The organism is Sphingobacterium hotanense, from assembly GCF_008274825.1.
Taxonomy (GTDB): domain Bacteria; phylum Bacteroidota; class Bacteroidia; order Sphingobacteriales; family Sphingobacteriaceae; genus Sphingobacterium; species Sphingobacterium hotanense.
Genome location: NZ_CP030848.1, coordinates 1,843,420 through 1,958,762, shown reverse-complemented (window position 1 = coordinate 1,958,762; position 115,343 = coordinate 1,843,420). Strand labels below are relative to the sequence as shown.

Genomic DNA, 115,343 nt, shown 5'->3' with positions numbered 1-115,343 from the left:
CATGCTCATGTTTTCAAAATATCCTCTGAAAGACAGCAAGGTTGAGTATTTGGTAGAAGAAGAAATACCATCTATTCACACGAAAATAGAGTTGCCGAGCGGGCAGTTAGTACAGGTTTATGCGGTGCACCCTACTCCGCCTGTGCCGAATGAAAATCCACGCTCTACTGAACGCGATAAGGAACTGCTTTTGGTAGCCGAACGGGCGAAGAATTGCGAGCTACCGGTGATTGTAATAGGTGATTTAAATGACGTGGCATGGAGCTATACAACAGATTTGTTTTTGAAGATGAGCAAGTTGCTGGATCCGCGAAGAGGGAGAGGATTCTACAATACATTCCACGCGAAACATCCACTAATGCAATTTCCTCTTGACCACGCCTTTATCTCTGCTCACTTCAAGCTTATCTCCCTAAGAAAACTGGATAATTTTAATTCGGATCATTATCCTATATTTGTTCACCTTCAGTATGCTCCGCAAAACGAAGATCAGCAAGAAGATAACCAGTTGGAAGCTACAGCGGAAGATAAGGAAGTAGCACAGGAGAAGAAGACAGCAGACACCTCAGACTAAAATAAGATGACTAGCGAAGGAAACTATAAGGAAATAAATAAAACACTTTGGAATGATGCAGTGGCTACCCACCTTTCTTCTGACTTTTATGACATGGAAGGCTTCCTTGCCGGGAACAGTTCATTAAACCCTATTGAACTGGAGTTGTTTGGTGAGGTAAAGGGTAAAAAAATACTTCATCTGCAATGTCATTTCGGGCAGGACACGTTATCCTTAGCACGAATGGGTGCATCCGTTACAGGTATAGACCTTTCCGATAAGGCTATTGATGCCGCGAATCAATTAGCAGAGCAGCTCGAGGTTGACGCTACGTTCATCTGCACGGATGTGTACAGTACACCCGATGAATTGAATGAACAGTTTGATATTGTATTTACCAGCTATGGTACGATTGGTTGGCTTCCTGACCTGGATGCTTGGGCCGCTGTAATCCGACGGGTATTGAAACCCGGTGGGCGACTAGTTTTTGTAGAATTTCATCCCGTCGTATGGATGTTCGACTATGATTTTCAAAAAGTCGGCTATAATTATTTTAATGCCGGTCCGGTTGAAGAGATAAGCGACGGTACATATGCTGATCGGGAAGCTGATATCAGCAACAATAGTATCTCCTGGAACCATTCTCTTGGCGAAGTGATGACTGCACTGCTCGGTCAAGGCTTACGCTTGGACTCGTTTCAGGAATATGACTATTCGCCTTACAATTGCTTCCGACATACGGTGGAAGTAGAACCTAAAAAGTTTCGAATCAAACACTTGGACAACAAAATCCCTATGCTGTATGCCTTATCGGCAACGAAGGCATAGAGGTTAAATTCCACGGTATTCAGGGATATATTGTCTAGTTTAAATCATTTATCTTTACATATCAATTAGGTTATTAAATGAATTTAAAATACATCCCTTCCTATCGCCTGCTAGCATCGCTATTCTTGATTAGCTTCCTGTGTTTTCAATCGCAATTCACGTTTGCACAGGAAGAAGTGCCCACAGCGTTTGTGGTAGCTGACGACTACAACCTTTGGTATGTCAACACGGAGAAAGAGGCAGCCATCTTTGCAAATATGGCCTATGTTCGTAAAATGCCCTCCACGAAAAGTGCGTTGGTCGATTCCATCCCTATGGGTACTCCAATCAGGTTCTTGGAGAATGGCGGCTACAATGCGATGCAGCTACGCGGCATGTACCTGCCATGGTATAAAATAGCGTACGAGGTTAACAATCAGCAGAAGACCGGATATATTTGGGTTGGATTAGTCAGTTTAGATAAAAAAGTCGATCCTGCTACCGGAAACACTTTCCTATATGGCATTGCTTGGCATAATAACGAAGAAAACTACGATTGGGTCGAGGCCAAAGTATTTGATAAGAATCAACAACTAATTGCTAAAAGTAGCTTTGCAAATTATCGTGGCGAACAATCTTACACGACTTCGGAATTAATTGACAGCGAAAACCTTAAGGACAGCAAACTAATTTATAACGTGACCTTTTCTGGAGAGGCTTGTGGCATCCCGACGACAACCTATGGGTTTGCTTGGGATGGAATGGACCTAAATGCCCTCCCTAAGATCTCGTCGGTATCGGATGCCGGAGTCTATTACTATTCCGAAGAGTTGGAATTCCCAAAGAAACACAAAAAGGGAAACCAACTCATTATTAAAAAGATGGAAGAAGGAGAAGTAATCGACGATACAAAGGAAGAGCTAGAGTTTAACATCAAGAAATCTGAAGAGCGCTATAGCTGGGATGGTAAAAAATACCATTTAATGCCTTAGAACATGCTATTTGCGACTTTCTTAATGGCTCGGTAAACCTCCAGCATTTCATGCTCCGAGATGCAGTATGGTGGCACGATATACACCGTATTTCCTAAAGGTCGCAGAATGACTCCCTCGGCGAGGAAGGCATTGTATAGTCGCTCCTGTATATGGTTGAAGTAGGAGTTCTCCCCTATATTCCAGTCAAACGCCAATATGGTTCCACATTGACGAACGTTTTGAACGACATCAAATGTTTGGAGCTCCGCCGTAAAATCTTGATGTAGACGGACAATACGTTTTATGGCTTCCAACGTATCTTGTTGAAGAAGTAAATCCAGACTTGCCAATGACGCGGCACAGGCGATTGGACTGGCTGTAAAAGAATGTCCATGAAAGAAAGCTTTCATCTTTTCGTCCGAATAGAATGCTTCATACAGCTCCTCGGTACAGCTTGTGATTCCCATCGGCATAGTACCTCCGGTTAACCCTTTGGAAAAACACATAATATCTGGACTTTCAGTTAATTGGTCGGCAGCAAATAAAGTTCCTGTTCGCCCGAATCCGACGAATACCTCGTCCTGAATCAGTAGAATTCCTTTGGATTTGCAGTAAGACATCAATGCAGAAAGATCAGCCGCTTGATGCATTAACATCCCCCCGGCGCCTTGCACCAAAGGCTCATAGATGAAACAAGCGAAATCCTCAGCGTGCAGATCAATTGTTTTGAAAGCTTCCTCCAGGTTGGATGAATGGGGAGCATCAATGAATATCACCTCAAAGAGCAAATCCTGAAAAGGCGCAGTCCACAGACCCCGCTCGCTGACAGACATAGCACCAAAGGTATCACCATGATAACCATTCTTAAAGGCAAGTATTTTACTCTTCTTTTTCCCTTGTTGATACGCATATTGAATGCACATCTTGAGTGCGACTTCTACAGCGGTCGAACCATTGTCGGAGTAAAACATCTTTCGTTGGTTTGGGGGCAACAAGGCCAGCAGACGCTCTGATAGCTCGATAGCAGGCTCATGAGTAAAGCCTGCAAAAATAACCTGTTCTAGACGCTGTAGCTGCTCGAAAACCTTCTGAGCAATATATGAGTGCGAATGACCATGTAAGGTCACCCACCAGGAGGAAACAGCGTCTATATAGCTGTTTCCATTGGCGTCATAGAGACGAGTTCCTTTTCCGGAGAGTATAGGAATATGTTGGCTGGTTTTCATTTGGCTATAGGGATGCCAATTAACCGCACGGTCTCGTGTTATTAACTCATTGAACATGTTTCCTTAACCTCCTTCTGCATGGGTTTCAGTCCTAGATTTTTTAACATTTCCATATCCACGTCTACTCCAGGGTTCGGAGTTACCAATAGCGTTTGGCGTTCGCCGGTAAAAATGGAGTTAGCTCCTGCCATAAAGCACCATGCTTGCTCGACTTCCGACATCTCGATCCTTCCAGCACTCAAACGGACCATAGAAGATGGCAACACCATGCGGGCAGTGGCAATCATGCGAACCATTTCCCAGATATCAATCTTTGGAAGATGTTCTAACGGTGTTCCAGCCACTCTTGCTAAAGCATTGATAGGGACTGATTCCGGGTGTTTTTCCATATTTGCGAGGCTCCGAAGCATAGAGATACGATCCGCAGGCTTCTCGCCCAATCCGATGATACCGCCCGAACAAACCGTGATACCGGCCTTCCGCACATTCTTAATCGTCTCAATTCGATTATCAAACTTACGCGTAGAAATAATTTCATCGTAAAATTCCTCTGAGGTATCCAAGTTATGGTTATAAGCGTATAGTCCTGCTTCTTGCAAGCGTTGAGCCTGACTTTCACTGAGCATACCCAGTGTACAGCATACCTCTAGTCCTAATTCATTTACTCCTTTAACCATCTCTATGATCCGATCGAAGTCGCGGTTGTCGCGCACTTCTCGCCATGCTGCAGCCATACAAAAGCGTGAGGAACCGCTATCTTTTGCTTTTTTCGCATGTGCTAGAACGGTCTCCGTTGGCAGTAAAGCTTGTACTTTGATGTCCGTATGATAGCGCGCCGCCTGTCCGCAGTACGAGCAGTCTTCGGGACAGCCTCCAGTTTTTACAGATAGCAAGGTTGAGATTTGTATTTCTTGCGGATTATGCCATTGCCTATGAACTGATGCGGCTTCATAGACTAGCTCCATCAGTGGTTTGTTGTAAATAGCTAATAGCTCTTCTTTCGTCCAATTATGACGTAATGCATTTTCTTGTTTCATTCTGAATTGATGTATTGTGTTCTTGTTTAAGATTTTCTATTTATGGAACCAAGGTATATTGATGCAAGCTACTTCGGCAGGGATGTGCCTACGGATAATTCGTTCTGTAGCAGTAGAAAATGGACCATTGAAAACCACGGTGTCTACGGTAATATTTTTGGACTCCAACGCTTTTATAGAAAGTACACTGTGATTAATACAACCTAAATAATCTTGAATCACTAATACCGCAGGTAATTTCAAGTGTTCTATTAAGTCGATTATGAATTCGTCCTCATTAATAGGAACATATAGCCCTCCTGCCCCTTCAACAACTAGACTATTTTGGCTGTATGGAAGTTGGAAATCATTTAATGAAATTTCGACTCCATCGATCTGAGCAGACTCATGAGGTGAGGCTGCTGTCTTTAGTCGATAGCGTTCGGGGAATATTGTGATATCATTATCTACTAGCGAGCGTATGGTCATGCTGTCTGTCATGTCTAAATCGCCAGACTGTATTGGCTTCCAATAATCGGCTTGCCAAAGTTTGACAAGCATGGCTGAGCAGAACGTCTTCCCTATTCCCGTTCCTATTCCTGATACAAAGACTTGTTTTTTCATTCAATATTTGATTTGATAAGCTGGACAAGTTGTTTGATTTCCTCCTGAGTGTTATATTGATGAATTGAAATCCGAAAGCGCCCTGTTCCTTCCGGCACGGTAGGTGGAAGCACCGCATAAACATGGAAACCATGCTCTTTAATCTCCTTACTTAGGTTCTTTAATTTATTCAGATCAGCTATAATAACAGGCTGAATGGGATTTAGTAATGATTTTGAATATTTATCAAACATCTCTGATTCAAAGCAAGCGATGCGATCTTGAAGCTTCTGCCTTAAGTGCGTATTTCGATCTAAGAATTCATAGCCTGCTTGTATGCTCAAAGCCATCAGATCTGGCATGGCAGTACTATAGATAAATGGGGATGCATAGTTAATTAGGTAGCTTTTCAACGTCTCCGACCCTAAAATAGCGGCACCATGTAATCCCATAGCTTTTCCATAAGTAACAACCGTTGCAAAGACTTGAGATTGCAAGCCATACTCTTGAACCAAGCCATCTCCAAACACTCCGACAGCATGTGCTTCATCCACGATGAGATGAGCATCATAAGCCATCGCCAGTTCAGCTAACTCTTTTAAGCGCGCGATATCTCCATCCATCGAATAGACCGATTCAACAACTACCCAGCTCTGGTCCTTTGCACGCTTCAATAATTCTTCAAGATGATTTAAATCCTGATGGCGGAACTTCCATTTATTGGCTTGATTCATCAAACAACCATCATGAACAGAGCGATGTATCAACTCATCTACAATCAGCGTATCGCCGCGCTGAGGTAATGCACTTAGTAGTGATAAATTAGCGGTATATCCTGAAGGGAAAAGCAATGCGGCTTCGACAGCATAACGTTCAGCTAGAAAAGCTTCTACCCTCTCTTGTAGAAGAGAGTTACCAGTTATGAGCCTAGACCCAGTGCTACCGGTCATTAAAGCAGGGTCATTCATTGCTAATTCCAATAGGGATTGCTGAAACACTGCATTTCTCGCTAAACCAAGGTAATCGTTGGAAGCGAAATCAATCATCTGCTTGTCGATAGGTAGCTTTCTTAAAAGACCGAACGAGGCGCGGTCATTAAGATTAGTTTGCCACTTCGCCAATGTGGCCATATGCCTTCTCAATCTCTAATGCAATTGCTGAAAACCAATGTTCAAACAGTTCCTTCTCTAAAGCTAAGACCGCTGTAGCGTGCATTTCCCATCGCTCATCAAATTCCTTTAAGGAAGCAACCATTTCTTCCAAATGCCCTTCTTCCTCAAGAATAATTGATTTGACCATCACTTTAGATAAGTGTTTGGTTAATGCTTCCTGATAGATTGGATAGAGCTCATCCGCTCGGACTTCAATAGCATAAGTAACAAAAAGATATGCTGCATATTTCAATGCATTCGAGTCAAGTTGGAAGTGATTCTTCAAATAACGACATACTTGTATATCCAGCGCATGCAAAAAATGTAAGGTATGGCTCGCGGCTAATAATGTATTCGGGGAATAATATTGAAAACCTGTAATATCAAGTTTTGAAAGCTGCTTTTTAAGGTAATATGCATGTCGATGCTCCTCTGCTGCATGTTTCAGTTGCATCAGATTGGTCATAAAACGATTTTCACAGGCGGAGATTTTACGCGCCCCTGCATTTTCCATAAAAGAAAGAGTATTGAGCCATTTCGCGTGGAGAATATCATCACTAACGATACGATTGATTATTGTCTTCATATTTCTCTATTTCCAGCAAATGTATTACCTTGCCGGCAGGTTAAACCCTACCAGTTTTGATATCATGAGTAGTCCGGACAACATACCCTATCGTAGTATTATCCAAATAGACAAGTCGAATTCCCAACATGTATACCTTCAAATAGCGCAACAATTTATCCAAGCAATTGTACGTGGACATTTGCGACCTGGAGCGAAACTCTTGGGAACCCGACAGTTAAGTGAGTTATTGGATGTACACAGAAACACGATTACGGCCGCCTATGAGGAACTCTTCGCCCAAGGATGGGTAGAAATAATAGCCAATAAAGGCACTTTCATATCATCAGAATTACCGCTTTTAAATCCTTCGACAGAAAGAGAATATAGCTATCCGAAAACCACAGGCTATCGGTTCCGGAAATCTTTCCTCTTAGACAATCCTTTTGAGAAGAACAACTACGAGCTGAGTTTCAATGACGGCACGCCAGATATACGTTTAACACAGCTTGATGATCTCTCTAGGATTTACTCGGCAAACCTTAAGCGCAAGGTTAACCGCAGAAAAATGGGATATTATAACCATGACGGTTCAGAATATTTCAAAGAGCAGCTGACAATGTATCTTCAACATTCGCGAGGATTGGCAATCAGTAAAGACAACTTGCTGATCACACGAAGTATGGAAATGAGTTTGTTTATTATTGCGGAAATTATCCTCGAGCCATCAGACACCGTTGTCGTAGCGGAACTAGGTTATTTTTCAGCTAACATGATTTTCCAAAAAGCCGGCAACAGAATCAAGACCATTCCAGTAGACGAAGATGGAATAGACACTAACGCGCTACGAAAGCTATGTGAGCAAGAGCCGATACGGATGGTCTATGTCACTCCACAACAACATTATCCTACTACGGTACCCTTATCCGCGCAAAGACGAATGGATTTGCTACAGCTTGCCAACCAATATGGCTTTATTATCGTTGAGGACGACTACGATTATGACTTTCACTACGAGAAGCAACCTATCTTACCGCTCGCCAGTAACGATCAAAACGGTATGGTAATCTACGTAGGTTCATTTGGTAAATCGTTAGCACCGGGCTTTAGAACAGGCTTTATCGTTGCACCAAGAAACATCATGCAGGAGATGCGGAAGCACTTGGGCATCATCGATCGACAAGGCGACATATTGATGGAACAAGCATTAGGCGAATTGATACAAGAAGGAGTTGTTGATCGGCACCTAAAGAAGTCTATAAAGGTTTACAAAGAGCGTAGGGATCACTTCGGATACTTGCTTTCTGAACATCTAGGCGAAAGGGTACAGTTTACAACCCCAAAGGGAGGATTAGCATTTTGGTTGAATTGGAGGAAAGCAATAAACCTCTATGAACTAGCAAAACGCTGTGCCGCTAAGCACCTTTTCTTACCAAAGACCCTACTCTATCAATCGAGCAAAACAACAGGAACACGAATAGGATTCGGCAATCTCGATATGGAAGAAATGGAACAGGCTGTAAAAATATTGAAATTGGTGTTAGAAGAGATGGAAAGTTAGTTTTCCATACTTAGGCGGACAGTCGGCGAAATGGATGGGCGTTGATAATGAATGTATAGGCGTTTGTATTTAATAATTTCACGAGAATCAGAAAGTGTCGTCATTTTCACGCCCTTGAAGATCATCTCTGAAGCCTTTCGTTCCATTCGGATGGCAAAGTCTAGAAACTCTTTAAACAAATGCCTCCGCTCTTGCGTACTAAATTCACTCTGATCGCATAACCAAAAGATAATTTCATCATCAAAATGTAGGGTGGTTCGAGAAGTTTTACTTCGTAGAAAGTAAACGATTGGCTTAGGTCCATCGTTCGTAAATAATCCAAAGCCTATATGGCCGTCGTAATTATTAAAAACATAGGCGTAGAAATGTATAGTACCAATTAATGCCGAATCAACCAATATATTTTTAGAAATCATCTTCATACATTTAAGATTACAAACTATTGATTACTGGCCTAAAACAACTCTATCAAATATAAACTAATTTTTCAAATTATACTTCAATAATTAAAATTCGAAAAGATGCTTACCAATGAAAATCAATTAATTATCGATATGTGAAGGGGCTTTTAATGTGAAACATAATATTTTCAAATTAAAAAATCAGGCAATAAGCATGTTACAATAATTATGTAAAGAAAGAGCGTAGCTATCAAATATTTAATAAACGTTGGTTTACATCTTACATTCAACGCCCCTATCTTGGCTACATCAATATATTCATAGAACATTGGCTATGAGAATTTCATCATCCATGATAAAATTGATTCTTTTCTTCATTATATCTCGCTCGAATTAGACTAGCTAAAAAAATATCTACTTAGAAATGAGCTTATTTGTATCAAAAACCATATATTTAGCTAAATATATTTGGAGAATATAGAGATTAATTCTACTTTTGTATCACAAAATCACGGTAGGTATAGCTCAGTTGGTTAGAGCACTAGATTGTGGTTCTAGGGGTCGTGGGTTCGAGCCCCATTACTTACCCGAAAAGCTTCTCAGAAATGAGGAGCTTTTTACGTTTATGCGTATTTCAAATGCACGAAAAACGGAGAAATGGGATCATACCGAAAGTTTGGGGGGTAAAGATTTTTAAGCATACAATTTCATCACTCTGTACAGGAAGAATGTTGTGTCCCTTACGCCACGGAAGACGCTCCTGAAAGCTTTGAGTTTTGCATTGAATGATTCTGCCGATGCATTAGTACTTCTGTTGTCGAAGTAATGGAGAATGTATTGATGATGAGCTGCAATGGATCTTGCTACGCTCTCAAAGGAAGCAATGCCCGCATTCTCAACCTGATTATGCCACAGGCCTAGTTTGGTAAATGCGACCTTTTTGTCCCGGCATTTGTTGAAGATGTCTCCTAAGGCAATTCCAAGATCATAAGCCTGTTTTAGCTTAGGAAACCGCAGGAACAGCAATTCAGCCCGGTTTTTCTGGCTTTCTGACCATCGGCTGGGATGCTTGAACAAGAGGTGTCTGGATCTAGCCAATAGCTGTTTGAGCGTATCGCCATTGGGCAATAACTCGGGTTCATATGGGGTTCCTCGCTTTCGCGATTCCATTATCTTCTTGCTTTCTGCATCCAAGACTTCCCAACGATATTTGATACGGAGTTCCTGAACGGCATCGTAAGCTAACTTTTGGACATGGAACCGATCGACCACACGCCTGGCATTCCTGAAACATCTACGGATAGCCTTGGCCATGTTGGGAGCCATATCCATGGTCACCTCCTTTACCTTATTCCTTGATCGCAAGGGTATTCGCTCGAGAACAGCTATGATATCCTCAGCCTTTGTGCCTTTAATAGTTGCTAGGATCGTCCCTTTACGGCCTTTTGCCGATTTACTGCTAACAATGGTATATAACTCACCGTTGCTAAAGCTGGTCTCATCGATGCTCAGGTGTTCCGAGATGTTTTCAGGGAACAATGTCCAGCTCTCTGCATGCGGCTTTTGGTCCCAATCATGGAAATCACTGAGGTGGTTCTTGTACTGATCCTGTAGTTGCTTGCCGTCCATTTGGAAGAACAGACCTACCAATTGGGCGCTTACAGGATGGTTATCCAAATATCTTCTTTAAAGAAAGCCCGAATTCCGTAGTCATTCGAGCGCCCTCACGCACCAGGTTCCAATCTCTCGTGATGATCTCTCCTGTATCCAAGACTGTCCAGCGACGGCGACGGATATGTAGCGTAACTTTCTGACCTCGAATAGGAAAGTCCGAAATCTCAGTAGAAGGCATAAACCCCTTTGACTCCAACTTGCTGTTCTCATAGCCTGTCGGAGCAATATTAAGTTCATCTAAATAAATATGGAGTTGATTGTCGACCTGATCGACTTCTAAAATCTGGAAGTATTCCAAAAGCCCTTCGGGCATCAATAGGGATAGTAATTTACGTTCGGCTTCTTGCAAGGGATATCTGTATTAAGGACGCTAAACTAACAAATTTTTAACATTCCCCCCAAGAATTCAGCTTGATCCGAGAAATGGAGGATCATACCGAAAGTTTGGGGGGTAAAGATTTTTAAGCATACAATTTCATCACTCTGTACAGGAAGAATGTTGTGTCCCTTACGCCACGGAAGACGCTCCTGAAAGCTTTGAGTTTTGCATTGAATGATTCTGCCGATGCATTAGTACTTCTGTTGTCGAAGTAATGGAGAATGTATTGATGATGAGCTGCAATGGATCTTGCTACGCTCTCAAAGGAAGCAATGCCCGCATTCTCAACCTGATTATGCCACAGGCCTAGTTTGGTAAATGCGACCTTTTTGTCCCGGCATTTGTTGAAGATGTCTCCTAAGGCAATTCCAAGATCATAAGCCTGTTTTAGCTTAGGAAACCGCAGGAACAGCAATTCAGCCCGGTTTTTCTGGCTTTCTGACCATCGGCTGGGATGCTTGAACAAGAGGTGTCTGGATCTAGCCAATAGCTGTTTGAGCGTATCGCCATTGGGCAATAACTCGGGTTCATATGGGGTTCCTCGCTTTCGCGATTCCATTATCTTCTTGCTTTCTGCATCCAAGACTTCCCAACGATATTTGATACGGAGTTCCTGAACGGCATCGTAAGCTAACTTTTGGACATGGAACCGATCGACCACACGCCTGGCATTCCTGAAACATCTACGGATAGCCTTGGCCATGTTGGGAGCCATATCCATGGTCACCTCCTTTACCTTATTCCTTGATCGCAAGGGTATTCGCTCGAGAACAGCTATGATATCCTCAGCCTTTGTGCCTTTAATAGTTGCTAGGATCGTCCCTTTACGGCCTTTTGCCGATTTACTGCTAACAATGGTATATAACTCACCGTTGCTAAAGCTGGTCTCATCGATGCTCAGGTGTTCCGAGATGTTTTCAGGGAACAATGTCCAGCTCTCTGCATGCGGCTTTTGGTCCCAATCATGGAAATCACTGAGGTGGTTCTTGTACTGATCCTGTAGTTGCTTGCCGTCCATTTGGAAGAACAGACCTACCAATTGGGCGCTTACAGGATGGTTATCCAAATATCTTCTTTAAAGAAAGCCCGAATTCCGTAGTCATTCGAGCGCCCTCACGCACCAGGTTCCAATCTCTCGTGATGATCTCTCCTGTATCCAAGACTGTCCAGCGACGGCGACGGATATGTAGCGTAACTTTCTGACCTCGAATAGGAAAGTCCGAAATCTCAGTAGAAGGCATAAACCCCTTTGACTCCAACTTGCTGTTCTCATAGCCTGTCGGAGCAATATTAAGTTCATCTAAATAAATATGGAGTTGATTGTCGACCTGATCGACTTCTAAAATCTGGAAGTATTCCAAAAGCCCTTCGGGCATCAATAGGGATAGTAATTTACGTTCGGCTTCTTGCAAGGGATATCTGTATTAAGGACGCTAAACTAACAAATTTTTAACATTCCCCCCAAGAATTCAGCTTGATCCAATAAATCCGCATATCGCTTATAAATCGCCCTGAAAAGCAAAAAGCTCAACTTTCGTTGAGCTTTTTTGTACCCAGGGCCGCTCTTTACACTAACTCAATATCAATTAGTTATATTAAATGTTAGCAGTGATGTTAGCAAATTATCCGTATTAAACGAAAAAGAACAACTTCGGAATTTTTATTTTTTCTGATCGAAAAACGTCAATTTATACGAATATTTGACACGCTCCCATCGTCGATATTTAAAACCCCAAAGGCAACATTTGTAACCACTGCTCCAAATTTATTTTTTGCTCTGAACTTCATTTTCACATTTGCTTGATTTTTTGCGCTATTGTAGGAAGTTTCTACGTGCTCGAATGAATCAGGATTATCCAACATTTCTTTAACTGAATATTCGAAGTCTAATATTAAACCATTCAAACCAAGCATCCATTTTTCAATATCTTCACTATGTATTTTTGAAACATATTGAAAATCACTATTCTGATCCAACTTAAAATAAGAGTTATCGAAATAGAAAAGTAAATCTTCAAACTCAACCTTGCCATTTGCTTTGTAAATATCTAGGAGTCTAGACCTAAAATTTGCATCATTCCAGAACGTCTCCTTTTCACTCAAATAACTTTTAGAAAAACTATTGATACTATCCTTATCCGCAAGAAATTCTTCAATAGAAAATTTATTCAAATCAATAAATATCCGTTTCAATGAATCAGAATGATTTTTGATATTGATTGAATCGAAAATGTTTCACCTTCCTAATTGTATGCTACTGTAAACTTCAATTTGATGCATTTTTTTTACAGCATCTGAAAACCCCATAAATCCTAAACTATCATATTTTGCATTAATATCTTCAAACATCCGAGATTTTCTCTCATGTTCGCCTTCCTTTCTTTGACAGCCAGTCAAAGTAAAGATAGAAGCAAACAATAATGCCAGTAAATATTGGATATTCAAATTAGAATACATTCTATTTTAAGTAATTATTGAAGTTTTGACTTCAACAACAAATTGTAATCTTCCAACAATTTGATGTACTTATTTTTCAATTGTTCGTAGCTTTCGTTAACCGAATCCGATTCGCTATGGATATAATTTTCCGTTAACTCCTCTTGGAAAGAAGCCGATCTAGATTCAAACATCTCCCCTTGACCGGTATCCCACCATGTTTTTGAAAGCCCAAACTCATAATGTAACCTGTAAAATATATCGTTCAGAATATTCCCTCCAGCTTTCCCATTATTTAATAGAGATACCTTCGACTGAGTCAACCCCACTCTTTCTGCAAAATCCTTTTGTTTAAGATTCAATTGTTTTTGAATCTTAATAAATCGTAAAATTTTATCCGACTCTATATCAGCCACTTAGTTAGTTTTTTATATCAAATGGAATATTTCCCTTGCTTTAATATTCCGTTTGGAATATCTTTGCAGTAACAAAATACAGTAACAAACAATAATAACAAAAATCGGTAACAAATGACTACAGTACCTACACCAGTATTAATTGAAGTAAGTGGAAACGAACTTCAATTTATTCGAAAGCACTCTCCTACAGCCTTTCCTCGAACGATATCTGAAGCGCTCATCAAAGAGGGCTATCTAATTGATCGTGTCACAGTACATAAGGAGCTTCGCACCATTAAGGACGGCTATGATCCTCGCATTATTAGCAAAGCTAGAGAACTCCTAAAGTTGCTATCTGGAGTTGAATACCAAGATCAGTAGCCGCCACTCAATACCAACTAAGCAAAGTAAGCGTAAAGATTTCGATTAGTATATCCCACTTATCTACCATTTTATAATGATAAACCTTTCCAAAGTAAAGCAGCATCTACCCCCAGGACTGGAAGATGATGGAGTGGAGTTCTACGTTGGTGGAAACGATATAAAATGTCTTCACAATGGCCGTAGATACGAATGGGGCTCTTTTCCTGCCTGGATTATTGAAAAGATTGAGATGGATATGATTGGAAATCCGGAAGCAATGAAAGCGCTAGTAGCTTGGGATATTACCGACAGCGAAGAGATGATGCGTCAATATATCGTATGTCGATTTGGAGGGTTCGACGGCTTTTCAGACATCACTCCAGAAGGCAAGATTGCGCATACAGAATATTTTGATTGTGGCCGCCGTGGCTCGTGTAGCTTTGAAGGGAAGCTTTGCCCTTCTATCAAAGTAGGCGACGAGCACCTCACCAAACAAGAAATTAATATCATTCGCAAGATCGCTTCAGGGAAGCATAATAAACAGATCGCCGATGAATTATACATCGCTGAAGAGACGGTTAGCAGCCACAATAAGAATATCCAACGCAAGCTAGGTGTGCCCTCGAAGCTTGGTATTATCGCATGGGCAGTAAAAAGAAATATCATCGAATAATCCCTAAAGATATGATTACAGGAAAACTTCACCCCGAATCACGAACATTGGAAATCCGCTATCCGGAATTTTCAAAAATAAAATCGACCGTCATGAGCGTGCGCAGCTATGACGAAGCAGACGCCATTCTTCGCATCAGAACTTTGAAATTCTTAGTTGCAGAGATCCGCTCATTTTTATCGATGCGAAACTACGCTTACGTGAAGAGCAACACGCTTACCAAAGAACGCGCAAAAGCCATTAAACATCTAAGATTCGTTTTGGAAAGCTATTCTGAAGGTAGCATAGAGGTTTGCAAGACACATCGCCGGTTCGCGCGTGAGCTTTGCAGCACTTACCCCTACCAAACCGTCTATTGCACTCCCCCATTTCGACAACCACATTATTCCGATCATTAAATATTGTCAGGAACTCTCAGGCGAAGGCTTTGATGGCAAAACCGTGTCAGGTTCATAGCAGGTCAGGAAAGTTCTTACATGCTAACACACTTATCCCGCCTTACCTGGTCGGGCGGATCTATTTAACCTAAGACTCAAAAAATAATGAATACTGAAATACTCGCACAGACAATAAAGCTGCAAGATCAGCAGCTCAAGGAGAAAGAGCTCTTGATCGTTATGCTACTAATAATTTTTTTAATCTCCTTTTTAGCTAATCTGTTACTTGTGATGTATTACACCAATCGTTCTAAAAACTAATCTATCGGATGCAGCAATACAAGATCACAAAGGAAGATATTCTTCTGAACACGAATGGCGGTCTCGATATATTTCGGTTCTATATTCCGGATATTGATGAGTTCGTCCGTACGAATAAACACTTCACCGATCCAGGCCGCTATGAAAAAACGCCATCTTCGAAGATAAAGCGAACCAGCGACGGCAACTATATCGTCAATGACTTCGGCCATGTCGGAAAATGGATGAATGCCATCGCCTACACTCAGGTAAAAGAGAATTGCGAATATGGCGAAGCGATAAAGATCATTGCTGAACGTCACGGCATTGGCAGCAATGCCCAGATACGCTCCATGTATGAAGCCGATGTATCGTCTGAAGATGCTAAACCAGATCAGCCTGATGGAGAATGGACCTTCAACCACGCGGAAACTATTAAGGAAAGCCATCTTCGTATCATCTTCTCGGAGCGTACCTGGTCGTACGTTGCCTCTCAGTACCGAAACAAGCCTGAAGGCGAGCGAGAGGAATTAGTATTGGAACACTTTAGAAAGTTGCTCTTAGAACAGCATTGGCATGTCCTAGACAGCTATACTATTATTAAGGACAGAAAAGCTATCACTTTTAAGGCAACGGAGTTCTACCCTATTTTTCGCATCGAGGAAGAAACGAAGGACGGAGCCCGCTTTTCCAAGATCTACCTACCGAAATCCAAGGATAAGGGGAAACGTTTCTATTATCATGGAAAATTTGACGCGCAGTTCCTTCATGGCTATGCCCAGGTTAAAAAAGCATATGAAGAAAAGGTAAAGCAGATGGAAGCCGAAAGCGATGATGAAAACGACAAGAAAGAACAAAAGCTTGACGAGATCATCTACTGTACAGGCGGATCCGATGCGCTAAATTTCCGGGCATTAGGATATCATATAATATATCCATCATCTGAACATTTCAAATTGACCCGTGATCAGCTGTTCAAGCTGTTTGCAAAAGCGAAGTCTATATTGACTTGCCCGGATCTCGATTACACCGGCCAGATGCAAAACCATAGACTCTGCCTCACCAATACGCATACGCTGTTTTTAGACATCAAAACAATTGAACTTCCATTAGAGCTACAGGGAAGACGCGACCAATATGGTCGCCCTTGTAAAGATTTAAGGGACTATATGAAGTATTATAGTTCTGGAGACCTAAGCAACTTGATCAAGGTAGCCAAAATGTACCGCTTCTGGGATGAAACCCCAGCTTTTGACAGGCAGGGGAACAGGAAGGAAAGGAACCAATACGAGCTCTCGATCGAACGAGTTTTGAACTTCCTTGTTAAGGCCGGATTTGGACGTAGAAAAGTCAATGAAGAAACGATTGAATTTATACAGATCGACGGGAACCTAGTACGACAGGTTAAGTCCGAAGATATAAAAGCATACCTTCTCAATTTTTTGAGATCTCGATTTGTAAGTGAACATCTTCTGAATGTTGTACATAAGTCGACCGCTATATCTGCGAATTCGTTCGATTCGTTGCCAATGTTAAATCCCGATTTCCGAGACTACGATCCATGGACACAGTATATGTTCTTTGAGAACACGACCTGGAAGATCACTGCTCGAGGTATAGACGATGTGCAATCGAATAAACTCGAAAAGATGGTATGGGAGTCGAAGATTCTCAAAAAGAAAGTAAGAAAGCTAGAGCCGATGTTCACGGTGAACAAAGACGATTCAGGACGTTATTCTATTGACATAAAAAATCAAGACTCGATGTTCTTTAGGTTCCTTATTCAAACTTCTAGAGTTCACTGGAGAAAAGAATTGGAAGATAATATTGAGCACTTGAGTGATGAGGAAATTGGAGCATACAGGGACAATAATCGATTCAATATCTACGGGCCGAACCTCACACAAGAAGATAAAGATGAACAAGCACTTCACCTGATCAATAAAATGTACTGCTTTGGATATATGATGCATCGCTACAAGGCAGAGTCTAGGCCATGGATCGTATATGGTATGGATGACACACCTCAGAAAGAGCAAGGATCCTTCGGCGGAACCGGAAAGTCAATATTTTTCAAAGGTCTGCGAACAATAAAAAATCTATTGCTTTTTGATGGAAAGAACGTCAAGCTATTCGATGACAATCACGTTTTCGAACAGGTCACGACTAACACTGACACCATGTATATCGACGATGCAGATCGTAACTTCCCTATGGAGCGCGTGTTCTCGATGACCACTGGAGACATCACCGTCAATCCGAAGGGAAAGACCAGAACGACCCTGCCTTTTTCTGAATCCCCGAAGCTTGGCATCACAACAAACTTTGCGCCCGATGATTTGGGTCCATCTTTAATGCGCCGTATCCTATTCTTTGGTACTTCGAACTACTATCACGTAGATAGGTCTGGAATGTTCCGCGAAAACCGACAGCCGGTAGATGACTTTGGAAAGGAACTGTGGGCGGCACAGTATACCGATGATGAATGGAACCTAGATCTAAATTTCATGGCGCAGTGCTGCCAGCTATATCTTTCTTGGCCAACATGGATTGAAGCACCAATGAAAAACATTATGGATCGCGCTTTCACTAATTCGATGGGTTTTGCATTTCTCGCCTGGGCGGAGGTATTCTTCACGAAAGAATCGGGGAGACTGGATTGCTTCGTCCCTACCCAATACGCGCTAGAAGACTATAAGGCAGAAGCCAATATAAAGACGATCACATCTAACGGCTTCAATTCGAAAATGAAACTCTTTGCTCAGTTGAAAAAGATGTCGCTGAATCCTAAAGAAGTGCAAAACAACGACGGCAGGGTCACTAAAACATGGGACGTAATTCGATTCGACAATCGGGAAAAGAAATGGATAAAGGATGACCGTAAGAAAACCCAAGCAATGATCTATCTGCAATCTGACCGCGACGCGATCAACGATATCGTGCATGATCCGACCATTTCCTTGGCCGATGTCATGGAACCAATACCAGGAACTAAATCACCAGGCTTTTAATATTTAAAAATCTACATCATGGAATACCTAAATAAAATAATCGAATTAATAAATCCTGTAACGACAAGGCCATATAAAGGAGGTATCGAGCTAAGAGGCTTGAATCTAGATACAACAAAAGATGAAATCCAGTCGGTAATACAAGCTAACGGGTGGCCGGTTGAGATATTCGACGTCGATGTTCGATTAAAGTCGGTTTCAATTCGAGAAAAATAATGAAAAAGATGATCCGCCCTTCCTGGCCTCTAGGCACGCGCTTCATTGATACCCGCAGACGAGTATTTGAAGTGACCAAGGTTATCATGGGAAATCCGGACGCCGGTTCCTCTTATGAAATGGAGATGGAAAATGGATGGATCGTCGTTCAACAAATTGGCGAATACCCACAAACCTATGCCGGGTTTGTGGATATCACCAAACCCGAGAAATTGATAACTGAGCTAGTCGACGATCTTGATCAGTTCGTAACTAACGGACACTTAAAAATAATAGGATATGACTTTTCATCAATTATTAAATGACGAACATGCTAAGCTTCAAAGACTGAAGGCGAATGTTCACACCAGGATGCTGTCGGAGTACGTCGCTAAGATCAAATCTGCCTGGAGGCCGAAAAGCAAAATTTTTAACGGTCATCACCGGCACGGCAGCAAATCCGGAGACGAAGACAGGGTCGAATTGTTCTATGACGAATACCATCATGAATGGACAACCCGAGACATAGCATTTAAAGGCTATGTCTTTAAGAAGATCTCTGACTTATTAAACAACAATAAAATTTAAATAAGAATTATGGACAATTCAGCTAAAAAAGAGTTCGATTACAAAGAGATCGACACATTCGAAAAAGTTCTCCAGTTCAAAGGAGAAACTTTAGCTCAGTTCAAGGCGCGCACAGCAGGGATGGAAGTAGACACTATTGGTTCCGAAAAAGTGAAAGCGATTGCTTTTGCAATGAATGGAGGAAAACATGTTACTGAGGTATATTATCCTTGGTTTTATAATCCGAACCGTTCGTTTGCTTCGTTTGCGTCCGGCGGCTTCGGCCATAATGGCACCGAAGCTTCTGTGGGTACTCGCCATTTAATAATCAATTGGGAGAGAGCGGATTTCGCCGGAAAAACATTCCTGAAAGAGTATAGTCAATTTATTAACGGAGCAGACGTATAATCCATGGAAACATTAAGTATCAACAAAGAAAATGCGATCAAAGCGTTTGAACAAGCAAACGATAAAGAAAAGACATTATTAAAGAATTTGTAAAAAAACACCTTTCAAATTTTGAAAAATGGAAAATAGAATAACACTGGAAATCACATCCAAAGGATGGATAAAAACGGTAAAAACAAAAAACACTACACATAGGATCGAATGGGTTTTAGATGCTTCTGGCGCCCATAGTGTTACCGGAAGCTTAGAGGGCGACACAACTGTTGATGATCATTTGTTCGATGTTTTAAGTGGCTTAGACGGATATGATGGGGCAAGATATTTAAATAGTTTGGAGGAATCGTAATGAAAAAGCTCAAACCAATTTTATTCTCCACATCAATGGTTGAGTCCATAATGAATGGAAATAAATCACAAACACGAAGAATATGCTCTTATCAGTTTTGGTCTCACTCGGCGAAAGTTGATTTTAATATCAATGGAATCCATAAAAAGATTGATAAAGACGTTACATCAAGGTATCAAATAGATGATATTCTATGGATTAGAGAACCATGTGACAATTGGGGAACTATTATAGCGCCATTTATATATAAGGCTACTGAACTAAAATATTCAGACCATTCCTGGAAACCGTCCATACATATGCCCTTTGATGCTGCAAGGCTTTTTTTAAAAGTCACCAATGTAAGACTTGAAAAACTACAAGAAATTTCAAACGAGGACGCAATAGCTGAAGGTATTGAACCTTTAAATATGAGTTCAACACAATTAATTGAACAAGGTCAATTGTATAAGAACTACTTCACAAAAAAACGCTTTCAAGAGGGACTACCTCCTTTTTGGTCTTTCAATTCTCTTTGGACCAAAATAAATGGATGTGAATCTTGGGAATCAAACCCCTATGTATTTGTTTATGAATTTGAAGTAATTCCAACTGTAGAAGGAACTTGCTTTTTATGTGGTTGTACAAATGATAATTGTATTAGATGTATTGAAAAAACAGGAAAACCGTGCTCTTGGGCGAACGCTGCTCGGACCATTTGCACTGCATGCAGGGAGGAAATGAAGCGAAAAACAAATAATCCCTCAAACCAATTTGTCTGAGGGATAAAGTCGTCTAACAACGCTTAATGATACTTCGCAGAAACTCTGCATATTCGTCAAGTATCAGATGCTCAACCTCAAAAAGAGGGAGCTTGCTATTGTATTTTTTCTCTGCAATTGCTAGAAATAAAAAAAATATAGTTTTCTTTCTCATTTTATAATTGGCTTTAGTATGCCTTTAAAAAGAAAATATGATAATCATCGGATTTTATAAACACTAAAAAAATTTAATTAAAAATATATGAAAACATTACACCTAATAGTTGGGGAGCAGTCGAAGGAGAAAAGTGTTTTGTAATCGAATTGGGAGAACTATCCGAAAATATTCCACTTTCAGGAGGTTATAAGGATACTTTAACTTTCTCCATTGGTAGAAACTGTAAACATTTATCGCAAGCTCTATTCAAATGCAAAATTTGTTCTTTGGGCTTCTTTGGAATGTACTAACTTCAGTAAGGCTAAAGGAGGTCAATCGAAGGATGCTGATTCCAGGACTCCAGCAGATCACTTGGATACTTATGTTATTGCCATTAATCCGGATTATGTTCAGATTGAAAAATTCGCTCAATTAAAATAGAAAAGAAAAAATTAATGAAGAACATTCCTCATTTGTTAAGTCTAATTCTAACTTAAATATTTTTACAGCTTTAAAACAAAACCTATTGAAGTCTTAAAAATAGAGGGAATACAAAATTTATTGTCAAAAAAACTTGAATTAATCTAAAAAATTCCATATTCTTATTGCAACTATCAATTCATCAAAACTAAAAATTATGAAAAAATCTATGTTATTTATTGTAGTACTCTCATTTTTTTCGGCGAGTTGCAAAAAAGAGAACAGCATTTCTGACGACAAATTACTTGAGACAATGGAAATAAACGGGGAGCTTTTTTCGGTAAAAGAAACAAAAGAAAAACTTAGCACCCTACTTGGTATACCATCCGAGGAACTTCATTATTTATCCGATAGCCTAGGATATAAAAGGGATGGATATTCTGGAGTATATTATGTCGAACCATTTATTGTTACTTTAAAAAATATGAAAAACTAATGAAGAAGTATTTTATTGCATTAATCATTATCATTGTAAACCTACTAAGCGAAGCAAAAGCAAATGACGACTCCGGAAACCTTGTTTACCCCAATAACTTTAATTTGAGTATACCACTTAAAGGAGGAAAAATACCATATTTCAATGCCCCTGTAAATGTAACTGGATCGTTTGGATTTACAATGTCAGGACTATACACGTCATATCTGAGGTGGGTAGAAACACATATAGGGATTATTAACGGATACGGTTTCGATGGACAACCAAATCTTGTCTGGTCAACGGGAGGCCCAAGCTTTGGTATTGGAGACTTCATCGATAGTAACGGAACTATTCAACTACATTCCAAAATAAAAAACTTTAATGTAACAATTCCTAATGTTTTCAATTTTGATACCGGCGGTTATAGACTAGTAATTTTCTACAAATACAATTTCGATCACAGAGTGGGTTTGCCGAATCTTAATAAAGATGGTGTAGCTCCTCAGGATACACACGGGATACCGTGGTTTATTTCTGGCACTAAGCAGTTCTCCTTTGTCAAAGATTATCCAATATCAACGATCACTGGACCAAAAGTCATATGTGACGAGGGTATATATACGATCACGAATGTTGTTTATCCAGGTCAAATTACCTTAGATCAACCGGATAGTATCGCAACACTTACACATATTGGGAATAATCAATGGAAAATAACTAAAATTGGTGAAGGAAAGATCAAAATCGTTTCTACGCTGGGACCGAATGTAGTTAAGAAAGAGATTTCACTGGGGGCAAGAAACGACTTAGGTACCTTTAGAGTTTCACCAAGAATCATGGGTGTAGGTACCTATTACATATACTATGAAGATCCTGAAGAAATGATAAATCCGGTTGCTAATTGGACGATTTCAAGTACATCAAATAATGTCCAAATTTTCCCTGATGGGCCTGATAAAGCTGTTATCCATATTAACTCATGGAACTCAAATCAATTGTCAGCCAATTCAATAACAGTAACGGCAGTGGGCACAACTGTCTGTGGTGATAATTTTTTTAGAGAAATTGCAATTGCAGGCGGTGCTGAAATATTAGATCCGGACTTATAAAAATAAATTTTTGTCAACTAGTGATTGACGAATTCTTCTGGAATCAGATCCGAATGTTAATCACGCCTCGATAATAATCGAGGCGTGATTATTTCTAGCAGAATCTTTTCGCATCAAAATTTTTTCAATTATATTAATTAACACCCTCCTAGAAACAAGCAACTATACCTAAACATCAAAAGAATTAAAGAATGGGAAATTATTAGCATTAAAAACACCTTGTAAGAGGCTAGGAAACAAACATTTGACGTAATTTCATAATTTGAGTAAATGATAAAAGCAAGGGTTTTATAAATTTTTTATTTTTTTTTACCTGCTTTCTGAAAAGCTATACTTTTTAGCTATAAAGGTTCGATTTTCCAGCACAAATTTTTCACCGTAAGTTCTTATTATATTTTGTAGTGAATTTACAACCCAATCAGGGGTTAAAGGATGAAAAAATATTTCATCTATCAGAATCTCGAGATCAATTTTAATTCTTATACTTTTCTCTGATTCTTGAGAAGCCTTTCCTTTGCCAATATCTAAGTTGAATCTTGATGAAGAATTCTAAATTCTCGTTCATCAGAAAATTCTACCCTTTCATGGACTAGTGGAAATACCGTATTGTGAATTGGCACAAATTCGTCTATGTAATTAACCTTAGTTATATAGATTGGTCTCTCATCTATATTAGACCTTTTCAGAATTCCCACAGTGCTCTTAATTGCGATTCCACCATTAGAATTCGAATACGCATCCCACATAATAATAGACTCATTTGTATTTATATGCCAACACTTGATAAATGAAGAAATTCTAGCACATCTGTTGATTTCCTTCAATAAATTAATATATTCTGAAATTCTCTCCTTTGTGTTGTTACTTAGTTTTTCGTAATAACTAGCTTCACTATTATTCTCCAACCCTTCGAATTTATCAATAAACAGGTCAACCCTAAGCATAAACAGTTATTAGTTTTATATTAGATCTAAAAATTTAAAGAGATCTAAATATTTCCAAATGATGGTAGAATCGTCTGTAGTGGTGAAACTTTGGCTTGGCTTGTACATTCAGTTTGGGTTGTATATCTATAAAATTATTACATGCTTATTTCGAATGCCTACATCTATCGTATTTAAAACGCGCTCGCGAAGCAGCGCAAATTCACGCTCCGGCCATCAGCTGGGGCGTTCCTATTTGACACCCTCGCCGCCGGCCTCGGCTTTTCTCTTTGTATCTCTTTTTCCTTTTAACCTTAAAAAAAATGTAATTTCGTAATTTAAATAAAAACAATAGTATAACTTAATGATATTCAATATCTTAATAAATTACATTTTTTTGTAATTAATAGAAAATAAAGATTGTAAAAACGTAATTTCTACTGAGCTTCATATTCAATTACATTTTAAAAAAGAAAAGTGTAATTGATAAATTACACTTTTAAAACACTTAACTTTCTGATTATCAGCACCAAATTACGAAATTACAAAATTACAAAAAAAACACGCTTTTTTTGGATGACACGCTGACCTGTTGTACATTTGGGTTACGATTCAACTCCGATAAATAATCACACTCATTTCGTGATTTAGGCGAATAATCTGTTTAACTAAAACCAAATAACATTCTATTTTTCAATACATTGATTTCGCTTTTCGGACGAATAATATGTAAATTTGGTTATACCAACTAAAAGCAGAATATGAACGTTGTTTGTCACATCCAGGATCAGATGCATCGGGAATATTTGAACTCTATCTTTGCCTATGAAGATGGGGCATTTTCTATCTTTCGAGATACGGAAGAGGGAAAGTTTATTTGTTCTATGATCCGTTATTCAGACTACCCGGTAGAGCAGAAATGCGATCCAGAAAAAGCTGTATATTTTCGGCTACCCCGCACTTCTGCAATGTCCACACTTTTCACCAGATTCAGCTACATACATCCGGATGATCAGCGTAAGATCAATGATTACATCATTGCACGCTTCAATCAGGACTTTATCCAATATTATTACGTGGGACGTAATTTGAAGATGAAACAAAAGGATGTCATTGAGAATTTTATTCTAGCAAGAAAACTTGTGAGTAAGATCGGCGAACAGGAACAATTAAAGAAGCGAGCATACAGGTCCGAAGAAAAAAGCATTAATAAGATTGCGAATAGATTAGCACGCCGAGTGCAGCTTCAGAGTGCATTTATACGGAAAACCATTTTAGAAATCCAACAATATCAATAATATGGCCATTCAGATCATTGAATCAATATCATTCGCAACAGTGCGCGACGTGCTTGAATTCGAGAAAATTCCAGATAAAGGTGTTAATGTCACAGTCAGAGAATGGAAGGATCTTGCCATCCATCCAGCATCTGGAGATTTAAGCTTTAACACAAAATCGGATGCCTCTGGAATACTTTATAACATTGGGATTCAGGCTAGGCTAAAAAATAACAATCCGGTAGGTGATGAATGCATTTTTAAAATAAAGCTATGCGCCGGGAAAGAATTAATTGTAGGATCTCCTTTTATACCGGTGACTATTCTCCAGAACAGCTCCCTATCACTTACTTCGATTCGCATCGACCACATCAGCCCTACTCCTCCACTAGAGTTGATAACAAATTAATAGAATTCTATCCGAAATAAATGCCTAAAAAGCCCCTATAGGATACGGCATAGGGGCCTTAGAGCATTCTATAAAACTCCAAAAACGTCCTTTCCAACCCTAACTGATAACACAACCTTTGCATAAACCGAACGAATATGCAACGGAAAATAGCTGCCAACTGGCAACATCATCTTTTATCAGCCATTATTAGAGGCCATTTCATGATCAGCCCGGAACTAGCATTGGGGCTAGGAACTCAGATAGACTCTATCCTGAACTCTTCACAGCTATATAGTAAAGAACTAATGGCGTTAGATAACATCAACATCATGGCCTATGAAGATGATGAAGAACATGAAGCTGATGAGATTGGAAATGAAGGCGCAAAAGTTATTGTTCTTCCAGTAAAAGGCACCATGCTCAAATATGGAACATTGTGCAGCTATGGAATGGATGAAATCGCGTATTACACTAAGTATTTTGCGGCCAAAGAAAATGTTTCTGCCCTCGTTCTTGATATCGATTCTGGTGGCGGCGCTGTAAATGCAGTTCCTCCTATGTTAGAGGCTATCGATTTTGTAAAGTCCATTGGCAAGCCCATTGTTGCGCATTGTGACGCTGCATGTTCAGCAGCTTATTGGACAGCTTCCGCGTGTGATTACATATTCGCTAACAACGATGTATCGTCGGTATTCGGATCTATTGGTGTGATGCTTTCCTTTATCGACATGGTCCCGTATTACGAAGCTATGGGAGCAAAATTCCATGAAGTTTATGCTCAACAGTCAACCGAAAAGAATCTGGCGTTCCAAAACCTATTGAAGGGTGAATATGATCAGATCAAGGAAGAAATGCTTAATCCATTGGCAATTAAGTTCCAAAATGCTGTCAAGATGAACCGACCAAAGCTGAACCTCGAAATTCCAGGCATCCTATCCGGTTCCACATATCAAGGCAGTAAATCTGTTGAGGCAGGACTTGCAGATAGAATTGGGACGTTGACCGATGCAATCAACTATGCTTCGGTGATGGCCTGGGAGAAGAGTAATTAACATTGAGTAAATATCAACCTAATCCTATTTAAAGATGAATTGGAATAAAATCAAAGCAGTGTTCTTAAAGGCAATGAACGTAACTTCCCTTGCCGAGAACAAATTAAATGCTGAACAGCGCGAGACATTGAAAGAAATTTTCGGAGAGAGCGCGCTTGAAAAGTTTGAAGCAGGCTTAGCTGCTGAGAACCCCGAGGAGCACTCTAAAGGAATCTTCGAAGCAATGAAAGCGGTATTCGCTCCTGAGGCACAGCAAGCAACTACTGAGTTAGCAGCACAGCTGCAGGCGGCCATTGCAGAAAACAAGAAGAAGGATAGTCTTATCCAGGCATTGATGGAATCCCCAGAGGACCTCCCGAAAGCCGAAACCAACGAATTCCAGAGCAAAGGAGGAATCCCTAAGGTGATGAGCGTAATGAGAAAAGCAGGGCACTATGCAGCCGCTTTTGGATTTTTAGCCACGGGAACGATGATTTCTGCGCAAGGGAAAACAATCGATGTTGGAGCAGTACGTGATGAGTTTGGAACTTACCTTAGTCAAAACGGCAATAACCTGGAGATCGTTCGCCAGCTATTCACTGGCTTCAGTTCTTCGAAGTACTTTAAAACTGTACCCGCGGTTACCGAGCACAGAGCTGTTCAAGCACAGATCAATTCCGTAGTTCAGAAGTTCACACCAAAGTGGACTCCTAAAGGCAACACGAAGTTCACGCCATTGGTGATTAAGAACCGCAGACATAAGATCAACGTACCGATCATTCCTGCAGAAGTTTTGGACTCTTACCTTTTCCATTTGTATGATGAGCGTCTTTCTCCAGACCAGATGCCTATCACAAAGTACATTTGGGAACAACTGATCTATCCTCAGATCCTCGACGATATTGAGCTTCGAATGATCTTCAAAGGAAAGTATGTTGAAGTAACGGATCCTAATGTTGCTACCGATCCAGAAGACAGCATGGATGGTATCGAGACGATCCTTGTTCAACAAAAGGCGCTTGGACAAGCTTCTAAAATCAATTTCACCACTGACACAATCAACTGGGATACAGCGACGGCGGAAGAGATCCTTGATTTCTTCGAGAACTTTGTGGACGACTTGACGCCTCTGTATAAGAACAAGAAGATGAATATCTACGTCTCGCCCGAAATCTATCGTAAGTATCAACGCGCTTACAAAAAGGTTTGGGGACAGAATAGCGGTCAGGACGGTGATTTTGGAACTGCCAAAATTGACTACTCTGTTAACACGTTAGTGTCGTTGGACGGTATGTCCGGATCCCCTATTGTTTTCTCTACGCCAGCCGAAAATATGGTGAAGCTGCGCCACAAGAACGAGGTACCACTAGTGATCAATGATGTCCAGAAGCACGACTACGAAGTTCGCTTATATGGAGAATTTTGGTTAGGCGTTGGCTTCCAAATTGCTGAAGCTGTATTCGCTTATGTTCCTCAGGGATATGATCCGCAAGCGGGCCTACGCCCATCTGATCAATTCCCAGATGGAACATCTCCAGATGATGGCTCTGCATCATCAAATGGCGGATTGTAATCATAAATAGTCAACCATAACCAAAAGGGCAGCTCGCTGCTGCCTTTTCCAACTAAATAATCAACTCAAACTTTAAATAAAATGGCCTATCAAAAAGTTTCATTAAAAAAGAAAAGCGGCGCACCTGGCGGACTGAACTCGCGAATTATATTGATTCCATATGATGATATCGAATCATTCCCGCCGCGTGGCGAGGAAGATGTTCTCGTTAGTGGAGACATTACGCTGAAGGCGGCGGCCACTGCGATCGGCATGTATGCAACTTCTTCGACTATCTCTCGACCTGACAATCAGGAAGGTGAAGAAGACGAAGAAGGTTATATCCAAACGTTATCATTTACGCATCCTGGGAACTACCTTGAAATCGAAGAATTTAAGCAAAAGTGGTTAGGCAAACCTTTCATTGCTATTACTGATGAATGTGGTGATGGGCGCGGTACTCTAGTGCATGGGTGGCAATGCAACCCGATTTACTTCACGCTAGAAAACCAACGCAACAATGAAGCAAACAAATCGACGTTCAATTTTGCTCAACGTCGCAGAGGTATTTTCGTTGCAGGGTTTTACGCAGGTGAAACACCTGCATTAGCTCCAGAAGCTACGGGCTCTGGTGCAGGTGGATTATAGTTTTTAATTGTTCAGGCATGGGCTTGCTCATGCCTTTTTATTTATGCTTATGAAAGAATTGACTGAAAACCAACAAAAAGTGTACGAAGCCATAAAGGCGGAAAGCAACACAATTGACAAGCTGGTGGAAACGACCGGCCTCAGTAAAGGTAAGATCACTGGCACAATAACTTCATTATTGAAAAGTAATTCCATCCACAAATCTGAAGACGGGTCCTACGCCGTATCGCATATTTCCAATGATGCAGAATCATTACCGTCAGAAAAACGAGAGAACGAAATTTCGCCACAAGATGTTCGTCTTTCGCTCGTTATCCCCTATTTAAAATCAGAAGCTTCAGGCGAGGAACTGAAATATGCACTACGTTCTATCGAAAAAAATCTAAAAGTAGACGTACGAGTAGTTATCGTGGGAGACAAAGAAGACTGGTTCTCTCCGGAGATCGTGCATATTCCGCATGAGCCATACCTCATCAAAGAAGATTGCGACTGCCCAGCGCCCTCAATGGTAAAAAACCCTCAAGCGGATGTAACGCATAAGCTTTTTATGGCGATAGCATCGGGTGAGGTGACGGGAAATTTCATTCTTTCAAACGATGATATCTTCTTGCTTGGACCGACATTGCTTTCCGATATCGAAGTTTTGAAAGCATTCGGAACTCTTGAAAAAGGTGGTAAAGTTGGTGGAACGTACAATCAGAACTCAAAACGGACAGCCAACGTTTTAGAAAAGAACGGTCTTCCTATCCATCGTTACGGAACGCATACACCAATGCTACTGAACGCCGAAGAACTGATCGAAATTATCGAAAGATATAATGCGCTGGAGAAAGGCTACCTCTTAACTTCGTTATACTTTAACGAGAAGTATCCAGATGCTCGTCCGCTACAAGTAGACGGTACGGCTAAAGATCCTATTTTAGGATCTGCGTATAGATCCGATATCCCGAAAGATCTCCTAGAAAACGTATTCAGGTCCAGAAAATTTTTGAATTGCGATTCCAAAGGGTGGACCGCAGTTAAACCATTGCTAGAAACTGTATTTTCAAAGCCATCAGTTTATGAGCTCTAAAAATGGACTAGTTCTGGCCATCCTGGCGGCAGCTGTCCAGCATGGAATTAAAACCGATGGTGACTATCTAGAGTTCAACATCAATTCTAAAAACTTTCAACTGACCGAGAGTTTCAAGCTTCATGAATTCTTAACAAAGAACAAGTCTAATACCTTTACCAGGATAAATGCAAACATTATTGCTGAACTACAAACATTGCGTACAATATTTGGAACTCCAGTTGGAGTTTCTTCCAGCTACCGGTCGCCGCAGTATAACAAGTCGGTCAATGGAGCGACTTCTAGTGAGCACATCTTGGGAAACGCGTTAGATACCTACCCCATTAATGGGAATATCAAAGGATGGAAATCGACAATTAAGAATTTCAAAACATCTGGCGGAACCGGTTATTATAAGAACTTTGTTCATATTGATTCCGGAAAGACTAGGACTTGGAATGGATAAAACGTGTATTATCTATGCTAAAAAATCTAATCCATAATTGGTTAATAAGCGGGGCTGACGTAGAAGTCGGCCTTCGTTTATTTATTGACTACGCTAAACCGAGTAATGCCGTTCTCAGAATCGTTTCTAAGAATCCTGTAAAGCACTTACAAACGATCAGGATAGCGCTTTTTAAAGCTGCTGACATCCCGCTAGATTTTACAGCACCCGCGAAAACGCCAGTAGATACAACGGCTTTAGAAGGCCCGAAAAATAGTTCTATAAAACTTCGCAATCAATGGCCGTTTTTGTCTGATCCTGGATGCCCTCCAGAACTGAAATTATTAATTTCAGATAAGATTACCGTGTTCACGAACTGTGTTCAACTATATAATGGATTGACGAACGTCGCGAACAATGAAGAGCAACTGGTTACGGCTTCGAAACTGGTCGATAATTTCATTGAAAACCATAAAATCTATAAAGAATTAAAGCACTACTTGGATAACAAGAAAGTACTAGGCGAGCACAGGATTTTTTTACAATATAAGCGTATCAAGGATCTAAGAAATTTGAGTACGATGGAACTTTTCAATAAAAAAAGGAATCTGGAGAACAACATTTGGAGAACGCAATCGAAGCTAACAAAAGGAGATCGCGAGGACCTCAGGCCTATAAGAGAGGCGAAATTAAAAGAGTTCAGGATGCAGTTGGCTGAAGTAGATAGGTTATTACTTTAATTCTGTATATTGTCAATATTATGGAAGCCGGAAAGTTATACCTATTTGCGAATGGCGAAATTTATCTTATAAAAAGTTCGTTAGACTTAAAGTTCAAAGAATTAAGAAATTTATATAGAGATTTGACAAAGGAGAGTGATTATTTTAAATTTTATTCTTTTTATACTTTAACGTCATCAATTATAGAGCTCAGCCTGAACTACATTTGTCTTTTGCAATGTGTTAATTTGTATGGCTTTAGCGATTATAAACCATTTAATGAGATATTCTCTAACCTAAGGTTTAAGGATAAGTTACTCTTATATCCGTCCATATTTTCTTCCGGAAAATTTTCAACAGACAATGAGGATCCTACGATCCAGGTTCTATCGAAGTTTATCACTGATAGGAATAAACTACTACACCCAAAGCCAATTCTCGCGAAAGGTGAATCCAACATAGCGCCCAATGAATTCAATGACTTTGACAGCCTGTTTGATGCATTTAAAACTAGAGGAATAAATCACTTAGATTTTGAGTTCAACTTTGAGGAGATTAAATTTTTCAACATATCTTATCCGGATTGCGTTAAACTGGCCAAGGCTCTAGGTGTTTACAAAAAAGACTACTATGAAATTATGACATCCGAAAAAATAGTTGCAACGAAACTTATACTTAAGAAAAAATAAGTCCTTTAAATGCCACTACTCAAGTGGCATTTTTGTTATATGGATAAAACCAAACCCATAAAACATCATGGCATATCCCTATCAGATGAAGAATGGGATAAACTGGAAATCCTTTCAGGCCTAGGATATTCAAATGATAAGATTGCTACATACTTCGGGATTAGAAAAACCGTCTTTCGTCAGGTTGCTAGCGACAATGATTCCTATTTATCGGAGCGATTAAATGCCGGAAAGATCAAGCAGGATATGGATGAACGGATGGGCTTACATCATCTCGCAGTCAGAGGTGACGTTGCAGCTCAAAAGCAGATTCACGAAATTAAAAGAACCCGGGCATTTAAAATATCCAAGATGGATGTCTTTGGGGCGTTCGAAAGCAAGAGAATCCTAGAAGATTTAAACGATTATATCCAAGCAGGAAATTCAATCAAGGACATTTCAATAGAGGAGCAACTCTATATTGATAGTCTGGTTTTCATTCGTGATATGGATTCCATCTACGGACGCAGAGCTACAGTCGATTTTTTTGTAAAAAATTTTGGTTTAAAACACCAACGTGCTTCCGAAATGTACGAGGAGTCATTAAACCTTTTCTTTGGTAACAGAAACCTCAATAAGAAATCTCTTAGAGGCAAATTTGCAGATAAGCTGGAACAGGCTGCGAACGTAGTTGCAGAGAACGCCGAAACATCAAGAGATTGGGAGGTTTATGGAAATCTGATAAAACAGGCTGCATCGATGTTAGAGCTCGATAAACCAGATATAGAGAAGCTTGCGAAAGAACTTTATATGCCAACAGTTAAATTGTACACTTTAGATGCAGAGATGGCTGGTCTGCCATCAATCAACAGAATCGATCTCGCTAGTGAAATTGATGCCTTAGATCAACCAGAGAGCGTGAAAGTATCATTGAAACAGGATGCTTTAATTAGTAAAATCGACATTTCAGGTCGCCTCGACAAAATTGAAGAGGAATTCAAAAAGTAAATCAAATATTATAACGATTCAAATGGCTTGGAGACCAAAAATTAAAATAACCGACGAGATATCGGTAGCCTTTGCCAACTGGGTAGCTCAATTTGCCGCGTTGATACTGCCTCGTTTCTTGTATATGGTTCTGGGTAGAGGCTCAGCTAAAACAACAGAAGTGGTCGTTGAAAGGTTAACAGAAATGGTTTATGATATGCCGGGCGCACCTATAGTTTGGGTCTCGGATACTTATTCCAATCTCCAAAAAAACGTCTTACCGTCCGTACTAGAGGGCTTGGAAAGGAAAGGTTTTAAAGAAGGTGTTCATTTTGTTTTAGGTAAGCAGCCCCCTGAATTCTCGGATGCAGAAAAGGAAGATCTACCTGAAACGATACGCGAACATTTTTGGAAACCTTACAATAGGTTGGTTTCCTACAAGCATACAATGATTTTCTTTTCCGGCTTAAACATTACCTTCGGATCATTGGATCGGCCTGCTTCTTTGGCTGGAAGGTCTTACGTTCATGTTATAGGTGATGAAGTCAAGTATTTTCCTGAGCACAAGATCGCCAATCTAATAAAGGCCGTGCGTGGATACGCAGTAAAATACGGCAAATCTGTATTTTATCGAGGTCATACCTTTACAACAGACATGCCTAACACGAAGAATATCGGAGAGCATGACTGGATCTTAAAACAGGTTAACAAAATGAAAAAATCGGCTGTTCTTAGGATCTTAAAAGCGGCCTTCGTGCTGAATGAATGTGTCCAAGAGCGGATCTATCACCAGCAAAAAAATGATCATGAAGAAGTTTCTAAAAAACTTCGAACGGAAGAGAGATGGCGCGAAAGGTGGAAATCAGTTCGCCTCCACAAGGACGGACAGACCCTCTTTTTTATAGCTTCGTCATTAGTAAATATTGACATACTTACACCAGAATGGTTTACAGACGCAATCCAATCAGATTTAGGTGATGTGGATACTGCGGTTTTATCTTTGAAATCATCTCTGGAGTCTGGCGAGCGCTTTTATGCTAATATAGGTGAAAAGCATTTTTACCAAGATGGAAAGGATCCGCGATGGGCCGAGCATTTTGGGATCGAGGAAAATGAAGACTGTAGAATTCTCAAGTATTTAAATCGGCGAAAGATTATAGAAGTAGGATTAGATTTTGGTAACATGATATCGATGACGATAGGTCAACCAAAACCGAATAATGCCTACCGGATCCTAAAGTTCCTGTATACTCTATCTCCGGATTGGATTCCAAAATTGACCGCAAATTTTAGAGAATATTTTTCAAAACATGAAGAGAAAGTTATTCATGCTTATTATGACAGAGCGGCAAATAATTATAAAGATGCGAAAGTCGATCTTGCATTAACATTTAAGAACTCCATGGAGTTCCTTGAAGATGGTAAAACTCGATCTGGCTGGAAGGTAATCTTGATGTCTAGAAATCAAGGCAACATCGGTCAAGCTGAAGAATATATTTTTATGCAGGAATTGTTTTCTGGTAGTAATCACAAGCTACCGAAAGTAGAAATTGACTTCTTCGAATGCAAGCAACTGAAAGCTTCGCTCGAAGGCGCGAGAACCAAGATCGTTCCAAACAAAAAAGGGTCCTCCGTCACTACGAAAGACAAAACATCTGAAAAATTGCCAATCAACCGCCTACCGATGGAGTCTACTAATCCGTCAGATAGCTTCAAGTATTTAATGATGCGCAGAGAATGGCGAAATTTAGTTAAGCATAAAATCACACATAACATTTCAGACACGTCGGTTGTCGGTTAATCGTTAAAAAATTATAATAAATAATCAATTGTATAAAAAAGTTTTTATACTTGTAATGTATTCACGTTTATCGTTTTTGAAAGATGCCACTGATAAATCAAATAAAAGACAACATTATTTTCATATTCCGCTCGTTCTTCTTGCCGGATATGGATGTCATTAGTGTGGATACAAAAAGGCTACTATCGAACCCGAACGACAAAAAGCTTTACCTCGATACGGTTTACGAACTGAAAGCCGAGTTGGAAAAAGGGGGAAAACAGACATCGAAAACGATTACTCTTTCAGATAAGACTCAGATTACTCTGTCTATATAACAGTAATATTGATGAGTTTCGGCTTAACTATTCTATCCTTAGCCTATATCCTGTTTTTGATAGTACCAGGTATAGTTTTCAAGCGTTTTTTTTATCAGAATAACCCGCAAAAATTACCGGGGGTGGGCAATTTTGCGGACAGAATAATTACAAGTCTATTTTGTGGATTTATAATCCAAATCATAACTATATTATTATTCACCATTGGAATTAGTCAAATATCTTCTTACGAGTTTATCGATTATTACCGTCGTTTAATTAATATTCATGAGAAACTGGTTTCTAATTCTTTGCCTGTAATATCTACAAAACAGATAATATATCTGTTGCTTGAACTACTATATTCTTTATTAATCGCTGCCACATTCGGATTAATTGGATTTAATATTATTCGAAAATTCAAACTAGACGTAATATTTCCTGTGCTTAGATTCGATTCAGAGTGGAAATATCTATTTCGTGATGATAAGAGAATATTTGACGACGATTCAGTCACTAATTTTAGAGTTTTCGATTCTGCTCAGCTTGATTTAATTGTTAAAGAAGCCTCTGGCGACTCATTTTTGTATTCGGGCATATTATATAATTACAAAACCAATAAAGAGGGATCGTTGGAGTTTATATCATTACTTGAAACAAAACGTTATACGAAATCAAAGGATACACAAGAAGTCAAAATAAAAGCAATTCCTGGTCATGTCGTTATCATACCATATTCGAACGTCTTGAATATGAACGTAACTTATTTTTACCGAACTCGTATGACAACCAACAGGTTTATTGAATCAATGTTAATCGTTTTTATTACCACGAGTTTACTTCCCATTATCATATTACCTTGGTTTTCCTCTGCCCCTTGGTATTGGTGCATCGCTTCGATACTATTATTGTTACTATCCTGGTCCAGTGTTGTTGGTTTGTTATCTCCATTTATTGGCAATAAAAAAAACAATTTAAATTTAGGGGGAATCCTCATTCTTATTTTAACCTTTCTTTTTAGTTTCTACGGAGCCTTATCGCTACTTAATATCGATTTATTTCAATTGATTAAAGACTTGTCTAATAAGTAAGCTGTCCTTTATAAGACAACATATTTGAAACACCTTTGGTAAAAATCAAAGGTGTTTTTCTATGACTATATTCGAAGCCATTTCAGAAATGAGAAAACTTTCAAAACAAGGAAAATCATTCAGTTTCACTTTCATGTCTTACTCAATTTCTAGAGGAACCACCGATGGTATTATTGAAGTGCAATCTGCTCGATTACGGAAAAGAGGAAGTTCTGATTTCAACCAATACGCCGAACTGCAGGAAGAATATGTCAATACGAAGAACGGAGAGCCACGCAGGTTTTGGCACTGTTGCCTGCTATCATTAAACGGCCAATCGCTTAAATTTTCAACTGAATGAGAACTGAAAAAATCACAGATAATTCAAAAGCAATTCATTTGCCGGACGGCTCTGTCTATACCGTTTCGATGACTCACAAAACAGATGACGCTTGGTCCACAAGGCTGCTCTCTGTGAATAATTCTTGGGAATCCGATCCAGCAATAGTAATGGGCAAAAAAATGGTACCTTATGGACACAATAACGATTTGCCGACCATGATCCGCCGAATAATGGACAAATCGAACATTGGACCCGGAATTCTAGAGAGAAAGATTGGTCTCCAGTATGGGGAGGGTCCGTTTCTATATTCAGAAATGATCGAGGAGCACGATAAGAAAGTCAGAAAGCCTATTAAAGATCCTGAGATTGAAGCATGGTTAAAGTCGTGGGATTTTGACCGATATGTTGAAATTATAACGACAGAATTCATGCATCTCAAAGGTGTCTACACTCGTTGGTACAGAAACAAAGCCCCTCGAATCGGAGGAAAGCCAAAAATCGCTAAACTAGAACCGGTGCTCAACACTTGGGCGAGACTGGAATGGCCAGAACATCCAGAAAAACGCTTAGAAAATGTAAGGAATATATACGTCGGAGACTTCGAAAACAACTGCCTTCACTCTGGAGTAGCAACATATCCTGTATTTCAAAAGAATGATCCGTTTAGACATGGAGTTTCCATGTCGTATAACAATTTATATAGCTATTGTCGTTCGTTCTATTCAATTCCCTCTTACTATGGTACGTTAAACTGGTTAGTGACGGCATCCGAGATTCCTGACATAATAAACTACCTAACGGACAATGGAATTTCTGCTGCCTTTCATATCCATTCTCCAAAAGGTTATTGGGATGACAAAAAGTCTAAATTAGAGGAAAGATACCCGCAGGAAACAGACGCGCAGATAGATAAAAGACTTAGCGAAATTAAGGAAGAGCTCTTTCGCTCAATAGCAGCTGCGTTATCCGGTAAGGAGAATGCAGGTAAATTTATTGAAACAGTAGATTTTTACGATGAAGGGGAGCTATGTCAGTGGAAGATTGAACCTATTGATCAAAAAATTAAGGATTTCATCGAAGCTCAAGTGAAAGTGTCGGAAAAGGCTGATTCAGCAGCAACCTCGGGGATGGGGCTTAACCCAGCACTCGCAAATCTGATAACGAACAACTCGTTTTCTGGAGGTTCTCAGCAACTATACGCAGCAAAGTTCCATGTTCTCACCGACGTGAATATTCCTGAAAGAATCATTTTCGAAGCGGTGAATCAGGCAATAGCTATCAATTGGCCTGAGAAGGATTTCAAAATAGGCTTCTACAGAAAGGTAATTATGAAAGAGGATGAAGTTTCTCCAAGCAACAGAGTGACCAATCAAGTATAATATTATGATTATTAAGGATAATAGCACACTAAGAAAGCTAACTACTTCCTGGTACGAATCGAATGACTTCGACCGGATTCAGCAACATATCGAACTTGAGACCGATGAACTGTCAAAGATTGTTGGAGATGACGTAATCAACCAAGCTAAGGCCATTGCGGACAACCTCTCTCCTAGCGAATCGGACATGAATTTGTTGCAAAAAGTCCAGCTTCCCATAGCACTCATGTCAGTGTATCGCTACTTCCAGTTGAACATTGTTTCGCACGATCAGTCAACTAGGAAGATAAAAGTAGATTCCGATAACGAAAAACTACCCTGGGAATGGATGTTAGATAGAGATGACAAAGCCCATCTATCCGGCGCGCAACGTGCTATTGATCAATTGATCTCTTACCTCGACAAAACGGAAAACGAACATTGGATAGACTCCCCTCAAAAAAAGGCAGCGAAGAGACTATTTGTGAATAATACTGAAGTTTTTGGAGATTATTATCCAATCGACAATTCAGCGAGATTTTATTATCTATGCATTCCTCTGCTACAAGAAGTCCAATCTCTCGAGTTACGTCCGGCATTAGGAGACGATTATCGATCACTTTTAGATGCGTTTCAGAATGATGATCTTAACGAATATCAGGGAGAACTATTAGAACTTACCCAGCGCGCACAAGTTCTGTCTACGATATCGCTTGCTGTGCGCAGGTTGAATACTCAGGTCCTTCCTGTTGGTATAGTAAAGAAGCTACAGTCTGAAAGCCAATCTCTCAACGCAAGCCGTCCTGCGACGAAAGAAGAAATATCCTATTTCGGAAAACGAATGGAAGAAGATGCCTTTAACTTTATCGATAAGATAAAAAGAAAGCGATATGAGCAGACTCCAGAATATCTGGAATACAAGCTTCTGCCACGAAATGATCCAAAAAGCAAATTTGCAAGTACATAGGAATATGAACATACTAGAATTCCCCTCAAAAAAAGAGATTATTGAGATACCTGCAGAATGGGATGAATGCAGCGTGTCTCAAGTTAGGTATATCTTAAATAAAGCGTTTTGTGTAATGAACGGTAAGTTGTCATTGCTAGATTTTAAGGTTCATGTTTTCTCTAAATTTACAGGAGTAAAATTCGGGCTTTTACACTTTGTTAGGGAGAGGTTAGGCATGAACAAGGTGATTAATGAGCGGATCTTTCAGTTTTCCGAGCTGTTCTGCAGTTGGGTGTTCGATAAGAACGTCGAAGGGAATATTGAACTCAACTATCGCACTATAAGAAACAATTTTCCAGTGCTGAACGACAAGTTCTTCGGACCCGCCGATTTGCTTACCGACATAACTTTAAATGAATTCAAAACAGCACTATCGTTCCTGAATCAATATTTTGAGAACTGCTCCGATTCGGATCAAGGTTCCCTGTACTTAGATTATTTCATTGCGACAATATACCGCCCGAAAAATTGTCATGGGAATCGAATATCATTTCATAAATATATTATAGAACCTAGCGTTTTTGAGAATGTTTACAGCTGGGAAAAGCAGATGATCGCAATATGGTTTTCATATTGTGTGAGATGCTTGCAGGAAGAGGATATCGTAATAGATGGGATAGATGTCAATCTATCTGTCTTATTCCCAAAATCAAGCTCGAATCACAACAACAGTCAGAAAGCTAGTTTGGGATGGACCGGAATAATCCTCGATATTGCAGAATCAGGGGTATTTGGAGATGCCGAAGGAACGGGAAACACATTGCTTTATGACGTTCTCCTCTATTTATTAAAAAAACATCAAGATCAACCAAAACAAAAATGATAAGAGTTAAACAATTTGATGATCTCTGTAAAACGATTGTCGACAATCTTGAAATAAACGCGTATGTGCTTTGCAGTACTGATGAGCAAGGATCTAAAAAAATAAAAGATAAGCCTGGCATCAACCTAGTAGCGGTCTATCCAAATCACTCATTCACCGGAGAAGCTGACTCTTACAGATCTCTACATGAGATGTTGTTTTATATGGTTACAAAGCAGAAAGAAGGTGCGTCAAACGAATCTGAAATAGAGCAGTATGCAACGACTCAAGATGCAGTGATCGAAATGAAAGAATTCCTTTTCGGAGAAAACGGATACGACAACAAACTATGCCACTTGTTTCCCAACATTAATATCTCATCAGTAAATATAATACCAGAGTATAATATTTTTGGAGGGTACCTTGGCTGGTCTCTAGCATTAGAAGCTTAATTATATTTGATTATGGGTTTATTAAAAAAACTAGGTAAGCAAAAGAAGCCAACTCCAACCGTGGGGTCAATTACAGAAAAATTTATTCTTATTGATGAATTGAAGAGTAAAAAGCTTTTGGAAACCACCTCCAATGGGATATTCTATATCTATCCGGAAGTTTTGAGAATCAATAAAAATCCCAATAACTTCTTTAAAAATCTGTACGTTTACGGACGTAGCACCGGTCTTCTTAGGAAAGGGGAAGTCTTACAGATTCGCAATCAGAACGACAGTGCTATGCTTGCGTCTTTAACCGCTGATGAAATAACATTATACAAATAAAAAAGCCGAGATTAGATTCTCGGCTCTTCTTTATAACTTAAATTTCTTTTCTAGTTCGATGCGTCGTTCTTCCTTTTCTATACGGTCATCAATTTCTCTTTCAACGGTCCGTCTAGATTCGGAGATGAGTTCATCCATCTCAGTTTGAAGTTCTGAAATTAATTCTACAAACGTATTGAGTTCCTTCTTTGTAACTTCTATCTCATTATCACCTACCGAACCAAATAAATAGATTGACAATCTATTATTTTCTATCACAAAATTTCGCGGCTTATTCTTTTGAATGTTCTTTTCCATAACCTCACTTCTAAACTCGTATTCGATCGGATAGGAAATTTTGGATACTTCGAACTCTCTCGCCCATCCGTCGATCCGATTTCCGAAATATTCCGAGGCTTTTTCTCTTGGAATTATTTCATCTGTAACCTTGGGGTTTACCATTATTTCAAATCTTCCTCTGAAACGATTATCAAAATCTTTGAGTGATTCGGATTTAATTGTAGAAAGATTTCCATACCTCCTAGATTTTATTTTATTTGTAACGTCTTTGATGACGTCTGAGCTAAAATCATAAAACTCATTTTGCAGAGTATTTTTAAATTCCATAAATGATTTATTTAGTTTTGCATGTAAAAAATACTGAAAATACTTTGTTTTCACAATTAGAAATAACAAAAACAACTGATTATCAGGAGTAAACGCCATAATAAATTTATAGAGCTTTGCTCCGCGGTGTTTTTACACCAGCCCGCCCTGTTTCGAAAATGCAGTTGCACTTCTTTTCGAAGCTCCAGATATATGATAGCCCATTTAAAAAACAGCCTTTAACGCATATTAAAGGCTGTTTTTATTGACCTCCTTATTCTTAGATCACTATTTAAGTAAACCCTTCCCTCCCACTACTGAAACCCCTTCGGTTTGCACCAGGTGCATGTCCTTTATTCACCTACGGTGCTCTAGTACTTTCGTCTATCAACTTACTCATCATGGATGCAATAAGAAGCACGTTCGTACGGAATATTTTAAAGGAAGAGGGAATTAGATTCATAAAGAACCAAGGAATTGCTATTTCATCAGCAACAAAAGTTCGATCAGGGAATTTGATTAAAAATAGAAAAGCAATTGTTTCTGGGACTGACGCCAATCCTCAATTACACGTTGAACTACCAGCGTACGCACGATTCCTTGATATCAGAAGAAAATTTCGACGTAGCAGACGCGGCCAAACGAAGCGAAGCTCAGCGCGTGGAATGCGAATATATAATCGTTTTGTAATGGGACATTACTATGGAATCGCTGAACGATTACAATTTGAGTTTACACAAGAAACCGTCGACTTAATTCGCGCAAATTGGAAAGGAGCGTTCGATGGCAAGTAAATTAAAAGCAGAAACACTTGCTTTAGATGTTGTTGTTAATGCTAATGAAGCTCAGAAGAATATCAATAAACTTGGGCGTGAAATAACTGATACTTCGTCGAGAGTTAAGGACTTGCAGAACCAGCAGGCCCTCCTAGCAAAGGAAGGAAAGAAAGACTCAGAGGCGTACAGAGAATTATCGAAGGAGATTAAGCTGAATCGAGACCGTGTAAAAGAACTAAAGGATGAGCAGGGCAAGCTAATCAACTCACTTTCCCTAGAACAAAAAACACTTAGCCAGCTGCAAAGGCAACTTACTGACCTACGACGCCTAAGAAACAACAGCATACCTGGATCCGAACAATACATTCAATACGCTAAGCAGATTGAAATTGTTTCAGCAAGATTAGGAGAGCTCCAAGTCGGGTCTGAACAAACTGGAAACTCAATTAACAAACTAAGTGGCAGATTCAAAGGATGGGTATCTACTGCTGCTGCCGCTGCTGTATCATTTACGGCTATAAGCCTCGGGGTTAGGAAAGCAATCACAGAATATGCAACCTTCGATGATCTTTTGGTTGATGTCATGAAAACGACGAATCTAAGCAAAGATTCTGTAAAGGAACTAAATCGAGAGCTGAGTGAAATCGAAACAAGAACATCACAAGAAGACTTATTGGGCCTTTCAAGAATCGCTGGAAAGCTAGGTTACAAAGAGATATCAGAGATCACTGAATTCGTTAAAGCTAATAACCAGATCATTGTTTCTCTGAATGAGGATCTCGGTGGAAATGTAGAAGAGACTGTTAATAAAATAGGAAAGCTCGTTGATATTTTTAAGTTAAAAGACCTTTATAGTACTGAGGAGGCATTTCTTAAAGTCGGGTCCGCCCTTAACGAGCTGGGTATGGCTTCGACTGCGAACGAAGGATACATGGTCGAATTTGCTCGGAGGATGGCTGGTGTTGCGCCATTGGCTAAAGTATCAATAGATCAGATACTCGGTTTAGGTGCGGCATTAGATCAGCTTGGGCAAACCGAAGAGGTATCTTCGACCGCGTTATCAAAACTATTCTTAAAACTGGCTTCCGAAGCAGAAACTTATAGTAAGTACGCTGGAATGAAAATTACAGATTTCAAGGCACTTCTTGAAAAGGATTTCATGGGTGCATTTACGAAAGTGCTACAGGGCGTCAAGAATAATGCAAATGGTATAAATGAGCTGGCCGCAACCCTCGGAGATCTGGGTGAAGATGGGGGCCGTGTTATTGGAGTTATAGGTTCTTTAGCAAATAACGTCGATGTACTTACATCATCAATGGATTTAGCGAATAAGTCAATGATTGACGGAACTTCTATCACGAACGAATACGAGCTTAAAAATCAGTCCGCAGCAGCTAAGCTTGAGATGGCTCAAAAACAAGTAAAAGCTCTGTGGATTGAGTTGGGAGAAAAGCTATGGCCTGTCATGACTGAAGGGCTGAATCTGTTTTCAATGTTCATTACAGGATTGAGAACAATGATGACTTTCTTAGGTGAAAATTGGAAGTTAATAACCTTTCTAACTACAGTGATCACGACATATACAATTGCGATTAACTACAACACGATAGCTCAATATGCAAGTGCAAAGGCCACAGGCGTAGCTACCACTGCCACCAGGCTTTGGAATGCTGCTATAAGAGCTAATCCAGTAGGTTTATTGGTTACTGCTATTGTCGCACTTACTACAGCACTATATTTAAAATCCAAACGGATGTCGCAAGCTGAAGTTGTGCAAAAATCATACAATGAAACCTTATTAGAAGCAAATAAAAGCGTAATCGCTGAGACTGCTTCAATCGAACAGAATATAAATGTAGCATTGGATAAAGTTAAAGCTGATGGGGCTAGACTGGCGGCAGTAAAGCGACTTAGAGAAATAATGCCAGACATATTGAAGGATTATACCGATGAGGAAATTATGGCCGGAAATGCAAAAAAAGCAATTGACGAGTACACCAAATCGTTGGTTAAACAAGCTACCGTGCGAGCAATGCGAGATCGGCTGGAGAAACTTGCTCAACAAAAGTTCGATGAGCAAGAACGCAAAAGACGCGGATTTAGCGGCGCAAGCCTAGGGGAACGTTATGAAGCGTTAAATTCTGAAACTTTCTTTTCTAACGATTGGGCGATCGCTTATAACAAGCATGTAGAAAGCAATATAAAAACTATAGAGGCGCAGGAAAAACGGTTTGCTGATGAAATTATAAAACTAGAAGAAGATATCGCAAAGAATATTCAAGTTGTCAACGGCACTGATAATAACGATGACAATAATACCGTAATCCCAACATCTGACTCCAAGGCTGATTCCAAACGCAGAAAAGCCTACCAAAAGGAGTTAGATGATGCTGAAAATCACCATCAGGATCTGCTTCAACAAAAGGGGCTTTTCCGAGAGGACCTTTCTGAGCTCGACAAATCCCAATTGGTTGAACTTGCCAAATACCAGGAAGAATATCAAGGCAAACTAGATTCGATTAACCAAAAGTATGGCGAGTCACTAAAGACCGTCACGAATACTGCAAATCAAGAACTGAAAAAACGCGTTGACGCTGAGAAGAGTTATATCGACTCGATATTAATAAAAAGACAAACAGAAGGTGAAGCTGAAAAGTCCGCTTATCAGGATAGACTTGTTAAAGCTGGGCTTTTGGGTGTTGCGCGCGAGACCATGACCAAACGTCAACTTGATGCTCTTGAAATTTTAGAGAGAGAGCATTCCGCAAATCTGGCGAAAATTGATTCCGACACAATAGCTAAAGAAATCGACGCTCGTATATCTGCAAATAGAGACATCATCACAGACTTGAGAATTCGACACAATGAAGAACTAAGTGAAATCAGAACGTTGAATGAAGCGAAACAGTACCTTTCGGCGACGCTTTCTAAAAAGGAGCTATCGCAAATCAGGACGCTTTCCCAAGCTCGTAAAGTAATACAAAATCAGCAAATGTTAGAAGAGCAGGCGATGATGGAACAACAATTAAAAGACCTGATTGAAACATTGCAAAGAGCCCAAGCTAGCGGTGAATTCGAAGGACTAGTTCTTTCTGACAAAATCCTTTCAGAAGAAGAGAAAAAAGTTTTAATCGACCGCATTCGTCAGTTAAAAGAAGAGATTGCGAAACTAAAAGGTTCAGATAAAACTGATGAACTGACAGATAAGGCTGAGCAAGATCGAGCTAAGTTCGATATTCTTGGGATGTCGATTGGAGACTGGGAGAACTTATTCAAAAATACAGGAGACCTCAGAGAACGGATTCAACAGATTATTAATCTTGTTGGTGCATTATCCCAAGTATGGTCGCAATATAACGCGATGGTCGCCGCCAAAGAAAATGCTCAATTGCAAAAAGATGAGGCCGCTAATAATAAGAAGAAGGATAACCTTAAACGGCGCCTGGATGATGGAGTCATCTCTCAAGAGAATTACAACAAACTGGTCGAGAACATGGACGCGGACATGGATAAGAAAAAGGCTAAAGTTGCACGCGATCACGCAAAACGCGAACGTAACGTATCGCTCATGTCAGCTATAGTCAACACTGCTCGCGGCATAACTGCAGCATTTCCAAACCCTTATTTAATGGCTCTCGTTGCAGCTATTGGCGCAATCCAAATCGGCACTATCGCCGCAACTCCCCTACCTGAAATTCCCGGAGCGGAAACTGGAGGCCAATTATTGGATGTTATTCGAGAACAGGACGGTAAGAAATTCCGCGCAAAGAACAAACCAGGTAAACGCGGCTTCATATCTTCTCCGACGGTTATTGTCGGGGAAAATGGTGAGGAATGGGTTGCCAACGCAAAAGCTGTTTCTAACCCATCAATCAGCCCTATATTCGACGTTCTTGACACAGCACAGAGAAACGGCCGTATCAGCACGATGACGTTGTCAGACGTCATCGCTCAGACCATGTCTCCGAGACTTCCAGCGCGACAAGCAGGTGGAAGAATAGCCGGCGGTACCACAGGAACTGTCAGTGATACTAACAATATCGAAAACTTGTTAATCAAGAATATGGAAACATTAAAGTCGCTAGATACCAAGTTATCGAATCTACACGCTAAAGTCGTTCTCTTGGGTAAAGATGGATTCATTGAAAAAATGGAAGAGTATAAACAATCTGAATCAAACGGAAATTTTTAAATATGCTTGAAATTATAATTGCTGGTGTTAATGTTGATTTAGATAAGGACATCCAGCTAGCTTTTACTATTGAAAATCCATTAATGCTGGAAGATCGAATTCCTGCCCCTTATTCCTTGAATTTCGAGATACCTCCTACTCCTAAAAACCTACAAGCATTTGGATTTCCAAACCGTCTAGGTAGTTATGGAATAAACGAAGATGAAAGCAAAAATAATAAGCCTGCAAGCATCCGATTTCAGAGTATGGAAATCTTGAAGGGGCACGTTATTTTTCTACAGTACTTCAAAAACATAAAGCTTCAGTTCATCGGGATCGACTACAATGAACATCTGAAGGGGCCAATGTATTCTTTAGAGCTCGGACGCCAATACTTTGAAGGAAGCTACCATACTGTAGACTACGAAGACTCTAATAACTTCGCCGCAGCATACTTAGCATGGGCTGCATGGATCTCGGATGGTATCCGGGGCGATGTTATTGCTGCTCCAATCTCTATAGTTAACACGAACATACCTTTTACCCGATATGTAGAAAGCCAAAAAGACTATGGCGGATTTCAAAGTTCCACAGGTTGGTTTCTCGATAAAGCGCCCTATGCAGTACAGGATAACGAGTATATCAACTTATATAACCCATATAGGCAGACCTTTATTTTGAAGCCTGAAGATGATTTAGGAAGAAACCGGATTGTGGATCGCAGTCATGCTTCTATATTCCCGCAATTCCGAGTTGGATTTTTATTCAATGTGATTTTTGGAGGTTTGCTCAGTGAGAATCCCTTTACAGAAAACGAACTGTATCATTTAGTCATGCCGACATTCTACTTTCCGACTTGGCGAAAACGGGGCTTGCGCGATATACCCTGGGACACTCCCTCTGGAGTGAACTTTAATAACGATTACCCGCCGATGGTGTCCAATCCTCGGCCGAGTCCGGACGCCCCGTATCCCAGCACGCCATATATTGAACTTAAAGATTTCATGCCAGACGTCGATTCCAATACTTTCGTCAAATCCTTATTGAACTTGTTTTGTATGACCATGGCAGTGAAATCCGGGAAATTGATTATCCGATCAAACGATTCTATATTAGCCGGAAACGTCTCTAAGGATTGGACTTCAAAGATAGCTTCCGAGCTGGATTTCAAAGTGCAGCGAAAAAAACAATATGTGTACGGATTTGAAAATCGGAAGAAAGAGGATATTAGCAGCAATTCAATAATTGAAGTTCCATCGCTCGCCGTTGTAATGGATCATCCTTATACGCTGGATGCAACCGGATATTATCAAGAAGAATTTCGCTTTGAAGATCGAACTATCGTTAAATCTGTTCAGCAGACGGAAATAAAGCATGTTAACGGGCCTGTCTCAGAAACACAGTTCTCTTATGGGTATGTAGATGACGGCTTCAACTTTGCAGTTGAAAAGGAAAATAACGACATCTTTGACATGACTTCCTCTGTTGTGCCTCTTCCGGTATATCCTGCAACTTTCTTTCGAAATATAGATTCAGATAGCGAAATGAAACAATGGCAGGTCCCCGGAATAAAAGATCTCGACAGAGAAAAGCGACCAACAGATATTTACCTGCTATACCACAACGGTGATCGACTAGTGGGAGGAAATAATTCGTTAAAATATCCCTATTTAAGTGCAAATTATGAAGCAAGTACCTTTTCGCCTCGAACGCTGACCTGGGACGGACAATACGGGCTATACAACGTATATCATAAGAAGTTCTCCAAATGGATCGAAAAGAATAAAATTGCGGTAAATACAACTATTTTACTCAACACTATTGACCTGAAAAATCTAGATATCCTGGAGAAGGTACATATTGAAGGCCGTAACTTCTTTATTCAAAAACTGCAATTCACCATCAGCTTAAATGCGATTTCTCCGTGCCTAGTGGATCTTGTCGAGGCGTAGTCTGTCCTTTACTTATTTTCATATAAACGCCAATTTTACTTCCATGTTATTGAAACTGTTCCAGCCGATTTTCGATGCCCTTAATAAAAATGTCAAGATGACATTGCTTGCAATTCTGCTGGCGGCTTTAATAACATGGGGATCAACTGGCGAAATCCGATTGAATCGTGCAGCAGCGAGTTGCTCAAAGGAAATAGTAAGGAAAGACTCATTAATATCCCTTAAGGATCGCCAGCTTGACGATGTTCGAAACAGGCTTTTCGACTATGTGATGAGGGATAAGGAAACGCAAGCGAATGATTCCTTGATAAGAAAATCAACTACAAAAGAAATAAACAAAGTGATGCCATGAAAAAGACCACATTTATACTAATCCTAGCGTTGATCTTTGTCAGCATAGGGTTTATTCATTATTTCCGACAGTTCAATAAAGAAAGGGCTGAATACAAAACCCTTCAGGAGCAATACGATATCGCCCTGAAAGCGAATAAAAGCGCCCCCTTGGTTCCTATCGATTCCACCAGAGATTCTTCCAGTATTACCTACGTGTATAATACCATAAGAACGACAGGTCCGGTTGATGGTTATGTCAGCAAAGGACTGGCTGACACATTAGCAACTGCGCTAAAGGTAGCCGCGAAAGAAATCGATCGACTAACATCTATGCAGGTCAGCGTGAGTGCCAAGGGAAAAGGAGAACGAATTCCGGATACCGTAAAAAAAACAGAGTGGCTTGTGATGTCAAAAGATCCCGTATTTGATGTAAAAGTGGACCTGAAGACGGACTCCATATTCCCATCAGCCAAGATCAAGCTCTCCCAGGCATATGCGCCATATCGGAAAAGCTTGTTCCATAGATATCAATATAGGTCTGCAATAATGGCCCATGACCCACGTATTTCCATCACCGAAGTCTATGATGTAAATAAAATCCCCAAATCGCCCAGATGGGGACTAGGGATAACGCTCGGTCCAGTAGTCACTCCAAAAGGAATCAGCTGGGGTGCGAGCCTTGGTTTGTCGTACGATGTAATACAATTTTAGGATGATCAGCCTTTTAAGTAAACCACAAGCGATCAACTATTCAGAAAGTTTGCCGGATATCATTTTGACTTCCGATAAACCTTCTGTTTCTTGTTCGATAAAACTATCTGGGGCTACGATAGTAGATGAGCGGTTTGATATGGGGCCACATGGCATTCCCGTTAAAATAAGACTTAGAAAGCTCTTAGATCATCTATTACTTAACGAACAACCGCAATATCACTTGAGCATTTCAACACACCCAGAAGCTGTTAAAACCTTCCAAGTTATCTTGAACGATTCCGATGACGATCCGGTTGATTTTGAGTTCCAGATGATCAACGGTTTTAATAGATTTCAGCCTTATGACCTCCCTTTCTTTTTCAGAAACAACTGGCTGAACATAACACCAAACGCAATTGAAGCGTATTTCCACCAACCTTTGTTTCTATCTGCGTTTCCAGATCGAGGGCTCGAAGTTAAAGTGAAAGCTACAATGCAGAATGGCACTATTAAGACTGAGACGCTGGGCTCATTCGTTCCTGGAATCATTCAATCAACAAATGTGAATCCTGGGAGACTCCAGCAGATTCTCGGCGACCACTTTAAGTTCGCTGAAATTTTTGCGGTAGATTCAACGAACACCACCGTTTTACCGAAGAAGAAGATATACTACAGAGGTATTTACCCATTTAAAGCAGATGTATTCTTTTATTTAAACCGGTTGGGAGGATGGGATTCATTAGTGCTCAATGGCGAATGTATCCGCAAGAACAGCAGTACTCCTTCAAATGCAATTATCGATGAAGTCGAATTCCAATATGATTCAGTTCGCAAATTGGAGTTCGAGAAAACGACAGGTTTTATTGCCTCCAACGAAGAACAAAATCAGTTTGTTGAATTTATCTACAGCAAATCGAAATTTCACCTCTACGAAGGAAGTCTTATACCAATAATTACGTCGGAAACTCAGGTCGCGCACACTCATGGAGCAGTCAATAGCTACTCTTTTACATTTTGGCCCTCAAATACAAGGGAATACTATCCAAAACTTGGTACTCTCAAATCAAACTTATCAATAACCTAAACAGCATATTTAATCATGGATTCACAATTAAATAAACTCTCTCCTCTAATAGATTTTGACAACGCTCTGATACCGGGGCAGATGCCAAATGAGAATGCTTTTCGCTCAGCTCCGTTCAAAGATCTGGTTGGCTGGTTACAGGGCCAACTGGATATCAGAGGGGCGGAACTGTTAGATCCCGTGGCGCCCGGAACTCAAGCGTCACCCGCGCTCATTCCGCTAGGCCCAGAGGATAGTAAGGGAAAATTTGAGCCTCAACCTGGCTTTTATCAAGGTTTTCCAGAGGTTACTGCCAATAAACGTTGGTATTTCTATTGGAACGGCTCATCTTGGTCTTTAAAAGACATGGGGGCTTTGCCTAAGGGAGCGGATGGAAAGACAATTGAGCAATTCAATGCGACAAAGCCACAGGGGTACGTGGCCGGGGATCAGTTATTCTTCAATAACGAAGCTATTTATCAAGTCAAAGTAGGACAAACCGCTACCACAGGACAAAGCCCAGCGACGCATCCTGAAAAATTTGATGTTGTCTTTGAAGGTGGTAAAACTTCATTCGCGCCGAAGCCAACTGTAGTTATGACTGATCCAACGAACTTGGCAATCAGCAATACAGGCTTAATAATCACAACGAACGCTACGAAAAAGGGATGGCAGAATGTAGAGATTAAAGAGGGGGATAAAGTTACTTACTTTTATAAGTTAGATACTTTTGGAGCTGACGGAGTTTGGATTAAGAAAAAAGGGCAATCTACATTTTCAAGATTGGCAGACGTAAGTCCTGTTGTAAGGGGAACGAATTACGGAAGCTTTATTGCTGATAGTGATATGCTACTTAATATAGCGTCAAACCTAACATTGCCCGAGTTAACTGTCGAAAAGGGGAATGCTGTAAACGAAAGGTCGGAGAAAACAACAGAATTATTATCTGACAAATTCACAATAACAGAAATACCTTTAGACTTTTCTGCTGTAGGAAATGTATCTGATGCAGGTGTCGGCGCATCCACCGGATGGCGTAATGCTTCTGTTTTCGGAAAAAAAGGTGATATTTATGCAGTTGAGACCACTGGGAACACCGACGATCTTAGAGCGATTTTAGTTAAAACTTTAGGAGTAAATTCTAGAGAGAACGTTATACAGATGTACTTCAAGAATCCTCTGCAACCTGACCAATTGATATCGGATGCCCCTAGAGCTGGTAAACCCTTTGTATTAGAGTCAGACGGCTACCTTATATTAGCCACCCCTACAAATGCGACTTTCACAACAAGAACCAGGTTATACAAGATTACAGGATTAGCGAAGGACCTACGTCCTTTCATTGAGCAAATAGAGAGTACAGAAATCTTACCATTAGTTAAGGCTGAGAAACCAACTGTAAAAGCAAATGTGTCTACAGTAGATGGGAAAATCACTTTTTTGAACCGAGGGGCTTTAGAGCAGATATCATCCATTGCATACACTGCTTTCACGGCTGTGAAAAAAGGAGAAATGGTAAACGCTTCTATAGTTACAGCTACTCAATACAGACCGACAATTTATTTTAGAAGAAAAGGGGATTTAGATTACTCTCAGATACCTGCTGACAAAATAGAGCTCTCGGTATTTACAGAGACGGTTGGTGGAGTAAGTTACACTCTTAACAGGTACATCTTCAAAGATGTTTTAATACTTTGGGATGGCGCTATTATCATCGGAACTAAAACGGGGCACGAGAACACGACGGGAGGTATTGTTTCCGTTCAGAACTTTACGAACGGCTCTTTTTCTTTTAGTATCAAAAGGCGAAAAGACAATTTAGAAAAACCTACAAATACAACAAGTGTTGTATTAGCGAATAAACCAAATTTTTTGCGACTTGACCTTTACGGAGCAATAAATACCGATCCTAACGGATCAGAAATTGAAAACTTTGCTAAACTATCCTATCCTGATGGTCGTTTCATTTCTTCGGGATATATGGCAACCGCCGTGCAAGGTAGAGGCTCTGCAATGTTTGCTAAAAAGGGCTATACGTTAGAGATTAAAAATTTGCTAGGTAAAGAAATCAAATACAAGTTTGGTTATTTCCCAGAAACCGACAGTTTCCATCTAAAAGCCTTTTGGTCTGATAACACTATGGCTAAAGATGTAGGTAACGCTCGACTTTGGTTTGAAATGGCTAAAACTCGTAGTTGGCCACACAACAAAATAAATAATAAAACTAGTGTAATGGACACTACTATGAGTGATGCAGAAGCTTACGACGCTGATGCTTTGTATCATACAGATGGGATACCTATTGAAGTTTACTTTGATGATGTTTTTCATGGTCTTTATATGAATAGGCTTAAAAAGCATCGTTCTAATTATGGTATGGATAGCGCAAACAACAATCATATATTTTTGGACGCATCCAGCTCTAATTTAACAGCGTATTTTCATGAGCCTTTTGATAGCGTAGACTGGGAAGTCCGAAATCCTAAGATCAGCGGATATGAGGGAGAGAATATGCCTGTGCCTGCTGGTCCGGTCCTTGATAGTATAAATAGATTCTTTAACTGGGGAACAGGGGTGTTCAACGGCTCGATTAATCTCAGAACTACCTATCAGGATTATATTGTTCTCGAGAGCTGGCTAGATTATGCCATTTGGGGCGAACTAATATACCATGTAGACAGTTACGGCAATAATCTTAACGCGGTCACCTGGGACGCGACCCGATGGAGCCTAACCCCTTACGACACGGACGCCTCGATGGGCGCGCGCAATACTGGACAAACAATTGATTTATCAAACAACGATTTAATAATGTCGAAAGGGCTTTTAAATAGAATACTAGTGGAGTTTCTTCCTGAGTTGAAAGCTAGGTACACTTACTTAAGAAAATCGGGCGTTATTTCCGATAAGACTTTCGATGACGTGTATGTACGTGGATTAATGGCTCATATACCTAGATCTATTTATGCTCAAAACTACGCGAAGTGGGGCGGGTATAGCGGTCTGAAATTAACCGCTAGACACATTCAAAACTACTTACATCATAGAATGACTAATGTCTTGGATTCAATTTGGCTATTGTCATAACGCCCCTATCTCGGTAGGGGCTTAATCAAAAAGAAGCTAATGAAAATTTTTAATCTTGTATAATTGTTCAAAATCGCCTTGAATTTGCAATGCTTTTTCATAATTGTCCTCATCATCTACATGCGCATATTTTTCTGTTGTAGCGATTTTCGAATGCCCAAGCAACTTTTTTAGCAAATATATATCTCCCACATATTTCATGATCAAATAGCCGAAAGTGTGCCTCGCCACATGAGAGCTGATCACTTTATCTATTCTAGCAAACCCTGCAAGATCCTTTAAACTTCTGTTATATTCTTGCATCGTTGGAAGCTCAAACAAGCTCCCCCCTGCCCCCTGTATGAAAATCTTAGCAATTGGAATTAAAGGAATGGTAATAGTCTTAGGCTTTCGCTCGGAATTCTTTTGCATGGTAAATTTCAAGAAATTTTCAGAGTACATCCAAGAGTATTTCGAGTTATATAGATCCGATATCCGGATTCCGGAGAAACAACAAAAAAGGAATGCTTTCAACACATTAAACTGCGTCGGATTAAGAACATCAACATCCAGTTGTTGGATTAGCCGAATAATCTCACCTTTGTTCAAGTACGTACTTTCACTCTCCTGATAAGGATTAGGAAAATCCAGAACTTCGCTTGGAACATATACCTGTATTTCTTCGTTTGCAACGCGGAAGAAAGATTTTAGGTCTTTTATACGCGTCCAAACTGTATTATGGCCAACGGTCTTTCCGCCTTTCTTCGTCTTTTTTTTCAACCACGCGCGAAACTCATACATAAACTTAACATTGACCTGATCCCAGCGGAGCATCGGATTAAATTCTTCTAATGCCTGGATGGTTGATCCGTAGTTCTTCCACGTTTGTTCCGAAATGACTTTCAATTTTAGAAGTTCCTTACGCCTCTTCTTAAAAAAGCCTACAACAGACCGAAAGGAATCATAATAAAAAAGCTCTCGCCTAAGAGTGTCAGTCGTCAATTGGCGATTGGATAATCTATAGATTTTCGCAACCTCATTCAGCTTTGCGCGCTGCGACATGATGATCATATTATAATCGTTGGTATCCGGATCTTTACGATATCGATCCTTTACGCGATTCTGCTCAAAATCGATGTTTGCCATCGGCCATTCTAGATTCAAAGGAAAATAATCACGATCAGTATTTCCAGGAACGGAAATATAAACTTGAAGGTAAAGAGATACAAGCCCATCTTTTTTAATTCGATGCTTGTAGACATGAAGTTTTGTAGAAAACTTAAACATAGCCGACTGGGAATTTACATTAAAATCCATTTCCGAAAATTATGTTAGCAAAATATTAGCATAACTATCGGATTATGATACTAAACTACCCGTGTCGAAGGTTGCTTTATTTCTCCAAAAACACAGTTTTTAAACAAATAAAGCGGATGTCTATGACGCCCGCTTTATTGTCAGTACCCAGGGCCGGGATCGAACCGGCACGAATTGCTTCATTGGTGTTTGAGACCAACGCGTCTACCAATTCCGCCACCTGGGCATATTCCGTTTTGGAATGATGCAAATATAGGGCTTCTACTCTATTCTGCAAAAATTAATTTACTCCAAGCCCTAAACTAACTGATTTTGAACTTATTTATTTTCAAATCACCCCAGCAAACACCCTTTCAAACACAGACCCCTCCCCCTCTCTTACAAATTAATGCTATCATAAGCCCAATGTAGCAGCGCTTGTCGCTGCTTCCTCCTACACATCAAATCGCCAAATTCACAATTCCCTTTCACCTGCGCGACATGCCTTGCCATCGCCTTCCAGCGCTTAATCTGTCGAGCATCATCTGCCGTCCTTCTGCCCATAAAATATCGGCAATACCATTGAAACCAACCTCTTGGGTCTTGCGGGTGGATCCATCCTTTCGCTTTCCAAACCGACAAAGGTTGAGACGCATGAACACCAAAAAAGTTAAGCTTCGCGTCGCCATGCGGGTTATCGCCAGTATAAAGCTTCGCTTCAGTAAACCAATCCTCCGGAAACTCCGCTCGGCAATCCGTCAAATACCTCCCGCCAAAAACACCTAGTGCTAGCATCTCTTTAGGACTCAACTGCGGATTAAACTCAGCATCAAATTCCTCACCCATCCTAGCCTGCAACTCGTAAGAATAACCACGCTGCATCCTATCATTCACCGTAATCCTAATAATCTCCATCAGCACAAAGATAACGCTAAAAACTTACCGTAACGGATTTAAGCTAATCTCATCCACCTGTTTACCTTGCTGATCGATTACTCTGAATACAGCCTTATCAGCCGTAATATCTGCCTTGATGATGTTTACATTAGAGTTTACCAATAAAGGAAACTGGATAGCTTGCGTTGGCAGTTGCTTCACATGGCGGTGCAAATGGCCGCTGATCATAATCTGTGCACCCGACTTATTCAATATCGGAACAAATTTACGCTCGATATCGATCGAACCATGCCAGCCTCCCATGGGCGGCATATGGCAGATCACAATCTTATACCTTGCATTCTTAAATGCCGGACTTTCCACCGCTCTTTCCAACCAAGCGGCCTGTTCCGCCCTATAGAAATCCATATCCACGATTCCAGCATATTCAATATCACTATCCGGTTTATCCTCACCCCCGTCCAACACAATAAAGCAAGCCTCCCCTTGCGTAAACATATAATATAACTCCCCGGAACTCGTTGGAAAATACTTCGGATAAGCAACTGCAAACGGACCGCGAGTTTCATGATTACCACGAGAGAAATACATCGGCTTCTCGCTCGCGAACAGCTCCGTCGCCTTGTCCATAAAACCATTGAACATCTGATCTTCACTAATCAAAGCATCGACCATATCACCATTGAAAACGACAAAATCAGTCTTCGAAAGATCAACTTGCCCGATTAGATTGCTCAGCAAATCATTCTTGCCGTGAATATCATTTAAAATGGCGAATGAGACCTTGTCTGAAGGCTTAGGCGTAACAAAAGTTAATGCAGCCTTCGAATACACGTCCGTCGCCACATAGTTACCATACTGAACCCGCGTTCCCTGATGGCTTAACACTTCCTGATTATAGACACGGTATCGGTATTTCGTCCCCGGTTTTAAACCCTTAATATCCACCTGATGAACAGTACCCACCGTTTTATAACCATACTTTGCAGCAAATAGCTTTGGCCTTGCTTCCGCATAAAAATGACTCTCATCGGCCGGAGCTAACTCTACCCAGGCAACAGCAGGCTTATTTGTTACCCATACAATGGATAACGAGCTATCGGTCAGCGCTTGAATATAGGGCTGATGACTGATACTGATCTTTTCCTGCGCAATTACTGATGCTGCAATTAATGATAAAAAAAGAGCAAAAATGTAGGTTGTTGGTTTCATGTTTAATAATTAGCGATTGTTATCGTTTTATTCTATTATCTATTCTTCAATAATAAAGGGCAAAGAGCCCTCCTTACAATATAAGTTAAATTTAAAATTTTATTTAGTTTCAACCATCCTGTACTATATACCAACAGGACAAAACGTCTACTATACTCAAGAAAATTCCTGTTATGTAGCACTTCAACTATCATATTTATATAAATCGACTATGCTAACAATAAAAATAACAGGGATTTAGCATGATATCTGCTTAATCTTAATAATCAGCAGAAAGAATAAGATCACAAAGGAAAACAAAGAAAATTTCCACCTGTTTATTTCAACGAAAGCATCGTCAAAAGCAACATGATAAACCCTACAAATTGATATGATTGACCATACTTCCATAGGACTCCTAATTCTTCGATTTTTTATCGGAATTAGAGTGATATACGGTGTACTCGACAACGTACTGAGTTTCTCGCACATGAAAGAATTCGCTGGCTTTCTCTCTCAATTTGCATTCCCATTCCCGATGTTTTCCGCCATTCTTTCAGTCTATGTCCAACTGATTGCATCGATATTGATACTGATCGGTTGGAAAACAAGAATTGCCGCCGCATTCTTAGCCTTCAATTTCTTGATTGCATTAATCATGGTGCATTTCAAAAGCGGCGACAGCTTGGAAGCATTAACTCCGGCGCTCGCTATTTTTTGTATTGTTCTGGCGCTGATATTTACAGGAGCGGGGAAATACGCTATAGATAATCGTCAAATTACAACCCACAAAACAACATAAAACTAAAACCGTAAGAATATGAACGAAGTAACCATCCCCTACAGTGCAAAAAAGCAGAAAAACATGGCTCTCCTATTCCTATTGATCGGAATTGCCGGCCTCGCCATCGGATACTATATTTTTTTTATTGAAACAAGAGTTTATCTCATAGGAAGAGTAGTGTCCATTTTTCTTATTCTTTTAGGATTCGGAGGATTCTTAAAACTAATTCTTGCCCCTAAGAAGGCAACAGATGCAGCAATCACGTTCTCGAAATTAGGGATCCAAGGCAACACGACTCCTGTTGCCAAAGCGGCGGGACTAATCGAATGGAGCGATATTGCCGAATACCAAATCGACGATAGATACATTCATATAGCACTCAAGAACCCGGAGAAATATGCGGAACGAATGAAGAGCTTCTTTGTTAGAGATACTTTTATGAAAGGGCAAAAAGGTGCTCTAGCGATATCTATTGCAGAAGTCGACGCGACTGAGGGTGAAATAGCTCGCTATGTTTACCAATTTATCAACGAATCGTTTCAACAAAAAGGATGGTCCTAGTAAAGAAAAGAGGCTGTCTAAAAAGGTCTCTTAAAGAAAGAACCCCGTCATTAAAAAATGGCGGGGTTTTTCTGTTTTTTTGTCCTTAAGATTTTGTATCTTAAGGTGCACCCAAAAAAACAATATGGCAAACATACAATTCAAAGCGCTTCCATCCAATAGTCCGAGTCTATTTCCTGAGAATATTTTAGATCGTATTCCAATGAATCATCCGGTTCGTTTGGTGAGTCAGGTTGTTGACCAGTTGGATCTTGAACCTATTATCCGTCAGTATAAAGGCGGAGGCACCACTAGTTTTCACCCTAGAATGCTCATTAAGGTGCTGTTCTACGCCTATTTAAGCAATATCTATTCTTGCCGAAAAATCGAGCAGGCCCTTCACGAGAACATCCATTTCATGTGGCTTTCAGGGAACAGTACACCTGATTATCGTACGATCAATTATTTCAGAGGAAAGCGTCTTAAAGGACAGATACAAGAGCTGTTTGCCAGTATCGTTCGTATGCTACATGATATGGAGTATGTTAGCTTGAAAGTTCAATATGTAGATGGTACCAAGATCGAGTCTGTCGCTGGTCGTTATACGTTCGTTTGGAAGAAATCGGTCGAGAAGAATAAGGTAAAGTTAGAAGCAAACATTACTTCGGTTCTTTCGGAAATCGAGGCTCAGATCGCCCAAGACCAATCTTCATTAGGTAATCAAGAAGTTAGCAAGGCCATCGATAGCAGTCAGTTGAAGGAAAAGATCGAAGCGATCAATGCCAAGTTCAAAGGAGCCAATAAATCTACTGATAAGCAACTTAAGAAACTTGAAGAGGACTATTTGCCTCGACTAGAGAAATATGAAGAGCAACTGGAAGTACTGGGAGATCGCAATAGTTATAGCAAGACCGATACCGATGCTGTGTTTATGCGGATGAAAGAGGACCACATGAAGAATGGCCAGCTTAAGCCAGCCTATAATACCCAAATCAGCACCGAAGATCAGTTCATCACCCATTACAGCATCCATCAAACAACTGCCGACACCACAACCCTGCCGGAACATTTGGAAGGCTTTGAGTGCCATTACGGAAAACAAAGTGAACAGCTTGTAGCAGACGCCGGTTATGGTAGCGAGCAGAACTATGAATTGATGGAAAAACAGGGCATAACTGCCTTTGTCAAGTACAATTACTTTCATGTGGAACAGAAGCGCAAGCATAAACAGGATCCTTTCTCGGTACAGAATCTGTATTACAACCAGCAAGATGACTATTATGTATGTCCCGCAGGACAGAAGCTCAGCTTTATCGGTCATGCAACCAGAGTTAGTGCCAACGGATACACAGCCCAGGTCAGCTGTTATCAGGCTCAGCGATGCGAAGGCTGCCCGATGCGCAGTGGGTGTCATAAAGCTAAAGGCGATCGGCTCATTGAAGTGAACCATAGACTCAATCAGCTCAAGGATAAAGCCCGGGAAAGGCTGGTATCGGAAGAGGGAATGTACCATCGAAGCAAGCGACCCATAGAAGTGGAATCCGTTTTCGGTCAGATGAAAAGCAACAACAGGTTTACCCGGTTCACAATGAAAGGACTGGAGAAAGTCGCTGTGGAGTTCGGATTGATGGCCATTGCCCATAACCTCAGAAAATGGGCGAAAAAGTGGGCAAACGATGTCTTCTTTGGGAATGGTTATAGCGATAAAACACTATATACAATAAAAATTGGAGTCAGGAGCGTTAAAACCATAAAATATCGACTTACTGCTTAAAACTCAAAAATGAAAACAGTAATGAAATCGCAAAACCTATAAAACAGAAGAAGGTGCCTTTTTAGACACCTTCTTCTTTTAATCCTTTAACCTACTTCTTTTTCGGCTTATTGCTCATAACGAACTCTAAAGTTCCGCCGCTCATCAAATCATCGTGCGAAATCTTAAAATCTTTAATCTCCCTACCATTCCAACTCACCTTGCTGACATAAACATTTTTCTCACCCTGATTCTTTGCCACGACTTTCAACGTTTTCCCATTCTCTAGCTCTACGTTTGCCGACTTCACCAAAGGACTACCGATCCAGTAGTGAGCATCGCCGGGAGCTACCGGATAAAAGCCTAAGGACGTGAATAAATACCATGCCGACATCTGCCCGCAGTCGTCATTACCGCCCAGGCCGTCCGCGCCATTATTATATTGATGGCGGATAATCTCTCTAACACGTTTTTGTGTTTTCCAAGGGCTCATCGTGATATTGTAGAGATAGGCAACGTGGTGCGATGGCTCGTTTCCATGAACATAGTTACCAATAATGCCCTCACGAGTTATATCCTCAGTTTTTTCAAAATACTTATCCGGCAATTCCATTGTAAATAAGGAGTCTAAGTACGTTTCAAAACGCTTTTCGCCGCCAATCGCTTCGCGCAAGCCAATAGGATCGTGTGGAACATATAAGGAATAGTTCCAGGTGTTGCCCTCAATAAACCCTTGCCCATGGGTATCCAACACATCAAACTCTGCTCTAAATTTCCCTGATTTATCTTTCGGACGCATAAACCCGATAGACTTATCAAATAAATTACGCCAGTTGTTCGAGCGTTTCGTAAACTCTTCCGCGATATCCGTATGACCTAATTTCTTAGCGACTTGCGCGATACACCAATCGTCGTAAGCATACTCCAATGTATTGGAAACGGATGACGTTGATACCTCATCCGGCACATATCCTAAATCGATATAATCACCAATGCCTTCATATGGGCGAGCATTTGCTGTAGAGATACAAGCCAACAAAGCCGCTTCCGCATCCCCTTTATAAACGCCCTTCAAGATCGCATCCGAAACAACAGAAACCGAATGATAGCCTGACATACACCAGTTATCATTAGCATAATGCGACCAAATAGGCAGCATTCCCAGCAAAGACTGATCATAATGCGCCATCATCGACGAAACCATATCTGCATTGCGCGATGGATTGATCAGATTCAGCCAAGGGTGAAACGCTCTAAAGGTATCCCATAAGGAGAATGAAGTGTAATTCACGAAGCCCTCGGCGCGATGAACCTCCTGGTCCAAGCCCTTATATTCACCATTCACATCCATATAAATCGTTGGCATCAGGTTAGCATGATAAACGGAAGTGTAGAAATTAACTAAATCCGCCTCATTTAGCATATCCACTTTAATCTTGCCAAGCTCCTTCTCCCAAGCATCTTTACCCTTCGAAACAACTTGCTCGAAATCCCAGTGCGGAACTTCTTCTTCCATATTCGCCAATGCATTGCGCATGCTTACCGGACTTAAAGCAACTTTCATCATCACCTGCTCCGAGTCTTCCGTATCGAAATCCAAGTGCAACTTCATATTATGTGCCGCTAGATCCGGGAAATTATTCTTCTGATCGAACTTACGCCAGAATCCTTTGTAAGGTGTTTCCTTATCATAATAACGTGCCCCATAGTTCTTAAACGGTTTAGAAGTCTTAATCGCAAAATAAACGGTACGGGTTCTCGCCCATCCGTTCGTTTGCCTATAGCCTGTAATAGTTGAATCGTTCAAGACGCGAACCACCGTCCACACATTCTTCTCGTCGTAGTTATAGATCCCGGCCGTCAGATCAAAAATAAGATGCGAGGCATCGGATTTAGGGAAGGTATATCGATGCATTCCCACGCGCGTACTGGTCGTTAACTCGGCTAATATATTATGCTTATCTAGCTTTACTTTGTAATAGTTAGGTTCTGCAACCTCATTATCATGGCTAAAAGGCGAGCGATAACCATCTTGTGGCCGATCTGCCGTACCGGGGTTCAATTGAACTTTCCCTTGCGTAGGCATCACCAAAATATCACCTAAATCTGAGTGCCCGGTTCCGCTAAAATGGGTGTGGCTAAAGCCTACAATCGTCTTATCCTTATATTGATAGCCTGCACAATACTCGTAGACTGTGCCGGTATATTTGCCATTAAAAGCATAAGGAATAGTATCGGTGTCGGGACTCAACTGTACGGAACCAAATGGAACGGTAGCACCTGGAAAGGTATGTCCCATCTTGGCTGTTCCAATCAAAGGGTTTACATAATCGGTCAACTTCTTCTGTTGAGCCAAGCCTAAACTAGGGAGAATGGCTAACAACATAAGCTTCCCGAATCGCGCATAATTCTTCTTCATCAATTAAATATTGGGGTTGATTTATAATGTTTGATACTTAAAAATACGTAATTATTAAACGTTTTAGCAAGCTAACCTTCAATTATATCAAGAACTTTTCGGAAATCCGTCTTGTTCCATCCTGCTTATTTGGAAAGAGCCTCATAATTTAGCGTTGATTACGATCAGTTCCTTTCTAAAATAAAACTCTCCGAATCTTTGAAATCTAAAGCTCTATACTGCGAATAAGGATAGGAAATTAAAGAAGAACCGTCTCTTTAAGAATAATATATATCCCGATCATCAGAATCAAGTATCCAAAAGCGACCTTGAGAAAAGTATTAGAAACTCGATCAGCAAAATAAAAACCTATAAAAATCCCAATCAGCGTTGAGCCGGTATAACTCAACAACAAATTCCAATCAAATTCCGCAAACTTCTCGCTATCACCAACTAATCCAAAGAAGGAGTTAACGGTGATGATAATCAAAGAAGTCGCTACAGCACGGCGCATTGGCAAATGGTAAAAGTTCACTAAGGCCGGGATAATTAAAAATCCCCCACCGGCACCTACTAAACCTGTCACCAATCCAACAAGTGCACCTTGAGCAAGCACCAAGCTGATAGGCACATGGACGCGTGGCGCCTCAGGGATCGTATGTTTCTTCATCGCAAAAATCATACTGAGCGATGAAGCAATCATCACCATCGAAAACAGTAGCATCAATGCCGTTCGTTGCTCAATGGCATAGCCCGCAATGTGAATAACATCCGGAACAAGGGGAAGAATAAACGATCGCGTGAAAAACACAACGATAAGCGAAGGTAGACCGAAAGTCAATATCTTCCCCAAATCAGCCTCTTTGCGGATAATTCCCCGCAGGCCACCAACGAAAGAAGTGATCCCGATTGCAAATAAAGAATAGGTAGTAGCAATAACCGGATGTACCGCCATGACGTACACCAAAATTGGAACGGTAAGAATGGTACCTCCACTCCCAAGCATCCCTAAGGTTACCCCAACGATAACGGCTAAAATACAACCAACTATTAACATCGATTCACTAGTTAATGTGCCACTCAATTAATTTCAACTAAAAGTAGCAGAAATAAACCAAACAAAAAACCAAGTAAGATGGTAGGGATTCAATCGAAATGGGCAAACAAGCTTTGTCGCAAGAAGAGTGCTTTTCTAATTCGGCGCCAATTCCAACCTCCCTTGACCTACTCCCCTTTCAATCCCCTTTCAAACCCAATACAGTCCCAATGCAGACCCAATTCAGAGCGGGTTTGATTGGGCTATGCAATGGGATAGATAAAGCTTATGATAAACTAAGACCAATTGCTGGTATAAAAGAATAGGCAACCTCTTTGAAAGGTTGCCCATTACTATTGACTAACAAATTATAAAGAATGTATGTATTACTTGCGAATCGTGTCAATCTGTGTGGAATCGACTGTCGTAGAGTCCAATTTCAAAACACTTTTATCTGGCTCATTGATATTATAACGCGAAACGGCATCCTTCTCAACAGGTGGAGGTGTTACTTCATCTGTACTTTCCTGCTGATTATTATTGCAGGCCGTAAGAAATAAACCCGACATTAAGATTGATAACCCATATATTTTTAAGTGCTTCATGCTCTTCCCTCTATAGTTTATTATTAAAACTGATAAGTGGGGAAATAGTTTGCACTTAATTCAAATCTTTAAATATTCAAACCTTTTGATATAAAAAAAATCCTGCCTTCCAGATCGGAAGGCAGGCATAATTTAGGATATAATGGAGGGAAAATACTATAACTTTTCGCCATGTTGCGACAGGTCCAATCCTGCTTCTTCCTCTGCTTCGCTAACCCGCAGTGGAGAGATCATATCGCAAACTTTTAATAATATAAAGGCTAATACAAGTGTAAAAACGGTAGCACCAATCAAACCGATAACATGCGCTGTAAATAAAGAGGTCTCTCCATAGAACAGGCCATTGCCTTCGATTGCTGGATTGATTTGCTTGCTAGCGAAAACGCCCGTAAGCAGCATACCCACCATACCGCCGACGCCATGACTTGGGAAAACATCCAAGGTATCGTCGATCTTGGAACGCGTTCTCCAATCAATTACAAAACGGCTTACTAAGGCGGTTACTGCACCGGTAACTAAGGAATGTCCAAAAGTCACAAATCCAGCAGCGGGGGTTATGGCAACCAACCCAACAACAGCACCAATGCAAACGCCCATAGCGGAAGGTTTGACCCCGCGGGCAGCATCGAGAAAAATGTATGTTAGAGCGGCTGCGCCTGAAGCAGTTGATGTTGTAATCAATGCTGTAGCAGCTAATTCGGATGCCGCAAAGGCAGAGCCTGCATTAAATCCAATCCAACCAAACCAAAGCATTCCTGTACCTAATAATACATAAGTAATACGTGCAGGTATATGCTCATGGTAGTTTTTACCTTGTCTTAAGAAGATAGCCGATGCTAATGCCGTCAACCCTGCTGACATATGGACCACGGTTCCACCGGCAAAATCTAGAACGCCCATTTTCATCAAAATGCCATCCGGATGCCAAGTCGCATGAGCTAAGGGAGCATAGATAAAAATGAAGAATAAACAGATGAATAGAACAAAAGATGTGAATTTGATGCGTTCAGCAAATGCTCCGGTTATCAATGCCGGCGCAATGATAGCGAATTTAAGCTGGTATATCGCAAATAAAGCAAACGGTATAGTCGATGCACCGTCCCAGGGCTTTTCCTCCAACACACCATTGAACATGAAATAGGTTGTAGGATTGCCAATAACCCCTCCGATCGACTCGCCGAATACTAAACTAAAGCCAAATACAACCCATAACACCGCAATAACAGCCATACAGATGAAACTTTGAAGCATTGTTGAGATCACATTCTTTTTTTTCACCATTCCTCCGTAAAAATAGGCCAACCCTGGCGTCATAATCAAAACTAACGCCGTAGAAGTCAACATCCAGGCAACATCAGCATAATTATATTCGAAATCACCATTAATTGAGGGTGCTTTTGAAAAAAACAACGAAATTAACACTACGAATCCCATCAAAACAATGGGCAAATACGATTTTTTACCTGATAATGTCATATATTTTATAATTATTACATCAAAAATATAATTTTAATATCGTTTTCAAAATATTTTTAGAGTTTTATTGAAATTTTATCTGATTTTTTGAGAAAAAATAGATTTAAAAACAAAAGCCAGAAGAATAAACACCACTTCTTTGTTTTAAAAAAAGGTTTTTGACGTCATTCTGTAATTAGCAAAGCGTATAAAACAATAATTGGGTAATTTTTATTATTAAATATGAAATAGAACCCAGATTTAAGCTATTTTGGATCTGGAAAAGCATTAAAATATATGGAAGAGCTATTTAAAATCTATAAAGTCGACAGTCAAGAAGCTTTACGCATCCAAACTCAGAAGAATGAACCACACAATCATAATTTTGAAGAGCTTGTTATCGGTATCAGCGGGCAGATTGAACATTTTATTGATTTTGACTCTGAAATATATGAAGCTCCTTTTGTAAGCTTCGTAAGCAAGGGTAAAATTCATCGCGTTGTGCCTTTGTTGAAGGATGGTATTTGCGATTTCTGGGTTTTAAGGTTCAAAAGCGAATTCATTCCCGAAACCACTTTTAACCTGTATGCCTATTACCACAAGAGTGCGACTTTACAATTTGCAGAGAATAGATGTTTCAAACGTCTTGATCAACTTTGCACGATGATTTATGAGGAAATGCAGCAGGAAAATCCTGAATTGTCTGTCGTTCGGGAATTGCTCAATAGCCTCTTCACCATGATCGAAGTGGAACGCAAGAAACAGCAACTAGACAGCAATTTGGTGTACAAAAACCAAGATACCACCTTTAAAAATTTCCTATCCATACTCGAAGAGAACTTTCGTAGACCCGAAGGCGTAAATTATTATGCTGAAAAACTCTTTATGAGCGCCAGGAATCTCAATGCCATCACCCAAAGCATTCTTCAGCAGTCTGTTTCCGAGATTATAGAAACAAGAAAACTGATCGAAGCAAAAAACTTGCTCATTAGCACCGATAAGACCGTTTCTGAAATAGGATATGAAATTGGATATACGGATAAGGCATATTTCGCGAGCGTCTTTAAGAAGAAATCGGGGCAAACGGCGACAGAGTTCAGAGAGGAAATGCGGAAACTTATTTCCTAATTCCTATATCTTTTGTCCAAATATTCATACCTGCCCCCTGCTTGTAGTGCCGATATTTGTATTATCAATTGGAAAGGACATTGACAATGGAAGATATGAATAGAAAACAATTTTTAGCTGCTGCCACAACCCTACCTTTAGCAGGCGCAGCAATGAAGCTAAAATCATTAAATAAATTTATTGACGGGTTGGACGCAAGTTCGACGATGCCGGTCTTATTCTTAGGACATGGAAGCCCTATGAACGCTATTGAGGAAAATGAGTTTGTGCAGGGGTTCAGAAATATTGGCTCTGAAATCGAAAAACCAAAAGCAATTCTAGTGATTTCTGCGCATTGGGAGACACGTGGTACCTTCGTAACAGCGATGGAAAACCCAGCAACGATTCATGACTTTGGGGGCTTCCCGCAAGCGCTATTTGATGTGCAATATCCAGCTCCAGGATCTCCGGATCTTGCAGAAGCCGTAAAGGAAACCATCAAAAGCAAGGAGGTTCATTTAGATGACAAATGGGGATTGGATCATGGTAGCTGGTCTGTCGTCAAACATCTGTATCCTAATGCGGATGTGCCGATTATCCAGATGAGTATCGATTATAGCATGTCTCCTGCCCAGCACTATGCTTTAGCAAAGGAATTGGCTGGTCTCAGAAAGAAAGGCGTTTTGATTATAGGTAGCGGAAATAACGTGCATAATTTGCGTATGGTTTCTTGGCAGCATCTAAATACGGTCGGATATGCCTTTGATTGGGCGAAGGAAGCGAATGAGAAAATGAAAGGATACATCTTGGATCGCAATCATCAGCCGCTAATCGACTTCCACAAACAAGGAAGAGCATTTGAATTGGCAATCCCTACCCCAGAGCATTATCTACCAATGATCTACGCATTGGCATTACAAGATAAGAACGAAGATTTGGTCATATTTAATGACGAAGCGGTCGCCGGAGCATTGACCATGACCTCATTGAAAATCGGATAATAAAATAAAGGCTGTCTTGCAAGACAGCCTTTTTTCTTGCTATCAGTCCCCTAAACAGGTAATTGACCTGCCAATTCTGGCTATTCGCCGAACAGCAATTTTACCGAGAATTTTCACCGAATTATTCCTGCTTTTGACCGAAAAATTTCACGGCTACGCCTATTCGCTATGGTGCTGCGCTCCATATTGATATACCTTTGAATCAAACAATTAACAATAACATTCACTAATTTAAATGTATAACATTATGAAAACTTTAATCACTTTAATCGCCTCAGCAGTATTCACTTTAGTAAGCTACACTTTGTCTGCTGCTAACCTTCCTGATCCATTGAAATTTGCAAAAGTAGAGACTATCGTTGACCACTACATCGACGCAACCATTAATGGCGAAACAGAATTATTAGATTACCTATTTACAGACGATTTCAGCCAAAGCACACCTAACAACAAGAACAAAGAATTGCTTTCGAAAAATCAGGTAATGAAACATCTAAAGTCCTTGAAAAACGTGAGACATGCTTGTGATACCAACGTTGAATTCGTAGAGAAAAACGAAGATTGCAGCATCGTGAAGGTAACGAAGTACTTCTCAAACTTTAAAAGAGTAGACTACGTGACGATGTGCAACACCGAAGATGGTTGGAAAATTAACAAAGTGTTGGTGGCTTACCCTGAGAACTAGGCCGGAAGAGACAGATTTAAGCAGGTCCGCTTAAAAAAAGGTATCACCAAATGATACCTTTTTTTTTCTAAAAGTGTCTGTTTTTCAGAGGCCATCAAGAACTTTCATCCCTGTTGGCTTTCCATTGGAAACATAGATATATTTTCTTATTCATAAATTAAACATCCGCTGGTATTCCAAAAGCTTTGGCTATCGCCTTCTTTCGGTCCTTGGGGAATTTGCACACGAATCGTATGCTCGCCTGCCGATAAATCGCCAAGATCTATGAAAACCGGGCTGGTAATCGTGCCGGGGCACCAATTCGAACGGCTTAAATCTGAAGACGACAGTCCGTTCTCAAAATTGCCGCTGACCGGATTGTATAGTCTATAACTACCACAGTCTAATCGCCATGGTGTAAATTTCATCTTTAGTTGGCCGTCTAAGTAGATGCTGTTGGCTTTAGGGACAAACTCATCACCATTTCCCCAACCTCCATGGCCGGTAGTGATGTAACGCAATCGAACATTTTTAAGGTCTTTGTCGAGCGTAAATTTTACTTCCAGCCCTTTTTCATAAGCAAACATCGTCGGATAGCCTTGACCTCCCATCTCCATCACGTTGGTGGTATTGAACAACGGCATAACCTGAACGCCAGAAGCATAATTTGAGCCTCCAGGGTGAATTGTTAGTTCTAAACTAACCTGATGGCCGCCTTTGTCATAATTGCCAATATAAGTGCCGATATAAACTTCTTTTCCTGATAGACTGCTGGTGAATTCTGAAATGTCTTGACGATAACTTACACTATCTTGCCATGTCTTGCCTTTTAACTTCACGCGATCATTAAAATGGGATATACCGAAAGGTGTAAAGAATCGCATGAGTTCAAGTACTGGAGAATAACCTTCCGTACGCACCATACCGGGATACGCCGCCCCCTTCTCATCGGTATACATCGGCAAACTGTTCATTCCATTTTGCATGCCATCAAAAAAGGTCTGCTTCTGATCATCCGCTATCAAAAACACAGAGCCTGTTCGATCATATGCATCACCATTCGATTTCTGAATAACCTCAATAAATGCTTGGCTATCGGATGTAATTTCAGGTATCTTCACCTTTTTCAGGATGACCGTTCCTTCAGCAAATCGAAGAACGGAATCTGATTGGATTCCTGGCTGAAAACAGATTTGTTCATCTTGGAAGATTGGTATTTGGATAAAACGACTCTTCCAGAGTTGATCTTTATAGCTTAAGTCACCCAACAACGTTGATTCAAGGGGCTGTACGAACTCCTTTGGCCAGCTTTTCAGCTTCTCAATCGCCGCGACCCGAATCCCGGTATTGCCATTGCGACGGTATTCCAGAACCAGCCCTAAATCCTGCCCTATTAAATTCGGAGCAGCGTTTAAGCCAAGTGCATTCGAATACCATACTTCAATCGCATTGGAATTGATGGAGGTCTTTGCTAGCTTAGTATTATAACGGAGTATTTTCTTTGCTCCGGTATCCTGTTGAATAAATTCTAGCTTATTATAAATTCCCGGATCATAACTCGATATGGAACGCTTTTCAGACAATAGAGAGGTTCTATAACCTTTCCTGTTTTTTATATCTGCGAAAATCTGCTCAGCGGGATATCGAACCTGCCCGGAGATAATGCTTTCTTTGGTGATCACATACTTATCCTTGCTAACAAATAAAACGATTGGATCTTGCTTGATCATCGCACCGTCGCGAAAGGCATGGTAGGTTATCTTGTAGGTCTCCTGCCCTTTCACGTTTCCGATAAAGCAGCTTAGAAGGAATAAAAGAACGATTCTATTTAACATAAAAAAAATTATAAAACCTCAATAGTGGTTCCATCCTCCATAGGATGCGAGGTGCATATCAAACAACGTCCGTTATCAACTTCTCGATCTGTCAACACTTCGTTGTAATCCATGCGAACAGATCCCTTGGTTACTTGGGAAATACAGGTACTACACATTCCTGATTTGCATGAATAAGGTAGCTTAAGTTTATTCTCTAAGCCGACGTCCAAAATGCTTTTATTGTAAGGTATTGTCAGTGGGTGGTCTATCCCCTGAAAGCGGATAATAACATCATAGCTTGTCATATCCACCGGTTCTTCTTCTTTCTCATCCTCATCTTCCTCTTCTTCCGGGAAATGGAAAGTCTCTCGTTTGATATGATCGTCCGGAATTCCCATTCCTAAAAGAGTAAAACGACATAAATCCATGTAAAATAACGGACCACAGGTATAGAAAACATCCTCTTCCCCATCACTCTTATACTTCGCAACCAGCTCTAAGATATAATCACGGTTTAATCTAGCTTTTAAAAGGTTCTTCGTATTAGACCATATCCATTCAATATGCAAACGATCGGGATACGCTTCCTGCCATTTCAAAAGCTCATCATAGAATACGGTTTGCTCTTTCGAGCTATTACTATAAACTAAGACAATCTTACTGTGTTCCTCACGAACTAAAGCAGTTTTCAAAATGGAAAACAATGGCGTAATGCCGACGCCTGCGCCAAAAAGGAAGATAGTTTGCTTATGATCGACATCCGGCTCATAGACAAATAGACCCTGAGGATCCATAACCTGTATAACATCCCCTACACGAGTCTGATGATGTAATAGTCGTGAGATTTCTCCATTATCGACACGCTTTACCGTAATCTCATAGGGTTCATCAACATCAGGTGAACTGCTGAAAGAATAAGAGCGACGAACTTCACGCTCACCAAAAGTAAATGATAAGGTCAAAAACTGCCCGGCTTTGTACGCCGGAAAGCTATTGGATAAATCTTGAAAACGAATAGAAATATTATGATTTGGATGCTGAACGATCTCAGAAATCTTAAAATTATACATATTTCAAAGATAGGAATTTGATATTACAGATTTGTAATCCTACCGTAGATATCATATGCGCAAAACTTCCATGTTTTTAAAGAAAAAACTACAGCAATGAAAGTAGAAAAGAACCTTTGACATCGCGCAATTTCACCAACAACTTTATCTTCTATTTAGAAACACCGACATGAATAGAACTTCTTGGTTGCCTTTGAAAACCTCCATTTTAGAAAAAAACACTCCTATTTTTATGCCAAAACTAACGTTCATTATAATTCTTGAAGGCAAATCATGAAACTCAATTTCACTAAAAATTATTATGCATCAACAAAAATAGAAATGGGAATAAATCGACTTAACGATCTTTGACAACCAAGCAATTACACCTAAAGCTCTCAAATTTCCAAAGAAGCAGAAAGAGGAATAAGAATTCTAGTAAACTTATGAGAACACAAGCATTTGATGCTTCAACAAAAAAACAAATGGGAATGAAAGTAATTAATGACCTTTAAAAGCAGGCAATTACACTAAAAGTTGACATCTTTCCAAAGAAACACAAACAACACTGAAAACCCCTGTAAGCTTGTTAAAACATACAAATTGAACAAAGGCCGCTTACCTTACAAAAGAAAACTTAATAAGAATCAAATCCTTTAACAACTTCGACAAAGAAATAATCTCACAAAAAAAGCCGTACAGTAACTGTACGGCTTATATTTTAATCTCGCTTAAGCTAATTACAACTTACGCTTGATTTCAACTTGCTCGAATGCCTCAACGATATCTTTCTCTTGTATATCGTTGAATCTTTCAATGCTAAGACCACATTCGTAGCCTTGTGAAACCTCTTTAACGTCATCTTTAAAGCGTTTTAAGGATGCTAAGCGACCTGTATGGATAACAACACCATCACGAATAATACGGATATCGTTGTTTCTGTTGATCTTACCATCAAGAACCATACATCCCGCAATTGTACCAACTTTCGAAATCTTGAATACCTCACGAATTTCAACTTCCGCAACAATCTTCTCTTCCAATTTCGGAGCCAACATACCCTCCATCGCAGACTTGATCTCTTCAATCGCATCATAGATAATAGAGTAAAGGCGGATATCAATTTGCTCATTCTCAGCAAGCTTACGAGCACCTTGCGTAGGTCTTACTTGGAAACCAATAATAATCGCATCAGATGCAGAAGCTAATAATACATCGGACTCAGAAATAGCACCCACTGATTTATGGATAATATTAACTTGAATCTCATCTGTAGATAATTTCAATAATGAGTCAGACAATGCCTCGATAGAACCATCCACGTCACCTTTAACGATAATGTTAAGCTCTTTAAAGTTTCCGATAGCCAAACGACGACCAATTTCATCCAATGTGATGTGCTTAGTAGCGCGCATTCCTTGCTCACGTTGCAATTGAAGACGCTTATTCGCTACCTGACGTGCCTCCGACTCGCTCTCTAATACGTATAGCTTATCCCCTGCTGTAGGAGCACCCGCCATACCTAAAATCTGAACTGGAACAGAAGGTCCCGCCTCTTTAACGCGCTCTCCACGCTCATTGGTTAATGCCTTCACCTTACCGGAATAAGAACCAGCAAGAATCGGATCTCCAACACGAAGAGTACCTCCTTGAACAAGTACTGTTGTTACAATACCACGTCCTTTATCTAATGCAGCCTCAATAACAGAACCAACGGCACGTTTCTTCGGATCTGCAGTTAATTCTAACATTTCTGCCTCTAGCAATACCTTCTCTAACAATAGCTCGACATTCTCACCTGTTTTTGCAGAAATCTCTTGAGCCTGGTATTTACCACCCCAATCTTCTACCAAGATGTTCATCGCCGATAATTGTTCACGAATACGGTCAGCGTTTGCTCCTGGTTTATCAACCTTTGTGAAAGCAAATACTATCGGAGATCCTGCCGCCATAGCATGGTTGATAGCCTCTTTCGTTTGAGGCATCACAGCATCGTCCGCCGCAATTACGATAATTACAATATCCGTTACTTTCGCACCACGAGCACGCATCGCTGTAAACGCTTCGTGACCAGGTGTATCTAAGAAAGTAATCTTACGTCCGTCGTCTAATTTAACGGCATACGCACCGATGTGCTGGGTAATACCCCCTGCTTCACCTTTAGTTACATTTGCCTTACGGATATAATCTAATAAGGAAGTTTTACCGTGGTCAACGTGTCCCATCACCGTAACGATTGGCGCACGTGACACTAAGTTAGCCTCAGTATCTGGTTCCTCTAATTCTGCGACCTCTTCGTCCTCAGGTTTGATAAACTCAATCTGATATCCGAACTCATCAGCTACAATCGCTAATGTCTCAGCATCTAAACGTTGGTTGATTGACACAAACATTCCTAAGCTCATACAAGTTGCAATAACTTGAGTTACCGGAACATCCATCAGGTTAGCCAACTCGTTTGCAGTTACGAACTCCGTAACGCGCAACACCTTAGACATTGCCTCTTGTTCTAATGCAGCTTCTTCCGCAGATAATGCTATATCATCACGTTTTTGACGACGTAGTTTAGCACGTTGAGCAAATTTGCCGGATTTACCAGCACCACTCAATCTTGCTAAGGTTGCTTTGATTTGATCTTGGATTTCCTTTTCTGTAGGCTCTTCTTTCGCTACCTCAGGTTTCCTACGATCATGATGGCGGTTATTTCCACCTCTGTTACCGTGACGATCATTTTGTTGATTGCCGCCGCGACCTCCAGGGCGGTTATCGCCTCCTGGTCTTGGACGGTTTCCGTCCGGTCTATTTTGGTTCGGATGCTGTCCTTGGCCAGTGTTTTGGTTTTGATTATTTCTATCTCCACCATCATGTTGACCTACCGGCCCCGTTCCTTTATTCGTACGCTTGCGCTTACGCTTGTTATCATTGTTGTTTCCTGCACTCGCGGAGGAAGAAGCCACCGGTTTATGCGGTTTAGAAACTGGCAATTGAATTTTACCTACTACCTTCGGTCCACTTAATGTTTCCGAACGAGCACGAATAACCTCATCTTGAGGCTGTTCTTTTGTTGGCTGTTGAGCAGGTTGTTGCTTTACAGGTTCTGGCTTTTTCTCTACCACAGGTTGTTGTTTAACTTCTTTTACAGGAGCTTCGACTTTTGGCTGTTCTGCCTCTTTCACAGGCTCCTTCTTTTCTTCTACTTTTGGCTGATCTACTACAGGCTTAGCAACAGGCTCTTCAACCTTCTTAACAGGCTCTACCACCTCTTTCTTCTCTTCCACTACCGGTTTAGGCGTCTCTGCCACTTCTTCCTTAGGCTCCTCTTTCGGAGATGCCTTCGCACCACGCCTCAAGCTATCCAAATCAATCTTCCCAACAACCTTCAAAGCAGAATGGTGTTCTTCGGCTTTTTTATCCTCCGCTGTCTCAGCGGCAGGTGCTGCCGTAGTATTTTTAATTAAAATCTCTTTTACATCACCACTATCCTCACGCTGCTCAGTAGGCTCATCAGGTGTCGAGCCTTGAGTAGCAGCTGGACCTTCTTCACGGCGAATCTTGCCAATAACAATTTGTTTAGCTTCATCTTTGACATTCTTGTCGCCCTGAAATTCCTTCAAAAGAACCCCGTATTGATCCGCACTTAATTTAGTGTTAGGTTTTGATTCAACATCAAATCCCTTTTTCACTAAAAAGTCAACTGCAGTACCAATCCCAATGTTGAGCTCTTTTGCCGCTTTAAGCAAGTTTATACTTTTACCTTCTGACATCTACTAACTATAAAATGAGTTTCTTTTACAAAAATATGTTTTTTTACACGTATTTAACAATTTTTTACAAATTGTTAAGCAAGCAAAGCTTGGGCTGAATCTTATTCAAATTCAGCCTGCAAGATCCTAACGATCTCGCGAATCGTATCTTCTTCTAAATCTGTACGACGGATTAATTCGTCTTCAGTTAGCGAAAGAACCGATTTTGCAGTATCTAGACCAACGCGTTTCAATTCGTCGATGATCCAGTTGTCGATTTCGTCTGCGAATTCTTCGATATCCACATCCTCCTCTTCTTCTCCCGTCTCACGGTAAACATCGATTTCATAACCCGTCAATTTACCGGCTAATTTAATATTATGACCACCACGACCAATTGCTAATGACACTTGATCAGGTTTCAAATACACGGCAGCAGTCTTGTTCTCATCATCCAATTTAATAGATGTGATACGAGCAGGACTTAACGCACGAGTAATGTATAGTGAGTTATTCGTTGTAAAGTTGATTACGTCGATATTCTCATTGCGCAATTCACGAACAATACCATGAATACGAGAACCTTTCATACCCACACAAGCACCAACTGGATCGATACGGTCATCGTAAGATTCAACTGCTACTTTCGCGCGTTCTCCTGGTTCACGAACGATCTTCTTAATGGTAATCAATCCATCAAAGATTTCCGGAACTTCCAATTCGAATAAACGTTGTAGGAACTCAGGCGCTGTACGAGAAATGATAATCTTAGGATTACTATTCATCATATCCACCTTGTGAACTACGGCACGAATGCTATCACCTTTTTTGAAATAATCCGCAGGGATTTGTTCTGTTTTCGGAAGAATCAATTCATTGTTATCTTCATCTAACACCAAAATCTCTTTCTTCCAAATTTGGTAAACTTCACCAATAACAAGTTCGCCTTCGCGATCTTTATATTTTTTGAATACTTCGTCTTTCTCTAATTCTAAAATTTTCGAAACTAAGGTTTGACGAGCAGCTAATATCGCACGGCGACCGAAACTTTCTAAAGTAATCTGTTCGATATAATCATCTCCTACTTCAAGATCCGCATCATATTGGTGCGCCTCAGCCAATTCGATTTCTAAATCGTCATCTTCTGAGAAACCATCCTCCATAACAACACGCGTACGCCAGATCTCTAAGTCTCCGTTATCAGGGTTCACAATAACATCCACATTCTCGTCCGTCCCAAAACGCTTACGAATCATGCTACGGAATACCTCCTCTAATACTGTGATTACTGTAGGACGGTCAATGTTTTTAAAGTCCTTGAACTCCTGAAAAGAGTCTATTAAGTTAATATTACTACTCATTTCTATTTAAATGAAATTAACACCTTTGTTTCTTTTATTTGATCATATGGAATTTCGACCTCAACCAACTGAGACTTCTTTCCTTTTTCTTTTACTACTTCTTCCAGGTTGAATGATGACTCTCCAGCGGCGAGCAATTTCCCCTCACGTTTTGTTCCATCAAGCATCTGTACCTTCACGTTGCGTCCGATGTTTTTCTCGTATTGTCTACTCAACATTAAAGGAGTATCAATTCCTGGCGAAGAAACCTCTAATCGATAAGCTCTATCAATTACATTCTCTTCTTCCAAATGATATCCAACATGTCTGCTTACTTGAACACAATCTTCAATTGCGATTCCATTATCGCCATCAAGAAGAATCTCCAACACACCATTTTTCAAAAAACGGATGCTCACAATAAACAAATCTTCTCTATCGGCGATTTTCTCTAGAACTAGTTCTTTTACGCGCTCTTCAACCTGCATAATTTAATAAATGAATTAAAAAAGGGGGCATACCATGCCCCCTTCCTTTCAGATAGTACAAAGGTATAAATATTTTTTCAAAAACGCAAAACAATAATATTTGAGTGCATTTCAAATTAATTTTTATCGACTACAGCCTTGATTGTTTTCTGCATTTGCGCCATCATAGAAGATAGACCTTCTAAGGTAGGCTCCGGACTCGGCTCTGGTAGCTCAGTACTAATAAAAGCTTTCGCCTTCCACACTTCAATTATATCTCCTGCATCTACCCAATAAGGTTCGTATGTTTTATTATCAGAAACCAACTTCAGGCCCTTATCCTCTTTATATTTTTGTCCAATACGTTTATAAACAATCCCATCATTAGAAGACACAATCACATAGGTCTGTCCAGTCTTAATGTCGTGCCAATTTTCAACATACTCCGCGATAATCAACGAGCCTGATGGCAAAGGCAACATCGAGTCACCTTTGATTTCAAAAGCACGATAGGTCCCCTGATTAAACATAGGTAGGGAAAATTTAGGCAATTCCTTCACATACTCCGGATCACCATAGCCATTTAAATATCCAGCACTTGCTTTCACCGGCACCAATTCAATATTCTCGCGATCGTCCGCATCTACCGTCACACTCAATACACGAAGATTAGAAGCATTACTTTTCGGAGTAGGTTTCCACTTATCATCTATAACATCATTAGCCAATTCGTCCATCGACAACTCATAGAACTCAGCTATTTTTTTTAGCAATTCATATTTAGGCTCCGCCCTATCCTCTTCATACGCCCCTACGGAAGCACGTTTAATCTCCATTAAATCAGCAAATTGCTGTTGCGTAACCCCCTTTTTCTTTCTTAGATACTTCAGATTTGATGCGATGTTGGACATATAAATATTTTTAAAATAAATTTTTCAAATACTAATATTATTAGTAATATTGTGCCAATAAAATTAGTAAAACATATTTAAATAACCAAATATTTTAGCTAAAACAGGATTTAACATGAAAACATTCCACCTTTACATCAGCACAGACGCAAACAGAAGACACCTTCAGCCCGGCATCACAAATGATATTATTGGAATACAGCAGCAATTGCAGGACCCAACAAATGCAGGTATGTTCTCCTCAGCAGTATTAAATCGAATAGTATATATAGAATCATTTGCTTCAGAAAGAGAAGCAGAAAGAAGATATCAAGAACTATGCGGATTAGGACGTATGGTGCGTGAAAGACTGGTCCGCAGAAATAATCCCAATTGGTTAAGTCTAGGCCTGCCGTTGCCTGGACTTAACCCAACGAAAAAAGCCGTTGTTTTCGCATAACGCTAAACAACGGCCTTAACAACCTTACCCTCACTAATCTCTTTCAATCTTCAATCATAGCTTTGACTACCATCCTGGTGCAAAGTTTAATCCAAACGTTCCAAATTTAGAACGGGTCGGATTATTCAGCTGAATAGCATAGTAAGGCTCTAATATCATCGCCCCGAATAAATTCACGCGAAGGGAAACCCCAGCGCTGAATACCGGCATACGCACAGCAGGGTCATAATAATATTCACCGGATGCAGGATCTTGAAGCCTATCTTCATCCGTTTTTGTCCATTTAATCGTACTGCCATTTTTCCATGCTAAACCTCCATCAATAAAGAAGTTCAAATCAGAGAACAACAAGCCTGAAGGAAGCACCGCTAGCTTTTCCGGCCCTGTGAATGGAAGTCTTAATTCGAGGTTACCCACCACCATCTTGGATCCAGAAAGGTCATTAAAAGAAACCATACTGCTCGGACCGAAACTACTGCTTTCAAAACCACGAATTAGATAAGGATAGCCAATATAGATATTATACAATTGATCCGCTCCATCACCTACGCGCATGTAGGAATACACACGTGCCGCCAACGTAAATGGCTTCATGCGATGGTATTTTCTTAAGTCAATATTGATCGCTGTAAAATTGAACGTTCCAAAGTATTGCTCCGCTCCTAAGCGATAACGGAACCCTTGTAATGGCGCCGCAATCCCAAATACGGCATTATCTCCTACAAATCCAGCATTCACTTGGAAGAGATTAAAAGGATCCAATCGAGCGCCTAAAAGCTGACTTGCTTCATCCGTAGGAACACGCTCTCTGTCCGCGTAGTAAAAATTTCCCAAAGTTTGATAATAGCGATCAACGCGATAAGAATTATAAGAAGCGGCAGCGCCAGTTTCAAAACGATGATGTTTATTGAATGGATAAGCAACAAACCCATCCACCTGAGTCTGGAATGACCGAACTAAATATTGATCAAGCACGGGCTCTTCAGTGCCGCGTCCAATATCACGGAAATCATACTGATAAAATCCAAAACGATAAGGGATATGCGAGATCGAACCACCCCAATTCCAACGCGAGCGCTGGTTGATATAAGCGACCTGACCACCGAAGTCGTAAATCTCACCATTGATATTCAATGCCGCAAAAATCTGGTTATAACCAAGGATATCGGAGAACATCCCCTGAACCCCCGAAGCAATACCCGCACCATAGCGCGAGCCCACAGACATCCCCACACCACTATTTGCCAGATAATCCAACTTGAATTTCGGCTTGTATGGGATATTATTAATCTGCGCATCAGAAATCCGACTATATGCGTTAAAATTCTCCAGGTTCGTATTCACCACATTAACGCCACGTGCTTGAAGCGGCGGCAACATCGCAGCTTCGAAATCTACAGCACCTGCACTAACAGGCTGCGCTTCGAACTCTGTTGCTTTAGCCTTATAAACACTATAAGCGTTGTTTTTAAAATATGAGTAAACAATATCATCATTCGCAGAAATACTCATCGCTGGCGAATATTCTGTAATCCCTGAAATCCCAGTAAAGAAATCCGTCATTCGAGCGACTTGTTGCGTCTCAAAAGTATAACGATACATATTTCTATAGCCATCACTATTAGACAGGAAATAGATATCCTTTCCGTCGGATGAGAAATGCGGATTCAAATTGTTCGCCCCAGGGAAAACATCCAGATTCGTAATCTTTTTTGTTGCCACTTCTACAAACGCCAAGTTCATCGGTATATCTACCGTGCGTGAGTCCGAACTTAAAGCAACACGGTCTGTACTGAATACGATATATTTTCCGTCACGCGAAAAACTAGGTTGAAAGTCTGAGAATCGATCATCCATCAATTGATCCACGACCTTTGTCTGCAAATTATATACGTAAATATCAGAATGTCCGTTGGATAGGCCCGAGAAAGCAACATGTACGCCATCAGGCGCCCATGTGATATTCGTGAATTCCGAAATCTCCCCCATTGCTTCGACCGAAAGGGTCTTCCCGGTCTCCACATCGACAACCATCAATTTATTCTTACCCTCACTAAATACCGAGAAAGCAAACTTCTTGCTATCCGGCGAGAACGTACCGGCGGATTCTAAGAAACTAAATTCATCAATATCCTTATTGGTGAGTCGACTGCCGAGCTTTCGAACAATCTTCCCGGTCTGCGCATCCGCTAAAAACAAGTCAATACTAAATAAATCCAACTCCGATAAGAAAGCCACATATTTGCCATCTGGCGATATTGCAGGAGAAACGTTCATTCGCCCCGCATTTTTAGTCGTCAATAAGGCTTGACCAATAGGTCTTGATGTTGTGTCCTTACCTGAATTGCGGTAAGTATTCTCCATGCTGTTTTTCCAAAGCGTGGACATGGTCTGCGCGTCGTATCCAAAAACGCGACGAATACCATGCTCATAGCCATACTTTGCCGTTTCTATAAACAAAGGCATGATAACGGTATCTCCGTAGGTCGACCCGATATAGGACCAAAAAGCCTGACCATAACGATACGGAAAATAACGATTCATCTGTTGCGTCATCTGCCCCAAAGAAGGCAGGTCGTTTCTAGCATAGGCATCCCGCATCCACATCGATGTAAAAGCATCTTTCTTTCCAATAGAAAAATACTCCGCCATACCTTCAACCATCCATAAAGGAATGTTTGCTACATTCTCTAAGCGCGTGGAATCACCCCCCTCGATGAGCACCCGATACTGAAACGCATGCACCATCTCGTGGCCCAAAACGTGGCGCGTCTGCTGATTGATTTGCATAATCGGCATGACAACACGTTGTTTGAACGCTTCCGTAACACCACCAGTTCCTACACTGATCTCACCGCTAATAGCAGTGGTCTGTTGAAATTCCGGATGATTATTATAGAATATGATTGGGTTCTTTCTAAAGAAAGTATCTTGGAATACCTGTTGATGCAACTCATACCATACTTCACTTTCCTTGGCCAACCAATTCATCATCGAATCGTTCTTCAAGTAATAGTATAAGTTAAAGTGCGGTGTTTCATACACCTTGAAATCCAATTTCTTATAGCGCATTTTGTTCTGCCCAAAATATTGCGCATTCACCATCTGAGGAAACATTCCTAAAAACAGTAAAAAGCATATTGCAGCAGCAAATAGCTTAGATAAGCGTGTTTGGTTAAATTTCATAAACTAAGAATCAGTATATAAAAGTAAGTATTTCAGCCAGTATTTTCAATTACTCTTGTCCTTCCTCTTCTCCCTGAATCTCCTGCAGAATTTCCGGCAATGTCAATGCGGGCACTTCCGTTTCCCCTTCTACTGCGCCAGAATCTGGAGTGTCGCGTGTCGAACGAACTCGAGGACCCGGACAATTATAAGTCTTTTTAATCTCTACGATAGGTTCCGGAAATTTCCCGGTCGTAACGCCCAATTCAGGACGCTTATATAGTTCTTCCATGTAGACCGCAAAAATCGGCAAAGCAGTTTTCGACCCCTCGCCGGTTGCCGAACTTTTAAAGTGTATGCTCTGCTCATCACAGCCAACCCAAACACCAGTCACCAAGTCCTTCGTCACGCCCATATACCAGCCATCCACATAATCAGAAGAAGTTCCCGTCTTCCCACCTATCTCATTCTCATTGTCAAATAAATCCCATTCCCACAGTGCTTGCGAAGTACCGCCAGACTCTTCAATCGTACCACGAAGCATATAGCCCATTAACCATGCATTCTCCGGGCTAATAACTTGCTTCTGTTCGGATTTAAACTCAGCCAACACCTTCCCATCTTTATCTTCAATACGCTTCACCAAAATAGGCTCGGTCTTCTTCCCTGCATTCATAAATGTGCTATAGGCACGAACCATTTCAAAAACAGAAACCTCATTAGACCCTAAGCCTACCGAAGGAACAGATTCTAATTTGCTGTCAATTCCACAGGTATGCGCCATCTTCACAACATTATCCCAGCCCACTTCTTCCGTTATTTGAGCCGTTACTGAATTTAATGAACGAGCTAAGGCATGTCTTAGCGACAGTTCACTATAAGAAAAATTCCAATCTGCATTTTTAGGCTCCCAAATCTCATGTTCACCCTTATTGTTAACAAATTCGATTTTAACTGGTTTGTCGGAATATTTATCACAAGGAGTTTTTCCAGCTTCTAATGCCGTCACATACGCAAACGGCTTAAATGTCGATCCCGGTTGACGTTTGGCTTGGTTGACATGATCAAATTTGTAATAATCATGGTTGATACCCCCTACCCAAACTTTGATCTCGCCAGAATACGGATTCATCGACATCATCCCTGTATTCAACATCGAAATATAGTGCTTCAAGGAATCCATCGAGGAGTATTCTACCTTTTCCATACCGTCCCAGGTAAATACCTCCATCTCCTTTTTCCTGTTCAGCTCCTCAAAAACCTTCGCCTCATCATTATACTTTTCTTTCAGATAAGCGTAAGCGGGCAACTTGCGCGCTTGGTCTTCTAAGAAATTCGGAATTACATTTCCTTCTTTATCGCGCCATGGCTCCTGTCCGGACCAAACATTATCTAGTCGTCGTTGCAATTCCTTCATTTTTAAGGCGACAGCATCTTCCGCAATCTTTTGCATGCGCGAATCGATCGTTGTATAAATCTTCAATCCCGAAGTGTAGATGTCAACCTCATTCTCCTCAGCCCACTTTTCTAACCATTTCTCCACCGCTGTGCGCAAGTATGAGTCATTTGAGTTTCGAACCTCTTGATTGTTCAAATTCAAGCCCAGAGAATCCTGCGATAAGGTTTTTACTTCCTCGGGCTTTAAATACCCCTCTTTCTGCATTTGCCCCAATACGACATTGCGGCGACTTAAAGCATTCTTAGGATTACGAATCGGATTATATAGGGTTGTACCCTTCAACATACCGATAAGTACGGCAGCTTCGTTCACAGAGATCTCCGATGGCAACTTATCGAAATAGCGTACAGAAGCAGATTTAATTCCGTAGGCATTATTGCTAAATGATACCGTGTTCAGATACATCGTAATGATCTCTTGTTTACTGTACTTATTTTCCAATTTGAATGCCGTCATCCATTCTTTGTACTTCGTCACAATAATTCCCACGCCGGGAATTTTGCCTAGCAGGCCTTGTGAATCTTTGTAACGAGTTCTGTATAGGTTTTTCGCTAACTGCTGTGTGATGGTACTCGCCCCCCTATCGCTTCCACCTACCGTAGACAAAACCCCTGCAAATAGACCAATGACGTCGACGCCATTGTGCTTATAAAAACGGACATCTTCTGTCGCGATTAATGCGTTAATGATATTGGGAGATATACTATCGAAAGGAACCGGATCACGATCTTGTTTGTAATAACGACCGATGAGCACGGAGTCTGCGGTATATAATTCAGAGGAAACGTTTAGGCTGGGCAACAAAATCTCTTTCTTCGTGGGAGATGCTCCAAACAGGCCTAGAAAGTTGATTTGTACCGCGCAAGTAAATAAAATAACGAAATAGATAATTATCAGTGCGATACGCAAGAATTTGTTTTTAACCCGTTTAAACATGAGGTAAATATGAACAAAACTTTGGAAAAAACTGTATTAAAACGCTTAAAAATGTACTTAGGTTTAAAAATTAACGAATTTTAACAGTTCGCTTTTTGAAGCACATTTCTCCTTGTGAATGAACAAGTATTGCCGCAAAAATTATACCTAAATCCAATTCCCTAAAATAATATATTGATCTTCATTAAATAATAATCGCTATTTTTACCATGATTTATAATCGGGGACATGTTAAAACAAACGTTACAGCAGAAATTATTACAAAAATTATCGCCTCAGCAGATTCAATTCATTAAACTTCTTCAAGTACCAACGGTATCGCTTGATGCCCGTATTAAAGAAGAATTGGAAGAAAATCCTGCGCTAGAAGACGGCAGTTTGGCCAATATGAATGAGCCTGTCGAGGAATATCCTGACAAGGATCCTGACGATGATTTTAACGCAGAAGAAAGCAACTACGAAGATGAATTTTCTGTAGATGAATATATCCAAGAAGATGATTATAAGGATTATGGTGGTGGTTATGATTCGGATGATGATGACAACAAGAAGGAAATGCCCATCGCTATCCAAGATTCATTCTTCGAGAACTTACAAAATCAGCTTGATTTGTTAGCTCTTTCCAATAAAGATTATTTAATCGGCCAACAGATTATCGGCAGTTTGGATGACGACGGATATTTGCGTCGCCCCATCCCCTCATTAATTGACGATTTAGCATTCTCGCAGAACGTTATCGTTGAAGAGAAGGATGTGGAAGAAATGTTGCGCATTATTCAGGAATTTGACCCTGCGGGTATTGGAGCACGAAGCTTACAAGAGTGTCTAGCGATACAATTGCGCAAAAAGGATCAAGAGAACCCGATTATCCAAAAGGCTATGCAGGTGGTTGAAAACTACCTCGAAGAGTTTACAAAGAAGCATTACGATAAAATCGAAAAACAATTGGGTGTCAACTCCGAAGAGCTTCGAGATATCGTCAATGAAATCCTTAAACTAAACCCAAAACCAGGTGATTCAGGAGCTGCAGCAGGAAAACAGCTTCACATTATCCCCGACTTCCATATCAGCAATAATGATGGTGTGCTGCACCTGACACTTAATGGCAGAAATGCACCCGAGCTGCGTGTATCCCGCTCTTATCAGGAAATGTTTGAACATTATGAGAAAGCGGAAAAGAACGATAAGAAGATGCGCGAAGCGGTACAGTTTGTAAAACAAAAACTCGACTCCGCAAAATGGTTTATCGACGCTATCAAACAACGGCAGCAGACACTCCTAAAAACCATGAACGCCATCATGGAATATCAATATGAGTATTTCTTAACTGGAGACGACCGTATGCTTAAGCCTATGATTCTGAAAGACATAGCAGACCGCATTGAAATGGATATTTCAACTGTATCCCGCGTTGCAAACTCCAAATACGTACAAACAGAATTCGGAACCTTCCTTCTTAAATCTTTCTTCTCCGAGGCTATCCAAACAGAGTCTGGCGAGGAAGTATCGAACAAGGAAGTGAAGAAAATCCTTGAAGAGTGCATTGCCAACGAAGACAAAAGAAAACCGCTTGCCGACGAGAAACTTACCGAAATCTTGAAAGAAAAAGGATATTCCATCGCTCGTAGAACAGTCGCGAAATACCGCGAAGCAATGAATATCCCGGTAGCAAGGTTGAGGAAGGAATTGTAAGATAGATATTAGATTTTAGACATTAGATATTAGAGCAAGGCGCCGATAAGGCGCCTTTCTTTTTGATCTTTTGTTTTTGAAGAGATAGGAGATATTTTCTTCAATTGATTTGAAGGGAAGGAAAGTTTGTCTTGGATTAGAAGAAGGAAGGTGAGTTAGTTCTGAACCAGGCAAGGAAGGATACAAAGATTCGCAGGATCCTGGCCATCCTTACATCCTTTTTTTCCTGGTTCAAGACAACATTTCCAACAAACACGACATCAGCCCCTATCCTGTCCATCCTTTTATCATTTTTTTCCTGGTTCAAGACAACATTGTCAACAAAGACAACAACACCAGCTCACCCCTCCTTTGGCTCAGACCCAATTCAAAGCCCTTTCAAAACCCTTTATTAACCCAATCAAGACCGCTCGGAAAGGGTTATGATATGGTTATAAAAAGCTTTTGATTAGTAGCATATTGCTACTTGTCCTTACTCCTCCTATTTAACCACTTAAGAACTGCTTTAGAGGACTCTAAAAATAATTTTTCACAAAAATTTGGATTTCTAAAATAATATCTACTAAATTTGTAGAGTATTCAGAATTGCGATAGCAATACCAACCGAGTGAAGACACCGCGGTGGTAAAACAATACGGGTATCATACCAAAATAAACGCAGTTGCTTTATTTAACCCTTTCTGAATGCAATTATGGTTAAACCCTTTTAATTCTTAATTGTATGTCAAACACAAAACCTTTACAACAGCACCTTGTAGAACAATTTAACAACTACTCTACTCAAGAACTTGTCATTCTCAACAACGATATCGTCAAATCAAATTGGGGCAAAAGTAAATCTGTTTTCCGCTCTGCCCTATTATCGGCATTATCGAAAAGAGGAATCGATCTTTCCGAGATTATCTCGAAAGAAGATGGAATAACATTGATTCAGCGAGTAGCAGTGCGTTTGGAAGCCAATAGAGTTATTGCTATTTAGGATAGTAGTTAGTATTTAGTAGTTAGTATTTAGACCTGGGGCGGAATTAGATGTAGGAAATTAGGCATTAGACTAGTCTATGAACTAGGAAGGGAAGGATTTAAGAATTAACAGGATCGAATCTAAGCTCTATTGTCTGATATCTAGTGTTTAGTCTGAACCAGGAAAGGAAGGATAAAAAGATATACAGGATCCTGTATATCTTTTTATCCTTCCTTTCCTGGTTCAAGACAAACTTTCTCTTCTTTTCTACGTCGGAAGCCAATACGCTACTATCTCACATCTAATGTCTTACATCTAATTCCGCCATAGGTCTAAATACTAACTACTAAATACTAATGCGAATTAAGGGTTGAAATATATTGGAAAAAGCTTCTTAAAAAGAGGGGTGAAAACTTGCATAAAAGCCTGATTATCAGTATACTTATAATGTTCCTTACGCATTATTAAACAACATGATCAATCAGGCCAAGGCTCTAAAATTAATAAAATTATACCAGTATGTGTGTGATAAATATGACAGTGAACTGCAATATTACTGTCAGCGATTTTCAAACAATAACAAACCTGACTTTACTGATCAGGAGGTTTTGACCATCTATTTATTCAGTGTGCACGAGGAACAGCGGCTAAGGATCAAGCAGATTCATAAATTCGCCTCGGATTATCTGATGGATTGGTTTCCCAAGCTAACTTCGTACGTAGCATTCAACACCCGTATCAACCGCCTTTTTGATGTTTTGAGATCTCTCTGTCAGTCAGTTGTAGAGGACTTTGCTCCAGAAGAGTGCTCCAGAGAATTTTCCCTACTGGACTCTATGCCCATCATAACCTGCAGTGGGACTAGAAGGGCAAAGGTAGCTCTGGAGATAATGGATAAAAGCTTCTGCTCAACGAAGAGGCTTTGGTATTTTGGATTAAAACTTCATGCGCTCAACAGCTATAACAAATCCACGCTGCCTCGTCCGGAAAGCATAGTAATAAGCAAGGCATCTGAAAGTGACCTGAACATATTTAAGGAGAATTGGGCATCCATCGCAGGTAGGACGTTCTTTGGTGACAAGATATACCGTGACGCCCCATTCTTCGAGTGGTTTTATAAAGAAAAAAAATCAATTATGTATACTCCGATAAGGGAAACCCAAGGAAAACCGGATTGTTTAAAAAACAGGGATCGTGCTTATAATGATCTGTTTTCAAGAGCAGTATCTAAGGTAAGACAACCAATCGAATCCTTTTTTAATTGGATAAATGAAAAAACACAGATACAAAACGCAAGTAAGGTCAGATCTACCAAAGGACTATTAGTACATGTGTTCGGTAAATTAACAGCCTGTTTCATAAAGCCTATTTTCAACCCTTAATTCGCATTACTAACTACTAGCTACCACTAAGCGCATACAACGCAAACGTTCCTAGCCAGTGTGAGCCCATGTAATCATCTTTTGCGGAGATATTTCCGATAGAAAATGCGATATGGTTTTCGGCAATTGCTTTCAGGCTTTCTAGTTCTGGAATTTGTTTTACGATTCCAAATAAGCAGGCAGCACGGCTATAGTTTAGACCATCAAGGTGAACCAATTTACCATCGGTACGATCTTTTACAACGGCAGGTTCTAATTTAAAGTCTTTATCAAATAGAACGGGCATAAAAGTCTTTAGCCAAGCATTGTATTCTTGCTTATCCATAATTTTGCTCATCAGAAAAGCTTCTTCCATGCAAGGAGAAAGGAAATCATTTCCGCTTGGTTCATAAGCAAGGTTACAATTAACGTCCTGCTTGAAATAACGAAGGCTACGTTCTTTGATCACTGCTTCGAAGGATCTATCTCCCACGGTGCGCGCGTAATCTAGCGACAGTGAGAGTCCGAAGGCTGTATTGTCGTGCTGTCCGGTTCGTATTGGGTAAACTTGCTTTGGCAAATATTCCTTATAGCGATTTACCAAAAGATCTACCAACGGTTGTAAGGCCTGCTCCCATCGCTTGGCATCCGGATCATTCCAGGTATGCAGCTCTTCCTGCAATTTAAAGAGCCATGCCCATCCATAGGTACGCTCGAAACCTAAGTTATTCTTATCTTCAAAAAAGGCTTTCTCGATGACCACATTTTCTGGAGTAATATGCTGATTAAGAACCTGGCGGACCTCACCGTTGGCATCCAGCTCCGGAAACTGCTTCATTAACTTCACGATAGACCAATATCCATGAACAGACGAATGCCAGTCGAAGCATCCGTAAAACACAGGGCGCAAGGCTTTCGGAGTCTTTAGATCGGCATCTGAAGCAATAACCTGCCCCAATTTATTAGGGTATTCGATCTGTAAGCAATGAGTGGGTAGAGCAAAAATATCTTTAGCTAGGGTTGCTGTAAGATGAGTCTTTTCAATTTCAGTTTTTTCTTTTTTATCGGTTTCTGATTGACAAGAAGTAAAAATACCAGATATCAATACTAACCCTAAAATTGTTGTCCGTATATGCATTTAATTTGGCTTTATATTTGAGTTATAAGCAGTAAATTTATAATAATAAAATAAAATAAACCAAAACATGAACATCACAGATTTAATTTCCGGCAATATCGGTTCCCAAGCTGTAGATAGCATTTCCCAAAAACTAGGCGTAGACAAGGATAAAGCGCAATATGTTGTTGCGGCTGCAGTGCCTTTGATGATGTCTGCTTTGAACTATAACGCAAACAAAAGTCCAGAGCAAGCTAATGGTATTCAAAACGCAATCGATAGCAAGCATAACGGCAGTATCTTTGACAATTTGGGTGCCTTGTTCAACCAAGGTCCTACGGAAGACGAGGATAAGATCGTAAACCATATGTTCGGTAGAAATACCGACAATGTTAAAGAGACGCTATCTGCAAAAACAGGATTAGATATTAAAAAAATTGCAGGTATTTTAGCTTTAGTAGCTCCCCTAGTTATGGGTTACTTAGGTAAAAAGAAACAAGAGTCTGCTGGCGAAACAGCGTCTACGGGCGGTGGTATCGGCGACTTAATTGGAAGTGTGCTAGGTGGTGGTGGTTCAGGTGCGGCAGCAGGCGGTTTAGGCGGTATCCTTGGCAATATCCTTGGCGGTGCCGGTGCTAATAACTCTCAGCCAAATGTTGGCGGTGGACTAGGTGATCTTGTAGGTGATTTCTTTAACCAAGATAAAGACAAAGAGTCTAAGGGTGGTATTCTAGATGCTTTAACAGGCATGTTCGGAAAATAAGACATTAGTACATACATTTGTAAGACAGGCTGTAGCAATAAAATGCACAGCCTGTTTTGCTTTTTCTATTTCTGTCGTTTTTCAATGACGTTCATGAAGTTTCCTGTACGTTATCATTCTTGAAAAGTGAAATCTTGCACAAATTAAAACGATAATAAATAGTCCCTGAATTTGAATATTTCGCTCTGATTTTCCATTATCTTTGGGCAAATGGAAAACAAAATCAGTTTTAAGAATGATTATTCTGAAGGTGCACACCCACGAATACTCGAAGTTTTGTCAGAAACGAACTTACAGCAAGAGCCTGGATACGGTTATGATTGTATTAGCGAAAAGGCGAAAACATATATCAAATCGCATCTAGCAAACCAGGATACGCCTATCTATTTTGTTTCTGGAGGTACGCAAGCCAATGTATTGGTGATTAGCCACTTATTAAAACATTACGAATCGGTAATTGCTACAGATACGGGTCATATCCACGTACATGAAACGGGCGCAATCGAATACGCAGGGCATAAAATAAATACTGTTCCCCATATCAATGGGAAGCTGACGGTAGAAGGAATTCAATCGGTATTGGATCTCCATACCGACGAGCATATGGTTAAACCCGCGTTAGTTTATATTTCACAAACAACCGAACTGGGAAGTATCTATTCGAAAGAAGAACTTCAAAGCATTTCCAATTTGTGCAGGGAAAAGGGACTAAAACTGTTTATCGACGGCGCAAGAATGGCATCGGCACTATGCAGCGAAAAGGTTTCTTTAGAGATTCGCGATATTGCTAAGTATGCAGACGTCTTTTATTTAGGTGCGACAAAGAACGGGGGCTTACTTGGGGAAGCAATCGTGTTTGCGAATCCTGAGCTTGCGGAAGGCTTTTCTTACGCATTAAAACAAAAAGGTGCGTTGATGGCAAAAGGCCGTTTATTGGGAGCGCAATTTTATACGTTATTTGAGGAGCAACTTTATTTTGAGCTAGCCAAGCATGCGAATCGACAAGCTATGCGAATCGCAGAGGCGCTTCAGTCTGCTGGATTTCGTTTCGCGTTGACGCCAGAAAGTAATCAACTATTCCCGATACTCCCCTACAACACCATCAACATTCTTTTTGAGGACTTTGAATTCTATGTTTGGGAAAAACTCAATGAACAGGAAGCGGTCGTTCGTATCGTGTGTTCGTGGGCAACAAACGAAAACGACGTTGATTTGTTCATTAGAAAAATAAAAGACCTAAGCAGGTAGGTCTGGGACAGCAATTGAGATTTAATTTGTTATATTCCACACCTAAACAAACGAGAGCGTAATGATGATGAAGGAAGAATACGTGATATTAGTCGACGAACAAGACAATGCTATTGGAGAAATGGAGAAACAGGCAGCACACGAAGAAAATAAAAAACATCGTGCATTCTCTGTTTTTCTACTAGACGAACAAGGAAGAATATTATTGCAAAAACGTGCGGCCGGAAAATACCATAGTCCAAACCTTTGGACAAATGCATGCTGTGGTCATCCGCGTCCCGATGAAACCACAATAGATGCGGCTAAACGTAGAACTTTCGAGGAATTGGGAATTCAAGTAGAGATTGAAGAGTTGTTTACCTTGTCCTATGCAGAGCAATTAGAAAATGGCTTGTGGGAGAACGAATATGACCATGTATTTGTAGGAAAATATACCGATCCGATAGAACGTTTCAATCCTGACGAAGTGCGGGCGATCAAATATGTAGCCGCTTATGAATTATTAGATGATTTAAAGTTGCATCCCGAGCAATATACATTTTGGTTCAAGAAGATAATGCCGAAACTCTTACCTTATCTTGAAAAAGTAGATTAATACGACTTAGAAATTTCAAAATTTAAATCAAGTAGAATATCTGTCACCAAAATATAATATCGCATCATCAACAAGATGCAATATCATATTTTAATTTCAATTTTTATTGCTATTTTTGCGCCTGTAAATTAATGCAATTATAAAATATTGAGTGCTCCTTTTTTTTCGAAGGTAGCGTCGTTTTTAAGGACTGAATCAAGTCTGGACGCACTTAGAAACATTTTAACCATCCTTCTTCCCAGCTCTTTGCTGTTCCTTTTCTGGGATGGTCACATTGCAGTCGCTTTTGCTGTCGGTACTTTGTTAGCCTCGCTAACTGACTTACCCGGAAACAAAGCAGACAAACTTACTACAGCAGCCTACTGTATTCCCATCTTTTTTATTACAGCGATAACAAGCTCGCTTGCTTTACATTACGACTCCTGGACTATTGTATTACTTTTGGGAATCTTTGGCTTCGTTTATACAATTATTGCTTTATTGGGATTCCGAATCAACGTTGTCGGCAATTTAGGGTTGATCGTTGCCAGTTTTACTATTGGTCTTCGTCCAGAAGATCCTATTCAATTTAGCCTTTCTGTAACAGCAGGTGCCATATTCTTCTTTATCGTTTGTATTGCACAAGTCTACCTATTTCCTCATCGTTCCTTACGCTATGCAGTAGAAGGTGGGATCAGCAACATGGCGAAACTTATACGTCTGAAAGTAGATTGCTATGACGAAGATGTACCGTTGAATAAGACTTATAAGCAATTGAGCGCCCTACATTCGAGGGTGAGCGACCAATTAGAGTCTGTACGTTCCATTTTATTGCGCGACAAGTATCTGTTGCAGGAAGGAAATGCTTACAGCAAACGCTGGCTAGGGAAACTTTACCAATTGGTTGACCTATACGAACTGCTGATGGCGGTGGATAATGATTATGAGACGATCAGAGAGACTTTGCGAGGCGGAAAGACCCTACACACCATCCGACGATCTTTGGCTATTCTAGCCTTCGAAACTGCGCGATTAATGCAATCGAACAAAGAGAAGACATTCAGAAGCATAGGAACTTCCGAGCTGAATAGATTATTCTTACAATTAGAGGCAGATCAGCGTCAGTCATCACCCGAAAAAGCAGCCCTAATTTATTCCATAAGCGCTCAACTAAAACAGCTGTCGGATATTTTGCAAAACATCCATGTCAGTAAATTTGCTGCTGATGACTCTTGGATAGAATCTAAAAACTTTAAAGATTTCGTTGCTCCACAAAGCAGTTTCCAAACTATTGTCAAGAACTTAAATTTCCGATCGCCCATTTTTTCGTATGCTGTTCGTATGTCGATCCTTTTGATATCGGGCGGATTAATCGGTTATCTCCTACCGGAATATCGATATGCATCTTGGATTCTTTTGACGATCATCTTAGTCGCTAGGCCAAGCTATACCATTACGCAAAAGAGAAACTACCAACGGATTGTGGGGTCATTGATCGGTATTGCGGCCAGTCTCCTCTTACTGGTTTTTATTAAAAACACCTTAGTACTTTTGGCGATTGCTGCATTATGCTTATATCTGTTCCTCCTATTCAACAAGCCGAATTATCTGGTATGCGTGATTTTTATCACAATCACCATCTTGCTTGGCCAGAAATTACATGAAGGAGAGCTTCATGATATCCTAGGCAGTAGATTTGCTTTCACGCTCTTAGGATCTATCTTTGCGGTTCTAGGGTGTCTGGCGATTCCTATCAACCACTATCGAAGCGTTGAACAGACGACAGCGTCCCTTTACAAACATTTTCGTGATTACCTAGATAAAATCGAAGAGAGCTATCAAACAGAGAATTTGAATCATTATGACCTTCGATTGCTACGCAAATTTACGCAAGCTTCATTGGCGCAAAGTTATGATTCGCTGGAGCAATTTGCGAAAGAGCCTCTCCGTGGAAAAGCCTTTAAGGCGGATATACAACACCTGCAAACGCTCGCTTACCGCATCAATGCCTTGTTGGTTGGGCTGTCTGTCAACATTAATAAGCTTGGTTTGGACTGGAATCATGATGCCATGAATTCGAGAGTAAATTATGTTCAGGTGCTTATTGAGGAAGCGGAAGAGTTGTCGAAGAAACTAGCCCAGTCTAAACGTACGAAAGACAGTAACAACGTACATTTCCAACCATCTAAGTAACCAATCCCGACATCTCTTGCCGTAAGACAAGTGATCTTTGCATAGTATTTGAGATATTGTAGCAAAGAATTACACGATGGAAATCAATCAGCAAATATCAAAGGAAATTACGGAGGTTTTTGATCAGCTTAAGGGGATTATTCAAGATCTTAGCGATGAGCAGATTAATCAAAAGCCCGCCGATGGCGGATGGAGCATAGGACAAATCGTAGAGCATATTCTACGAAGTTCGAGTGGAATTCCCGATCAGAAAGTGCAGACCTATAATCGCGCTTTTGATGAACAAGTGCCAGCTATTCGATCGCTATTCATGGATTTAAACTCCAAGTTCGAAGCGGATAAGAGTTTGTTGCCTAGACAGGAAAGCTATGTGAAGGATGACCTGTTGGAACGTGTGCTGGCTAGAAAAACGAAGTTGGTATTGGATATTAAGGATAAAGATTTGACGCTGTTGTGTATGGATATGGAGTTTCCGAAATTAGGATACTTGACGAGATTTGAATGGTTGACGGTTATAGCGACGCATAGCAAAAGACATTGCTATCAGATTGAGGGTGTGAGGGGGAATTTTGGTTACTAAATTGTTAAAAGCGTAAAAACGCTTCCGTATTTGATACCAGACCATCTATTTTTCGAATAGATCGACAATAGTTCGCAATGGCAGAAACATTCGTTTTGACTTTTTTAATGGAATAAATCCCAGTTTAGCATAAAATTTCTCAGCTGGCTCATTCGTTGGGTCAACGATGACAGCATGATTTCCAACAAGTGTGCTAATTTCTAGTATTCGCTTAAAGGCATCAATAAGTAAGGCTTGGCCTAGCTTGTTTCCTTGATAATCCTGGTGTACCGCTAAGCGACCAATAATGATTACCGGCACCTCCGAATAGGTTAAAGATTTTGCTAAATTTTCGAGGATATCTGATATATCGATGTGATTGGAAGAAAGCGTGTAGTATCCAATCACATCGTTATTTTTGTCGGCAATGACGTAACAAACCGCTAATCTTCTTTTGATATCTTGATTTGCATATTGCTTTAGATAAATGTCTAATTCATCTACGCCGCATCTAAAATTCTTACGATTATGCTTTTTTTCTAAAACTGTCGAAATCATTAGGTGCGGCGGAATTAAATAGATCGTTATATTGCTCTAATGCAGATTTTAAAGCTTTATTCGGAGCAGGAGGATTCAATAATGCTTCAACAAAATGAATTTTGTCTTCCATTGACTTCAGTAATTTAGTCTCTTCTTCAATGATTCGCTTGGCTTCTTTTTTCGCCAAAGAAACGATGAACTCTGAAACAGTTTTGAATCCACTTATTTCAGCAGCATATTTTATCAAATCTTTATTCTCCTTGCTGATTCGAATGTCGATACGATCTACTGATGTTGCCATGTTGATTGTTATTTGCTATACAAATGTACGGAAAAAATCCGTACATAAAAAGGTGTTGAATTTAGAGAACCTTGGCCGTCATAAAAAAATTAATGTTCCTAGAAATTACATTTCCATCACTTGGCCTCTTTCTTTCAACACCTTATGCAACTTATCATAATTGACCTTTTGCACTGTTACATCATCCTTTATCGCCAATATTGCTGCCGCTGCAGCGCTCTGTCCTAAAATCATAAAGACCGGTTCCATACGTATCGAACCGAATGCGATATGGCTACTCGACAGGCACACTGGCACTAAGAGATTTTCGCATTCTGATTCTTTCGGAACAAGTGCGCCATAGGAGATTTTGTATGGCTTCTTCGGATGGACCCCAATATCTCCTTCATTCTGGACGAACCCATCAGGCTTCACATAACGTTGAACGTTATGCGAATCTAAAGTATATGATCCCATTCCTATAGAATTTGAGACAACACGGTCACTGAACGTGTCGTGCTCCGTCATAACATATTGACCTACCATCCTTCTTGCCTCGCGGACATACAGCTGATGTGGCCAATTGCCATTATCTTTGAACTCATCTTTTGCAAGTCCCCATTTGGAATAGGCGGCGCGTACATCTGCTGGCATTGAAGGATCGTTAGCCATGAAGTACAAGAGCCCTTTCTGATACTCCTCATGTTGTTGGATGATCTCCTTTCGACGTTCATAGTTCGCTTCGGGATAATCGTAGTTCATTCCGATAAAATCGGTACTGAAAGGTCCATGATTGTTCGTATCTGTCTTCTTATTTGGAATCGGGTCGAACTTATTGAACGTTTCTCTCCATCCAGACGCATAGACGCGAGCAAGTAACTCATAATTTTTTGGATCATAATTTCTTGGCTTTTTGAACGGCACCCGATTTGGAGCATGGTCTGTTAAGCACATTCGGAAACAATAGGCCTGTACGCGATGATCAGCCTCGCCATATTGTCCGGGATCTTCCTCAGAAACGCCAAACAGCAATCCTGAACTTTTATCACCCGGCACAACATACGGTGAAATATTACTTTTAAACCAATGTCCATGATGAAGTACCCCCACCTGAACACCATTCCATTTTTCTCCGTACGTGCTGTTCGCCTCTCTACCCACATGATAGGATACACCAGCGAGAGCCATTAAGTCCCCCTCATAGGTTGCATCAATAAACATTTTACCTCTAAATGTCTTTCCGGACAGAGTCCGAATTGCTTCAATTCGTGTCCCTTTTTTCTGAATGCCTGAAGCCTCACGATTAAGCAGTTCTTCACGTAAAACTTGTATTTTTTTTTCTTTTACCCACTTTTCAAAAACCATCTCTGCAGCGTGCGGTTCAAAAATCCACATCGTTCGATTTGCGCCGTCCACAGCAGATGTACCCTGACCCTGATTGCCGTATTCGTTTTTGCGCTGCCATGTCCAGGACTTTTCTTGATTATAGTGTATAAATATCTGATGATAGAACTCGCGAGCCAACCCTCCGATAACTGACTTATTCCCAGTATCGGTAAAGCCTAATCCACCACTAGACAATCCCCCGAGATGCTTGTCCGGAGAAACAACAATGACGGAAACACCAGAATTTACGGCCTCTACGGCGGCCGTAATGGCCGCCGAAGTTCCGCCGTAGATAATCAAGTCGGCATTGTACTCTTTCTTAGGCAAAGTAAACCCAAGCGTTACAACACCTATAAAACAACTAATTACTATGTGAAACTTTTTCATTTCCTTAATTTTGGTCCGACTGTGGAACGAATAGAATTGCATTTGCAGCAACAATTCCATCTGCGCCCTTATTGCTAATCTCAACGTAAGGATTGTTCTTCCCTTGATAGAAAGTAAATTCGCCTACTTCAACCCAGGTGCTACTCGTTTGTCCTTTAATTTCCACCTTCGAATAATCTAAGGTTTTATTCTCGACTGTTTTACCATTGAAGATTACTAAGTCATGTTTAACTGCGCTCTCCGCTTTCTTAGGATAGTATGTGTATACTTTATAGTTCCCAGCTTTCAAAGGCTTAGAAGCGGTAAAACGAGCTTTAGCATCCTCTTTACCGGCAGACTCTTTAAATGACATACCAAAGCCTCTACCCTTTCCATCAGACCAGTTACCAGATAATTTAACTTGTTCTGAATTCGAAACATGAATCAATTCATCGGCAGCTCGTTTGTCAGCTTTCGGATTAGTATTTAAAACTTTCTTGATGTCATCAATTTTCACATCCTGTACAGGTATCTTTTTATCAATTGCAATTCCTGCAGCGACAGCAGCAGATTGTGCCAGGACCATAAATACAGGTTCCATACGTATAGAACCGAAGGCAATATGGCTAGATGAAAGACAGACTGGCACTAAGAGGTTACTCACTTCCGCGCGTTTCGGTGTTATGGAACGATAAGATATCGGAAAAGGAAGAAAACCACCAACTTCGACATTTCCTTCATTTTTCACCATGCCGTTCACTACTAGCCTGTCGCAATTGTGCGAATCCATCGTATAAGCTGCATATCCAATATCGTCTTGTACAATCTCTCGACCCTGACAGTGATTTTGCGTCATCACCACTTCGCCTACCATTCGACGAGCTTCTCGAATATAAAGCTGTGGCGACCAATGATTGTTATTGATATATTCATCTTTTGGATATCCCCATTTTTGAATTTCATTCCTGATTTCTTGGGGAACAGCCGGATCATTACCTACGAAATATAAAAGTCCTTTGGTATAATCCTCATGTGCTTTGATTATCTCTCTGCGCCGCGACCAGTCTGCTTCTGGGTAATCCCAGTTCATCCCGATCATATCGGTAGAAAAACCATTTCTATTGTTGATATCGGTTTTACCGTTTGGCATCAAACTCCAAATAAACACATCCTGTATACTTTTCCAAGGTTGCAATTCCTTTTGACGCTTTAACAGTTCATAACGTTGCGCATCGTAATTATCAGGTTTAGTTATGGGAATCCGATTTTCCGGAACATTCGTTAAAGTAATCCGGTAGTTATACGCTTGAACTTTCTTATCACCTGTTCCTTTGGGCAATAGTTTCTCGTTAGAAATGCCCCAAAGCAATCCGCTAGATGCATCGCCTTTCACTTTATAAGGATCGATTCCATTAGGGAATTGATGTCCGTCCAATAGTTGGACACCATTAATCGTTTCCCCGTAAAGGCTATTATCCTCACGTCCCACGTGATAAGAGACGCCTGCTGCTGCTAACAAATCTCCCTCATAGGTACAGTCCATAAATACTTTTGCTGAAACCTGATTTGTGCCATCCGAAGCGCTTAATTCAATATTGCTAATGGTATTTCCATTTTTATTGACTTTGATTAGCGGATTATTCATCATCAGCTGTACATTGGTTTTTCCTAAATAGTCTCTAAATATTTGTTCGGCAACCTTGGGTTCAAAAATCCATTGCTCAAAAGTTCCATAATGCTTCCCGATTTTTCTGTAGAAATCGAGAGCCAAACCAGTTACAACAAACTTATTCCCGATATCTGTCATGCCCAAACCACCGGAACTCAATCCACCGATATGATTGACAGGATCGACAATGACGACTTTTTTTCCAGCTTTTGCAGCGGTATAAGCTGCAACTACACCCGCGGATGTCGCTCCATAGATACACAAATCAACTTCAACTTTCTTCTGTCCGTATACGACAGAAACACTTAAACAGCAAAATATTAATACTTTAAAAATCTTCTTCATGATAATTTTAAATTAGGTTTAGCTTTAATATCCAGGGTTTTGTTCTAGCGCTTTATTGGTTTCCATCTCAATATTCGGGATGGGCCATAAATAATCGCGGTCTTTGTTGAACTTGCGCACTTCAATAACACGCATTTGCGCCCTATTAGCAACTTGGCTATAGTCAACAAGACCGTCTGCATCAATCTTCGGTGCATTGCTGAGGATTCCTTTAGGAATCCGTCCCATGAATGAATTATTCATAAACTTGTCAGCAAGTCCCCAGCGTCTTAGATCTGCCAATCGAAAACCTTCATTTGCTAGTTCGTATAAACGTTCTTTACGAACGATATTGCGTAGTTCCCCTTGCGACTTACCGGCAGGTATAGCGGGCATTTCCACAGAAGGTCTTTGGCGAACTTGATTAATCGCGTCATAAACGGTAGCATCAATCTGGTTAGCTTCAATTTTTGCCTCAGCGTAAATCAACAAAACTTCTGCAAAACGCGATTGTGTCACATTAAGTTCGGATTGCATCGTAAATTCTTTGTCTTTGAAATCGACATATTTCTTCCACAAATAGCCAGAAAATGTAGCGTATGCATTTAAAGCATCCTGATTATCGATACGCTTTGGCACGGAAGATGAATAGTTATAGTCCCAACATTTAGTACTGTCCTTGTGTGTCTCAAATTGGAAACCGAAATGTCGCGAGCCTGGCAATGCTACAGTGAATCCTAATCGAGGATCGCGATTCTCGAAAGGCTTCTGCGGATTAAATAATGGAGATTTATCAATTTCCAGTCCATCCTTACACAAATAAGCATCAACCAAAGCTTGTGAGGGAATCTTATTCGATGTTCCCTGTGCATTTCTAGACAGAAAATTCCGCGTCGCACTATGGGTTTTGGTGTTCTGTAAGCGTAAATATTGGAAAGCAAAGATAATTTCCTTAGAATTCTCACCGCCATATTGAAACAGCTCTTCAAAATTTGGATGAAGACTATAAGTCTTTGCATCCATCACCGCTTTCGACGATGCAATAGCTTCTTCCCAGCGCTTATCATTCAAAGCCGCTCTTGCGCGAATAGCTAATGCCGCACCTTTCGTTGCTCGACCTACATCAGCTCCACTGTAACTTAAAGGTAGATCTGCAGCAGCTGCCGCTAATTCGGTTAGCACAAAATCAACTATATCTTTCTTAGGGCTTCTCGGAATCTGTGCTTCCGCTAAACTTAAGCCCTTATTCATCAGGGGTACAGCTCCAAAAAAATCAACTAATAATTGATATGTAAATGCGCGAACAAAGCGAGCCTCCGCAGCGTAACGCTTTAATTTAGCTTCATCTACCTGTCCTTGCAGCTTATTCATGTTGTCTAACACAAAATTACATTTACCAATTGTGCGGTAAGAATCTCGCCAAATATTCAAGATGTAACCATTGTTGCTATCGTAATCGCCGCGACCAATGGATTGCAGAGCCGAAGTATTTCGATCCCAACTAATGTCAGTTGCACAGTCTAACGTTAAATTTTGAGGTACATCATCGGTCGGATGATAGGTCATCGACGAATAAAGCCCATTGACAACCAACATCAGTTCATCTTCATTATTAAAATAATTCTCATCGGAAGGACCGGAAAGCGGCTTCCTATCCAGATAATCATCACAAGAGTTGAATAACGTTAAGCCCCCTGCGATCATCGCTATATATATAAGTCTAAATTTAATTTTCATGGTTTTGTAGCTTAAAAAGTAATATCTAATCCAAACGTATACACCTTTACTTGTGGGTAATAATTACCCACTCCTACTGGAGCCTCTACATCATATCCATCCCAGAACTTATCAAAGGAGAACAGGTTTGATCCATTAACGAATAACCGTAGACGATTAATACCTATTCGATCAATAGTCGAGTTTGGCAAAGTATAGCCTAACTGTACATTCTTTACGCGTAAGTAAGAAGCATTCTTCATCCAGAATTGGGACGCTTGTTGATTGTTATTCTGACCAAAAGCTAAGCGTGGATATTTCGCATTCGGTGTCTCAGAAGTCCAGCGGTCCTTATTGTCTTCACGAATAGTTCCGCCAATAGCACCAGTCGTTGTGAAAGGCTGTATTCCAGCACCATACAAATAACCATCCGCTTTTCCAACGCCTTGTAATAAAAACCCAAAGTCAATGCCTTTATAGGCCATATTTGCGTTTAGCGAATAGGTCATACGCGGAACGGTGCTACCGATTATTAGTTTGTCAGACTCATTGATAATGCCGTCTCCATTTTGATCTTTATATTTAAGATCACCCGGAGCGAGAGTACCAAACTGTTTTGCATGACTATCTATCTCCGCTTGCGATTGGAAATATCCCTCAACCTCATACCCTAGAATTGAACTAATCGCATATCCCTCACGGTGTACTGTCAACCCAGTATTTGCTATACCACGTAAGTCCAATATTTTATTTTTGACATCAGAAAGATTGAATGTCATGTCGTAACGAAAGTCACGATCACGATTACTGCGATAATTCAAGGCCAGTTCCCAACCTCTGTTTTCTACAATTCCGGCATTCTGATTTGGAGCATTCAACCCAACCGTTAATGGTATATCAAGCTTCAGCAGAATATCACTGGTTTTGCGATGGAAATAATCGGCTGTTAAACTGAAGTTCTTGAATAAAGTTAAGTCCAATCCGATGTTTTGTTCTTCGGTAGATTCCCAGGTGATAATAGGATTTGACATGTTGTTTAGAGCAGCTGTATTGATAATGGCATTCCCCATGTTAAAAGATCCTAAATCCAATGCGGATACGGATGGATAATTACCGATATTCTGATTACCTAATCTACCCCATGAGGCCCTTAATTTACCCTCATTCAACCAAGACTTTGACTTTTGCATGAATGACTCTTCCGAAAAACGCCATCCTGCAGATGCCGACGGGAAGAAACCATAGCGGTGTCCCTTCAAGAACCTAGAAGAGCCATCATAACGGGCATTAAGTTCCAGTAGATAGCGATCTTTGAAATTGTAATTAATCCGACTGAAGAATGACTGTAGTGCCCATTCGGATGCTGTCCCGTTTGCTGATTGATTTAACGCAGATCCCGTATTCAACACAGGATAATCAGGAAGCACATAGGTGTCGCGAAATGCTTTCAGCTCATCTTTATGATAATCCTCACGTGACGCACCAACAAGCCAGTTTAAGTGATGATCATTAAAAGACTTATTAAACGTTAGGGTCGCACGCATATTATTGAAATACTCTTGATCTCGAGTCTCGGTCAATGCTGATCGCTGAGGAACCGCAAAACTTTTCGTACCGTCGGGTAGATAGGACTGCACCATTTCGCGGAAATTCTTATTCATCGCATTCACATATTTCGGCGCATAGTTCGCTTCTGCTGTCAACCAAGAAAACGGCTTATAAATTAACGAAGCATTTACTGCGCCCCAAGGCTTTTTATCAGTGGCGAAGCCTCCGTCCGCAGCTGCTGACACAGGGTTATTACCATTCCAGCCCAAACCCCAAGTTCCATTCGAATTGCGGAAAGATTGGTTCGCGGGAATACTATTCATCCATTGAAATAAATCATCAATACTTTGAGCTGAAGAATTAATAACTGGATTAACGAATTGAAGATCAATTTTTGCAGAAAGCTTCTCTGAAATCTCAATATCCAAATTATTACGGAGCGTATATCGCTTAAAGCCGCTGTTTAATAATAATCCTTTTTGATCATAATATCCGAACGACGCCAAGTTGCGCACCTTATTTGACCCCGCATTTAAGGTTACGAAATGGCTTTGTTGAAATCCAGACCCCAAGAGTGACTCTTTTTGCCAATCGGTATTTGGATATTCATCAGAACTTCCGTCACCCTGCTTACGATAAGCTTCCAAGATGTCTTCTGGATATAATGGCGAACTTCCAACATTCGTATATGCCTCGTTGGTGAGCAACATATGATCTAAAGCATTTACCAGCTTCGGCATATTTGTCGGGCTTTGCCAACCGAAATAATTGTTGTAAGAAAGAGTCACCTTATCCCCTGTCCCACGTTTAGTAGTCACTAAAACTACTCCATTGGCTGCTCTTGATCCGTAAATAGAAGAAGATGCGGCATCCTTTAGGATAGACACTGATTCGATTAAGTTAGGATCGATATTATTAATAGAACCTTCAACTCCGTCGATTAACACAAGAGGATCTGCATTACTCAATGTTCCAATACCCCTAATTCGTATGGTCGCTCCATCGGAGCCAGGCTTTCCTGACCTTTGCGTCACAGTAACCCCTGGCGCCATCCCCTGCAATGCTGCAGAACTTTGACCAACGGGCCGTGACTGTATATCCTTTCCGGAAACCGATGAAACAGCACCTGTTAAATTCACTTTCTTTTGAACACCATAACCTACCACTACAACCTCATCTAAATCATTTACCGAAGGAACTAATGCGATATTGAACTCACTTTGCTGGCCAATCGGTCTTTCGATGGACTCATATCCCAACAGCGAAAAGACTAAGATTCCTTGGTTATTGGTGACGACGAGTTCGAAACCACCCTCATTATTTGTTGAAGTTCCATTATTAGTACCTTTCTCCGTTACAGTAACTCCCACTAATGGAGCACCTTTATCGTCCAAGACACGTCCGGAAACTGTGCGTTGCAAACGATCTGCCTTTTTTGCCTCAATTCGTTCCTCTCGTGTGGTACGTGCGGGAATGGTTTTACGAGCATTGATGAAAATTGTTTTATCATCAATCACATATGACAAAGGTTGATCTTCCAATATCAAATCTAGAAATTTATTGAGCGGAAGATTTTTCGCATCAAGGGTCATCGGTTTAGTTCTCTTCACAATATTATTGTCGTATAAAACCAAATAGTTACTTTCTTTTTGGATATATTGGAACAGATTTTCTAAACGAACGGATTTAGAGCGGAAAGATAGGGTCTGAGAAAAGGTCTTTGCCTGTGCTTGAAAGCAACATAAAATCGCAAAGACATAACAAGCTTTTATAGACATATTCAATAGCCTGTGGGATGGAACATAAGGAATAGGAAGCCGCGACCATAGCGCATTGGCCTTTCCTAAAATATTTTTCATAATATTGTAATAAGTAAGATTTATGATTCTGTTAGTAAATGCAATAGATCATAATGAAAGCTCTAGGGGAAGTGGTAGGACACTTCCCTTTTCGCTTTATACTATCATGGTGGCAAACAGTTTCTTTTCATAGTTTATTGCTGGTTATATTTTTGTTGGATTGATTACTTAATAATTAGTTTCCGATTTGGGAGCAACTCACCTTTAACACCTGTATTTTGATATAAGAAATCCAAGAAAGTAGATAACTTCACCCCTCTGCTCATTTTGCCTACTAAATCCACCTGAGGAATCTGCCCTAGATACTCAATATCTAAATCATACCATCGGCCGATTATGCGCATGCACTCTTCAAAGTTCAATCCACTAAGATCGAAGATGCCATCTTTCCAAGCCGCAACTGCCGCAGCATCTACAGAGAGCTTCCTTATTACCTTATTCTCTTGATTAAGAAGTGCTTGTTGGTTTGGCTTTAATAGTAGATCATTGACTTTTAAAGATCCTGACAGCAACGTAGTGCGCGCATATTGCTCATCACTATAAGTATTTACATTAAACACAGTTCCTAAAACACGTATGTCCTGAGCTTTAGATTGGATAAGAAAGGGAAGATTCGCATTCCTTTTTACCTCAAAGAATGCTTCCCCAGATAATTGTACAGTGCGGTTTTTTATATTAAAATCTTTAGAAATTGTCAAGCGACTATCTGCATTTATCCAGACCTTAGTCCCATCTGTCAACACGATCTGGTACTGCCCGCCGCGAGGTGTAACTAATTGAACCTCTTTCGCATTTAACATGGTTCGATCAGAACCATCCAAGTAGCTATAAGAAGAGTCAGATAAAACTACGCCCGACTTCTCCCCATTTAACACTATTTCCTCTCCATCGATAATCATAACAGCAGCGTCCTTACCAGGCGAAAGATCGACTTTCTTCATTACAACCTCTTCCGTTAACTTTTCGGTGCTATTCCAAAATCCGCTATAAATTGAAAATCCAATTGCAAACAAAAGGCATGCTGCAGCTATTCCTATCCATGGCTTCCAGATTTTCTGTGTTTTATGATCTAAGTTCGTGGTTGAGCTCTCCTCTCCTAAGGAAATGACTTGTTGAATTCTGTTTTGCAGATGGTCGATACGATCTTTAATGAACTGATCTAAATTAATGGAGTCTGATTGCAAATCTGAATGCTTTTGCATAAGTGCTTGCAATTGTTCATCTGGCAATGCAGCAAGTAACGCAAAAAATTCCTCGTAGTCCTTTAGGTCTAGATTGTTCTGCAAATACAATTGCAAAAGATCTTGAAGTCTTGAATCTGTTGTATCCAATTTTTATGTGTTTATAATGGTCGCTTTACGCTTGGTCTTTATACTATATACAAGCGTCGGACAGAAACACACTATGGAGAAATGAATATTTTTTTAAAATTGTATAGCTAGTAATAAAAAAATACCGACAAGGTATTCCTCACTATAGTTCTTCACAATAAAACACCGGATATCGTGGATGGCATTAACCAATTGATTGCTTACTGTGGATACCGAAATACCTAACAAGTCAGCTACTTCTTTATAGCTTCTACCTTCCACTTTACAAAAATGCAGAATCTCACGGCGCTTTGGAGTAAGCGTAGCTATCGCACGATCAATAATTTCTAAGCGCTCTTTATCGAGCAATTTTTCTTCCGAATGAAAGTAATAGGAGATTGAACTTGCCCAAACTTCAGCCTGCAATGCCTTATCCCTGTTGATCTTTTTGATTACATTAATCGCCAAGTTGCTTGAAATTCTATAGAGAAAAGTTTTGAACCCTCGATCTGGCTCAATTTCAGCGCGAAGATTCCATACCTTTACAAAAACTTCCTGTAACACCTCCTCAACTAGTTCCGGTGATTTCAAGAACTTCAATAAGTGCGCATATAGAGCCGGCGAATAAAACAAATAGATTTGATTGAATGCTGGCAAACTGCCTGCTTTCAACTCCGTTAGAAGTAATTTCACATCAATATCTACACTCTTATTCATCGGTGCGTCATCATTAAACGATTTCTTTTAATCGCTAAAGTTATAAAACTGGCAAAAGGTGTTTATAGGTTATGCGTGTTTTGTGGTATTATAATGTCTCAAATTAGCACATATTTCTAAAATTTCCAATTATGAGAGTCGAAATCTGCGAGTATGAAATTTTAGAGAACGATGAATTAACCTTCTTTCTAGATGTTACGAGGAGTTTGTTGCATTGAATAAGGAGGATTCACAGAATTAAAACGCTGACATTTCAAGCTCCTCGGTTGTTGGAGAGGAAAATAAAATAACTACCACCATTCAGCAATGGGCAGTTTATAGAATTTTAAGTCAATCGCCGATTGCCAGGGCGCCATGGGGAATGACCAGCTTTCAGGGATTTTATCAAATCGGCGACCAATGGATTGATCACCCCATTGATATTCTACTTTATATACTTTGCCTGCATACTCGATAGTTCCAAATAGGCAGGGTTTCGAGCTACCTGAAACACCATTCGTATACATGGTTGCTTTAGTAAAAACCACTTGCTAACCAGCAGGAATCTTTACAATAAATTTAGCATCGGGCTCTTCAATGGTCAATCTTTCATGGAGGTTTTGGTAATTTCGTTGATACCGGTCGGTTATCAGGTTTGGGAAATCATCATTGCTAGGGAATTCCTCGACAAAAAGTTCGACATCTCGAACCAGAGTTAGGGGTTTGTTTATTATCTATTGGAAGGGAGTTATCTTACTTAGGCTAGTCGATTTAGTTTTGACGGTCGCATAAAGCATGAAGCAGAAAAGGAATATTGCTCCAATAACCACTAAAAGTGCAATTTTCAACACGCGCTTACCGGTTAATTCCTTTTTCTGCTTCATCAATTATTTCTTTTCCGTAAGGTTTACCTCAAGTAGACCATCCGTAGATTTTAAACGGATATTATAGCTTTCTTGTTCTTCAATTTTCATCTCAGCAGTCGTTTCCTCAAAATCCGTAGAGTTCATATTTGCTGGCGCTTGGTGGTGAGTCTGCATGTCTTTGCTCATCGCCAATTTTACTGTACCATTAGCATTCTCCGTCACTTTAAACCATCCAAACCCAGTCTTCGACGGTATTCTCTGTCCTTCCTCATAGCGCTCGAAGCGTCCGAAATATATATTATTTGGCTCCATAGTTTGCTCTAAAGGCTGAGCGGCATTAATATTAGGATTTACAGGCTTGAAGAATGAATCATACGTTAAATATGCGAAGAATCCGATAACAGCAAGCAACATGATATATCCAAATATAGTGATCTTGAACCGATATGGTGCCGCTGGAACCAGTGACTCTTTTAGTCGTGCTACATTGTGCATTCCTTCCGTCCAATTTTTTTTACTAATTCTTTTATTCGTTACGGTATCCACATAAAATGGAGCAGCGTCCTTCGATGTTGCTTTAAAAAAAGCCGTACTCGAGTAAGTTCGAACAAAGGATAAAACCATAGGGTTTCCAGCGTTTACCGGGTTTACTAATTGGTCTACTGCAAAGGCAGCTTCTTCATGTTGTCCAACAGAAAAAAACATAGAATTCGTTTTAGTTTAAGTTCAGCGATTCGATTTTCGAAGCACTGTTGTGTAAACCAAAGGTAAGTTGCTCAGAAAAAAAATACTATCCAATGCCTTGCGGATTTATATAATATAAATAGTCAAAAAGCACTAAATATCAGTTCTGAACACTATTTAACGACCTTCCTCCTTTAAGTAATCTAAAAATTGGGAAGGTGTTACTCCCGTACTCTTTTTGAATGCTTTACTGAAAATACTATGTGAAGAGAAGCCTGATACTTCCGCCAGATAGCTGATTTTATACTGTTCAAACTGCGGTTCGTTCTTGATACGGTCGATGATATAGCGAATACGAAGTCCGTTGATATAATCGTTGAAGTTCATCTCTTTAAAAGTGTTGATGATCTTTGACAGGGTAATCGTATTAGTTCCAAGATTACTTGCCAGATAAGACAAGCTCATTCGGCTATCAACAAAGAGATCGCTTTGCTCAAATTCCGTCAGCTTATCTAATATCCTACTCGTCTTTTCATCTATTTCCTCTTTGGGAATCGATGCTGTCGATTCATTTACGCGACGCTCCTTCTTCAAAGGAACAACTACTGCCCCTTCCGAGCTAACTTCATTATCCATCTGATCCATATATTCCTCAATTCTTGCTCGAATTGCTTTATTTTCTGCAACCTGATAGAAAGAAAAAAGAATTAAGCCGATTGTAAGAATAGCAAAACTGGTTAAACCATAGCGAAGAAGATTGTTGCTATTACTGGTTGATTTAATGTCTTCTTCAAGCTTACTGACCTCTAAATTATTGATAAAAGAATTAACGAAGTTGGATTTCCGATTATCATTCATCGCAGCGTCTTGCTCTATAAACAAGCGAGAATACTCCATCGCTTTCTCAGTCGCACCTATAGCCTTGCTTGATAAATAAGCATAGCGCAATGCCTCCATCTCAAAATCGATATAATCAGCTATCGCCACTTTGGAATGTATAGCTGTTTCAGCATGCTTCAACGATTCACTATAATTGCCCTTTTGGTAATAGGCAATGGCCAAGAAAACGCGGGCTTTATATTGATATTCCCTAAAATTATGAGAATCCCCTAGATTAATAACTTCTTGGAGATACGGAATGGCCTTGTCATATTCTTTCTTAAATAGATAAAGCTGGCCAAACGCCACTTTCCGCATTATACTGGAACTATACATATCATTGGGAAAGTGTTTTTCAATGATCGCTTTCGATTCGTTCAAATACTTTTCGGCACTCGTAAAATCTTCCTTCATCGTATATCCATGGGCGATGAAATTGATGAGTACTGACTTTCCCATCCACAAAAAATCCAAATCAGTACCGACTAATTTTTTAGAGTCTTCAATTTTCTCGATCTCTTCGAGATTCTTCAGATTCTGTTCGATAAATAAATCGAATTTACCGCTTAAATAATAGAAATAGCTGTATTCTGCCTTCGACTATATCTTATTGATGCCTTCTGGTAGTTCCTCAATTAGGGGTTGAGCAGCCTCAAATACGGCTTGACTTTTCTTATATTCTTTCTTTCTATAATGAAGCTCGCCGATCGAGAGCTTTGCAACAACTTGGTTCTTAAGATCGGCTGTTTTCGCAGACAAAGAATCAAGCTTCGTATAATAAATTAAGGCCGAGTCTAGCCTGCCCTCAGAGATTAACATACGCCCTAAATCCTGATATAAAAGCTTAGCCACATCAACACTTAGCTTCCGCTTTTCCAAATACTCCAAATAAAATGTATTATGTGTATAGAAAGCCTTATCTAAAAGCTCCTCATTAGAATAATTCGCCAGCGTATCCGCCACTTGATTCCCCCGTAGAACGGCCGATTGCAGGCACAAGAAACTAAGAATAATCAAAAATAAACTAGGACGCTTTAATCGCATGTAATGAAAATAGTATAATTGGAGCATCGTCACTGCTTAGGTCAAATCTTCCGTAAAATAAGTCTTAATTAAATAATACTACAGCCAATATAATGCCACAATAAAACTATTTATAAGTATTGTTGTTGTACGATTAATTATAAGTTTAAACACAGAGTAATAAGTGCTTAGTAACGAGAGAAATTGACCTCATTAGCACAACAAGATTACTTATATATCGTTTTATTGTAAACAGATAGATCATTTCATTAGCATTCTTAATTATGCCCATGGATAATTTTTTCATTCTTACAGGCGGACCAGGGGTCGGAAAAACAACTTTACTACGCGCATTAGAAAAAGAAGGTTTCACAGTAGTCGAAGAAGTCGCGCGCCATATTATACAAGAGGAGGTGCAAAAGCGTGGCGACGCCTTGCCATGGGCCAATAAGACCAAGTATGCCGAACGCATGTTATTGGGTTCTATCGATAGTTTTGAAAAGGAACAAATTGCATGTCCTCATAACATATGTTTTTTTGATCGCGGTATTCCTGATACGCTGGCGTACGCCAGAATGGAAAAGCTAGATTTAGCTCATGAACTTCTAGAGCGGAGCAGCAATTATAGATACAATCCTATTGTATTTATACTTCCGCCTTGGGAGGAGATATACGAACTTGATCAAGAACGAAAACAAAGTTGGGACGAAGCTCTCAAAACATATCATGAAATCCAAGACACGTACATTGCAGCACACTACCATTTAGTCGAGATCCCGAAGACTGATGTCGATTCACGACGAGACTTCGTTATGAAAACTATCGTTGCAGCAATGAAGATGAAGAATAACGGATAGCCGCGATTTGAACAGTTCGTATTAACAACTCATTTAACAGCTAAACCCCTACAGAATCGGCCATCAAATAATCGTCAGCGAAATAATTTTATTTTGCTATGCGTGAAATTTAACTATATTTATGTAATGATACATGTAGCCTGTGCCCTGATAGAGAAAGATAATCAAGTTCTAATTTGCCAACGATCTGCGGATATGAAACTTCCCTTAAAATGGGAGTTCCCCGGTGGCAAACAAGAAGAAGATGAGTCCTTGGAAGAGTGTTTACTTCGCGAGGTAGAAGAAGAATTGAAGTTAAAGATTAACATTCATCGCCCATTGACCAAGGTGGAATACCACTACCCTGACTTTTCATTAACCCTTTATCCCTACATCTGCAGCATCAAATCCGGTAAACCTACAAAAACCGAACACGAACAAGTAATCTGGGTCGATCAAGTTGACCTCTGGAAATACGACTGGGCAAACGCCGACCTCCCCATCATAGAAGAGTATATTCGTATGGTGAGGGAAGCAATATAAAACAGAAAAGAGCCTTTATTAGGCTCTTTTCTGTTTAGACATTAGATATAAGACATTAGATTTTAGACTTTCCCCGACTTATCTCGATGTCTATAATAAGCATATTTAGACAAGTAAAAATCAACAAACTTTCAAATTGTAAAATCGGACAACACTATTCAACGATTGACAAAGGTCTAAAATCTAATGTCTAATATCTTATATCTAAACAAGTTGTTTCAAAGCAATCTCATACCCCCTCGACGAAATACCCGTCTTAGAAGTTGGGTTAGCAGCATGTATAGCTTCCATAGCTTTTAAAATAATGTCAGAAACGTCGGAGAACAAAGCATCATCACTGATTTCTATATTGGGCTGCATAAGGTAAGCGAATACCCGTGCCATGCCGCAATTAGCAATAAAGTCTGGGATAACAGCAACATGCTGATCTGCATACTCCATGACCGGGCCGTAGAAAATCTCCTTATCGGCGAATGGAACATTCGCGCCAGAAGCGATAAGCTCTAAGCCGTGGGCTACCATCGTATTGACTTGCTCTTTGGAAACCAGTCTTGAAGCTGCGGCTGGGATGAAGATATCAGCACCTAATTTCCAGATACGCTCGTTGATCTCTTCAAATGGGATCAGATGGTCTGCTGCGAGGGAATTCCCGTTACGGGATAAAAATAATGCAGCAATTTCTTCTTCAGAGAACCCTTTTTCATTGATCAATCCACCGACGCGATCGATAATCCCAATAACCTTTACACCAAATTTACTCAGGTAAAATGCTGCCGAAGCGGCTACATTGCCCCAGCCTTGGATGATCGCAGTTTTCTCGCCTATTTCACCGCCGAACAGCGAATAAAAATGGCGAACTGATTCAGCGACGCCAAATCCAGTAATCATATCGGCAACCTTATATTTACGTTTCAATTCCGGACTGTAGGTACCATCTTCCAATACCTTGGAAACACCATAACGAAGTTGTCCAATTTGATGTATCCGACCATTCTCACGAACATCGAAATGCCCGCTAAGCACACCCTCTTGAGGATGCCACAAGCCGTATTGCTCCGTTAATGGGATAACGTCTGTTATTTCATCTATATTTAAGTCCCCTCCTGTGCCATAATAGTTTTTCAACAATGGCGTAACAGCCTTAAACCAGCGATCAAGCACGTCTTTTTTACGAGGGTCCGAGGGATCAAAATTTATACCCGATTTAGCCCCGCCGATAGCCGGTCCAGATACCGTGAATTTCACCTCCATGGTCTTCGCTAGGGATTCTACCTCATTACGATCCAATCCTAAGCGCATACGGGTCCCTCCGCCTGCGGCACCACCGCGCAAGGAATTAATAACAACCCATCCTTCGGCATCCGTCTCCGGATCTTTCCATTCAAATACAATCTCCGGACGCTTCTCTTCGAAAGCTTTCAATAATTCTTTCATTCTAACTTTGCAATATATTATAGGTTTCCTCTCTTTTCTTGTTCTCTTTCGATCGCTTCAAATAAAGCTTTGAAGTTTCCAGCACCAAAACTCTGTGCGCCTTTGCGCTGAATAATCTCATAAAATAAAGTCGGACGATCTTCCACAGGTTTGGTGAAAATCTGTAATAAGTACCCTTCCTCATCGCGGTCAACTAAAATTCCCAAATCTTGAATAATCTTGATTTCCTCATCAATAGCACCGATACGTTCTGGTAGCATCTCGTAGTAAGCCTCTGGAGGTGCCCCTAAGAACTCTACTCCTCTAGCCTTCAATGCTTTTACTGTAGAAACGATGTCATTAGTTGCTAAGGCAGCGTGCTGAACACCTTCGCCCTCGTAAAACTCTAAATACTCTTCAATCTGTGACTTCTTTTTCCCTTCAGCCGGCTCATTGATCGGAAACTTCACATAGCCATTGCCATTGCTCATTACCTTGCTCATCAATGCGGAATACTCTGTATTGATCTGCTTGTCGTCGAAAGAAAGGATATTGACAAACCCCATCACATCCTGATACCACTCTACCGTTTCGTTCATTCTTTCCCAACCCACATTGCCGACGCAATGGTCGATATATAATAAACCTGTTTCTTCCGGATTATAATCTGATTCCCATACTTGGTAGCCCGGCATAAAAGCACCAGTATAATTCTTACGCTCAACGAACATATGTACCGTTTCTCCATATGTATAGATACCAGCAGTGCGAACTTCGCCAAACTCATCTTGTTTGACTTCTAATTCCTGATATACTTTAGCACCGCGGCTAACTGTTTCGTTAAAAGACTTCTCTGCATCGTCTACCCATAGCGCTAACACTTTCACGCCATCACCATGCTTCTTAACATGCTCAGCAATTGGATGGTCAGACTTCAACGCTGTAGTCAGCACCAAGCGTATTTTGTTTTGCTTAATAACATAAGAAGCGCGGTCGCGAACGCCGGTTTCCGGACCGGCGTAGGCTTCCGATTGGAAACCAAAAGCAGTCTTGTAATAATGGGCTGCCTGTTTTGCATTGCCCACGTAAAATTCAACGTAATCTGTTCCGTTAATAGGTAGAAAATCCTGCGCTAGAGCAATCTTTTCTGCGAATGTTTGTGCCATAATCAATAATTTATAATAGTCGAATGTTTTTAACTTAACCAGGAAATGTAATAGTCAGGATCCTCTAATTCCAAAGCTTCCTTCGTCAATTTCAGCGGACGGAAAGGATCGATCATAACCGCTAGTTCATCTGTTCTCGTTTGTCCGATGCTCTTTTCCACAGTACCAGGATGCGGCCCATGCGGAATACCGCCCGGATGTAAGGTAATCTGTCCCTTTTCGACAGATTTACGGCTCATGAAATCGCCGTCCACATAATAAAGAACCTCGTCGGAATCCACATTGCTGTGGTTATAAGGAGCAGGGATAGAATCCGGATGATAGTCATACAAACGCGGACAGAAACTACATAACACAAAAGAGTTTGTCTCAAAAGTCTGATGAACAGGTGGCGGCTGATGCAACATACCGGTGATCGGCATAAAGTCATGAATAGAAAATGCCCATGGATAGTGATATCCATCCCAACCAATAAAATCAAAAGGGTGACTTCCGTAAATGTATGGATAGATCAATCCTTGCTTCTTAATCTTAACTTCAAAATCGCCAAACTCATCATATGTCTTCAGATTCTGAGGACGCTTGATATCTCTTTCATAGAAGGGTGCATGCTCCGCTAACTGTCCAAACTCATTTCTATAGCGCTTTGGTGTGCGGATGGGCTCGAAGGATTCGACAATAAATAACCTATTGTTCTTATCGTCAAATTCCATTTGATAGATTACTCCCCTCGGGATCACTAGGTAGTCGCCGTAGGCAAAAGGAATTTCCCCATAGCCGGTTTTTAATGTTCCTGAACCCTCATGTACAAAAATCACCTCGTCAGCTTGGCTGTTCTTATAGAAATAGTCCTTCATCGAATCCTCTGGCGCCGCCAAAGAAATATGCAAATCGTCGTTTACCAAGACCGGCACTCGACTTTCTAAATAATCTGCTTTAGGTTTTACCTGAAAACCCTTCAGGCTCGTATGTTTTAGATGCTTATCACGTGCTACTGTTGGCGACACATCATAGGGTTCTTGTATTTGTTTAACTAGGGTTGGTGGATGACAATGATAGACTAAAGCATAGGTGCTCGAGAAGCCGTGTGTAGATACCAACTCTTCCGCATAAAGCTCGCCATTGGGCTTTCTGAATACAGTATGTCGTTTTCGGGGAACCTGTCCCAATTGATGATAAAGTGGCATATTAAAAAGATTTATAAATTGATTATTAACCCGATTGCTATACAGCAGCGGATATGTTTACTTCTCGAAATAGTAATGAGGAATTAGTATTGGGCAAACACAACATCAGCAATAAGTGCCTTCGTAAGAGGCATCATTCCTTTTGGAGGAAAGACAATATTTGCTCTACTGATGTTCATAAATGGTTATTGCTATTACCCAAATATACGGCATTTTATTTTATATTTACGTCGGAATACAGAATAAATCTTTTATTTAACAAGTCATTTTCAAATACTTAAGAAATAAAAGAACCAATTGTAAATTTTAAACTTTCGAACAACATCCGTTATGAAAATCATAACATACCGACAAAATAATCAAGAATCATTAGGTCTTGTACATCAAAATTACATCATCCCGGTATCCAAAATCGGTAATCACCTGCCGGAAAACATGGAAGCATTGCTAGCTTCCGGAAACGAGGGACTGGAAAATCTCAATAAAGCATTCCAACTATATCTACAAAACAATCCGGACGGATTATCAGGCTTATCGCTCGGCGAAGTTGAAATACTCGCACCAGTGCCGAGACCCTCGTCCTTGAGAGATGCCTATGCCTTTCGGCAACACGTGGAAACCTCAAGAGCAAACCGCGGATTGGACATGATTCCTGAATTCGACTTATTTCCTGTATTCTATTTTTCTAATCATCGCGCTATAGCCGGTCCTGGAGACGTGTACTGTATGCCTGATCATTTTGACCGCATGGATTTCGAACTGGAAGTCGCAATCGTTATCAATAAAGAAGGTAGAAACATTAAAGCCGGAGATGCCGATGATTATATCGCCGGTTATATGATCATGAACGACCTGAGTGCTCGGCGCATGCAAATGGAAGAGATGAAGCTGAATCTTGGCCCAGCGAAGGGAAAGGATTTCGCAACAGTAATTGGACCATACCTAATCACAAAAGACGAACTAGCAGCCTACAAGACACCTACGCCTGCCGATCGCGAAGGCGACTTATACGATCTACAAATGCAATGCTTTGTCAATGACGTTAAAGTATCATCAGGCAGTTTATCGAGCATGAACTGGACCTTCGCTGAAATCATCGAACGTATATCCTATGGCGTGACCATCTACCCTGGCGATGTGATAGGCTCCGGAACCGTAGGAACGGGATGTTTTTTAGAGCTTAATGGAACCGGAAAGCGCAAAGATCCAAACTACGAAGAACAGTGGCTGCAGCCGGGCGATCGCGTCCGCATGGAAGTTACTGCTTTAGGAACGCTTGAAAACACCATACTCTTAGACAAAAACCTATAAAACAAACTAGCGATTGATATGCAAAATCTAGAGACTAAAACTTTCGAACCCGCAGTACATGGACGCGTATTCGACAACCTGATAAAATATGCTGTTGCCCCTCGACCTATCTGCTTCGCCAGTACAATTGATGCGGCCGGCGAGATAAACCTGAGCCCATTCAGCTATTTTAATTATATGTCGCAAAACCCGCCGATCTGTGTATTCTCACCCCTACGCCGAGTACGCGATGGTTCTACCAAACATACCTTAGACAATATTAATGAAGTTGCGGAAGTAGTGATCAATATTGTAAACTACGATATGGTGCAACAACAATCACTTGCGAGCACGGAATATGCAAAGGGCATCAATGAATTTGAAAAATCAGGGCTCACCCCTATTCCTTCACAACATATTAAACCACCGCGTGTCGCGGAATCGCCGATACAGTTGGAATGCAAAGTACGCCAAGTCATCCCGCTGGCAGAGGACGGTGGAGCCGGCAATTTAGTTATCGCCGAAGTCGTTTGCATGCATGTAAAAAGCCATCTTCTTGACGAGAAT

The 115,343-nt window shown here is 40.4% G+C and carries 104 protein-coding genes, 2 tRNA genes, 1 pseudogene and 1 riboswitch (2 of these 108 only partly in view); of the genes and pseudogenes, 61 read left to right on the top strand and 46 right to left on the bottom strand.

The features are described 5' to 3' along the window. The 3 genes from DSM08_RS08075 to DSM08_RS08065 all read left to right on the top strand — a co-directional run. On the top strand, positions 1 to 574 hold the 3' portion of the coding sequence (locus DSM08_RS08075) for an endonuclease/exonuclease/phosphatase family protein (RefSeq protein WP_149525682.1). Its footprint begins 488 nt before the window's first position; the window shows 574 of its 1,062 coding nt (coding positions 489-1,062); its start codon lies beyond the left edge, outside the window; it ends in the stop codon at positions 572 to 574. Between the two features lie 6 nt (positions 575 to 580). Beyond that, positions 581 to 1,381, top strand: a complete 801-nt coding sequence (locus DSM08_RS08070; protein WP_149525681.1) for a class I SAM-dependent methyltransferase — start codon at positions 581 to 583, stop codon at positions 1,379 to 1,381. A 77-nt stretch (positions 1,382 to 1,458) separates the two neighbouring features. After that, on the top strand, positions 1,459 to 2,352 hold the full coding sequence (locus DSM08_RS08065; protein WP_149525680.1) for an SH3 domain-containing protein: 894 nt from the start codon (positions 1,459 to 1,461) through the stop codon (positions 2,350 to 2,352). Here DSM08_RS08065 and bioA read toward each other — a convergent pair. From bioA to DSM08_RS08040, 5 genes are read right to left on the bottom strand one after another with little or no spacing between them, the layout of a single operon-like run. Then, positions 2,349 to 3,617 (bottom strand): adenosylmethionine--8-amino-7-oxononanoate transaminase, encoded by a 1,269-nt coding sequence (gene bioA, locus DSM08_RS08060; protein ID WP_149525679.1) that lies wholly within the window; start codon positions 3,615 to 3,617, stop codon positions 2,349 to 2,351. The two genes, DSM08_RS08065 and bioA, sit on opposite strands and share 4 nt — an antisense overlap. After that, a complete protein-coding gene (gene bioB, locus DSM08_RS08055) occupies positions 3,602 to 4,597 on the bottom strand; it encodes a biotin synthase BioB (RefSeq protein ID WP_149525678.1) in 996 nt (331 codons plus the stop codon). Before bioB ends, bioA begins: the two co-directional genes overlap by 16 nt. Before the next feature lie 36 nt (positions 4,598 to 4,633). Next, positions 4,634 to 5,200: a dethiobiotin synthase gene (gene bioD / locus DSM08_RS08050; protein WP_149525677.1), complete on the bottom strand. Its 567-nt coding sequence runs from the start codon at positions 5,198 to 5,200 to the stop codon at positions 4,634 to 4,636. Continuing rightward, complete coding sequence (locus tag DSM08_RS08045) at positions 5,197 to 6,321, bottom strand: aminotransferase class I/II-fold pyridoxal phosphate-dependent enzyme (RefSeq protein WP_246172529.1); 1,125 nt, start codon at positions 6,319 to 6,321, stop codon at positions 5,197 to 5,199. The genes bioD and DSM08_RS08045 overlap by 4 nt, the downstream gene beginning before the upstream one ends. Next, positions 6,281 to 6,916 (bottom strand): hypothetical protein, encoded by a 636-nt coding sequence (locus DSM08_RS08040; protein ID WP_149525676.1) that lies wholly within the window; start codon positions 6,914 to 6,916, stop codon positions 6,281 to 6,283. Before DSM08_RS08040 ends, DSM08_RS08045 begins: the two co-directional genes overlap by 41 nt. Before the next feature lie 19 nt (positions 6,917 to 6,935). Between DSM08_RS08040 and pdxR the strand changes: the two genes are divergently transcribed. Then, complete coding sequence (gene pdxR, locus DSM08_RS08035) at positions 6,936 to 8,456, top strand: MocR-like pyridoxine biosynthesis transcription factor PdxR (protein WP_246172527.1); 1,521 nt, start codon at positions 6,936 to 6,938, stop codon at positions 8,454 to 8,456. Here pdxR and DSM08_RS08030 read toward each other — a convergent pair. Then, complete coding sequence (locus DSM08_RS08030) at positions 8,453 to 8,872, bottom strand: hypothetical protein (RefSeq protein WP_149525675.1); 420 nt, start codon at positions 8,870 to 8,872, stop codon at positions 8,453 to 8,455. The genes pdxR and DSM08_RS08030 overlap by 4 nt on opposite strands. 499 nt (positions 8,873 to 9,371) lie before the next feature. Between DSM08_RS08030 and DSM08_RS08025 the strand changes: the two genes are divergently transcribed. Then, positions 9,372 to 9,445, top strand: a tRNA-His gene (locus DSM08_RS08025). Between the two features lie 105 nt (positions 9,446 to 9,550). Here the strand turns inward: DSM08_RS08025 and DSM08_RS08020 are convergent. The 6 genes from DSM08_RS08020 to DSM08_RS07990 form a co-directional block, all read right to left on the bottom strand. Continuing rightward, positions 9,551 to 10,534, bottom strand: a complete 984-nt coding sequence (locus DSM08_RS08020) for an ISAon1 family transposase (RefSeq protein WP_246172526.1) — start codon at positions 10,532 to 10,534, stop codon at positions 9,551 to 9,553. Next, entirely contained in the window at positions 10,527 to 10,880 is a 354-nt protein-coding gene (locus tag DSM08_RS08015; protein WP_149525674.1) for an ISAon1 family transposase N-terminal region protein, read from the bottom strand. The genes DSM08_RS08020 and DSM08_RS08015 overlap by 8 nt, the downstream gene beginning before the upstream one ends. A 112-nt stretch (positions 10,881 to 10,992) precedes the next feature. Further along, on the bottom strand, positions 10,993 to 11,976 hold the full coding sequence (locus tag DSM08_RS08010; RefSeq protein WP_246172526.1) for an ISAon1 family transposase: 984 nt from the start codon (positions 11,974 to 11,976) through the stop codon (positions 10,993 to 10,995). Continuing rightward, positions 11,969 to 12,322, bottom strand: coding sequence for an ISAon1 family transposase N-terminal region protein (locus DSM08_RS08005; RefSeq protein ID WP_149525674.1), 354 nt, complete (start codon positions 12,320 to 12,322; stop codon positions 11,969 to 11,971). Before DSM08_RS08005 ends, DSM08_RS08010 begins: the two co-directional genes overlap by 8 nt. 271 nt (positions 12,323 to 12,593) lie before the next feature. Further along, a complete protein-coding gene (locus DSM08_RS08000) occupies positions 12,594 to 13,103 on the bottom strand; it encodes a hypothetical protein (RefSeq protein WP_149525673.1) in 510 nt (169 codons plus the stop codon). A 278-nt stretch (positions 13,104 to 13,381) separates the two neighbouring features. Next, positions 13,382 to 13,762: a helix-turn-helix domain-containing protein gene (locus tag DSM08_RS07990; protein ID WP_149525671.1), complete on the bottom strand. Its 381-nt coding sequence runs from the start codon at positions 13,760 to 13,762 to the stop codon at positions 13,382 to 13,384. Positions 13,763 to 13,876: 114 nt separating this feature from the next. Between DSM08_RS07990 and DSM08_RS07985 the strand changes: the two genes are divergently transcribed. The 11 genes from DSM08_RS07985 (at position 13,877) to DSM08_RS07935 (ending at position 22,888) form a co-directional block, all read left to right on the top strand. Further along, positions 13,877 to 14,125 (top strand): hypothetical protein, encoded by a 249-nt coding sequence (locus tag DSM08_RS07985; protein ID WP_149525670.1) that lies wholly within the window; start codon positions 13,877 to 13,879, stop codon positions 14,123 to 14,125. A 76-nt stretch (positions 14,126 to 14,201) separates the two neighbouring features. Next, on the top strand, positions 14,202 to 14,780 hold the full coding sequence (locus DSM08_RS07980) for a helix-turn-helix domain-containing protein (protein ID WP_149525669.1): 579 nt from the start codon (positions 14,202 to 14,204) through the stop codon (positions 14,778 to 14,780). 11 nt (positions 14,781 to 14,791) lie between these two features. Further along, positions 14,792 to 15,178 carry a hypothetical protein gene (locus DSM08_RS07975; RefSeq protein WP_149525668.1) on the top strand — a complete coding sequence of 129 codons (387 nt, stop codon included), beginning with the start codon at positions 14,792 to 14,794 and terminating at the stop codon, positions 15,176 to 15,178. A gap of 308 nt (positions 15,179 to 15,486) precedes the next feature. Next, a complete protein-coding gene (locus DSM08_RS07970; protein WP_149525667.1) occupies positions 15,487 to 18,468 on the top strand; it encodes a primase-helicase family protein in 2,982 nt (993 codons plus the stop codon). An 18-nt stretch (positions 18,469 to 18,486) separates the two neighbouring features. Next, positions 18,487 to 18,684, top strand: coding sequence for a hypothetical protein (locus tag DSM08_RS07965; RefSeq protein ID WP_149525666.1), 198 nt, complete (start codon positions 18,487 to 18,489; stop codon positions 18,682 to 18,684). Positions 18,685 to 18,692: 8 nt separating this feature from the next. Then, positions 18,693 to 18,989 (top strand): hypothetical protein, encoded by a 297-nt coding sequence (locus tag DSM08_RS07960; RefSeq protein ID WP_149525665.1) that lies wholly within the window; start codon positions 18,693 to 18,695, stop codon positions 18,987 to 18,989. Between the two features lie 271 nt (positions 18,990 to 19,260). Beyond that, positions 19,261 to 19,638 carry a hypothetical protein gene (locus tag DSM08_RS07955; protein ID WP_149525664.1) on the top strand — a complete coding sequence of 126 codons (378 nt, stop codon included), beginning with the start codon at positions 19,261 to 19,263 and terminating at the stop codon, positions 19,636 to 19,638. A gap of 118 nt (positions 19,639 to 19,756) precedes the next feature. Beyond that, entirely contained in the window at positions 19,757 to 19,984 is a 228-nt protein-coding gene (locus DSM08_RS07950) for a hypothetical protein (RefSeq protein WP_149525663.1), read from the top strand. Further along, positions 19,984 to 20,745, top strand: coding sequence for a hypothetical protein (locus DSM08_RS07945; RefSeq protein WP_149525662.1), 762 nt, complete (start codon positions 19,984 to 19,986; stop codon positions 20,743 to 20,745). The genes DSM08_RS07950 and DSM08_RS07945 overlap by 1 nt, the downstream gene beginning before the upstream one ends. A gap of 773 nt (positions 20,746 to 21,518) precedes the next feature. Continuing rightward, positions 21,519 to 21,797, top strand: coding sequence for a hypothetical protein (locus tag DSM08_RS07940; protein ID WP_149525661.1), 279 nt, complete (start codon positions 21,519 to 21,521; stop codon positions 21,795 to 21,797). Next, positions 21,797 to 22,888 carry a hypothetical protein gene (locus DSM08_RS07935; RefSeq protein ID WP_149525660.1) on the top strand — a complete coding sequence of 364 codons (1,092 nt, stop codon included), beginning with the start codon at positions 21,797 to 21,799 and terminating at the stop codon, positions 22,886 to 22,888. The genes DSM08_RS07940 and DSM08_RS07935 overlap by 1 nt, the downstream gene beginning before the upstream one ends. 524 nt (positions 22,889 to 23,412) lie before the next feature. Here DSM08_RS07935 and DSM08_RS07930 read toward each other — a convergent pair. Beyond that, the gene (locus tag DSM08_RS07930; RefSeq protein ID WP_149525659.1) at positions 23,413 to 23,832 is read right to left on the bottom strand and encodes a hypothetical protein; all 420 of its coding nucleotides are present in this window, start codon (positions 23,830 to 23,832) and stop codon (positions 23,413 to 23,415) included. A gap of 740 nt (positions 23,833 to 24,572) precedes the next feature. On the opposite strand from DSM08_RS07930, the gene DSM08_RS07925 reads away from it, so the two are divergent. From DSM08_RS07925 to DSM08_RS07835, 19 genes are all read left to right on the top strand, one after another. Further along, positions 24,573 to 25,109: a hypothetical protein gene (locus tag DSM08_RS07925; RefSeq protein WP_149525658.1), complete on the top strand. Its 537-nt coding sequence runs from the start codon at positions 24,573 to 24,575 to the stop codon at positions 25,107 to 25,109. Position 25,110: 1 nt separating this feature from the next. Beyond that, the gene (locus tag DSM08_RS07920; RefSeq protein WP_149525657.1) at positions 25,111 to 25,497 is read left to right on the top strand and encodes a hypothetical protein; all 387 of its coding nucleotides are present in this window, start codon (positions 25,111 to 25,113) and stop codon (positions 25,495 to 25,497) included. A 137-nt stretch (positions 25,498 to 25,634) separates the two neighbouring features. Further along, entirely contained in the window at positions 25,635 to 26,531 is an 897-nt protein-coding gene (locus DSM08_RS07915) for a S49 family peptidase (RefSeq protein WP_149525656.1), read from the top strand. A gap of 34 nt (positions 26,532 to 26,565) precedes the next feature. Then, positions 26,566 to 28,083: a hypothetical protein gene (locus DSM08_RS07910; protein WP_149525655.1), complete on the top strand. Its 1,518-nt coding sequence runs from the start codon at positions 26,566 to 26,568 to the stop codon at positions 28,081 to 28,083. Between the two features lie 81 nt (positions 28,084 to 28,164). Beyond that, complete coding sequence (locus tag DSM08_RS07905; protein WP_149525654.1) at positions 28,165 to 28,710, top strand: hypothetical protein; 546 nt, start codon at positions 28,165 to 28,167, stop codon at positions 28,708 to 28,710. A 49-nt stretch (positions 28,711 to 28,759) separates the two neighbouring features. Beyond that, a complete protein-coding gene (locus DSM08_RS07900; protein ID WP_149525653.1) occupies positions 28,760 to 29,782 on the top strand; it encodes a hypothetical protein in 1,023 nt (340 codons plus the stop codon). Next, complete coding sequence (locus tag DSM08_RS07895) at positions 29,772 to 30,227, top strand: YcbK family protein (protein ID WP_149525652.1); 456 nt, start codon at positions 29,772 to 29,774, stop codon at positions 30,225 to 30,227. The genes DSM08_RS07900 and DSM08_RS07895 overlap by 11 nt, the downstream gene beginning before the upstream one ends. A gap of 14 nt (positions 30,228 to 30,241) precedes the next feature. Then, a complete protein-coding gene (locus DSM08_RS07890) occupies positions 30,242 to 30,946 on the top strand; it encodes a hypothetical protein (RefSeq protein ID WP_149525651.1) in 705 nt (234 codons plus the stop codon). Between the two features lie 20 nt (positions 30,947 to 30,966). Continuing rightward, positions 30,967 to 31,614, top strand: a complete 648-nt coding sequence (locus DSM08_RS07885; protein WP_149525650.1) for a hypothetical protein — start codon at positions 30,967 to 30,969, stop codon at positions 31,612 to 31,614. A gap of 39 nt (positions 31,615 to 31,653) precedes the next feature. After that, on the top strand, positions 31,654 to 32,601 hold the full coding sequence (locus DSM08_RS07880; RefSeq protein ID WP_149525649.1) for a hypothetical protein: 948 nt from the start codon (positions 31,654 to 31,656) through the stop codon (positions 32,599 to 32,601). Positions 32,602 to 32,623: 22 nt separating this feature from the next. After that, a complete protein-coding gene (locus DSM08_RS07875) occupies positions 32,624 to 34,381 on the top strand; it encodes a hypothetical protein (RefSeq protein ID WP_149525648.1) in 1,758 nt (585 codons plus the stop codon). 83 nt (positions 34,382 to 34,464) lie between these two features. Then, entirely contained in the window at positions 34,465 to 34,698 is a 234-nt protein-coding gene (locus DSM08_RS07870) for a hypothetical protein (protein WP_149525647.1), read from the top strand. 11 nt (positions 34,699 to 34,709) lie between these two features. Next, positions 34,710 to 35,768 carry a hypothetical protein gene (locus DSM08_RS07865; protein WP_149525646.1) on the top strand — a complete coding sequence of 353 codons (1,059 nt, stop codon included), beginning with the start codon at positions 34,710 to 34,712 and terminating at the stop codon, positions 35,766 to 35,768. Positions 35,769 to 35,856: 88 nt separating this feature from the next. Next, positions 35,857 to 36,108, top strand: coding sequence for a hypothetical protein (locus tag DSM08_RS07860; protein ID WP_149525645.1), 252 nt, complete (start codon positions 35,857 to 35,859; stop codon positions 36,106 to 36,108). Next, positions 36,105 to 37,469, top strand: coding sequence for a hypothetical protein (locus DSM08_RS07855; RefSeq protein WP_149525644.1), 1,365 nt, complete (start codon positions 36,105 to 36,107; stop codon positions 37,467 to 37,469). Before DSM08_RS07860 ends, DSM08_RS07855 begins: the two co-directional genes overlap by 4 nt. Positions 37,470 to 37,473: 4 nt before the next feature. Further along, positions 37,474 to 38,415: a DUF6712 family protein gene (locus DSM08_RS07850; protein ID WP_149525643.1), complete on the top strand. Its 942-nt coding sequence runs from the start codon at positions 37,474 to 37,476 to the stop codon at positions 38,413 to 38,415. A gap of 217 nt (positions 38,416 to 38,632) precedes the next feature. Continuing rightward, positions 38,633 to 39,280 carry a hypothetical protein gene (locus DSM08_RS07845; RefSeq protein WP_149525642.1) on the top strand — a complete coding sequence of 216 codons (648 nt, stop codon included), beginning with the start codon at positions 38,633 to 38,635 and terminating at the stop codon, positions 39,278 to 39,280. Then, on the top strand, positions 39,277 to 39,711 hold the full coding sequence (locus DSM08_RS07840; protein WP_149525641.1) for a hypothetical protein: 435 nt from the start codon (positions 39,277 to 39,279) through the stop codon (positions 39,709 to 39,711). Before DSM08_RS07845 ends, DSM08_RS07840 begins: the two co-directional genes overlap by 4 nt. A 12-nt stretch (positions 39,712 to 39,723) precedes the next feature. Beyond that, a complete protein-coding gene (locus DSM08_RS07835) occupies positions 39,724 to 40,035 on the top strand; it encodes a hypothetical protein (protein ID WP_149525640.1) in 312 nt (103 codons plus the stop codon). Between the two features lie 30 nt (positions 40,036 to 40,065). Here DSM08_RS07835 and DSM08_RS07830 read toward each other — a convergent pair whose 3' ends face one another. Next, complete coding sequence (locus DSM08_RS07830) at positions 40,066 to 40,641, bottom strand: hypothetical protein (protein WP_149525639.1); 576 nt, start codon at positions 40,639 to 40,641, stop codon at positions 40,066 to 40,068. A gap of 380 nt (positions 40,642 to 41,021) precedes the next feature. Here DSM08_RS07830 and DSM08_RS07825 point away from each other — a divergent pair, with 380 nt between their 5' ends. Genes DSM08_RS07825 through DSM08_RS07795 form a run of 7 tightly spaced genes read left to right on the top strand, consistent with a single transcriptional unit; the run spans position 41,022 to position 52,695 of the window. Further along, positions 41,022 to 41,414 (top strand): hypothetical protein, encoded by a 393-nt coding sequence (locus DSM08_RS07825; RefSeq protein WP_149525638.1) that lies wholly within the window; start codon positions 41,022 to 41,024, stop codon positions 41,412 to 41,414. Continuing rightward, a complete protein-coding gene (locus DSM08_RS07820) occupies positions 41,404 to 45,588 on the top strand; it encodes a phage tail tape measure protein (protein ID WP_149525637.1) in 4,185 nt (1,394 codons plus the stop codon). The genes DSM08_RS07825 and DSM08_RS07820 overlap by 11 nt, the downstream gene beginning before the upstream one ends. A gap of 2 nt (positions 45,589 to 45,590) precedes the next feature. After that, positions 45,591 to 47,519: a hypothetical protein gene (locus DSM08_RS07815; protein ID WP_149525636.1), complete on the top strand. Its 1,929-nt coding sequence runs from the start codon at positions 45,591 to 45,593 to the stop codon at positions 47,517 to 47,519. A 43-nt stretch (positions 47,520 to 47,562) separates the two neighbouring features. Continuing rightward, positions 47,563 to 47,871 carry a hypothetical protein gene (locus DSM08_RS07810; protein ID WP_149525635.1) on the top strand — a complete coding sequence of 103 codons (309 nt, stop codon included), beginning with the start codon at positions 47,563 to 47,565 and terminating at the stop codon, positions 47,869 to 47,871. Further along, on the top strand, positions 47,868 to 48,563 hold the full coding sequence (locus tag DSM08_RS07805; protein WP_149525634.1) for a hypothetical protein: 696 nt from the start codon (positions 47,868 to 47,870) through the stop codon (positions 48,561 to 48,563). The genes DSM08_RS07810 and DSM08_RS07805 overlap by 4 nt, the downstream gene beginning before the upstream one ends. Position 48,564: 1 nt before the next feature. After that, positions 48,565 to 49,629, top strand: a complete 1,065-nt coding sequence (locus DSM08_RS07800; RefSeq protein WP_149525633.1) for a hypothetical protein — start codon at positions 48,565 to 48,567, stop codon at positions 49,627 to 49,629. A gap of 15 nt (positions 49,630 to 49,644) precedes the next feature. Then, positions 49,645 to 52,695: a CotH kinase family protein gene (locus tag DSM08_RS07795; RefSeq protein ID WP_149525632.1), complete on the top strand. Its 3,051-nt coding sequence runs from the start codon at positions 49,645 to 49,647 to the stop codon at positions 52,693 to 52,695. Between the two features lie 36 nt (positions 52,696 to 52,731). On the opposite strand, the gene DSM08_RS07790 is transcribed toward DSM08_RS07795, so the two are convergent. From DSM08_RS07790 to DSM08_RS07775, 4 genes are all read right to left on the bottom strand, one after another. Then, a complete protein-coding gene (locus DSM08_RS07790) occupies positions 52,732 to 53,961 on the bottom strand; it encodes a site-specific integrase (RefSeq protein ID WP_187774011.1) in 1,230 nt (409 codons plus the stop codon). A 174-nt stretch (positions 53,962 to 54,135) separates the two neighbouring features. After that, positions 54,136 to 54,217: transfer RNA gene (locus tag DSM08_RS07785), tRNA-Leu, on the bottom strand. A 152-nt stretch (positions 54,218 to 54,369) separates the two neighbouring features. Further along, a complete protein-coding gene (locus DSM08_RS07780; RefSeq protein WP_149525630.1) occupies positions 54,370 to 54,885 on the bottom strand; it encodes a hypothetical protein in 516 nt (171 codons plus the stop codon). A 24-nt stretch (positions 54,886 to 54,909) separates the two neighbouring features. Beyond that, complete coding sequence (locus DSM08_RS07775) at positions 54,910 to 56,079, bottom strand: FN3 domain-containing metallophosphoesterase family protein (RefSeq protein WP_149525629.1); 1,170 nt, start codon at positions 56,077 to 56,079, stop codon at positions 54,910 to 54,912. A gap of 370 nt (positions 56,080 to 56,449) precedes the next feature. Between DSM08_RS07775 and DSM08_RS07770 the strand changes: the two genes are divergently transcribed. The 3 genes and pseudogenes from DSM08_RS07770 to DSM08_RS07760 all read left to right on the top strand — a co-directional run. Beyond that, positions 56,450 to 56,860, top strand: coding sequence for a DoxX family protein (locus DSM08_RS07770; RefSeq protein WP_149525628.1), 411 nt, complete (start codon positions 56,450 to 56,452; stop codon positions 56,858 to 56,860). Between the two features lie 18 nt (positions 56,861 to 56,878). After that, on the top strand, positions 56,879 to 57,403 hold the full coding sequence (locus DSM08_RS07765; protein ID WP_149525627.1) for an STM3941 family protein: 525 nt from the start codon (positions 56,879 to 56,881) through the stop codon (positions 57,401 to 57,403). A gap of 124 nt (positions 57,404 to 57,527) precedes the next feature. Further along, a pseudogene (locus DSM08_RS07760) lies at positions 57,528 to 59,069 on the top strand (IS1182 family transposase); the annotation flags it as partial. A gap of 178 nt (positions 59,070 to 59,247) precedes the next feature. Here the strand turns inward: DSM08_RS07760 and DSM08_RS07755 are convergent. The 4 genes from DSM08_RS07755 to DSM08_RS07740 form a co-directional block, all read right to left on the bottom strand. Continuing rightward, the gene (locus DSM08_RS07755) at positions 59,248 to 61,554 is read right to left on the bottom strand and encodes a GH92 family glycosyl hydrolase (protein ID WP_149525626.1); all 2,307 of its coding nucleotides are present in this window, start codon (positions 61,552 to 61,554) and stop codon (positions 59,248 to 59,250) included. A 238-nt stretch (positions 61,555 to 61,792) separates the two neighbouring features. Then, positions 61,793 to 62,590: a sulfite exporter TauE/SafE family protein gene (locus DSM08_RS07750; protein WP_149525625.1), complete on the bottom strand. Its 798-nt coding sequence runs from the start codon at positions 62,588 to 62,590 to the stop codon at positions 61,793 to 61,795. 365 nt (positions 62,591 to 62,955) lie between these two features. After that, a complete protein-coding gene (locus DSM08_RS07745) occupies positions 62,956 to 63,174 on the bottom strand; it encodes a hypothetical protein (RefSeq protein ID WP_149525624.1) in 219 nt (72 codons plus the stop codon). A gap of 156 nt (positions 63,175 to 63,330) precedes the next feature. Continuing rightward, positions 63,331 to 64,650, bottom strand: coding sequence for an ammonium transporter (locus DSM08_RS07740; RefSeq protein WP_149525623.1), 1,320 nt, complete (start codon positions 64,648 to 64,650; stop codon positions 63,331 to 63,333). 276 nt (positions 64,651 to 64,926) lie between these two features. Here DSM08_RS07740 and DSM08_RS07735 point away from each other — a divergent pair, with 276 nt between their 5' ends. The 3 genes from DSM08_RS07735 (at position 64,927) to DSM08_RS07725 (ending at position 67,422) form a co-directional block, all read left to right on the top strand. Further along, positions 64,927 to 65,757: a response regulator transcription factor gene (locus tag DSM08_RS07735; protein ID WP_149525622.1), complete on the top strand. Its 831-nt coding sequence runs from the start codon at positions 64,927 to 64,929 to the stop codon at positions 65,755 to 65,757. Between the two features lie 95 nt (positions 65,758 to 65,852). Then, positions 65,853 to 66,737 carry a 4,5-DOPA-extradiol-dioxygenase gene (ygiD, locus tag DSM08_RS07730; protein WP_149525621.1) on the top strand — a complete coding sequence of 295 codons (885 nt, stop codon included), beginning with the start codon at positions 65,853 to 65,855 and terminating at the stop codon, positions 66,735 to 66,737. 247 nt (positions 66,738 to 66,984) lie between these two features. Beyond that, positions 66,985 to 67,422, top strand: a complete 438-nt coding sequence (locus DSM08_RS07725; RefSeq protein ID WP_187774010.1) for a nuclear transport factor 2 family protein — start codon at positions 66,985 to 66,987, stop codon at positions 67,420 to 67,422. Positions 67,423 to 67,568: 146 nt separating this feature from the next. Here the strand turns inward: DSM08_RS07725 and DSM08_RS07720 are convergent, their stop codons facing one another. The 6 genes from DSM08_RS07720 to DSM08_RS07695 form a co-directional block, all read right to left on the bottom strand. After that, positions 67,569 to 69,236 carry a PNGase F N-terminal domain-containing protein gene (locus tag DSM08_RS07720; protein ID WP_149525619.1) on the bottom strand — a complete coding sequence of 556 codons (1,668 nt, stop codon included), beginning with the start codon at positions 69,234 to 69,236 and terminating at the stop codon, positions 67,569 to 67,571. Between the two features lie 8 nt (positions 69,237 to 69,244). Further along, a complete protein-coding gene (locus tag DSM08_RS07715; protein ID WP_149525618.1) occupies positions 69,245 to 70,288 on the bottom strand; it encodes a ferredoxin--NADP reductase in 1,044 nt (347 codons plus the stop codon). A gap of 719 nt (positions 70,289 to 71,007) precedes the next feature. After that, a complete protein-coding gene (gene infB / locus DSM08_RS07710) occupies positions 71,008 to 74,031 on the bottom strand; it encodes a translation initiation factor IF-2 (RefSeq protein WP_149525617.1) in 3,024 nt (1,007 codons plus the stop codon). A gap of 101 nt (positions 74,032 to 74,132) precedes the next feature. Beyond that, on the bottom strand, positions 74,133 to 75,371 hold the full coding sequence (gene nusA, locus DSM08_RS07705) for a transcription termination factor NusA (protein ID WP_149525616.1): 1,239 nt from the start codon (positions 75,369 to 75,371) through the stop codon (positions 74,133 to 74,135). A 2-nt stretch (positions 75,372 to 75,373) separates the two neighbouring features. After that, complete coding sequence (gene rimP / locus DSM08_RS07700) at positions 75,374 to 75,838, bottom strand: ribosome assembly cofactor RimP (RefSeq protein WP_149525615.1); 465 nt, start codon at positions 75,836 to 75,838, stop codon at positions 75,374 to 75,376. A 116-nt stretch (positions 75,839 to 75,954) separates the two neighbouring features. Next, positions 75,955 to 76,728, bottom strand: coding sequence for an XRE family transcriptional regulator (locus tag DSM08_RS07695; RefSeq protein WP_149525614.1), 774 nt, complete (start codon positions 76,726 to 76,728; stop codon positions 75,955 to 75,957). Between the two features lie 115 nt (positions 76,729 to 76,843). Between DSM08_RS07695 and DSM08_RS07690 the strand changes: the two genes are divergently transcribed. Next, positions 76,844 to 77,167, top strand: coding sequence for a GIY-YIG nuclease family protein (locus tag DSM08_RS07690; protein ID WP_149525613.1), 324 nt, complete (start codon positions 76,844 to 76,846; stop codon positions 77,165 to 77,167). Positions 77,168 to 77,233: 66 nt separating this feature from the next. Here DSM08_RS07690 and DSM08_RS07685 read toward each other — a convergent pair whose 3' ends face one another. Both DSM08_RS07685 and DSM08_RS07680 read right to left on the bottom strand, forming a co-directional pair. Beyond that, entirely contained in the window at positions 77,234 to 80,353 is a 3,120-nt protein-coding gene (locus DSM08_RS07685; RefSeq protein WP_246172524.1) for a DPP IV N-terminal domain-containing protein, read from the bottom strand. Between the two features lie 49 nt (positions 80,354 to 80,402). Next, positions 80,403 to 82,727, bottom strand: a complete 2,325-nt coding sequence (locus DSM08_RS07680) for a penicillin-binding protein 1A (RefSeq protein ID WP_149525612.1) — start codon at positions 82,725 to 82,727, stop codon at positions 80,403 to 80,405. 228 nt (positions 82,728 to 82,955) lie between these two features. On the opposite strand from DSM08_RS07680, the gene rpoN reads away from it, so the two are divergent. The 3 genes from rpoN to DSM08_RS07665 all read left to right on the top strand — a co-directional run bounded on the left by rpoN (position 82,956) and on the right by DSM08_RS07665 (position 86,762). After that, a complete protein-coding gene (gene rpoN / locus DSM08_RS07675) occupies positions 82,956 to 84,419 on the top strand; it encodes an RNA polymerase factor sigma-54 (RefSeq protein ID WP_149525611.1) in 1,464 nt (487 codons plus the stop codon). Positions 84,420 to 84,989: 570 nt separating this feature from the next. Further along, positions 84,990 to 85,083, top strand: a riboswitch (SAM-I-IV-variant riboswitch). Positions 85,084 to 85,140: 57 nt separating this feature from the next. Further along, positions 85,141 to 85,398, top strand: coding sequence for a 5-oxoprolinase (locus DSM08_RS07670; protein WP_149525610.1), 258 nt, complete (start codon positions 85,141 to 85,143; stop codon positions 85,396 to 85,398). A 455-nt stretch (positions 85,399 to 85,853) separates the two neighbouring features. Continuing rightward, positions 85,854 to 86,762 (top strand): transposase, encoded by a 909-nt coding sequence (locus DSM08_RS07665; RefSeq protein ID WP_149525478.1) that lies wholly within the window; start codon positions 85,854 to 85,856, stop codon positions 86,760 to 86,762. A 16-nt stretch (positions 86,763 to 86,778) separates the two neighbouring features. Here DSM08_RS07665 and DSM08_RS07660 read toward each other — a convergent pair whose 3' ends face one another. Next, positions 86,779 to 87,879 carry a DUF2891 domain-containing protein gene (locus tag DSM08_RS07660; RefSeq protein WP_149525609.1) on the bottom strand — a complete coding sequence of 367 codons (1,101 nt, stop codon included), beginning with the start codon at positions 87,877 to 87,879 and terminating at the stop codon, positions 86,779 to 86,781. 67 nt (positions 87,880 to 87,946) lie between these two features. On the opposite strand from DSM08_RS07660, the gene DSM08_RS07655 reads away from it, so the two are divergent. From DSM08_RS07655 to DSM08_RS07635, 5 genes are all read left to right on the top strand, one after another. After that, positions 87,947 to 88,621, top strand: a complete 675-nt coding sequence (locus tag DSM08_RS07655) for a DUF937 domain-containing protein (protein WP_149525608.1) — start codon at positions 87,947 to 87,949, stop codon at positions 88,619 to 88,621. 210 nt (positions 88,622 to 88,831) lie between these two features. Continuing rightward, positions 88,832 to 89,869, top strand: coding sequence for a threonine aldolase family protein (locus DSM08_RS07650; protein WP_149525607.1), 1,038 nt, complete (start codon positions 88,832 to 88,834; stop codon positions 89,867 to 89,869). A 61-nt stretch (positions 89,870 to 89,930) separates the two neighbouring features. After that, a complete protein-coding gene (idi, locus tag DSM08_RS07645; protein ID WP_246172522.1) occupies positions 89,931 to 90,464 on the top strand; it encodes an isopentenyl-diphosphate Delta-isomerase in 534 nt (177 codons plus the stop codon). A 246-nt stretch (positions 90,465 to 90,710) separates the two neighbouring features. After that, complete coding sequence (locus DSM08_RS07640) at positions 90,711 to 92,636, top strand: FUSC family protein (RefSeq protein WP_149525606.1); 1,926 nt, start codon at positions 90,711 to 90,713, stop codon at positions 92,634 to 92,636. A gap of 76 nt (positions 92,637 to 92,712) precedes the next feature. Beyond that, complete coding sequence (locus tag DSM08_RS07635; RefSeq protein WP_149525605.1) at positions 92,713 to 93,216, top strand: DinB family protein; 504 nt, start codon at positions 92,713 to 92,715, stop codon at positions 93,214 to 93,216. 45 nt (positions 93,217 to 93,261) lie between these two features. On the opposite strand, the gene DSM08_RS07630 is transcribed toward DSM08_RS07635, so the two are convergent. The 12 genes from DSM08_RS07630 to DSM08_RS07575 all read right to left on the bottom strand — a co-directional run bounded on the left by DSM08_RS07630 (position 93,262) and on the right by DSM08_RS07575 (position 108,389). Beyond that, a complete protein-coding gene (locus DSM08_RS07630; RefSeq protein WP_149525604.1) occupies positions 93,262 to 93,753 on the bottom strand; it encodes a GNAT family N-acetyltransferase in 492 nt (163 codons plus the stop codon). Next, on the bottom strand, positions 93,722 to 94,036 hold the full coding sequence (locus DSM08_RS07625; RefSeq protein WP_149525603.1) for a type II toxin-antitoxin system TacA family antitoxin: 315 nt from the start codon (positions 94,034 to 94,036) through the stop codon (positions 93,722 to 93,724). Before DSM08_RS07625 ends, DSM08_RS07630 begins: the two co-directional genes overlap by 32 nt. Before the next feature lie 105 nt (positions 94,037 to 94,141). Next, positions 94,142 to 95,788 carry an FAD-dependent oxidoreductase gene (locus DSM08_RS07620; protein WP_149525602.1) on the bottom strand — a complete coding sequence of 549 codons (1,647 nt, stop codon included), beginning with the start codon at positions 95,786 to 95,788 and terminating at the stop codon, positions 94,142 to 94,144. A gap of 4 nt (positions 95,789 to 95,792) precedes the next feature. Continuing rightward, a complete protein-coding gene (locus tag DSM08_RS07615; RefSeq protein WP_149525601.1) occupies positions 95,793 to 97,781 on the bottom strand; it encodes an FAD-dependent oxidoreductase in 1,989 nt (662 codons plus the stop codon). Positions 97,782 to 97,805: 24 nt separating this feature from the next. Continuing rightward, positions 97,806 to 99,497, bottom strand: a complete 1,692-nt coding sequence (locus DSM08_RS07610; protein ID WP_149525600.1) for a RagB/SusD family nutrient uptake outer membrane protein — start codon at positions 99,495 to 99,497, stop codon at positions 97,806 to 97,808. Between the two features lie 11 nt (positions 99,498 to 99,508). Beyond that, positions 99,509 to 102,883 (bottom strand): TonB-dependent receptor, encoded by a 3,375-nt coding sequence (locus DSM08_RS07605; protein ID WP_149525599.1) that lies wholly within the window; start codon positions 102,881 to 102,883, stop codon positions 99,509 to 99,511. A gap of 164 nt (positions 102,884 to 103,047) precedes the next feature. Beyond that, entirely contained in the window at positions 103,048 to 104,214 is a 1,167-nt protein-coding gene (locus DSM08_RS07600; protein ID WP_149525598.1) for a FecR family protein, read from the bottom strand. Positions 104,215 to 104,307: 93 nt separating this feature from the next. Next, positions 104,308 to 104,910, bottom strand: coding sequence for an RNA polymerase sigma factor (locus DSM08_RS07595; protein WP_149525597.1), 603 nt, complete (start codon positions 104,908 to 104,910; stop codon positions 104,308 to 104,310). A gap of 290 nt (positions 104,911 to 105,200) precedes the next feature. Further along, a complete protein-coding gene (locus tag DSM08_RS07590; RefSeq protein WP_187774009.1) occupies positions 105,201 to 105,437 on the bottom strand; it encodes a hypothetical protein in 237 nt (78 codons plus the stop codon). 339 nt (positions 105,438 to 105,776) lie between these two features. Next, entirely contained in the window at positions 105,777 to 106,460 is a 684-nt protein-coding gene (locus DSM08_RS07585) for a hypothetical protein (RefSeq protein WP_149525595.1), read from the bottom strand. Positions 106,461 to 106,616: 156 nt separating this feature from the next. Next, positions 106,617 to 107,777: an AraC family transcriptional regulator gene (locus tag DSM08_RS07580; RefSeq protein ID WP_149525594.1), complete on the bottom strand. Its 1,161-nt coding sequence runs from the start codon at positions 107,775 to 107,777 to the stop codon at positions 106,617 to 106,619. A gap of 141 nt (positions 107,778 to 107,918) precedes the next feature. Further along, on the bottom strand, positions 107,919 to 108,389 hold the full coding sequence (locus DSM08_RS07575) for a hypothetical protein (RefSeq protein WP_223110881.1): 471 nt from the start codon (positions 108,387 to 108,389) through the stop codon (positions 107,919 to 107,921). Between the two features lie 242 nt (positions 108,390 to 108,631). Here DSM08_RS07575 and DSM08_RS07570 point away from each other — a divergent pair, with 242 nt between their 5' ends. Next, entirely contained in the window at positions 108,632 to 109,198 is a 567-nt protein-coding gene (locus DSM08_RS07570; protein WP_223110880.1) for an AAA family ATPase, read from the top strand. 126 nt (positions 109,199 to 109,324) lie between these two features. After that, positions 109,325 to 109,720, top strand: a complete 396-nt coding sequence (locus DSM08_RS07565) for a (deoxy)nucleoside triphosphate pyrophosphohydrolase (protein WP_149525591.1) — start codon at positions 109,325 to 109,327, stop codon at positions 109,718 to 109,720. A 204-nt stretch (positions 109,721 to 109,924) separates the two neighbouring features. Here DSM08_RS07565 and DSM08_RS07560 read toward each other — a convergent pair whose 3' ends face one another. From DSM08_RS07560 to DSM08_RS07550, 3 genes are read right to left on the bottom strand one after another with little or no spacing between them, the layout of a single operon-like run. Further along, a complete protein-coding gene (locus DSM08_RS07560) occupies positions 109,925 to 111,154 on the bottom strand; it encodes a Glu/Leu/Phe/Val dehydrogenase dimerization domain-containing protein (protein ID WP_149525590.1) in 1,230 nt (409 codons plus the stop codon). Positions 111,155 to 111,171: 17 nt separating this feature from the next. Continuing rightward, the gene (gene hppD / locus DSM08_RS07555) at positions 111,172 to 112,299 is read right to left on the bottom strand and encodes a 4-hydroxyphenylpyruvate dioxygenase (RefSeq protein WP_149525589.1); all 1,128 of its coding nucleotides are present in this window, start codon (positions 112,297 to 112,299) and stop codon (positions 111,172 to 111,174) included. A gap of 29 nt (positions 112,300 to 112,328) precedes the next feature. After that, positions 112,329 to 113,486 carry a homogentisate 1,2-dioxygenase gene (locus DSM08_RS07550; protein ID WP_149525588.1) on the bottom strand — a complete coding sequence of 386 codons (1,158 nt, stop codon included), beginning with the start codon at positions 113,484 to 113,486 and terminating at the stop codon, positions 112,329 to 112,331. Between the two features lie 330 nt (positions 113,487 to 113,816). Here DSM08_RS07550 and DSM08_RS07545 point away from each other — a divergent pair, with 330 nt between their 5' ends. Together DSM08_RS07545 and DSM08_RS07540 are read left to right on the top strand one after the other, a co-directional pair. Then, complete coding sequence (locus tag DSM08_RS07545; RefSeq protein WP_149525587.1) at positions 113,817 to 114,797, top strand: fumarylacetoacetate hydrolase family protein; 981 nt, start codon at positions 113,817 to 113,819, stop codon at positions 114,795 to 114,797. Between the two features lie 18 nt (positions 114,798 to 114,815). Further along, positions 114,816 to 115,343 carry the 5' portion of a flavin reductase family protein gene (locus DSM08_RS07540; RefSeq protein ID WP_149525586.1) on the top strand. Its footprint extends 369 nt past the window's final position, so 528 of the gene's 897 nt are visible here — the first part of the coding sequence; its start codon is at positions 114,816 to 114,818; the stop codon falls past the right edge of the window.

Coding starts and splice junctions, on each gene's coding strand:
- DSM08_RS07880 (WP_149525649.1), top strand. CDS start 31,654: ATGGATAAAACCAAACCCATAAAACATCATGGCATATCCCTATCAGAT.
- DSM08_RS07945 (WP_149525662.1), top strand. CDS start 19,984: ATGAAAAAGCTCAAACCAATTTTATTCTCCACATCAATGGTTGAGTCC.
- DSM08_RS07825 (WP_149525638.1), top strand. CDS start 41,022: ATGGATGCAATAAGAAGCACGTTCGTACGGAATATTTTAAAGGAAGAG.
- DSM08_RS07665 (WP_149525478.1), top strand. CDS start 85,854: ATGATCAATCAGGCCAAGGCTCTAAAATTAATAAAATTATACCAGTAT.
- DSM08_RS07955 (WP_149525664.1), top strand. CDS start 19,261: ATGGACAATTCAGCTAAAAAAGAGTTCGATTACAAAGAGATCGACACA.
- bioB (WP_149525678.1), bottom strand. CDS start 4,597: ATGAAACAAGAAAATGCATTACGTCATAATTGGACGAAAGAAGAGCTA.
- DSM08_RS07805 (WP_149525634.1), top strand. CDS start 47,868: ATGAAAAAGACCACATTTATACTAATCCTAGCGTTGATCTTTGTCAGC.
- DSM08_RS07585 (WP_149525595.1), bottom strand. CDS start 106,460: ATGTTTTTTTCTGTTGGACAACATGAAGAAGCTGCCTTTGCAGTAGAC.
- DSM08_RS07820 (WP_149525637.1), top strand. CDS start 41,404: ATGGCAAGTAAATTAAAAGCAGAAACACTTGCTTTAGATGTTGTTGTT.
- ygiD (WP_149525621.1), top strand. CDS start 65,853: ATGAATAGAAAACAATTTTTAGCTGCTGCCACAACCCTACCTTTAGCA.
- DSM08_RS07650 (WP_149525607.1), top strand. CDS start 88,832: ATGGAAAACAAAATCAGTTTTAAGAATGATTATTCTGAAGGTGCACAC.
- DSM08_RS07790 (WP_187774011.1), bottom strand. CDS start 53,961: ATGTTTAAGTTTTCTACAAAACTTCATGTCTACAAGCATCGAATTAAA.
- DSM08_RS07720 (WP_149525619.1), bottom strand. CDS start 69,236: ATGTTAAATAGAATCGTTCTTTTATTCCTTCTAAGCTGCTTTATCGGA.
- DSM08_RS07835 (WP_149525640.1), top strand. CDS start 39,724: ATGGGTTTATTAAAAAAACTAGGTAAGCAAAAGAAGCCAACTCCAACC.
- DSM08_RS07885 (WP_149525650.1), top strand. CDS start 30,967: ATGGAAGCCGGAAAGTTATACCTATTTGCGAATGGCGAAATTTATCTT.
- DSM08_RS07545 (WP_149525587.1), top strand. CDS start 113,817: ATGAAAATCATAACATACCGACAAAATAATCAAGAATCATTAGGTCTT.
- DSM08_RS07630 (WP_149525604.1), bottom strand. CDS start 93,753: ATGATTTCGACAGTTTTAGAAAAAAAGCATAATCGTAAGAATTTTAGA.
- DSM08_RS07620 (WP_149525602.1), bottom strand. CDS start 95,788: ATGAAAAAGTTTCACATAGTAATTAGTTGTTTTATAGGTGTTGTAACG.
- DSM08_RS07905 (WP_149525654.1), top strand. CDS start 28,165: ATGGCCTATCAAAAAGTTTCATTAAAAAAGAAAAGCGGCGCACCTGGC.
- DSM08_RS07815 (WP_149525636.1), top strand. CDS start 45,591: ATGCTTGAAATTATAATTGCTGGTGTTAATGTTGATTTAGATAAGGAC.
- DSM08_RS07605 (WP_149525599.1), bottom strand. CDS start 102,883: ATGAAAAATATTTTAGGAAAGGCCAATGCGCTATGGTCGCGGCTTCCT.
- nusA (WP_149525616.1), bottom strand. CDS start 75,371: ATGAGTAGTAATATTAACTTAATAGACTCTTTTCAGGAGTTCAAGGAC.
- hppD (WP_149525589.1), bottom strand. CDS start 112,299: ATGGCACAAACATTCGCAGAAAAGATTGCTCTAGCGCAGGATTTTCTA.
- DSM08_RS07780 (WP_149525630.1), bottom strand. CDS start 54,885: ATGGAGATTATTAGGATTACGGTGAATGATAGGATGCAGCGTGGTTAT.
- DSM08_RS08065 (WP_149525680.1), top strand. CDS start 1,459: ATGAATTTAAAATACATCCCTTCCTATCGCCTGCTAGCATCGCTATTC.
- DSM08_RS07935 (WP_149525660.1), top strand. CDS start 21,797: ATGAAGAAGTATTTTATTGCATTAATCATTATCATTGTAAACCTACTA.
- DSM08_RS07745 (WP_149525624.1), bottom strand. CDS start 63,174: ATGAAGCACTTAAAAATATATGGGTTATCAATCTTAATGTCGGGTTTA.
- DSM08_RS08030 (WP_149525675.1), bottom strand. CDS start 8,872: ATGATTTCTAAAAATATATTGGTTGATTCGGCATTAATTGGTACTATA.
- DSM08_RS07870 (WP_149525647.1), top strand. CDS start 34,465: ATGCCACTGATAAATCAAATAAAAGACAACATTATTTTCATATTCCGC.
- DSM08_RS07685 (WP_246172524.1), bottom strand. CDS start 80,353: ATGAAATTTAACCAAACACGCTTATCTAAGCTATTTGCTGCTGCAATA.
- DSM08_RS07810 (WP_149525635.1), top strand. CDS start 47,563: ATGTTATTGAAACTGTTCCAGCCGATTTTCGATGCCCTTAATAAAAAT.
- DSM08_RS07860 (WP_149525645.1), top strand. CDS start 35,857: ATGAGAAAACTTTCAAAACAAGGAAAATCATTCAGTTTCACTTTCATG.
- DSM08_RS07660 (WP_149525609.1), bottom strand. CDS start 87,879: ATGCATATACGGACAACAATTTTAGGGTTAGTATTGATATCTGGTATT.
- DSM08_RS07925 (WP_149525658.1), top strand. CDS start 24,573: ATGAACGTTGTTTGTCACATCCAGGATCAGATGCATCGGGAATATTTG.
- DSM08_RS07670 (WP_149525610.1), top strand. CDS start 85,141: ATGTCAAACACAAAACCTTTACAACAGCACCTTGTAGAACAATTTAAC.
- DSM08_RS08070 (WP_149525681.1), top strand. CDS start 581: ATGACTAGCGAAGGAAACTATAAGGAAATAAATAAAACACTTTGGAAT.
- DSM08_RS07865 (WP_149525646.1), top strand. CDS start 34,710: ATGAGTTTCGGCTTAACTATTCTATCCTTAGCCTATATCCTGTTTTTG.
- DSM08_RS07965 (WP_149525666.1), top strand. CDS start 18,487: ATGGAATACCTAAATAAAATAATCGAATTAATAAATCCTGTAACGACA.
- DSM08_RS07725 (WP_187774010.1), top strand. CDS start 66,985: ATGAAAACTTTAATCACTTTAATCGCCTCAGCAGTATTCACTTTAGTA.
- DSM08_RS07770 (WP_149525628.1), top strand. CDS start 56,450: ATGATTGACCATACTTCCATAGGACTCCTAATTCTTCGATTTTTTATC.
- DSM08_RS07840 (WP_149525641.1), top strand. CDS start 39,277: ATGATAAGAGTTAAACAATTTGATGATCTCTGTAAAACGATTGTCGAC.
- DSM08_RS07830 (WP_149525639.1), bottom strand. CDS start 40,641: ATGGAATTTAAAAATACTCTGCAAAATGAGTTTTATGATTTTAGCTCA.
- DSM08_RS07755 (WP_149525626.1), bottom strand. CDS start 61,554: ATGAAGAAGAATTATGCGCGATTCGGGAAGCTTATGTTGTTAGCCATT.
- DSM08_RS07695 (WP_149525614.1), bottom strand. CDS start 76,728: ATGTCCAACATCGCATCAAATCTGAAGTATCTAAGAAAGAAAAAGGGG.
- DSM08_RS07940 (WP_149525661.1), top strand. CDS start 21,519: ATGAAAAAATCTATGTTATTTATTGTAGTACTCTCATTTTTTTCGGCG.
- DSM08_RS07850 (WP_149525643.1), top strand. CDS start 37,474: ATGATTATTAAGGATAATAGCACACTAAGAAAGCTAACTACTTCCTGG.
- DSM08_RS07595 (WP_149525597.1), bottom strand. CDS start 104,910: ATGAATAAGAGTGTAGATATTGATGTGAAATTACTTCTAACGGAGTTG.
- DSM08_RS07625 (WP_149525603.1), bottom strand. CDS start 94,036: ATGGCAACATCAGTAGATCGTATCGACATTCGAATCAGCAAGGAGAAT.
- DSM08_RS07855 (WP_149525644.1), top strand. CDS start 36,105: ATGAGAACTGAAAAAATCACAGATAATTCAAAAGCAATTCATTTGCCG.
- DSM08_RS07795 (WP_149525632.1), top strand. CDS start 49,645: ATGGATTCACAATTAAATAAACTCTCTCCTCTAATAGATTTTGACAAC.
- rimP (WP_149525615.1), bottom strand. CDS start 75,838: ATGCAGGTTGAAGAGCGCGTAAAAGAACTAGTTCTAGAGAAAATCGCC.
- DSM08_RS07750 (WP_149525625.1), bottom strand. CDS start 62,590: ATGTTAATAGTTGGTTGTATTTTAGCCGTTATCGTTGGGGTAACCTTA.
- DSM08_RS07960 (WP_149525665.1), top strand. CDS start 18,693: ATGATCCGCCCTTCCTGGCCTCTAGGCACGCGCTTCATTGATACCCGC.
- DSM08_RS07985 (WP_149525670.1), top strand. CDS start 13,877: ATGACTACAGTACCTACACCAGTATTAATTGAAGTAAGTGGAAACGAA.
- infB (WP_149525617.1), bottom strand. CDS start 74,031: ATGTCAGAAGGTAAAAGTATAAACTTGCTTAAAGCGGCAAAAGAGCTC.
- DSM08_RS07875 (WP_149525648.1), top strand. CDS start 32,624: ATGGCTTGGAGACCAAAAATTAAAATAACCGACGAGATATCGGTAGCC.
- DSM08_RS07570 (WP_223110880.1), top strand. CDS start 108,632: ATGGATAATTTTTTCATTCTTACAGGCGGACCAGGGGTCGGAAAAACA.
- rpoN (WP_149525611.1), top strand. CDS start 82,956: ATGTTAAAACAAACGTTACAGCAGAAATTATTACAAAAATTATCGCCT.
- DSM08_RS07910 (WP_149525655.1), top strand. CDS start 26,566: ATGAATTGGAATAAAATCAAAGCAGTGTTCTTAAAGGCAATGAACGTA.
- DSM08_RS07680 (WP_149525612.1), bottom strand. CDS start 82,727: ATGTTTAAACGGGTTAAAAACAAATTCTTGCGTATCGCACTGATAATT.
- DSM08_RS07800 (WP_149525633.1), top strand. CDS start 48,565: ATGATCAGCCTTTTAAGTAAACCACAAGCGATCAACTATTCAGAAAGT.
- DSM08_RS07980 (WP_149525669.1), top strand. CDS start 14,202: ATGATAAACCTTTCCAAAGTAAAGCAGCATCTACCCCCAGGACTGGAA.
- DSM08_RS07975 (WP_149525668.1), top strand. CDS start 14,792: ATGATTACAGGAAAACTTCACCCCGAATCACGAACATTGGAAATCCGC.
- DSM08_RS07740 (WP_149525623.1), bottom strand. CDS start 64,650: ATGACATTATCAGGTAAAAAATCGTATTTGCCCATTGTTTTGATGGGA.
- bioA (WP_149525679.1), bottom strand. CDS start 3,617: ATGTTCAATGAGTTAATAACACGAGACCGTGCGGTTAATTGGCATCCC.
- DSM08_RS07915 (WP_149525656.1), top strand. CDS start 25,635: ATGCAACGGAAAATAGCTGCCAACTGGCAACATCATCTTTTATCAGCC.
- DSM08_RS07920 (WP_149525657.1), top strand. CDS start 25,111: ATGGCCATTCAGATCATTGAATCAATATCATTCGCAACAGTGCGCGAC.
- DSM08_RS07575 (WP_223110881.1), bottom strand. CDS start 108,389: ATGCTCCAATTATACTATTTTCATTACATGCGATTAAAGCGTCCTAGT.
- DSM08_RS07845 (WP_149525642.1), top strand. CDS start 38,633: ATGAACAAGGTGATTAATGAGCGGATCTTTCAGTTTTCCGAGCTGTTC.
- DSM08_RS07930 (WP_149525659.1), bottom strand. CDS start 23,832: ATGCTTAGGGTTGACCTGTTTATTGATAAATTCGAAGGGTTGGAGAAT.
- pdxR (WP_246172527.1), top strand. CDS start 6,936: ATGTATTACCTTGCCGGCAGGTTAAACCCTACCAGTTTTGATATCATG.
- bioD (WP_149525677.1), bottom strand. CDS start 5,200: ATGAAAAAACAAGTCTTTGTATCAGGAATAGGAACGGGAATAGGGAAG.
- DSM08_RS07765 (WP_149525627.1), top strand. CDS start 56,879: ATGAACGAAGTAACCATCCCCTACAGTGCAAAAAAGCAGAAAAACATG.
- DSM08_RS07690 (WP_149525613.1), top strand. CDS start 76,844: ATGAAAACATTCCACCTTTACATCAGCACAGACGCAAACAGAAGACAC.
- DSM08_RS07580 (WP_149525594.1), bottom strand. CDS start 107,777: ATGGGAAAGTCAGTACTCATCAATTTCATCGCCCATGGATATACGATG.
- DSM08_RS07635 (WP_149525605.1), top strand. CDS start 92,713: ATGGAAATCAATCAGCAAATATCAAAGGAAATTACGGAGGTTTTTGAT.
- DSM08_RS07970 (WP_149525667.1), top strand. CDS start 15,487: ATGCAGCAATACAAGATCACAAAGGAAGATATTCTTCTGAACACGAAT.
- DSM08_RS07735 (WP_149525622.1), top strand. CDS start 64,927: ATGGAAGAGCTATTTAAAATCTATAAAGTCGACAGTCAAGAAGCTTTA.
- DSM08_RS07550 (WP_149525588.1), bottom strand. CDS start 113,486: ATGCCACTTTATCATCAATTGGGACAGGTTCCCCGAAAACGACATACT.
- DSM08_RS07610 (WP_149525600.1), bottom strand. CDS start 99,497: ATGAAAATTAAATTTAGACTTATATATATAGCGATGATCGCAGGGGGC.
- DSM08_RS07890 (WP_149525651.1), top strand. CDS start 30,242: ATGCTAAAAAATCTAATCCATAATTGGTTAATAAGCGGGGCTGACGTA.
- DSM08_RS07565 (WP_149525591.1), top strand. CDS start 109,325: ATGATACATGTAGCCTGTGCCCTGATAGAGAAAGATAATCAAGTTCTA.
- DSM08_RS07615 (WP_149525601.1), bottom strand. CDS start 97,781: ATGAAGAAGATTTTTAAAGTATTAATATTTTGCTGTTTAAGTGTTTCT.
- DSM08_RS07655 (WP_149525608.1), top strand. CDS start 87,947: ATGAACATCACAGATTTAATTTCCGGCAATATCGGTTCCCAAGCTGTA.
- DSM08_RS07950 (WP_149525663.1), top strand. CDS start 19,757: ATGGAAAATAGAATAACACTGGAAATCACATCCAAAGGATGGATAAAA.
- idi (WP_246172522.1), top strand. CDS start 89,931: ATGATGATGAAGGAAGAATACGTGATATTAGTCGACGAACAAGACAAT.
- DSM08_RS07895 (WP_149525652.1), top strand. CDS start 29,772: ATGAGCTCTAAAAATGGACTAGTTCTGGCCATCCTGGCGGCAGCTGTC.
- DSM08_RS07560 (WP_149525590.1), bottom strand. CDS start 111,154: ATGAAAGAATTATTGAAAGCTTTCGAAGAGAAGCGTCCGGAGATTGTA.
- DSM08_RS07775 (WP_149525629.1), bottom strand. CDS start 56,079: ATGAAACCAACAACCTACATTTTTGCTCTTTTTTTATCATTAATTGCA.
- DSM08_RS07900 (WP_149525653.1), top strand. CDS start 28,760: ATGAAAGAATTGACTGAAAACCAACAAAAAGTGTACGAAGCCATAAAG.
- DSM08_RS07715 (WP_149525618.1), bottom strand. CDS start 70,288: ATGTATAATTTTAAGATTTCTGAGATCGTTCAGCATCCAAATCATAAT.
- DSM08_RS08040 (WP_149525676.1), bottom strand. CDS start 6,916: ATGAAGACAATAATCAATCGTATCGTTAGTGATGATATTCTCCACGCG.